Annotated in this window: 69 protein-coding genes, 1 tRNA gene and 3 pseudogenes (1 of these 73 cut by a window edge); 35 read left to right on the top strand and 38 right to left on the bottom strand. The window is 36.0% G+C overall.

Features of this window, described 5'->3' with window-relative positions:
* The 8 genes and pseudogenes from EHV10_RS13420 to EHV10_RS15650 all read right to left on the bottom strand — a co-directional run.
* Positions 1-224, bottom strand: the 5' end (the start) of a protein-coding gene (locus tag EHV10_RS13420) for a hypothetical protein (protein ID WP_128675087.1). Its footprint begins 1,588 nt before the window's first position; only the first 224 of its 1,812 coding nucleotides appear in the window; it begins with the start codon at positions 222-224; its stop codon lies off the left edge, out of view.
* A gap of 17 nt (positions 225-241) precedes the next feature.
* Positions 242-1,630, bottom strand: coding sequence for a hypothetical protein (locus EHV10_RS13425; RefSeq protein ID WP_128675088.1), 1,389 nt, complete (start codon positions 1,628-1,630; stop codon positions 242-244).
* Positions 1,631-1,651: 21 nt separating this feature from the next.
* On the bottom strand, positions 1,652-2,938 hold the full coding sequence (locus EHV10_RS13430) for a hypothetical protein (RefSeq protein WP_128675089.1): 1,287 nt from the start codon (positions 2,936-2,938) through the stop codon (positions 1,652-1,654).
* Positions 2,939-3,198: 260 nt separating this feature from the next.
* Positions 3,199-4,818, bottom strand: a complete 1,620-nt coding sequence (gene groL, locus EHV10_RS13435) for a chaperonin GroEL (protein ID WP_128675090.1) — start codon at positions 4,816-4,818, stop codon at positions 3,199-3,201.
* 30 nt (positions 4,819-4,848) lie between these two features.
* A complete protein-coding gene (locus EHV10_RS13440; RefSeq protein WP_009220291.1) occupies positions 4,849-5,133 on the bottom strand; it encodes a co-chaperone GroES in 285 nt (94 codons plus the stop codon).
* Positions 5,134-5,281: 148 nt separating this feature from the next.
* Entirely contained in the window at positions 5,282-6,652 is a 1,371-nt protein-coding gene (locus tag EHV10_RS13445) for a sodium-dependent transporter (RefSeq protein WP_128675091.1), read from the bottom strand.
* A 577-nt stretch (positions 6,653-7,229) separates the two neighbouring features.
* Entirely contained in the window at positions 7,230-9,917 is a 2,688-nt protein-coding gene (locus EHV10_RS13450) for a glycosyl hydrolase family 28-related protein (RefSeq protein ID WP_128675092.1), read from the bottom strand.
* A gap of 182 nt (positions 9,918-10,099) precedes the next feature.
* Positions 10,100-10,629 (bottom strand): annotated as a pseudogene (locus EHV10_RS15650) (IS1634 family transposase); the annotation flags it as partial.
* A 540-nt stretch (positions 10,630-11,169) separates the two neighbouring features.
* On the opposite strand from EHV10_RS15650, the gene EHV10_RS13460 reads away from it, so the two are divergent.
* Positions 11,170-12,291: a VanZ family protein gene (locus EHV10_RS13460; protein WP_128675094.1), complete on the top strand. Its 1,122-nt coding sequence runs from the start codon at positions 11,170-11,172 to the stop codon at positions 12,289-12,291.
* 52 nt (positions 12,292-12,343) lie between these two features.
* Here the strand turns inward: EHV10_RS13460 and EHV10_RS13465 are convergent, their stop codons facing one another.
* Complete coding sequence (locus EHV10_RS13465; RefSeq protein ID WP_128675095.1) at positions 12,344-13,033, bottom strand: DUF134 domain-containing protein; 690 nt, start codon at positions 13,031-13,033, stop codon at positions 12,344-12,346.
* Positions 13,034-13,216: 183 nt separating this feature from the next.
* On the opposite strand from EHV10_RS13465, the gene trhA reads away from it, so the two are divergent.
* The gene (gene trhA / locus EHV10_RS13470) at positions 13,217-13,924 is read left to right on the top strand and encodes a PAQR family membrane homeostasis protein TrhA (protein WP_128675096.1); all 708 of its coding nucleotides are present in this window, start codon (positions 13,217-13,219) and stop codon (positions 13,922-13,924) included.
* 117 nt (positions 13,925-14,041) lie between these two features.
* A complete protein-coding gene (locus EHV10_RS13475; protein WP_243116145.1) occupies positions 14,042-14,236 on the top strand; it encodes an ABC transporter ATP-binding protein in 195 nt (64 codons plus the stop codon).
* A 97-nt stretch (positions 14,237-14,333) separates the two neighbouring features.
* On the opposite strand, the gene EHV10_RS13480 is transcribed toward EHV10_RS13475, so the two are convergent.
* The 5 genes from EHV10_RS13480 to EHV10_RS13500 all read right to left on the bottom strand — a co-directional run bounded on the left by EHV10_RS13480 (position 14,334) and on the right by EHV10_RS13500 (position 19,799).
* Positions 14,334-15,566 carry an ABC transporter substrate-binding protein gene (locus EHV10_RS13480; protein ID WP_128675097.1) on the bottom strand — a complete coding sequence of 411 codons (1,233 nt, stop codon included), beginning with the start codon at positions 15,564-15,566 and terminating at the stop codon, positions 14,334-14,336.
* 8 nt (positions 15,567-15,574) lie between these two features.
* Positions 15,575-16,681 (bottom strand): glycoside hydrolase family 172 protein, encoded by a 1,107-nt coding sequence (locus EHV10_RS13485; protein WP_128675098.1) that lies wholly within the window; start codon positions 16,679-16,681, stop codon positions 15,575-15,577.
* 21 nt (positions 16,682-16,702) lie between these two features.
* Positions 16,703-17,557, bottom strand: coding sequence for a carbohydrate ABC transporter permease (locus tag EHV10_RS13490; protein WP_128675099.1), 855 nt, complete (start codon positions 17,555-17,557; stop codon positions 16,703-16,705).
* Positions 17,558-17,569: 12 nt separating this feature from the next.
* Positions 17,570-18,448 carry a carbohydrate ABC transporter permease gene (locus EHV10_RS13495; RefSeq protein WP_128675100.1) on the bottom strand — a complete coding sequence of 293 codons (879 nt, stop codon included), beginning with the start codon at positions 18,446-18,448 and terminating at the stop codon, positions 17,570-17,572.
* A gap of 85 nt (positions 18,449-18,533) precedes the next feature.
* Positions 18,534-19,799: an ABC transporter substrate-binding protein gene (locus EHV10_RS13500; RefSeq protein ID WP_128675101.1), complete on the bottom strand. Its 1,266-nt coding sequence runs from the start codon at positions 19,797-19,799 to the stop codon at positions 18,534-18,536.
* A 192-nt stretch (positions 19,800-19,991) separates the two neighbouring features.
* Between EHV10_RS13500 and EHV10_RS13505 the strand changes: the two genes are divergently transcribed.
* A complete protein-coding gene (locus EHV10_RS13505; RefSeq protein ID WP_128675102.1) occupies positions 19,992-21,773 on the top strand; it encodes a sensor histidine kinase in 1,782 nt (593 codons plus the stop codon).
* Positions 21,770-23,371: a helix-turn-helix domain-containing protein gene (locus EHV10_RS13510; RefSeq protein ID WP_128675103.1), complete on the top strand. Its 1,602-nt coding sequence runs from the start codon at positions 21,770-21,772 to the stop codon at positions 23,369-23,371. Before EHV10_RS13505 ends, EHV10_RS13510 begins: the two co-directional genes overlap by 4 nt.
* A 60-nt stretch (positions 23,372-23,431) precedes the next feature.
* Here the strand turns inward: EHV10_RS13510 and tpiA are convergent, their stop codons facing one another.
* The 11 genes from tpiA to dnaA all read right to left on the bottom strand — a co-directional run bounded on the left by tpiA (position 23,432) and on the right by dnaA (position 38,441).
* A complete protein-coding gene (tpiA, locus tag EHV10_RS13515) occupies positions 23,432-24,181 on the bottom strand; it encodes a triose-phosphate isomerase (protein ID WP_128675104.1) in 750 nt (249 codons plus the stop codon).
* Between the two features lie 53 nt (positions 24,182-24,234).
* Positions 24,235-25,449 (bottom strand): phosphoglycerate kinase, encoded by a 1,215-nt coding sequence (locus EHV10_RS13520; protein ID WP_034211233.1) that lies wholly within the window; start codon positions 25,447-25,449, stop codon positions 24,235-24,237.
* 76 nt (positions 25,450-25,525) lie between these two features.
* Positions 25,526-26,557: a type I glyceraldehyde-3-phosphate dehydrogenase gene (gene gap, locus EHV10_RS13525; protein ID WP_034211231.1), complete on the bottom strand. Its 1,032-nt coding sequence runs from the start codon at positions 26,555-26,557 to the stop codon at positions 25,526-25,528.
* A gap of 123 nt (positions 26,558-26,680) precedes the next feature.
* The gene (locus EHV10_RS13530) at positions 26,681-28,339 is read right to left on the bottom strand and encodes a Na/Pi cotransporter family protein (protein ID WP_128675105.1); all 1,659 of its coding nucleotides are present in this window, start codon (positions 28,337-28,339) and stop codon (positions 26,681-26,683) included.
* Positions 28,340-28,636: 297 nt separating this feature from the next.
* Positions 28,637-29,908 (bottom strand): diaminopimelate decarboxylase, encoded by a 1,272-nt coding sequence (locus EHV10_RS13535; protein WP_128675106.1) that lies wholly within the window; start codon positions 29,906-29,908, stop codon positions 28,637-28,639.
* Positions 29,909-29,920: 12 nt separating this feature from the next.
* Positions 29,921-32,395 (bottom strand): DNA gyrase subunit A, encoded by a 2,475-nt coding sequence (gene gyrA, locus EHV10_RS13540; RefSeq protein ID WP_128675107.1) that lies wholly within the window; start codon positions 32,393-32,395, stop codon positions 29,921-29,923.
* 16 nt (positions 32,396-32,411) lie between these two features.
* A complete protein-coding gene (gene gyrB / locus EHV10_RS13545) occupies positions 32,412-34,325 on the bottom strand; it encodes a DNA topoisomerase (ATP-hydrolyzing) subunit B (RefSeq protein WP_128675108.1) in 1,914 nt (637 codons plus the stop codon).
* 140 nt (positions 34,326-34,465) lie between these two features.
* Positions 34,466-35,554, bottom strand: coding sequence for a DNA replication/repair protein RecF (gene recF / locus EHV10_RS13550; protein WP_128675109.1), 1,089 nt, complete (start codon positions 35,552-35,554; stop codon positions 34,466-34,468).
* Positions 35,529-35,741 carry an RNA-binding S4 domain-containing protein gene (locus EHV10_RS13555; RefSeq protein WP_009221218.1) on the bottom strand — a complete coding sequence of 71 codons (213 nt, stop codon included), beginning with the start codon at positions 35,739-35,741 and terminating at the stop codon, positions 35,529-35,531. Before EHV10_RS13555 ends, recF begins: the two co-directional genes overlap by 26 nt.
* Positions 35,742-35,750: 9 nt before the next feature.
* Positions 35,751-36,860: a DNA polymerase III subunit beta gene (gene dnaN, locus EHV10_RS13560; protein WP_128675110.1), complete on the bottom strand. Its 1,110-nt coding sequence runs from the start codon at positions 36,858-36,860 to the stop codon at positions 35,751-35,753.
* A 192-nt stretch (positions 36,861-37,052) separates the two neighbouring features.
* Positions 37,053-38,441, bottom strand: coding sequence for a chromosomal replication initiator protein DnaA (dnaA, locus tag EHV10_RS13565; protein WP_128675111.1), 1,389 nt, complete (start codon positions 38,439-38,441; stop codon positions 37,053-37,055).
* Positions 38,442-38,961: 520 nt separating this feature from the next.
* Here dnaA and EHV10_RS13570 point away from each other — a divergent pair.
* The 13 genes from EHV10_RS13570 (at position 38,962) to EHV10_RS13630 (ending at position 50,624) form a co-directional block, all read left to right on the top strand.
* The gene (locus EHV10_RS13570; RefSeq protein ID WP_128675112.1) at positions 38,962-39,591 is read left to right on the top strand and encodes an ECF transporter S component; all 630 of its coding nucleotides are present in this window, start codon (positions 38,962-38,964) and stop codon (positions 39,589-39,591) included.
* Positions 39,592-39,709: 118 nt separating this feature from the next.
* On the top strand, positions 39,710-39,844 hold the full coding sequence (rpmH, locus tag EHV10_RS13575; protein WP_007594921.1) for a 50S ribosomal protein L34: 135 nt from the start codon (positions 39,710-39,712) through the stop codon (positions 39,842-39,844).
* Positions 39,845-40,006: 162 nt separating this feature from the next.
* Complete coding sequence (rnpA, locus tag EHV10_RS13580; protein ID WP_128675113.1) at positions 40,007-40,360, top strand: ribonuclease P protein component; 354 nt, start codon at positions 40,007-40,009, stop codon at positions 40,358-40,360.
* Positions 40,341-40,577: a membrane protein insertion efficiency factor YidD gene (gene yidD, locus EHV10_RS13585; protein WP_128675114.1), complete on the top strand. Its 237-nt coding sequence runs from the start codon at positions 40,341-40,343 to the stop codon at positions 40,575-40,577. Before rnpA ends, yidD begins: the two co-directional genes overlap by 20 nt.
* Positions 40,578-40,633: 56 nt before the next feature.
* Complete coding sequence (locus tag EHV10_RS13590; RefSeq protein WP_128675115.1) at positions 40,634-41,890, top strand: YidC/Oxa1 family membrane protein insertase; 1,257 nt, start codon at positions 40,634-40,636, stop codon at positions 41,888-41,890.
* A 10-nt stretch (positions 41,891-41,900) separates the two neighbouring features.
* Positions 41,901-42,833 carry an RNA-binding cell elongation regulator Jag/EloR gene (gene jag / locus EHV10_RS13595; RefSeq protein WP_128675116.1) on the top strand — a complete coding sequence of 311 codons (933 nt, stop codon included), beginning with the start codon at positions 41,901-41,903 and terminating at the stop codon, positions 42,831-42,833.
* A 96-nt stretch (positions 42,834-42,929) separates the two neighbouring features.
* Complete coding sequence (gene mnmE / locus EHV10_RS13600; RefSeq protein ID WP_128675117.1) at positions 42,930-44,300, top strand: tRNA uridine-5-carboxymethylaminomethyl(34) synthesis GTPase MnmE; 1,371 nt, start codon at positions 42,930-42,932, stop codon at positions 44,298-44,300.
* Between the two features lie 32 nt (positions 44,301-44,332).
* Positions 44,333-46,222 carry a tRNA uridine-5-carboxymethylaminomethyl(34) synthesis enzyme MnmG gene (gene mnmG / locus EHV10_RS13605; RefSeq protein ID WP_128675118.1) on the top strand — a complete coding sequence of 630 codons (1,890 nt, stop codon included), beginning with the start codon at positions 44,333-44,335 and terminating at the stop codon, positions 46,220-46,222.
* Positions 46,215-46,940, top strand: a complete 726-nt coding sequence (gene rsmG / locus EHV10_RS13610; RefSeq protein ID WP_128675119.1) for a 16S rRNA (guanine(527)-N(7))-methyltransferase RsmG — start codon at positions 46,215-46,217, stop codon at positions 46,938-46,940. The genes mnmG and rsmG overlap by 8 nt, the downstream gene beginning before the upstream one ends.
* 358 nt (positions 46,941-47,298) lie before the next feature.
* Complete coding sequence (locus EHV10_RS13615) at positions 47,299-48,243, top strand: alpha/beta hydrolase (protein ID WP_243116146.1); 945 nt, start codon at positions 47,299-47,301, stop codon at positions 48,241-48,243.
* A gap of 173 nt (positions 48,244-48,416) precedes the next feature.
* A complete protein-coding gene (locus EHV10_RS13620) occupies positions 48,417-49,187 on the top strand; it encodes a ParA family protein (RefSeq protein WP_128675120.1) in 771 nt (256 codons plus the stop codon).
* 2 nt (positions 49,188-49,189) lie between these two features.
* Entirely contained in the window at positions 49,190-50,116 is a 927-nt protein-coding gene (locus tag EHV10_RS13625; RefSeq protein ID WP_128675121.1) for a ParB/RepB/Spo0J family partition protein, read from the top strand.
* Between the two features lie 4 nt (positions 50,117-50,120).
* Complete coding sequence (locus EHV10_RS13630) at positions 50,121-50,624, top strand: DUF4446 family protein (protein WP_128675122.1); 504 nt, start codon at positions 50,121-50,123, stop codon at positions 50,622-50,624.
* Between the two features lie 38 nt (positions 50,625-50,662).
* Here EHV10_RS13630 and EHV10_RS13635 read toward each other — a convergent pair whose 3' ends face one another.
* The gene (locus EHV10_RS13635; RefSeq protein ID WP_128675123.1) at positions 50,663-51,205 is read right to left on the bottom strand and encodes a biotin transporter BioY; all 543 of its coding nucleotides are present in this window, start codon (positions 51,203-51,205) and stop codon (positions 50,663-50,665) included.
* A gap of 214 nt (positions 51,206-51,419) precedes the next feature.
* On the opposite strand from EHV10_RS13635, the gene EHV10_RS13640 reads away from it, so the two are divergent.
* From EHV10_RS13640 to tuf, 7 genes are all read left to right on the top strand, one after another.
* Positions 51,420-52,808 (top strand): ISNCY family transposase, encoded by a 1,389-nt coding sequence (locus tag EHV10_RS13640; protein WP_128675124.1) that lies wholly within the window; start codon positions 51,420-51,422, stop codon positions 52,806-52,808.
* Between the two features lie 188 nt (positions 52,809-52,996).
* Positions 52,997-53,251: a helix-turn-helix domain-containing protein gene (locus EHV10_RS15585; RefSeq protein WP_279221846.1), complete on the top strand. Its 255-nt coding sequence runs from the start codon at positions 52,997-52,999 to the stop codon at positions 53,249-53,251.
* Positions 53,252-54,083: 832 nt separating this feature from the next.
* Positions 54,084-60,521 carry a MucBP domain-containing protein gene (locus tag EHV10_RS13655; protein ID WP_128675126.1) on the top strand — a complete coding sequence of 2,146 codons (6,438 nt, stop codon included), beginning with the start codon at positions 54,084-54,086 and terminating at the stop codon, positions 60,519-60,521.
* A 221-nt stretch (positions 60,522-60,742) separates the two neighbouring features.
* Complete coding sequence (gene rpsL, locus EHV10_RS13660) at positions 60,743-61,162, top strand: 30S ribosomal protein S12 (RefSeq protein ID WP_007594901.1); 420 nt, start codon at positions 60,743-60,745, stop codon at positions 61,160-61,162.
* Positions 61,163-61,302: 140 nt separating this feature from the next.
* Entirely contained in the window at positions 61,303-61,773 is a 471-nt protein-coding gene (gene rpsG, locus EHV10_RS13665; RefSeq protein WP_007594900.1) for a 30S ribosomal protein S7, read from the top strand.
* Between the two features lie 14 nt (positions 61,774-61,787).
* A complete protein-coding gene (fusA, locus tag EHV10_RS13670; RefSeq protein ID WP_128675127.1) occupies positions 61,788-63,905 on the top strand; it encodes an elongation factor G in 2,118 nt (705 codons plus the stop codon).
* A 106-nt stretch (positions 63,906-64,011) separates the two neighbouring features.
* Positions 64,012-65,211 (top strand): elongation factor Tu, encoded by a 1,200-nt coding sequence (gene tuf, locus EHV10_RS13675; RefSeq protein WP_128675128.1) that lies wholly within the window; start codon positions 64,012-64,014, stop codon positions 65,209-65,211.
* 114 nt (positions 65,212-65,325) lie between these two features.
* Here tuf and EHV10_RS13680 read toward each other — a convergent pair whose 3' ends face one another.
* The 4 genes from EHV10_RS13680 to EHV10_RS13695 form a co-directional block, all read right to left on the bottom strand.
* A complete protein-coding gene (locus tag EHV10_RS13680; protein ID WP_128675129.1) occupies positions 65,326-66,189 on the bottom strand; it encodes a DUF3881 family protein in 864 nt (287 codons plus the stop codon).
* The gene (locus EHV10_RS13685) at positions 66,189-66,725 is read right to left on the bottom strand and encodes an acyl-CoA thioesterase (RefSeq protein ID WP_007594886.1); all 537 of its coding nucleotides are present in this window, start codon (positions 66,723-66,725) and stop codon (positions 66,189-66,191) included. The genes EHV10_RS13680 and EHV10_RS13685 overlap by 1 nt, the downstream gene beginning before the upstream one ends.
* A 75-nt stretch (positions 66,726-66,800) precedes the next feature.
* Positions 66,801-68,102 carry a DUF1576 domain-containing protein gene (locus EHV10_RS13690; RefSeq protein ID WP_128675130.1) on the bottom strand — a complete coding sequence of 434 codons (1,302 nt, stop codon included), beginning with the start codon at positions 68,100-68,102 and terminating at the stop codon, positions 66,801-66,803.
* A gap of 171 nt (positions 68,103-68,273) precedes the next feature.
* A tRNA-Leu gene (locus EHV10_RS13695) sits at positions 68,274-68,353 on the bottom strand.
* A 203-nt stretch (positions 68,354-68,556) separates the two neighbouring features.
* Here EHV10_RS13695 and EHV10_RS13700 point away from each other — a divergent pair.
* Positions 68,557-69,144, top strand: a complete 588-nt coding sequence (locus tag EHV10_RS13700) for a uracil-DNA glycosylase family protein (protein ID WP_128675131.1) — start codon at positions 68,557-68,559, stop codon at positions 69,142-69,144.
* 150 nt (positions 69,145-69,294) lie between these two features.
* Here the strand turns inward: EHV10_RS13700 and EHV10_RS13705 are convergent, their stop codons facing one another.
* Positions 69,295-69,639, bottom strand: a complete 345-nt coding sequence (locus tag EHV10_RS13705) for a choline-binding protein A (RefSeq protein WP_007594869.1) — start codon at positions 69,637-69,639, stop codon at positions 69,295-69,297.
* A 318-nt stretch (positions 69,640-69,957) separates the two neighbouring features.
* Between EHV10_RS13705 and EHV10_RS13710 the strand changes: the two genes are divergently transcribed.
* The 6 genes from EHV10_RS13710 (at position 69,958) to EHV10_RS13735 (ending at position 85,117) form a co-directional block, all read left to right on the top strand.
* The gene (locus EHV10_RS13710; RefSeq protein WP_128675132.1) at positions 69,958-71,892 is read left to right on the top strand and encodes a thiamine pyrophosphate-binding protein; all 1,935 of its coding nucleotides are present in this window, start codon (positions 69,958-69,960) and stop codon (positions 71,890-71,892) included.
* 3 nt (positions 71,893-71,895) lie between these two features.
* Positions 71,896-72,846: an NAD-dependent epimerase/dehydratase family protein gene (locus EHV10_RS13715; RefSeq protein WP_128675133.1), complete on the top strand. Its 951-nt coding sequence runs from the start codon at positions 71,896-71,898 to the stop codon at positions 72,844-72,846.
* A 21-nt stretch (positions 72,847-72,867) separates the two neighbouring features.
* A complete protein-coding gene (locus EHV10_RS13720; protein ID WP_128675134.1) occupies positions 72,868-73,992 on the top strand; it encodes a class I SAM-dependent methyltransferase in 1,125 nt (374 codons plus the stop codon).
* A gap of 25 nt (positions 73,993-74,017) precedes the next feature.
* Entirely contained in the window at positions 74,018-74,953 is a 936-nt protein-coding gene (locus EHV10_RS13725) for an AEC family transporter (RefSeq protein ID WP_128675135.1), read from the top strand.
* A 30-nt stretch (positions 74,954-74,983) separates the two neighbouring features.
* Entirely contained in the window at positions 74,984-75,364 is a 381-nt protein-coding gene (locus tag EHV10_RS13730) for a DUF1304 domain-containing protein (RefSeq protein WP_128675136.1), read from the top strand.
* Between the two features lie 426 nt (positions 75,365-75,790).
* On the top strand, positions 75,791-85,117 hold the full coding sequence (locus tag EHV10_RS13735; RefSeq protein ID WP_158609925.1) for a MucBP domain-containing protein: 9,327 nt from the start codon (positions 75,791-75,793) through the stop codon (positions 85,115-85,117).
* A gap of 147 nt (positions 85,118-85,264) precedes the next feature.
* Here the strand turns inward: EHV10_RS13735 and EHV10_RS13740 are convergent, their stop codons facing one another.
* Genes EHV10_RS13740 through EHV10_RS13750 form a run of 3 tightly spaced genes read right to left on the bottom strand, consistent with a single transcriptional unit; the run spans position 85,265 to position 88,762 of the window.
* On the bottom strand, positions 85,265-86,299 hold the full coding sequence (locus EHV10_RS13740; protein WP_128675138.1) for a ribonucleotide-diphosphate reductase subunit beta: 1,035 nt from the start codon (positions 86,297-86,299) through the stop codon (positions 85,265-85,267).
* On the bottom strand, positions 86,292-88,559 hold the full coding sequence (locus tag EHV10_RS13745; protein ID WP_128675139.1) for a ribonucleoside-diphosphate reductase subunit alpha: 2,268 nt from the start codon (positions 88,557-88,559) through the stop codon (positions 86,292-86,294). Before EHV10_RS13745 ends, EHV10_RS13740 begins: the two co-directional genes overlap by 8 nt.
* A complete protein-coding gene (locus EHV10_RS13750) occupies positions 88,559-88,762 on the bottom strand; it encodes a glutaredoxin family protein (RefSeq protein WP_009663585.1) in 204 nt (67 codons plus the stop codon). Before EHV10_RS13750 ends, EHV10_RS13745 begins: the two co-directional genes overlap by 1 nt.
* A 357-nt stretch (positions 88,763-89,119) precedes the next feature.
* Between EHV10_RS13750 and EHV10_RS13755 the strand changes: the two are divergent.
* Positions 89,120-90,772: pseudogene (locus EHV10_RS13755) on the top strand (IS1634 family transposase); the annotation flags it as partial.
* Between the two features lie 190 nt (positions 90,773-90,962).
* Here the strand turns inward: EHV10_RS13755 and EHV10_RS13760 are convergent.
* The 3 genes from EHV10_RS13760 to EHV10_RS13770 are packed head-to-tail and all read right to left on the bottom strand — an operon-like array spanning position 90,963 to position 93,506.
* Positions 90,963-92,147, bottom strand: a complete 1,185-nt coding sequence (locus EHV10_RS13760) for an oxygen-binding di-iron domain-containing protein (protein WP_128675140.1) — start codon at positions 92,145-92,147, stop codon at positions 90,963-90,965.
* 18 nt (positions 92,148-92,165) lie between these two features.
* On the bottom strand, positions 92,166-92,819 hold the full coding sequence (locus EHV10_RS13765; protein WP_009220508.1) for a cupin domain-containing protein: 654 nt from the start codon (positions 92,817-92,819) through the stop codon (positions 92,166-92,168).
* Positions 92,820-92,822: 3 nt separating this feature from the next.
* Entirely contained in the window at positions 92,823-93,506 is a 684-nt protein-coding gene (locus tag EHV10_RS13770; protein ID WP_009220507.1) for a DUF2249 domain-containing protein, read from the bottom strand.
* Between the two features lie 112 nt (positions 93,507-93,618).
* On the opposite strand from EHV10_RS13770, the gene EHV10_RS13775 reads away from it, so the two are divergent.
* Both EHV10_RS13775 and EHV10_RS15655 read left to right on the top strand, forming a co-directional pair.
* Positions 93,619-94,293, top strand: coding sequence for a Crp/Fnr family transcriptional regulator (locus EHV10_RS13775; RefSeq protein WP_128675141.1), 675 nt, complete (start codon positions 93,619-93,621; stop codon positions 94,291-94,293).
* A 223-nt stretch (positions 94,294-94,516) separates the two neighbouring features.
* A pseudogene (locus tag EHV10_RS15655) lies at positions 94,517-95,230 on the top strand (IS1634 family transposase); the annotation flags it as partial.
* A gap of 431 nt (positions 95,231-95,661) precedes the next feature.
* On the opposite strand, the gene EHV10_RS13785 reads toward EHV10_RS15655, so the two are convergent.
* Positions 95,662-96,429: transposase (locus tag EHV10_RS13785; protein ID WP_148092619.1), on the bottom strand; the 768-nt coding region annotated here is incomplete at its 5' end.

Genomic DNA, 96,429 nt, shown 5'->3' on the forward strand with positions numbered 1-96,429 from the left:
AATTCCCCTTCAGCTGTTACATCCATATCATTTGTATTTCCGTCAAACTTTAAGTCAAGCATTTTGCTTGTATATACTCCGTCAACCACTTCCCCCAATGAAATGTCGTCATCTTTGAATTCACTGACCGTCTCACCTGATTTTTTATCGGATTTTGAAGTGCATCCTGAAAAACAAAGTGATAAAGCAACCGCTATCATACCTAATTTTAAAACTCTCTTCATAGTCTCCTCCAAACAATTTATTCTGCAATTGTAAACATCTTAAATGCATTTTTTACAAATTCTTCATCGCTTCCCATTATACCTATGGTTGCCGTATATTTTCCATAAGGTATGATAATGTATTTTTCATAATACTTACTGCCGTTATCTTTAGTCTCCACCTTACTTAAACATAACAGTTCCTTACCGTTAAAGTTAATCTTTTCTTTTTTTCTTTCTACATGCGCATCTTCTCCCTTATCAAAATATGAATCCTCACCTGTATCCACTTTTGACAAATCCACATCACCGTCCAGCAAAACAAGAACCGTATTGTCAAATGTGACATCATGTGCAACCATATCAAGCACAGGCTTACCTTTATCTACATAATATTTTTTATCTTCTTCCGACACTATACCGGACGGTCTTCCCAGAAGTTCCATTTCATAATCTGATGCAAAGACCATATGTTTACCTGTAATATCAATTTTTATATTAAGCGCACTGTTTGTATATACATTTCCTTCAACTATACCTGCACAAAAATCTCCTGTTGATACTTTATATTCTTTACTTTCTTCAACACTGCTTTCTTCTGTCGTTTCATCACTGCTTTCTTTCCTGTTTTCCTCCTGTCTTTTTCTTTTATCTCTTCTTTCAGACTTTCTTTCTCTTGTTTCATCCTCTTTAGGTTTGTTCTTCGCTTTTTCAAAATCCGAATCATCAGGCTTTTCAAATATATCAAGTAAACTTTGTGCATCATCAGCATCGTATGCGGATACATCTATAGTCACTATATAATCCCCGTATTTTAAAAACAGCTGCTTTTCATAAAGCATCGTATCCCTGATACCGTCATGTTCCCATACTGACTTTATTTCAATACCGGGTATTTTCTTACCTGCAACCTTTCCGTCCGTAAGATTGACATATGACTTTTCCATCATGTCAAATTCTTCCTCATCTTCTTTGAACATGTCCTCATATTCACGCTTTCGGTCAAATATATAATTATTCAAAGTCTTAGAATCCGGAGCCTTACTTATTGTGATACCGATGCTTCTGAGGCCGTCCATATCACTTGCTCCCATATCGCTGATTACTGCACCGTCCGCTATCTTTTCTTTTACCTCATCCATGTCGGTTCTGTCATATACTGCGTCGTCATTTTCTCCGATAAGACCTTCCTCATAATATATATCCATATTGTGGGACTTCGCGTCAAACTTTAAATTAAGCATCTTGCTAAGATACACATCGTCACTTATTTCACCCAATGCAAGCTCAAATTTATCTTTCTTCTTTTCTTTCTTTGCATCTTCAACAGACACGCCTTCATTACGCTCACCTTTATTACATCCTGCTACAGACAGCATAGATACAAGTAATATACCGCTTATAATACCCTTTAAATTTCTTCCCATAGTTCCCCTTTGATATTTTAATTATTCCTCAAGCTTTGTAAACATATCTATGCATTCACTTGCCTTTTCTTCACTTTCTGCATATGATGTTATCTCTGCGACATAATTTCCGACTTTTAAAAATACTATCTTTTGATATATAGTCTCTCCGTTTTCAGTTGCACTGACTGTTACATAAGGCATAATTTCACCCAAAAACTCACCACTGCCTTTTTGTGTTTCAACCTCCATTCCCATTCTCTCCATACCTTGTTTTATTCCTACTACAGCTCTGTTTGCGTAAGTATCGGTATCTTTTATATTTTCTTCCTTCTTTATCATTACACTTACAGATCCTTTTTCACCTGTAACATACATATCAGAAAATTTTTTACCTTTATCAAGATATTCTTTTACTGCTGTAATATCCGATTCTTCTTTTCCTGTATCATAAAAGTTTTTATTTGCCTCTTTTTTACTTACGAATGTCATATTATTTGACTTTGCGTCAAACTTTAATCCGAACATCTTATTTGTATATACATCACTGTCTATCTCACCTATTTGGAGTTCAACATCTTCACCGGAAGTTTCCACACTTTCAGCGGTGCTTTTTGTTTCATTTGAATTAGCCTTTATCTCTGCACTTTCTACCTCTTCCTTATCATCCAATATTTCAATTGAATCAAAACCTGTTTGTGGAGCAGCTGCATAAATCCCACCTGAAAGAATAACCATTATATATTCTCCCCTTCTTATAAAGGCAAGTTTTTGATATACTTTTGAATCTTTTCCGTTTATTGTGTATCTTATGCCTTTAACTTCTTTTCCAAGGACATTTACAGTTGTCTTACTCGCACCTAAACTTGTGTCTAATTTCGCTAATTGCTTTTCTAAAAAAGTATCAAGGTCTGAATCAGACTTAAGGATCATCACTGAAACAGCCCTTTTATTTTTTGGTGTAGTCGCATACATATCTACAAAGGCATCACCCTTATCCAAGACCTCTTTTACTGAATCAATATCGGATCTGTCGGAATTATTGAATCCGAATTGATTTTTGATTGAATCGTCACTTTCAAAATTATACTCATTTTCTTTTCCGTTAACTTTTATATTGAACATTTTATTTGTATATATGCCGTTCTCTACTTTTCCAACTGAGAATTCTTTATAAGTATCTGAATCTACAACATAATTTGACTCTTCTTTTTTTGCAGCCTCTACCTTTGTTTCAAAATCTTCACTGTTTTTCTTACCGCAAGCACTCACAGATAACATAGATACGGCCATCAATCCAATAACAGAAATTTTAAATATCCTCTTCATTTTTCCTCCTCATGTGCAAAATATAAACTCTAACAAAAGTTCTCTATTGCTCAAATTCATTTTAACAAGATTATATTCTTAATTCAGCCAAAAATATATTATGCACAATAACGAATTTATGTTATTTATTTTATACAACATTACTTTGGTTTTATTACAAGTACAGCTTTTTACATAATTTTTAAAAATTTAAATACAAAAAGAGCATACCTTGTTTCCAAAGTATGCCCTTTAAAAATTGTTAATATAAAATTTTTATATTACATCATTCCCATTCCGCCGCCTGCAGGCATTGCAGGTACGTCTTCTTTGATATTAGCCACTGCCGACTCTGTTGTAAGAAGTGTAGATGCAACTGAGTTTGCATTCTGAAGTGCAGATCTTGTAACCTTTGCAGGATCTAAGATACCTGCCTTTACCATATCAACATACTCTTCTCTGAAAGCATCAAATCCGACACCTTCGCTTGACTCTCTTACCTTGTTTACAACAACGCTTCCTTCAAGTCCGGCATTCTCAACTATTCTGAAAAGCGGTGCCTCAAGTGCCTTAAGTATGATCTTTGCACCTGTTCTCTCATCACCTTCAAGAGTAGCCACAAGCTTTTCAACTTCCTTGCTTGCATGGATATAAGCAGAACCGCCTCCTGCAATAATACCTTCCTCAACAGCAGCTCTTGTAGCATTGAGTGCATCTTCCATACGAAGCTTAGCTTCCTTCATCTCAGTCTCTGTAGCCGCACCTACTCTGATAACCGCTACACCGCCTGAAAGCTTAGCAAGTCTTTCCTGTAATTTCTCTTTATCAAACTCTGAAGTAGTTTCTGACAGCTGTGCTTTGATCTGAGCAACTCTCTTTTCAATATCAGCCTTTGAACCCTGTCCGTCAACGATAACAGTATTCTCTTTTTGAACCTTAACACTCTTTGCACGTCCAAGACTTGCAAGTGTAGCATCCTTAAGGTCAAGTCCGAGTTCCTCACTTATTACTGTACCGCCTGTGAGAACAGCGATATCCTTTAACATATCTTTTCTTCTGTCACCATATCCCGGAGCCTTTACAGCTACAACATTGAATGTTCCTCTAAGCTTATTTACTATAAGTGTTGTAAGAGCTTCACCCTCTACATCCTCAGCTATAATAAGAAGCTTCTGTCCTGATTTAACAAGCTCTTCAAGTACAGGTAAGATATCCTGAATATTTGAAATCTTCTTATCTGTAATAAGTATATATGGATCATCAAGATTTGCTTCCATCTTCTCCATATCTGTACACATATATGCAGAAACATAACCTCTGTCAAACTGCATACCCTCTACCAAGTCAAGCTCTGTCTTCATAGTCTTTGACTCTTCGATAGTGATAACACCCTCGTTTGTTACCTTCTCCATAGCATCTGCTACAAGGCTTCCAACCTCATCATCACTTGCAGAGATAGCTGCAACTCTTGCAATCTGATCTTTTCCCTTTATAGGCTCGCTCATCTTTGCAATAGCCTCAACTGCCGCATCTGTAGCCTTCTTCATTCCCTTACGTAAAATTATAGGATTTGCACCTGCTGCAAGGTTCTTCATTCCCTCATTTATCATTGCCTGTGCAAGAACTGTAGCTGTTGTTGTACCGTCACCTGCCACATCATTTGTCTTTGTAGCAACTTCCTTTACAAGCTGTGCTCCCATGTTCTCAAACGCATCTTCAAGCTCAACTTCCTTTGCAATAGTTACACCGTCATTTGTTATAAGCGGTGTACCGAATGATTTATCAAGTACAACATTTCTTCCCTTAGGTCCCAATGTAACTCTAACTGTATCAGCCAGCTTATTTACACCGGCTTCCAATGCTTTTCTGGCTTCAACGCCATATTTAATATCCTTAGCCATATTTACCTCCGTCTAATCTATATAAAATTATTATTCAATCACTGCCAAAATATCATTCTGTTTTACAACGATATACTCAACCTTGTCAAGTTCTACCTCTGTGCCTGCATACTTGGAATAAATAACCTTATCTCCTACCTTAACCTGCATCTTTATTTCTTTTCCGTCTACAACTCCGCCCGGACCTACTGCAACAACCTCTGCCTGTGACGGCTTTTCCTTTGCCTGTCCGGGAAGTACAATACCTGATGCTGTTGTCTCTTCAGCAACCAATTGCTTTAAAACCACTCTATCGAATAAAGGTACTAACTTCATTTTGTATTCCTCCTAAATGTTTATAAACTTAACTATGAACTTTTATACCACTTTTTATTAGCAGTGTCAAGGTTTGAGTGCTAATATTCTTAATAATTTAAAAATCAGCCAAAACTTTAAAAGTTACCGGCTGATTTCTTTTTATTTTTTATTTAAAAAATTTATCATATATTCCAAACACGAATATAAATAATACTATTATAGGCAATATAAATGTAAGGTAAACTCTCATCCAGTTCTTCATCTTAAGACCTTCACCCTTATTGCACTCTTTTAGATAGTTATCCCATCCCCATCCATATCTGCTGACACAAAACAGTAGATATACCAAGGAACCCAGAGGCAATATTATATTACTTACAAGGAAATCCTCCAAATCAAGTATTGTTCCACCAAATGGCTCTAACCATCCGAAACTCCAACTGCTAAATCCGAATATACATGGTAATGAAAGTACTGTTATTAATATCAAATTGAAAAGACTTACCTGTTTTCTTGACTTCTTTGTAAGATCCATACCGCATGAAACTATATTCTCAAATACCGCAAGCACTGTAGAAAATGCTGCAAATGACATAAATATAAAGAAGAAACTTCCCCAGAGTCTTCCAAGAGGCATCTTATTAAATATATTCGGCAAAGTGATAAATATAAGTGCCGGACCGGAAGTCTGGTCTACACCATATGTAAATGTAGCGGGGAAAATAATAAGTCCCGAAACTATAGCTACGAAAGTATCAAGTATAACTATTGTAACAGACTCTCCCAGCATACTTCTGTCATTACTTATATAACTTCCGAATATAAGCATTGCACCTATTCCAAGGCTTAGTGTAAAGAATGCCTGATTCATAGCACCTGTTATTACATTACCGATACCTGTTTCTTCTATTCTGCTTATATTCGGTACAAGATAATATTTAAGTCCTTCTGCAGCACCTTTTAAGAAGAATGAATTTATTGCAAGTATAATCATTACCACAAGCAGTGTAACCATAACTATTTTTGTAATGTTCTCTAACCCCGCTTCAAGTCCTCTTGATACTATAAACATACCTGCAACAACTACAACCACCATCCAAAAAATCATTATAGTAGGCTTTGAAAGCATGTTTTCAAATACATCGGAAACTCCCTTTGAATCCAAGCCTTCAAATTTTCCTGTAACCGTCAAGTAGAAATAATGCAACATCCATCCCGATACAGTGGTATAAAACATCATTAAAAGATAATTTCCTATAAGTGCCACTATTCCATGTACATGCCATTTGCTTCCTGTAGGTTCAAGTTTTTGATAAGCCATTACCGGACTTTTTCTTGCAGCTCTTCCTATTGAAAACTCCATAGTCATTATAGGCAGTCCAAGCATAACCAAAAACAGTAAGTACAACAGTACAAATGCACCGCCTCCACCTTTTCCTGTCATGTACGGAAACTTCCATACATTACCGATACCTATCGCACATCCGGCTGAAATGAGTATAAACCCGAGCCTTGATTTTAACCTCTCTCTCTCCAAAATATCCTCCTACTATTTACATTTTTTATAAATCACTTGAAAACAAGCCTTAAATCAAATGAAATCCGTAGGATTATATCATAATTTATAAAATAATTCTATCTTATACATTAACATACCTACTGATTTAATATATTTCATGTTACACTTCAGGTATCAATGTCATTTAGGAAAAAAGAATTTTTTTTGTAAAATAGAAATCTAACCACCTAAATAGACAGATTGGAGAGACAGACGTAGGAATTTTTTATTAAAAATGGTTTTGTACCGTAAGAGCCACAGAAAACTATGAAAGAAATGAGTTTGGAAGCATTTAATTTACTATTACATGTCAGATCCCCGTCCGGATCAAGTGTATAAAGCGAAATATTAGATGCAACATGGTTAACAGCATCAGAAATCTTGAAGCTTAACTAAATTACATTGTATTGTGAACTGTAACTTATAATATTAAATTCCCTATTATAAAAAATGAGACAGATTTTTAAGTCTGTCCCATCTTTCTAAGTAAGAAGGTATATTCTTCTTCACTTATAATAATTCTATTTTTAAACTGAATATGGATTTTTTAAGAAGTTTATTGCTTTGCGGCACTCTCATCCCAGATTCCGTCAGATTTGAGAAGATATCCGTCAGGTGTTCTCTGATTCTTTAGCATCCTTCCCTGAGCACCGTCTGAAACTGTATTAAAATAATACCATTTTCTGTCAATCTGATGCCATCCTGTTCTCATAGCTCCTCTGGTTCCGTCAGATATAGGATTCATATAATACCATTCGCCATTTCCGTCTTCCAGCCATCCGTCACACATAGCACCTGATGAGTCCATAAAATACCACTTATCGTCAACATTTGCCCAGCCTGTCACCATATCTCCTTTTTCATTAAAGAGATACCATTTATCTGATAGAAATGCCCATGCGGATTTTGCCTGTGTTCCGTCTACATCAAGCTGCCATATATTTCCTACCTGCTTCCAGCTGCCTCTATCATATCTTTTTCCATTGGTCTGTACATAGGAATAACTGCCTGAAGATGCATTACTGCTTCTAAGTTTTTTACTTTTATTGCGATTATTGGAATCTCCTGAATCACTGCCGCCCGATCTGCCCGAACTTCTTTTTGATCTCCTTGAATTTCCGCTGTCCTGATCTGATGTGGAAGGTGTTACAATATCACTCTGTCTTGCCCCTGACGGTGTTGCAATTCCGGTATTTCCCGCTCCGGTATTTCCGCCTCCGACATTTCCTGCTCCGGCATTTCCGCCTCCTGTATTTCCCGCTCCGCCTGTGGAACTTCCCGCCTGTACCTGTAATGTAAATTTCTCCGTATAAGCTCTTGCTCCGGAGTCAATTGCCTGCACATTTAAGCTGATGCTTGACTCTAAAGAGGCATCCACACTCACTCCGTCTTTCAACTTCAACTTTCCTTCAGAATTTACCTCAAATCGTGAATCACTTACATTATAGGTATGTGTATCACCTACATTAAGATCAAGAGTTGTAAGTTTACCTACAATTTCTCCCGGTCTTCCTGCTATCAGAATATTATTATCAATTGTGATTTTTTTAGGAGGCTGATTCTTCGGTCTTGTAACTTCCACTGTAAAAGCTTTTGTGTAAGAAGCACCCAGTACATCTGTCGCCGTTACATTAAGAGTTATATTTGCCACAGAGCCGAAGGGTATATAATTATCACCTTTTAAGCGCAACAGATTATCATATACTATCTCAAAGCGCTCATCATCCACGGTATAAGTATGTACATCTCCGGCATCAGGATCTGTTGTATTTAAAAGACCTACTTCTGCCAGATATTCATCACTGTAGATAAAAAGAGGATTAAGTGTGATATCGGTCGGCGCATGATTTGCATAGTTTACCGGCAGTGTTGGAGGGCTGGTAGCATCTTCCGCATTTCCTGCTTTATCAGTATACTGAACACGCACTGTGATCTCTTTTCCCGTATCGGCGGCTGTCGGTATATAGCTTGACTGTGTAGCGCCGGCAATTGCTGTTCCGTCAGCATACCACTGATAAGAAGAAATTGCTGTAGCCGGAACCCATACCACATTGTGGACATGAAGATCTCCGTAATCACCGTCATATACCTTGGCTTTAAGTGTCTGTCCTGCATGTGCAATACCTCTAATATATACAGCTGCCTTAAAGGTATTATTTTGAATTACATTGCTGCTCTCTCCTGTAGTATCAACTACATTACCTCCGTAGATGGTATTACCTCTGACTATTACATTTCTTGTCGGGTGGCGTCCGTCATTACGAAGCCTGATGCCCCAATGCGTATCATTTTCTGTGATACTTTGATCATGATAGATAGTATTACCGGTAACTTCGCCGCTTTGTATACCTACAAGATTTATAGCAGTTTTATTACCACGTACTATATTGTCTGCAAAGATAATATTTTCCGCAACACTGTTGGAATATTGATTGCTTACTACAAAACCGGTACTGCTTCCTTCAAATAAACAGTTTCGTATTTCAACACCGCTTACAATCGGATGATCTCCCTCAGGCTCTATATCAATTCCGGATTTTGGGGGAGTTCCGTCAGATCTTTTAAACTCGGATTCCAGTATTTTTACATTATGTCCTCCTACAATAGACATTCCCTGACGGCGGTTGTGATCACAGATAACTCTGTAAAGAGTAATATTTCTACTGTCCTCTCCTAAAAATACACCATCTCCCCAAAATTCACCTGCATAGAGATCCTCAATAACTACATTGGTCGCATCTGTAATACGAACACCATATCCGGTCTGTCCCAGATTTCCGATATGAGTATCACGGTCTCCTATAAGTTTACCACCCATGATATGTACATTATCCACATGAGTGATACTGAATATCTGATAGGATCTCTCCCCGTTTGGAATCGCCCTAAGTACCGCACCATTGGCCATTCGCACTATAATATTGCTTTTTAATACAAGTCCTGCTCTCTCATAGCTATACCCTGTCTGATGCAGAGTATTGATCATATAGTTACCGGCAGGAATATCCACTATTCCTCCGCCTGCCGCAGAAACCGCATCAATGGCTCTTTGTATCGCCACAGTATCATCACTCACACCATCCGCCACTGCACCATAGGCCGCATCCCGGACATTTGCCACAAATCCTGTCACAGGATCCGGAACATAAACACCTGTAGATGCCTTTGCTCTCTGTGAAAAAACACCCATAAAGCAAACCAGCATCGGTATAAAGCGTACGAACCATTTTTTCTTCAATTCCATACCTCCTTTTGGTATTGATAATAGACATTTGAGGAAGTCTCTTTTTTTCACGATGTCAGGAGCCTTCCTCCTTTGTCTGAAAATAAGTAGACAAAAAAAGAATGTAAAGACTTTATGCTAAAAGAATACTACCTTTATATAAATGAGTCAAGACGGAGTGCTTTTACATTTGCCATATATTTTCATATTTCCCCTGTATTTATATATTTTATAATATCGGAATCTCTTTCTTTTTTCTTACCATTTCGAGTCTGATTCAAAATTTTTCTCATATTTTTCTGAGATGTTATCCGGTAATCTGTTCCAAATCCAAAATCATCGTGCAGAGCATCATATCCATGAAACGTATTGTATCTATTAGTTCTTCACAGGTGTACTTTTCCTTTAGCTTCTGCTCAAGAATTCTATAAATAACCAGAGCTGTTATTCTACCTTTTCTGGATAGATATATAGGTCTGAATTTAAATTCGGTCTTCATGCGTGGTTGCCCCTGTTCAACAAATCGTTTTGGGTCATCGGCTCTGCTATTTGTAAGCTTAGATGGTGACTCTACGTACTTCATTACTCTTTCAACTTGACGTTCTCTTATGGTTCTCTGATAATTACGATATTTGATGGAATAAGTAACAATAAGATGCTGTTCAAGGTTGTCCTCATTAATCCATCTGTCATTATAAAAAACCTTATCATAATCATCTTCCTCTTCAATCTCGAAATAATAGTTTGTGCAGTCGTAATAAAGAACTTCCTTTTCAGCAATGGTCAGCTTTCTGGCATATGCCTTTGCCAGTTCAATGGGATCTTGCTCTGCGCATCGTGCCCTAATTTCTTCGATACTTCAAAGTCAATCTACAGTCTTAGTAGTAGTTTTGTTTCCTATATGCACAGATTTTTGAACATAATAACTAGGTAACTTTTTTGTTCCGGAACATGTTAGTTTCATAAAGTAGTCCTCCAACACGCTAATTATAGTATAAATACCTGTCAATTTTTTCTTTTATTCAACTGTCAAACTACTGTGTTAAACTCTATACGTTTAACGGATTAGTAGACAACAACATACCCATATACAATATAATACTTATCCCCAATCTTTAGAAATAATACCAACTATATTTATTGATTAAATATATTATTAAAGGGTATAATAAAGCATATAATTTTATGACAAATATTTTGATATAAGATTTATACATTAATTTATCAGCCGGTATTATATCATTTTAATCTGTTTTATTTTTTGGGAGGAAATATGAATCAATATTTAGAGATTTCTTTTCAGGCGGTTGTATTGTTTCCCTTTGTGGTAGCTGTATTTACATTGCCCTATATCGCTTATAACTACCATAAATACGGCTCTGTACTGAGCTTAAAAGTTATACTTGTCTATTCTTTTATCTTTTATATCCTATGTATGTACTGCCTGGTAATACTTCCTCTTCCATCACCGGAAAAGGCGGCTACACTTCACAGTCATAAAATGCAGCTTGAACCTTTTTTATTTGTAAAGGATATATTAAAAAGATCGCATATTATTAAAAGCCAACCGAAGACATGGCTGACATTGGTGCTTAATAAAGCCTTTTTGGTAAATATATTAAACCTGTTTTTGGCTATACCCTTCGGTATGTATCTGCGTTACTATTTTAAAAGGCCTTTTTTTCAAACTGTACTCTTTTCATTTCTGCTGTCCTTATTTTTTGAAATAACACAGCTGACAGGACTTTATTTTATATACCCCGGCAGCTACAGATTATTTGATGTGGATGACCTTATCGTAAACACCTTTGGAGGTCTTCTCGGCTATATTCTTATGGGACCGCTTATGCTGCTGCTTCCGTCAAGAGATGAACTGGATGAAATCAGCTACAGAAGAGGCGTGGAAGTTTCTTTGATGAGACGCTTTATAGCATTCCTTTTTGATATGTTTTTTGTAGTTATAATGACAATACTTTGTGAGTTTTTACTTAGAAATTTCACTTTGCTTTCTTCATTTGAAATCGCTGTTTTGGCATATTTTTCAGTTTTCCCCATACTGTTTAAGGGTAAAACTTTTGGGAAATTTATTACCAGTACGGCTATTTTTTCTATTGAAGGAGGACGACCTCCATTTTATGCCTATTTTTTAAGATATTTGCTTTTCTTCGGAGTTTATTTTTTTATTCCGATACATCTTCGAAGAATTCTGGAGAATTTTATTTTGATGAATGAGGATCCCTCAAAAGATATGGCATATGCTACCATAGAGCTTTTAACCGCACTTTTATACTTCCTGTTTTTGTTGATGGCTATTATAAAATCAGCAAGACATCGAAGTCTGTTCTATGAAAGATGTTCAAAAACCGTAATTCAAAGTACTGTGAAAGAAATTTAACCGGTGCTTTTGCACCGGCTTTATTGTTTATTTTGTGGATTTTCTTTCCTCTTTAATGCTTACAATTATGTTCTCCGCCATGATGGTCACAGCATGCATTCGGATCATATTCAAGATTGCCTTCTATAAGAGCCTTTGCAGCCTTATCAGCCTCACCATTTACACCTGCATAAAACTTTATAGCCGCATCAGATAAAGCGGTCTGTGCGCTCATACCGATACCTCCGCATATCAAAGCATCCACTTTTAATGTCTGTAAAAATCCTGCCAGAGCACCGTGACCGCTGCCATTGGTATCTACAATCTGTTCATTTACTATCTTTCCATCTTCCACATCATAAAGTTTAAACTTCTCACAATGACCGAAATGTTGAAAAACATCTCCGTTTTCATAAGTAATTGCTATTCTCATTGTTTTAATTCCTTTCTCTACAATACTTTGATTTATCTCAACCGGATCAAATTCACAGTAACCCCCTGTAATTAAAAGTCTCTTTCCGGATACAAGTACCTCTGCAATCTTTTTCCTTGCACTTTCATAAATTGCCGTAACCGTAGTACGGGCAATATTCATTTTGTTTGCACAATTTTCCTGAGTAAGCCCCTCATAGTCAAGCAGTCTTATTGTCTCAAACTCATCCACTGTCATCAAAATACTGTCCGCATCTTTTATATCATCAGGTGAAAAGCTGCGATATACAGGCATCTGTTCTATTTTACGGCATCTGAACGGTCTTGGCATAAAATATCCTTTCTGACTTATGTCATTTATTATTTTATCTATATTACTGACATAAGTCAATAATATAGATAAACAATATTTTATTATTTTTTAATTTTTAACTACTTGTAATCTCTTTAAAAATAATGTAGTATTGAAACACATTACATATAGTTTTAAAAACTACATTAAGGAGGTTTTAAAATGAGTTCAAAATACAGAGAAAAGACCAGATTCGGTGTACTTCCGGGAACTATATCCATATATATAAGAGAACCGGGTTCCGCAATTACCCACTTTATCGGGCTTATTCTTTTGTGGATCGGAGCAGGTCCGCTTATTCAAAGAACTGTAGAACATGGAAGCTTTTTAACTTCAATATCTATGTTTATCTTTATTATATCAACTACATTATTGTATGCAGCAAGTACAATATATCATTCCGTAGTTTTAGACCTTAAAAAGACAATGATTTTCCGTAAAATAGACCATATAATGATTTCTGTATTGATTGCCGGAACATATACACCTGTATGCCTTACCGCTCTTAGAGGAAAAGTCGGATATATATTACTGGCTGCTATATGGACACTCGCTATAGGCGGAATTATACTGAAAATTTTCTTTGTAAACTGTCCTAAGTGGCTGTCATCTTTAATTTATCTCATTATGGGATGGCTTTGTGTATTTGCATTAAAGCCTATATTCAAAGCACTACCTATGACAGGATTTTTGTGGCTTTTGTTTGGAGGTATCTCCTACACGCTCGGAGCTGTAATCTATGCCTTTAAATTGAAAGCTTTTAATGAAAAACATATTTATTTCGGTTCACATGAGATTTTTCATGTTTTTATTATGATTGGAACATTTTGCCATTATATGTTGCTTTTTAATACATTGTCATTTTATTAAATATTCTTTCAATAAAAGAACAATATATATATAAAAGGTAGTTGGTCATGAACAACATCCACACAAAACAGTATTCATATGATTAGATTTTTATTTTGCAGAACATGAGGTTTCGATATGAAGAAAATTAAAAAAAGTGAAATGCTTAAGATACTTAAGATCGTATATCCCATTGTAGTCGTAGTAGTAGGGTTTACTCTTTCTTATGTATTTTATGTTTTGAAACTAAGAGGAGTGCTTGAGTTTTTTGTGTATAGTCTTATTATTCTTTTGATGATTATAGTGGGCAGAAAAATATACCATAAGAGTTAGAATAGCATTTCAAACCAAATATCAAACTTAAGGAGGATGTGAAAAAACTCGATTGAGTTTTTTCGCATCCCCATCTTTTAACCTCTATATTTCAAATTCATTTTCTATCGACAATACTTTGAGCTAAATTACATAAATCATCCAATGTAATCTCATCCAATAAATACTTTTGAAATATTCTGCCCATTTCCGAAATATCATTCATCGGATTAGATGACAACGGCCTGACTTTAAAGTTTGTATTCTCAACATATTTTCTTATAATATCAATATCAGGAACATCTATATCTTCCTCTAATATAACATCAATTCTTGCAGGTATCTGATTCATTGCGTTACTATAATCAATGCTCCCTTCTCTACTTGAAATATAACTTAAAAATTTCTTTGCCGCATTTTTATTTTTTGAAGATTTATTAAGTACATACTGCCACGTTGCTATATTAGTTGCATTTTTTTTGAACATAGGAAGTTCTGCCACATGTATTCCATCTTCTCCATACTTTCCTGAATTCAAAAAGATATTTATAGCACCGCTATACATAAATACACATCCATACTTACCGTCAATAAATTTTTGTTCCATTTGTTCGTATCTGTCTATCATTTGATTTTGAGGTGTATAGCCATGTTTCAGCATATCATGCAAAAACTTAACAGCTTCCTTTGTATTATCATTATTCCAATTATAGTAGTCTCCATCAAACATATTTATAAATTGTGATAAATCATTATATATATATGTTTCATCCCATGCACTTCCATATCCATACATGTTTGTACCATAATCATTACTTACAAATAATGAAAAATCATCTAAATTTTTAACTCCTTCGAGTTCTGAATATTTTATATGTTTTTCATTTACCCAAAACATCATAATATCCATAAGGTATGGAACAGAATAAAAATGATTTTTATACATAGCCACTGATTCTACATAATCTTTAGGATATGATTCCACAATATTTTTACTCATTATATCATCTAAATTTTCAATATATCCTTTTACTTTAAACTCACTTACCATCTCATCATTAACTGAAATCAAATCAATATTTGAATTTCCTGATAAAAGTAATGTTGAAATTTCCGCCTGTCTATTATTTGCATCATCCGGACAAGGAATTATATTTATTTTCATATTTAATTTTCTTGATACATCGTTAATATAATTTTTAAAATCAGGATTGTCAGCTTCTATATGCATAATATTTAATTCATCTTCATAATAGTTGCTTATTTCTTTTTCTTCATTCTTCTCATAATTATTACAAGAAGATAGAATTAAACCGATACATAATAAAATACAAAAAATTTTTTTATACAAATCAGCTCCTATCTTGGACGCCTACCTTCTCTTCCTACAAGAGGTAAGAATGATGAATGAGGCTCTGTCTGATACCAATATGCTACACTTGCAACATCATCCTGTCTTTCAAAAAGACCTCCATGTCCAACACCGATTTGCTGTATAGTAACCATTAAATCTTCATCAAAGCATATAGGATCCTGTATATGCCACCTATAGAAACCTCTCATCGGTAAGCAATCATCATTGTGATAGTCATTATGAATCAATTCATCATGTGATGAATAGTACGGATATCCCAAATATGATGTGCTATAATTTTGTTCAACTGTTTTTCCATTTATCTGTTTTGCAAAACTCCACGAACCTCCAAAATAATCTTCAGTTCCTGTACCGCAAATTGTAGGATATTCTATATCTCCGTCTATGTAAAATTTTACTTCTCCTTCTCCCCACCAATATCTTTCCAATGTGGTCAATGCAATATATGTCCCGATATAATGTCCCTTTCCTTTTACATTGTCCAATATTACATAGTCTTTACCTAAAGTTGTAACTCTTTCTCTTCTCCACTGAGCATGAAAATAAGCTATATCGTTAGGAAGATTATCTACAAGACAATAATCAATCTGATAGAAAAATGCCGGTATCGGATTTGGATGCTGGTTTTCCAAAGTTATTCTTGCTCTTTTATTAAAAGGCATTTGAAAATAACTGTTCATTCCTCTATTTGGTACTACAACAATCGGCATTGAATTCACTACACATTCCCTTGCAAATCCACAACAAAAGAAATCCCCAAGTGGACTCTCTACGGAAGGAGTTTTCTCATCGTCCCAATATATCCTTATAATCAGATCACTTAAAACAAAACAATCCGCTTCTGTTGTTTTATTTGTAACTGTAATCCATATATGATTTATTATACCCGGACCCGCTATATCTGCAAGTGTTACAGTTTCACCACTTGGTATATCCTTCAAACACGGACTTCCTTTTCTTGAAGGTCCAAGATTGCTTGATGCCATTCCACCTTTACCTTTTTCTCCTGTAGGATTTTCTGCATTTATTGCTCTACTTTTTCTGTTCTTTAAAATTGCTAAATTTCCTAAACTTCCATATAAATCGTACATAAACTTAACTCCCTATCTAAATTAAGATTTAACACCACCTGCCATAATTCCATCCATAATCTGCTTTTCAAAAACAGCAACAAATAATATTATAGGTAAAAGTATTATCCATCCCATAGCACTAACTAAATCCCACGGTACTCCATACATATTATCCCTTAAAGGAAGTTGAACTATAGCTACAGATAAAACCTGAATTCCGTTGGAATAATATAAAGGTGTAAAAAAATTATTTAAACAATTTATAAAATTAATAATACATACTGTGGCAATAGCGGGTTTCATCAAAGGCAATATTATATAAAATAAGATCTGTATAAAATTTGCTCCATCTATAGCAGCAGCCTCTTCCAGTGAAACAGGTATTTTACCGACGAAATTGTTTAATATCAAAACTGTAAATGGAATAACCGAACTTACATATAGTATTATCAAACCTTGATATGTATCGAACAATCCAACCTTTTTCATAAATTCATATAAAGGCCTTGCAGTAACAACCTCAGGTATAAGTAAAGTTGCAAGTATAAATGCAAACGCTACACTTATCCATTTTGAATTAAACCTTGAAAATCCATAAGCTGCCATTGTACATAATATTGTGCTTATTATTAATGTACTTCCTACTATTATTACTGTATTTCCTATTTTACTTAACAATCCTACATTTTCAATAAGAAATTTATAACTGTCAAGTGTCGGATTATTTGGCAAATAATCTATAGGCTTCTTAAATAATTCTCCTGCAGGAGTAATTGATGATATAAAAATCCAATATACAGGAAATAAGATAAGAAATGCAACCACTATAAATAATAACCATCTGCTTATAGATAAACATTTTTTATATATTTTATTTTTATTATTACTAGTCATATTCTTCTCCTTTTATTCACTGTATTTATTCATAACTCTGATATTAAACCAACTAAATAAAGCCATTAAAATAAAAAGCATTATAGCTAAAGTAGAAGCATACCCTATATTCAGGTTTGTAAAAGATTCCATTGCTATACGATAAGCTATCAATGATGTATCTTCTCCGGGCCCTCCGGATGTCATTGCATATACTAAATCAAATGATGTTAATCTCCATAATGTAAAAGGTATACATAATGTAATAATATTCCTTATAATTAAAGGTAATGTGATTTTAAAGAATATTTGAAAAGCATTTGCTCCATCTACTTTAGCTGCCTCATAAATATCCCCTGAAATGAACTGAAGCCCTGATAATACTAATATTGCAAAAAATGGCAAATCTTTCCACAAATCCATTGCTATAACAGCAATACGGGCAGATCCGGTATTTATTAACCAATTGAATTGAAAACCCGGTATAAATCTTCTAATTAAATCATTTACCAATCCATAATCATTATTAAATCCCCATTTTGCCGCCATTCCTATAACTACAGCCGGCATAGCCCAGGGTATAAGTACTATTGTTCTTAAAAATCTCCTACCTCTGAATTTCAAATTAAGTATCAATGCAAGTATAGTACCTAATATGACATGAAAGAACATTGATACTACTACAAAAATAGAAGTAAATTCAATAGAGGAAATTACTTTATCATCTTTAAACACCTCTATATAATTTTTAAATCCTACAAACTCGTTTATACCTGACAGAACTTTAATATTATACATACTATTTTTAAAAGTAATAATTATAGGATAAATTGTGGTAAATCCCCTTATCAAAAGTACAGGTAAAATCAAAATTACAGGTATATACCTTATTGACTTTTTACTTATGTTCAAAATAATTCCTCCTATAAATAAAATGAGTGCTGCAGTAATATTTTATTTATAAATTCCTACACTGTAGCACTCTTTGGATTATATATTATTTATATTTATCTACCAAATCCTGTGCTTTTTTGCAAAAATCATCTACCGATATTTCACCCTTCATACAAGACTGGTAAATTGTTCCCATATCTGTGATAAACTCCATAGTTTGCGGAAGCATTGGACGTCCTTTTACATTACATTCTGAAGCGTATCTGCTGTACATCTCCTTTGCAGGATCACTGTCAGGAACCACCTTCTCGGCAACATCTTTTCTTGCAGGGTAACGATCAAAAGCCTTATATGACGCTTCCATTCCACCCTCAGATGCCATATACTTTAAAAATTTTATTGCCGCTTCCTTATTTTTTGATGCAGAATTCAATACATAACTCCATGAATCTGTAAATATAGCTCTATTACCGTCATCTGTCATTGAAGGCACCATAGCCATATGAATCTTGTCATCACCAAGCATACCTGCTTTCTGATAATCGGATCCAAGTCCCCACATAAACCAACAACCATATTTTCCATCATTTGCTTTTGGATTCATCTGCTCATATTTATCCGCAATTTGATCAATTGGTGTTTCATTATTTTTTACCATATCATATAAGAATTGTATTGCTTCCTTATTTTCAGGTCTTGTCCAGTCAAAATAATCGCCACCGAACATATTTACAAATTGTGCTATTTCATTAAACACATATGTTTTTTCCCAAGATCCACCATACCCATAAGTACCGTTTACTGAAGCAGCTGACATATATTTTTTAAAATCTTCCTTTGTATCTATAGAAGTTATTCCGGCATTATCCATTATTTTTTGATTTACCCAAAAGGCTAAATATCCTGAATATCCGGGTACTCCGATAACATTTCCTCCTTTATCGGTAATCATCTGCTCCAAATATCCCTTTGCAAATTCACCACGAATATCATCAGTCATAACTGTATCATTAAGTCCTTCAAGCCAACCTGAATTTTTAAATGATGCACTCATTTCATCATTTATTTCCAATATATCTACGCTTGAATCACCTGTAGATAGTATTGTTGTGATTTTTTGCTGTCTCGTATCTGAGTCTGTAGGTGCCGCAATTACATTAATCTTTAATCCTGTAGCATCTTGAACATTATTTAACCATTCATCAAAATCGGCATCTGTAGTATTGATACTATATAATGTCAAATCATATTTGGAATTTCCACCGTTTTCCGAGTTTTTGCTTGACTGAGTTGTTCCTGACCCACACCCGGCTAACAGACCTGTTAATAGTACTGTACTTAACATTACACTCTTTATTCTTTTATTCATCTTTCCTCCTTATTGTCCCTAAAACACTTCACTTACACATATAGGACGTACGCTTTTTGATAATTACATCATAGTAGAATTTATAATTTTCAAAAATACAATATATTATGATTCATTTATATTATTTTTGTTTATATTGTTTTGTTTTTTTTTACAGTCTATAATTGCTTATATGTTTACAAGGAGGTTCTTATGCCTATTATAAGATATGTCAAAAATTTTATATTTTCAAAATATCATCATAGATTGATTTTTTCTTTTTTGATTTGTACTTTACTGCCTCTTATTTTAATGGGCTCAGTGTTGTACAGTATTACACATAAAATTGCAGGTGACAGCATATTAAATTCTATTATACTTGCAGATGATCAACTAAGTATAAGAATTAATAACAGATTAAATCAAGCTGAAAAAGTATCTAATACAATTCAATATGACATGTATTCATTAATGCAAAAAATGTCTGATACTCGAGAAGATTTTGCAATAATTTCGAATGTTAGGGACAATATTTCTCTATTAAAATCAACTTTTGATTTTTATCATATTGATATTTTTTTAGACGATAAAAATATTGCAGCTTCAGAAGGACTTTTTTTTCATCCTCTATCTGATTTAAGAAAAACAGGTCTTGAAGATATTATAAATTCAAATCAAAAATGGATTTATAAAAAACAGTACAATCTTCCTTATGTCATTAATAACACAAAAAATACTCAAGATGTAATAGCTTGTTTCAATGTATTAAATAATCAAGTTTCCGGTAATACTGAATATGTTTATTTAGTACTCTTACGTACTGATGAACTTTCCAAAATGCTACAAGAAAGTTTTGACAACGTTAATTTAACAGGATATATAATAGATCAAAATGGCACCGTTATTTCACATACAAGCAAGGAACTTATAGGTACCAAGATAAATAATATTGATTTAAATATAAATTCTGATAATACTATAGTTGAGAACAGCAGCTTATATTATCACATAGTTGTTCTTGATAATGGATGGTATCATATAACCGAAATTCCTAAAAATTACATTTTTAAGCATATATACACATTACTTAGAACGTTTATTATAATAATATTTTTATCTGTCCCTGTAATACTGTTGGTTATTTTTTTTACTTCAATTAATTTAACCGATAGAATTAGTAAACTGTCTTCCGCTATGGATAATTTTAAACTTGGTAAAAAAAGTATTGATGTGGATTATATATCTGCATTAGATAACAATTATTCTCTTGATGAGGTGGATAAACTTGGACTGACATTTTTAAATATGCAATCATCGATTAATAAAAATATGCAATCTATTTTGGAGCTTACTTTATCCGAAGAAAAGCTTAAGTACCAGCTTCTTCAATCCCAGATAAATCCTCATTTTTTATATAATATTTTGGGAACAATACAAACTTGTCAAACAATAGGAAAAATAGATATAGCCAATCGTATGATCAGTAACCTTACTCGTTTTTATAGAATGTCACTTAGAAAATCTGATGAAAAGATAAAAATAAAAGACGAATTGGAAATTTCTAAATTATATCTGGAAATGGAACAACTTTGTCGTCAAGATACACTTAGCTGGACTATAAATGCTGAAGAAGGTATAGAGAACTTTTTAATATGTAAGTTTACATTACAACCTTTTTTGGAGAACTCAATTTTACATGGATACTCATCTGAAAAAACAAATATACATATCAATATAAATATTTGCTATGGAGATGATGAAGTTATTATTACTATAGAGGATAATGGCTGTGGTATTCCAAATGATAAGTTAGAACAAATCCGATATAAATTAAGTAATCATATAGTAGACTATAACCAACATTTCGGCATTTGTAATGTTAATAAAAGAATTTCAAATACTGACTTTGGAAACGGTATTGTCCTGATTGAAAGTGAAGAAAGAAAAGGTACAAAAATTATAATAAAATATGCTCAAATGGAGGATTTCTCTTGAAAAAAGTAGTTTTAGCCGATGATAATTATATTGTCTCAGAAGGTATAAAATTAAATATTGACTGGAATGAATTAAATGCAGAAATAGTTTTAATTGCAAAAAGTGGACAGGAAGTACTTAATTATATAATTGATAATCATGTTGATTTAATAATAACTGATATTGAAATGCCGAACTTAAACGGAATCTCTCTAAGCCGTGAGGCTATAAAAATTAATCCATATATTAAAATAATCTTGATTAGTGCATATGATAAATTTGAATATGCAAAACAGGCTGTCAGTATTGGAGTTTGTGATTATATTGAAAAGCCTATAGATTATGATTTCTTATATAAAAAGATAAAAAGTTCTTTTGAAATAATAGATAGAGAGCAACGTAATCTGTCTATTGTAAAGGAAAGCAGACAACTTATGATAACCAAATTTTTCCAGGAGTTACTATATTTCTCAACTGATAAAACATTAGGATATTTTGATAAATATATAAGCTATCTGGAATTGGATATGAGTTATTCGCATTTTAATATAATCAAAATGGAAATTGAAAGTTCTTCTATGCTTGAAGAAAATAACGGGGTTTTAACATTTCAAACGGAAATACTAAATATATCGGATGTATTCCTAAGTAAATGTAAAATTTTTGATAATGTCTATTATATACAGGACTTAAATAATTTAATCTTTATAATAGCACAAAACAGTAAAACACCTGCACATTTCCAGTATGTAATTCATAATGTAATTTCATCTTTTATAGATAATTATAAATCTCCAATATTAAATATAAATGTTGGAATTGGTACTATTGTTGATAGTATATCAAAGCTTCATGTATCATATGAAAATGCATGTCATGCTCTAAAATATAGGTTTTTTTATCCTAACCAAAGTATATTTGATGCTGTTGAAGCTACCGGTAAAGAATTCAGTTTATTATCCACATCAGATTCAGATGATGATGAACTTATCGGACTGCTATGCAAAAAAGATAATTCATCAATTGAAGAATGGCTTAAAAACTTCTTTGATGATTTATCAACAAAATATAAAAACAAAAATATTATGTTTATACGTATATATTCTCTACTTGGCAAAATATTGAGATTTCTATATGAAATAAATATTGATACTAAGGACTTGGAAGAAAGAGTAATATCTGTATATAGCCGTTTTGATACATTTCACACATATGAGCAATTTTTATTATGGATGAGAGAACTTTGCAATTTGGTATGTGATAAACTAAATTTTTCTCTAAAATCCTACCATGAACATACATATGAATTGGTAGATAATTATATTAAAAATAATTTTGAGGATAATACTCTCAGTCTGAATGACATAGCAAAATATGCAAATATGAGTCCATCATACTTAAGTGCATTGTATAAAAAAAATAACAACCAAAGTATAAGCGATACTATTACATCATACCGCATTGATGCAGCAAAGGAATATTTAATTAAAACAAACTTATCTTTAAAAGAAATAAGTATTAAATGCGGTTATGCAAACCAATATTATTTCAGCACAAGTTTTAAAAAACAATTAGGCATATCTCCATCCAGCTACAGAGAAAAGTATTCATCATTATAAATTTATTAAAAGATTATGGAGGAGTGACTCGTTTTGAGTTACTCCTCCCTATTTTTTCTATTATTTATAATTTACTATCTTTCCAAAATCCGGCTTTAAGCTTGCTCCACCTACTAGTCCGCCGTCGATATCAGCTTCTGCGAAAAGCTCTGCCGCATTTCCTGCATTTACTGAACCGCCGTACTGAATTCTGATCTTCTCAGCTACATCGCTTCCATATACCTCTTTGATACACTCTCTGATAGCCTTACAAACTTCCTCAGCCTGTGCAGTTGTAGCAGTCTTACCTGTACCGATTGCCCAGATTGGCTCATAAGCGATAACAGCGTTTGCAGCGTTCTCGGCACTTACATTCTGGAATGCGATCTTTATCTGTGTTCTGATAAAGTCTATTGCAATGCCCTGCTCTCTCTGTGTAAGAGTCTCACCGCAGCATATGATTGGTGTAATACCATGCTCAAATGCCTTAAGTACTTTCTTGTTTACAGTCTCATCTGTCTCCGCAAAGTATTCTCTTCTCTCTGAATGTCCGATGATGACATACTTTACACCTACATCTGTAAGCATATTTGGTGCTATTTCTCCTGTATATGCACCGTTCTCTTCATAGTACATATTCTCTGCACCGATCTGAATATTGCTTCCCTTTGCAGCCTCTATAGCCAGTATTATATCAATTGCAGGTACACAGAATACAACATCTACTTCATCATTTGCAACTAAAGGCTTTAACTCATTGATTAATGCAGTTGTCTCTGAAGGAGTTTTATTCATCTTCCAGTTACCTGCAATAATTTTTCTTCTTGCCATAATATTCTCCGTTCTTTTTGGGAACCTCGACATTCCCCTATATTTTAAAATTTTTATCTATTGTCAGCTGCAGCTACACCCGGTAATTCCTTACCCTCTAAGAATTCAAGTGAAGCACCGCCACCTGTAGAAATATGTGTCATCTTATCTGCAAATCCAAGTCTCTTTACCGCATTTACAGAATCTCCACCACCGATAACAGTTGTAGCATCCTTTAGATCTGCTACGGCTCTACATACTTCAAGTGTTCCCTCTGCAAACTTCTCAAACTCAAATACACCCATAGGTCCATTCCATACTACAGTCTTTGCGCCTTCAAGAGCCTTCTTATAGTTCTCTATTGTCTTAGGTCCGATATCAAATCCTGACCATCCCGCATCTATAGTATCAACTACCTTAGACTCTGTATCATTTGAGAATTCCTTACCCTCTACATGGTCTACAGGAAGTAAAAGGTTTACTCCTCTTTCCTTAGCCTTGTTTATCATCTCAAGTGCATAGTCAAGCTTATCCTCTTCACAAAGTGAGTTTCCAATTTCCTCTCCCTTTGCCTTTAAGAATGTATATGCCATACCGCCACCGATGATAAGTGTATCTACTTTCTCAAGGAGGTTGTTGATAACATTGATCTTATCTGAAACCTTAGCTCCGCCAAGAATTGCTACAAACGGACGAACAGGGTTCTCTACAGCCTCTCCGAGGAACTTGATTTCCTTCTCCATAAGGTATCCTACAACATTCTCCTTACAGAACTTAGTTACACCAACATTTGAGCAATGTGCTCTATGTGCTGTACCGAATGCATCGTTTACAAAGATATTGTCATCACAAAGTGCAGCAAGCTCTTTTGCATACTCTACAGCTGAATCTTCCTTACCGTACTTTGTCTCTTCAGCTCTGTAACGTGTATTCTCCAATAAGAGAACTTCTCCGTCCTTAAGCTCTGCAGCAAGCTTTCTTGTTTCTTCTCCTGTTACCTTAGGATCTGAAACGAACTTTACATTTACTCCAAGTCTCTCTGAAAGTGCAGGAGCTACAGGTGCAAGGCTCATCTCAGGTAACGGCTCACCCTTCGGCTTTCCAAGATGTGAGCAAAGAATAACTTTAGCTCCGCCGTCAAGGAGTTTCTTTATTGTAGGGATTGCTCCGTCTATACGATTGTAGTTCTGGATAACTCCGTCCTTTAAAGGAACATTGAAGTCACAACGAACCAATACTTTCTGACCTTTTAAATTCTTTAAATCATCTACTGTTTTCTTGTTAAGCATAGTTTCTCCTTATTAATAAAAAAGGCGGTCCGGCCCAATATGACCGGACCACCTTGGTCTCTTATACTATTTATAATTATGCTAATTCAGCAAAGTACTTGATTGTTCTAACCATCTGTGATGTGTAAGAATTCTCGTTATCGTACCATGAAACAACCTGAACCTGATATAAATCATCAGCTATAGGTGTTACCATTGTCTGTGTTGCATCAAATAATGAACCATACTGCATACCGATAACGTCAGATGAAACAATCTCATCCTCTGTGTATCCGAATGATGCAGATGCGGCAGCCTTCATTGCAGCATTGATATCTTCTTTTGTAAGTCCTGCCTTCTTTACAACAGCTGTAAGGATTGTTGTAGAACCTGTTGGAACAGGAACTCTCTGTGCAGATCCGATAAGCTTTCCGTTAAGCTCAGGGATAACAAGTCCGATAGCCTTTGCAGCACCTGTTGAGTTAGGTACGATATTTGCAGCACCTGCTCTTGCTCTTCTAAGGTCACCCTTTCTGTGTGGTCCGTCAAGGATCATCTGATCACCTGTATAAGCATGAATTGTGCTCATGATACCGCTCTGGATAGGAGCAAGCTTGTTAAGTGTATCAGCCATAGGTGCAAGACAGTTTGTTGTACATGAAGCAGCCGAAATAACTGTGTCACTTGCCTTAAGTGTCTTCTCGTTTACGCTGAATACAACTGTAGGAAGATCATTTCCTGCAGGAGCTGAAATAACAACTTTCTTAGCACCTGCATTGATATGTGCCTGTGACTTCTCCTTTGATGTGTAGAATCCTGTACACTCAAGTACAACATCTACTCCGATCTGTCCCCAAGGAAGCTTTGAAGCATCTGCCTCTTTGTAGATTGTAATCTTCTTTCCGTCAACTGTGATTGAATCCTCACCTGCTTCTACTGTGTGCTTTCCTTCTCCTATACGTCCTGCAAATCCTCCCTGTGCTGTATCATACTTTAAAAGATGTGCCAACATCTTAGGATCTGTAAGATCATTGATTGCTACTACTTCATATCCATCAGCCTCAAACATCTGTCTGAAAGCTAAACGACCAATACGTCCAAAACCGTTAATTGCTACTTTTACTGACATTTTAGTTCCTCCTAAAATTAGTACTTAAAATGATGTTTATCTCAATTGATAATTATTCATCAATCATTCTTAATTGTACAAAATTATAAACATAATTGCAAGTAAATCTTTAAAACTTCTTATTTATATTTCATTCTTTACATATCCCGCAATATTTGTTGCATGATCTGAGACACGCTCCAAATTACTTATGATATCAAGGAATGCGATTCCGGCCTGTGGATTACAATCTCCCTTTGACAATCTTTCAATATGTTTCTCTCTCATTTCATCCTCAAGCATATCCACTTCATCCTCAAGCTTATTGACCTTTCTCACAGCTCTAAGAGCATCACCGCTTCTTGCATTAAGTGCGATTTCAAAGGCTTCAATACTGTCTTTTGAAATTTCTGCAAGGTCTTCTTTACCGAGATCACTGAATTCAAGATCGTTGTCTATTATATACTTTGCATTTTCAGAAAGGTTATCGGCATGATCACCGACTCTTTCTATATCGGTTACCATATTGAAGAGATTGTTAATATGCTTCTTCTGATTTTCACTGAGTGAAAGATTGTCTACCTTTATAAGGAATTCCGTCAAAGCTTCCTGCATATCATCAAGCTTTTTTTCACATTTTGCAACTGTTTCTATATCTTCAAGGCTCTTATTGTTGATAGCACTCATAGCCGCATTTAAACTTTTTAGAGCAATTTCTCCCATGCGGGCAACTTCATTATTTGCAGTCTGTACAGCAAAAGCAGGGCTTAGAAGAACTCTTTCATCAAGCTGCAGTACAGGCTCTTTTACCTCTTCCTCAACTTCATCATCCTTACCTCTTACAATCATTCCTGAAAGTTTTACAAGCAATCCCGCAAAAGGATAAAGTAGTGTAGTCATTGTAAGATTAAAAAATGTATGAAATATTGAAATCTCTACAGCATTGATAGTGTGATTTGCAAGTTTTACATTCACTGTAAATACAATAAATCCAAGTATACCGAAGACTATAGCACCTATTGTATTGAATAAAAGATGTATAGCTGCGGCTCTCTTTGCAGTTCTTGAGCTTCCCAAACTTGAAATAATCGCTGTAACACATGAACCGATATTTTGTCCTAGAGTTATATATATGGCTGCCGCAGTATTTACCACACCGTTAAATGCGAGTGTTTGCAAAATACCAACCGACGCTGATGAGCTTTGCATAAGAGCTGTTACTACAATACCTACTATGATACCAAGTATCGGATTACCACCAAGTACTCTGAATGCTTCCGAGAATATAGGAGCACTTGTGAAAGGCTTTATATTGCCTGCCATAAGATCAAGTCCCAAAAACAGCATTCCAAGTCCCAGAATTATTTCACCTATAGTTTTTTTCTTGTCGGATTTTGAAAACAGTATAAATATCGCACCTATACCAATCATTAACGGTGCATAGAATCCCGGCTGAAAGAGCTTGAGTGAATCGCCTATTGTTCCAAGTGATACTATCCACGCTGTAATTGTAGTACCGATATTGGCACCCATGATTACACCTACAGCCTGGACAAGGCTTAACATTCCGGCACTAACAAAACCTACTACCATTACGGTGGTAGCACCTGAGCTTTGTATTATGGCTGTTATTACCGCACCCAGTAAGATGGCTGTAAACCTGTTATCCGTTATCTTACTGAGGAACTGTTGCATCTTTCCTCCGGCAGTCTTTTGCATACCGTCCGCCATGATATGCATTCCATATAGGAAAAGTCCAAGACCGCCTAAGAATCCAAAGAGATATGATACATTATCAATCATTTTTGTTCTCCTCTTAAAACATACCTACTGATATCCTCTGCAGGATCAAAATCCAACAGCTATATACTGTACATTCTATCAAGTTATATTATTTTAAGCAATACAAGAATGATATTTCAACAAATTAAAAAGACACCCTTTTTACGGGGTGCCTTCTTAAGGATTTCTATATATAGGATTCATTGTAAGTGCTTCGTTATGATGATGTAATATTATCATACTTCTTCGTAAAAGAATTGAAATACTGTTGAACTTATTATGAATTATTTCTTAAACCTGAAAAGAATGTTTTTCATTTTATTTCAAATATTTATCCATAATGTCACAGAAATCAAAGGTTGCAAAGTAATCCTTATCAGTCTCGGCTCTTCTTATAAGTTTTACATTTCCGTCTTCCTGTAATAAAAGCTCTGCCGACTTTAACTTTCCGTTATAATTATATCCCATTGCAAATCCATGTGCTCCGGTATCATAAATATAGATATAATCACCCTTATCTATCTTCGGAAGTTTTCTGTCTATAGCAAATTTATCATTGTTTTCACACAGTGAACCTACAACGTCATATGTATGTTCTGCAATTTTTCCTTCCTTACCAAGTACGCTAAGGTGATGATATGCTCCATACATGGCAGGTCGCATAAGGTTTACCGCACAGGCATCCACACCTATATACTCCTTATATGTATGCTTTTCATGTACGGCTTTTGTTACCAAAGCGCCATACGGTCCAAGCATATATCTTCCAAGCTCTGTAAATATAGCGACATCTTTAATATCATTTGCTACAAGTACCTCATCATAGACCTTTTTTACACCTTTGCCTATCTCAAATATATCATTAGGCTCTTGATCGGGGGTATATGGTATACCCACTCCACCTGACAGATTTATAAAGCTTACACATATACCGCATTCATTCTTTATTCTTACCGCAAACTCAAACAGTTCCTTTGCAAGTTTAGGATAGTATTCATTTGTAACCGTATTGCTTGCAAGAAATGCATGAATACCGAAGTACTTTACACCTTTTGACTTCATTATATTGAATGCTTCTATAATCTGATCCGGAGTCATGCCGTATTTGGCATCTCCCGGATTGTCCATTATACCGTTTGACATAGTAAAGACTCCGCCGGGATTATATCTGGCACTCATAGTCTCAGGCAATTTTCCACAAATTTCTTCTACATATTCTATATGTGTGATATCATCCAAGTTTATTATTGCTCCGAGATCATTTGCAAACTTGAATTCTTCTATAGGAGTTTCATTTGAGGAAAACATTATATCTTTTCCTCTAAAACCGCATGCATCACTTAATTCAAGCTCTGTCATAGAAGAACAGTCCATACCACAACCGCATTCTTTTAATATATTCATTATAAAAGGATTCGGAGTGGCTTTTACGGCAAAGTATTCTTTAAATCCCTTATTCCAACTGAACGCTTCATTTAATTTTTTTGCATTCTCTCTGATTCCTTTTTCGTCATATATATGCCATGGCGTCGGATATGTTTTTACAATTTCTCTTACTTTATCTAATGTCAAAAATGGTATTTTTTGCATTTTATTTCCTTTCTATGTATTGCTTTCTTCTTCAGATTCGGTGTTTTTCTCTTCTCTGACCTTCGCAATACTTGCAATTTTGGTATCACTTTCTCTGTCTATATTCATAAGCTTAACACCTGATGCGGCTCTTCCAAGCACTGATATTCCGCTTACTTCTATTCTGATAATGATTCCCTCTGTGGTTATAAGCAAAAGTTCTCTGTCTTCATCAACAAGTTTTGCTCCGACCAACTTTCCGGTCTTTTCATTATCTTTATAGCATATGATACCTTTACCGCCTCTGTTTTGGACTTTGAACTCGGATATCCTTGTTCTCTTTCCATATCCATACTCAGAAACAAGAAGCAAATATTCCCCTTGAGATGCCAGCTGCATTCCGATGACCTCATCATCTTTGTTCAGTCTCATACCGTGAACTCCGGTAGCACCTCTACCCATAGCTCTTATATCTTTATCATTGATTCTTATACACATACCGTCTTTTGAAACTATGATAAGATCGTCGTCACCATGAGTTACCTTAACTTCTATCAGCTCATCATCCTCTGTGAGATTTATGGCCGCCAGTCCGTTCTTTCTTATATTGTCAAACAGATTTATCTGACATTTCTTTATAGTACCCTTCTTTGTTACCATAAAGAGATATCCATCCTTTGACTTTGCCTCACTCGGAATAATAGCTGAAATCTTCTCATCAGGCTGCAAATTCAACAAGTTTACTATTGCAACACCCCTTGCAGTTCTTGAAGCTTCCGGAATCTTATATCCCTTTATAGTATAAACTCTACCCTTATTTGTGAAGAAGTATATATCATTGTGAGTGGTTGACATAACAATATCTTCGATAAAGTCGTCATCAATAGTCTGCATACCCTTGATGCCCTTACCGCCTCTGTTTTGTACATTGAAATTGTCAGGACTCATTCTCTTTATATATCCAAGCTTTGTCATTGCAATGATAATATCTTCTCTTTGGATAAGATCCTCATCCTCCATATCATCATCCTGTATAAAGCCTGTTCTTCTGTCATCTTTGAATTTATCTTCAACTACAAGAATCTCTTCTTTTATAACTCCGAGAAGTTTTTTGTTATCTGCCAATATACCCTCAAAATATGCAATCTTTGATAAAAGCTCATTATACTCAGACTCAAGTCTCTCTCTTTCCAGACCTGTAAGCGCTCTTAGACGCATATCAACTATTGCCTGTGCCTGTGCATCACTAAGTCCGAATCTCTTTATAAGTTCTTCTTTTGCAATACTTACATTTGCACTGCCTCTGATAATCTTTATAATCTCATCAATATTATCAAGGGCTATAAGCAAACCTTCCAAAATATGAGCTCTTTCCTTAGCTTTATTGAGATCATACTTTGTTCTTCTTGTTACTACATCCTCCTGATGTGCAAGATAATACTCAAGCATCTGTAAAATATTAAGCACCTTTGGCTGATTATTTACAAGTGCAAGCATATTTACACCGAAAGTTTCCTGTAACTGTGTATGCTTATATAATCTATTTAAAATAACTCCGGCATTTACATCTCTTCTGAGTTCTATAACAACTCTCATTCCTTCTCGGTTTGATTCGTCTCTAAGATCTGTAATACCGTCTATTCTTTTATCTTTTACAAGTTCGGCAATCTTTTCGATAAGCTTTGCTTTATTTACAAGATATGGAAGCTCGGTAACTATAATTCTGTTTTTGCCGTTCGGCATTGCTTCTATTTCAGATACCGCTCTTACCTTTATCTTTCCTCTACCTGTAGTATAGGCTTCTCTGATTCCTCTAAGTCCAAGTATATGCGCACCTGTAGGGAAATCAGGTCCCTTTATGATATCAAGCATCTCATCGATAGTGGATTCTTTTTCTTCTATTTTATTATCTATTATTCTTACTACGGCATCTATTACCTCGCTTAAATTGTGAGGTGGAATATTTGTAGCCATACCTACCGCAATACCTGTGGTACCGTTTACAAGGAGGTTCGGATATCTTGACGGCAGTACTGTAGGCTCTTTTTCAGTCTCATCAAAGTTTGGAGCAAAGTCAACAGTGTCCTTATTTATATCGGCAAGCATCTCCATGGCAATCTTTGAGAGTCTTGCCTCTGTATATCTCATGGCTGCCGCGCCGTCTCCGTCCACAGATCCGAAGTTTCCGTGTCCGTCCACAAGAGGATATCTCATGGACCAATCCTGAGCCATATTTACCAATGATCCGTATATTGAAGAATCTCCGTGTGGGTGATATTTACCCATTGTATCTCCGACAATACGAGCACATTTTCTATGCGGCTTGTCAGGACCGTTATTTAGTTCTATCATAGAAAAGAGCACTCTTCTTTGTACAGGCTTTAAACCGTCTCTTATATCGGGAAGCGCTCTTGCTGCAATAACACTCATTGCATAGTCAATATATGACTTTTCCATGGTTTTCTTTAAGTCGATTTCATTAAACTTGTCGAAAACATTTGGTTCCATATTTTAACCTACCTTTTTAAATATCCAAATTCGATACATACTTCGCATTTGTCTCTATAAACTCTCTTCTCGGAGCAACCTGATCTCCCATAAGAGTATTAAATGTTAAATCTGTTTCTGAAAGCATAGACTCGTCAAGTACCACTTTTTTAAGTACTCTTCGTTCAGGATCCATAGTTGTTTCCCAAAGTTGCTCGGCATCCATCTCTCCCAAACCTTTATATCTTTGTATCTTATTATTCTGATCTCTTCCGACTTCTTTTAAGATATTATCAAGCTCTTCATCAGAATATGCGTACCATACCTTTTTATTCTTCTCTAACTTATACAGTGGAGGCTGAGCCAGATATACATGACCTTCCTTTATAAGTTCAGGCATAAATCTATATATAAATGTCAGCATCAATGTATCAATATGAGCTCCGTCCACATCGGCATCAGTCATTATAATAATTTTATTATAGCGAAGCTTGCTGATATCAAAATCTTCCTGTATACCTGTACCGAATGCTGTAATCATTGACTTAATCTCGGCATTTGAATATACCTTATCAGGTCTTGCCTTCTCCACATTGAGTATTTTTCCTCTAAGTGGCAAAATAGCCTGTGTATCTCTCTTTCTGGCTGATTTTGCGGAACCTCCCGCAGAGTCTCCCTCGACTATAAATATCTCACATTCTTCAGGATTCTTGCTTGAACAGTCCGCCAATTTACCCGGTAAACTCATACCGTCAAGTGCAGACTTTCTTCTTGTAAGATCTCTTGCCTTTCTTGCTGCAGCTCTTGCTCTTTGCGCTGTAATAGCCTTATCACTTATAAGCTTTGCTATTCCGGGATTTTGCTCAAGGAAATAAGTAAGCTTCTCACTTACTATAGCATTCACCGCAGTCTGTGCCTCGGAGTTTCCAAGTTTTTGCTTGGTCTGACCTTCAAACTGTGGGTTCTGTATCTTCACAGAGATTATAGCTACAAGTCCTTCCCTTATGTCTTCTCCTGAAAGATTATCCTCATTTTCCTTTAGCAGTTTATTGTTTCTGGCATATTCATTAAATGTCTTTGTAAGTGCATTTTTAAATCCTGAAAGATGAGTTCCACCCTCAGGAGTATTTATATTATTTACAAAAGTATAAATTCCCTCTGTATAAGTGTCATTGTGCTGCATTGCAACTTCAACAACCACATTTTCTTTCACACCCTCACAGTATATTACTTCATCGTATATAGGTGCCTTACCCTTATTGAGATATGTAACAAATTCCTTGATACCACCCTCATAGTGAAAAGACATTTCTTTCTTTTCTTCTCTGTCATCAATCAAAACAATTTTTAACGCCTTGGTAAGAAAAGCTGTCTCTCTTAATCTGACTTTCAATATATCAAAGTCATACACTGTTTCTTCAAATATAGTTGCATCCGGTAAGAAGCTTACCTCGGTACCGCTTTCACCGGGATCACATTCACCTATCACATGCATATTCTCTACGACTTTACCCTTTTCAAATCGCATATGATAGATTTTGCCTTCTTTGTAAACCTTTACATCGAGCCAAGTAGATAATGCATTTACTACAGATGCACCTACTCCATGCAGTCCGCCTGAGGTCTTATATCCTCCACCGCCGAATTTTCCTCCGGCATGCAGTATTGTAAATACTACCTCCAGTGCCGGCTTTCCAGCCTTTTGCTGAATGTCTACCGGTATACCTCTACCGTTATCTCTTACAGTGATTGAATTATCTTCATTTATTTTTACCTTAATCTCTGTACAAAATCCTGCAAGAGCCTCATCTACAGAGTTATCTACTATCTCATAAACAAGATGATGAAGACCCCTTGATGATATTGAACCAATATACATTCCGGGTCTTACTCTAACGGCCTCTAAACCTTCCAGTATTTGAATTTGGGATGCATCATACTCTGTACTCATACTATCTCCTTTAAATCATCTGAGAATACATTCTCAGGAAAATTTACTCTTAATGTCATATCTATATATTATAACATTTTTTTTGAAAATGTGGAATAAAATTACCACATATAATAAGAAAAAAGAGGTGCAAAACACCTCTAAATTTTACCTTCTGTTACTATTCCTGCTTTTACTTTAAATACCTTTCCAATATCCAACGATTTATTCAAAAAGTCTTCAACGCCTGTACAGGTAATCAAAGTTTGAATATGTTTTATGGACTCAAGTAGATGTGACTGTCTTTTTCCGTCAAGTTCGGATAATACATCGTCCAGTAAAAGTACCGGAAATTCTCCATATCTTGATTTTATAAGCTCTATCTCAGATAATTTTAATGATAAGGCAAGACTTCTTTGTTGACCTTGAGATCCGAACTTTTTCAAATCCATTTCACCGTTTAAAAAAAATGAAAAATCATCCCTATGCGGTCCTACATTTGTAGTCTTATACCTTATATCACTTGCTCTTGATTTTTTCAGTTCTTCTTCAAAATCATCTTTTTCCACATTCTTTTCATATACTACATTTATCTTCTCACCACCTGAGAGTAAAGAATGTATATCGAAAATGACCTCATTTAATTCTTTTATAAAGGCTTCTCTGTAAGCAATCAAATCCTTACCGTATTTTACAAGTTGCATATCCCAGATATCCAAAGTATCCTCAACACCGCTCTTAAAACCGATTTCTTTTAAAAGCTTATTTCTCTGATCAAGCACCTTATTGTAGGTAACCAAAGTGGAAACATAGAGCTTATTTAACTGACAAAGCTCCATGTCCACAAAATTTCTTCTCTCTTTAGGACTTCTCTTGATAATATTCAAATCTTCAGGAGAAAAAAATACAACATTGCAGGTACCGAAAAGCTCACTAAGCTTTCTTATCGGAATGCCGTTTATAGCGACTCCCTTAGACTTGCTCTTTTTCAAATGCATATCAAGCCTTACCGATGAGTTGTTTTTTTCTATCATCAGCTTAATATGCGATTCATTGCTTCCGAATTTTATAATATCTTTATCTTTACTTCCTCTATGAGACTTTGAAGTGGTGGCAAGATATATTGACTCCAAAATATTTGTCTTTCCCTGCGCATTGTCACCATAAAATATATTTACACCGCTTGAAAGCTTGATATTCAAACTCTCATAGTTTCTATAGTCCTTAAGCTCCAACGATTCTATAATCATTGTTCTCGTATGTAAATATATCGCCGTCTCTAAGTTTCTTGCCTCTTCTAAGCTCTACCTCCGAATTTACCAAAACCTCTCCGGCCTGTATTACCATCTTAGCTTCTGAACCCATTGATACGGCACCTGCAAGCTTCATAGCCTGCTCAAGCTTTATATATTCATCTCTAATTCTAACTTCCTGCATACTTCACCTTTATCCTACAAAATTTACCGGCAATATCAAATATGTATATGAATTCTTATCATCTTTGATAAAACATGGAGATTTTGCATTTGTAAAATAAATATCTACAAACTCATCATCAATTACCTTTAATGCATCCACTAAGAACTTAGGGTTGAAGGCAATCTTTAAATCACTTCCGCTTTTTTCAATGTTTACTTTGGCATCCATAAATCCAAGTGACGAATTTACAGACAATGTAAGTGTTCCGTTTTCTATATCAAGAATCAAAGGCTTATGCTCATTTTCCCTGATAAGTATCATAGCCTGCTCTATTGCACTTTGGAATCTGTTTCTGCTGACGGTAACTTTGGTATCATAGTCATTTGAGAGCATGGTCTCAATTCTGAAATATTCACCGTCAAGAATTCTTGATAATACCAGCGTTCTGTCAAACTCAAAAAGTATATGATCCTTTGAAAAATAAATATTAACATCTTTTTGAGTATCACTGTCAATTATCCTCATAACTTCCTGTAAGGACTTGATAGGAACCACGCATCTTTGATTCTCGAAACTTCCGTTTAATTCGATATTTCTTATAGACATTCTATGTCCGTCAAGAGTAACGAATTTAGCCACATTATCTTTAATATCTATAAGCTCTCCGCCCATCATTCTGTTGATATCGCTTATAGCTGTTGAGAACTCCGTCTGTCTGATAACTTCTTTTAAACTAAACTGTGAAAGCTTTATAAAATCATCCCTGTCTACCTGCGGCATAGGTATAAATTCTACAGGGTCTATTCCCATGATATTAAATATCGCCTGGTCACATCTTATAGTTGTCTTAAAATCCTTATCTACGTCAAGTTCTATTAAAGAATCTGTATTATCAAATTTTCTTACAATATCGGAGAAGAGTTTTGCATTCAAAACCACTCCACCCGGATTTACTATAATCGCATCCACCTCTGTTTGGATTGAAAGTTCTGTGTCTGTAGCATCTAAAACAACTCTGTTATCAGCTGCCGTTATAAGTATTGATTCTAAAATAACACTTGAAGTCTTAGTAGATATAGCCTTCATTACAATGCCAAGAGCATTTACCAATTGTGCTTTTTGAAATTTTAAATTCATTGTTCCTCCGGTTGGCAATTTTTACTCAAAAAAAGAGCTCGCTCGCCATGATAAATAATTAAATATATTTTAGTATTAGTATTATTATAGTGTGTGGATAAGTGTAAAAGTCTAAAAAGCCTTGTAAATACTTGCTTTTTAGCTGATTTTTGTAAACATCACCATGTTTGGGAACTACCCGTATAATTTGGATTACTGTGGAGAAATCTTCTTTTTGATAGTTTCAACAGTTTGATTCAGCTCACTGTCGGAGACGATTCTCTTAGTAATTACATCCTCGGAATTGACTATCGTAGAGTGATCTCTGTCACCTAAAAATTGGCCTATTTTAGTTTGAGTATCATTGGTCATTTTCCTACAAAGATAAACTGTAATATGTCTTGCAGTGGCTACAGGCTCTTTTCTGCCCTTGGCTTTTAACTCCGCCACGGTGATATTGAAATGATCCGCCACCACAGTTGCAATATATTCTGAAGTTATTTTTGTAGGAGCATCGGGAGTAATCATATCCTTTAGTACCGTTTTTGCCAGCTCTATATCAATTTCCTGATTTTTATTAAGTCTGCTCATGGCATAAAGCTTATTCAGTGCTCCCTCAAGCATTCTTATATTACTCTTTATATTGGTAGCAATAAATTGAATAACTTCATTATCAATGTTTTTGCCGTCTCTTTCTTCCTTACTTCTAAGAATTGCCATTCTTGTTTCAAAGTCCGGAGAAAAAATCTCTACTGCCACACCCCAGGCAAATCTTGAACGAAGTCTCTCTTCAAGGTTTTTAAGCTCCATAGGAGGTCGGTCTGAAGAAAGTATTATCTGTTTTTTCTGCTCATACAATGCATTGAAAGTATGGAAAAGTTCTTCCTGTATTGCATCCTTACCGCCGATAAACTGAATATCATCAATAAGAAGCACATCAACATTACGATATTTTGAGCGATATTCCTGTAAATTACTGTTTTTAAGCGCATCAATATATTCATTAAGGAATTTCTCACTGCTGACATATAAAATTATTGCCTCCGGATTGTGTTCCAATATGTAATGAGCAATAGAATGCATCAAGTGAGTTTTTCCAAGACCAACGCCTCCATATATAAAGAAGGGATTGTAATGCTCCCCGGGATTTTGACTTCCCGGAGATTCAGCTACAGCTATAGCGGTTGCATGTGCCAGATCATTACTTTTACCTACTACGAATGTATCAAAAGTATAAAGCGGATCCAGATTTGCACTTAAAAGCTTCAGGTTGTTTACCGGATGTCTCTTATTATCTATCAGTGTATTTTGATATTTTTTTGTTTCCTGTTCCGACTTTTCTCTAAAAACAACATTACATTTTATTAAGGTAACTTCCTCTATGGATACCGAAAGGTATAGGGAGTATTTTTTTGTAACATAAGTTTTAAAAGGTTGTGAAGGAACAGTGATGATCAAGGTATAATTTCCCTTTGAGTCCTTATCGATTGATGTAGGAATCATGGGTTTTATCCATGTATTGTATGATACAGGTGAGAGCTCATAATCATCTCTTAAAAACGTGATTATTTCCTCCCAACTGGATTTTATCTTATCTATCATCCTTTTTACTCCTTTAGGATAAGTATAAACTAGGTAAAGTATATCAAAAAAAGGTATTCATATCAATGTAAAGAAAAAGTAAAAAAGAAAATTATCAACATAGATATTCACAAAGTTATGGACAACGTAGTTGATTAAAAACTATAAAATAAATTATCCATATTAAAAAATGATAAAAACAGATATAAAAAAGCCTTATACACAGAATGTTGATAACGATGTTGACAAAGAAAAATGGCTTAAAATATAATAAAACAAGAGATATCAACATTGAGATAAAATAAAATATCCACACACTATCAACAAAATGTGGATAACTAAAATATAAACATTTAGATTTTAAGAAATGAAAATATATCTGTAAATGTGGATAATTATGTTGATAAGAATTTTAACAGCCGGAAATCCGGGTAACAATATTAATACTTTGAGATAATAAAAATATTGATAAAACGCAGTATTAAATATATAATATTAAGTGCATTATATCCAATAGGAGTAGTAGCGAGAGGAGAAAAAAATGAAGAGAGATTCTTATCAGAAGACAAAAAGAATGGTAATCATGGCTATCTTTATAGCTATAATTATTATTCAGACATTGGTACCTATTTTGGGATTTATACCGCTTGGTATAATGAACGCAACCATCATTCATGTAACGGTAGCCATAGGGGCGATATTACTTGGATGGAAAGAAGGAGCAGGACTGGGATTTGTATTCGGACTTGGCAGTATGTGGAAGAACACATTTATGCCGAACCCGACATCATTTTGTTTTTCACCGTTTGCACCGGCCATAGCGGGATACACAGGTGGAATAAGATCGGTTATAGTGTGCTTTCTTCCGAGAATACTGGTAGGTATAGTGGCTGCACTTGTTTTCAGAGCAATGAGAAAAACAGGTAAGGTGAAAATAGCACTCCTGGTATCAGGAGCCATGGCGGCAATAACAAACACAATATTGGTAATGAGCGGTATATACTTTTTGTTCGGAGAGCATTATGCAAGCGCAACAGGAAGAGAGATTGCACAGTTGCCGGTTATAATAGTAGGTATAATAGGAACACAGGGAGTAGCAGAGGCAATAGTATCTGCAATCCTTACTTTAGCTGTAGCAGGTACATTATTAAAAATCAGTGAAGAGCGATAAAGCTATTGACTTGTATACCTTCTTTATATATAATACTAGGGTGCGTTCTTTGGAAAAGTAAAGAACATAGACTTGAGAAAGACTGGACAAACGAAAAGAAATAAGGAGGTATCAGATCATGAAGATGACATTCCAACCTAAGAAGAGACAAAGATCTAAGGTTCATGGTTTTAGAGCAAGAATGAGTTCAGCAGGCGGTAGAAAAGTTTTAGCTGCCAGAAGAGCAAAGGGAAGAGCTAGATTATCAGCTTAAAAAAATAAGGCAATAGCCGGAAAACAGATGAGTACTACATTATGTAGTAAAGGATTTATCTGTCGAAGATTACTTAGGGATAGTCTTATGACTATCCTTTTAGTTTATGGTAGTATTACATTTAATCTAATATAAGATGCGTTTTGCATTTGAGGAGTTTATGTGAAAAATTTTCCTTCTTTAAGAAGTAATGCTGATTTTCAAAGGGTATATAAGAACGGAAAGTCATATGCCAATAAAACTCTTGTAATGTATGTATATGGAAATGAGTTGGATTACAACAGGATAGGTATATCGGTTTCAAAGAAAAACGGTAACAGTGTAGTAAGACATACATTTGCAAGGAAAATCAGAGAAATTTTCAGGTTGAATAAGATTGAGAAAAAGGGATTAGATATAATAGTAGTAGTACGAGTAGGCGCAGATGTAGGTGATTATCATAAATTGGAGAGTGCCTACTTACATTTGCTGAAATCACATAGACTGGATAGAGAAAATGTTGAAGAAAATAAATAGCTTAGTATTAAAGGGTATGATTAAGCTTATTAGATTCTATCAAAAATATCTGTCACCGTTAAAGGTCAGAACACATTGTATTTATACTCCTACCTGTTCACAATATGCCATAGAGGCTTTAAAAAAACATGGCATAATAAAGGGGTCACTGCTTAGCATATGGAGAATACTCAGATGTAATCCTTTAGCCAAAGGTGGATACGATCCTGTACCATAAGTATATTTATGGAATTTAGTAAGTTAGAAAATCTAATGAAATTTGGAGGAATTAGCTTGGACGTTGTATTATTAACAAAGTCATCCACACCTATTATAGGTTGGTTTGCTGAAATACTTGGATTTATAATGAATCTGATATTTGATTTGGGAATTACAAATATCGGTGTCGCTATTATAATTTTTACACTGGTAATTAATATAATAATGATACCTTTGACTATAAATCAGCAGAAGTCACAAAAACTTCAGGCTGTAATTCAGCCTGAGATAAAGGCCATACAGGATAAATATAAAGGAAAAACAGATAATGAATCGGCAATGAAGATGAATGCTGAGACCAGAGCCGTATACAGTAAGTATGGTACAAGTATGGCCGGCGGATGTCTTCCGCTTCTTATACAGATGCCTATACTGTTCGGCCTTTATCAGGTTATATACAGAATACCGGCATATGTAACAAGTGTTCGCAGTGTATTTGAAACTGTAGCTACTTCACTTATGCAACAGTCTGATTATATAAATAAGATAAGTGATTTGGCAAAAGCTGTAAGACTTCCTGTAGAAAATAATGATTATACAATTCCAAATAAAGTAATAGACTTATTATATAAATTTACACCTGAAAAATGGACTACATTGTCGGAGACATTCCCAAATATGAGCAGTGTCTTGGAGACAAGTGTTCCTCTTATTAAGCAGATGAATTCATTCCTTGGTATTGATTTATCAGTATCACCATGGCAGGGAATGAACAATATAAATATAGCATGGATAATACCGATATTGGCCGGAGTTACACAGTTTATATCAACTAAGGTAATGACAACAAACCAGCCGAAGAATGGAGAGCCTGAGAATGAAATGGCAAAACAGATGCAGAGTATGAATACTGTAATGCCTATTATGTCTGTAGTATTTTGTTTTACTCTCCCTGCAGGTATCGGTATATACTGGATAGCTTCCGCACTTGCAAGAACAGTTATTCAGTTACTTGTAAACTACAGACTTAAAGATCTTGATATTGATAAGCTTGTAGAGTCAAATCTTGCAAAGCAAAATGCAAAGAGAGCAAAGCAAGGACTTCCTGCATTAAGCGCAAATAAGAAAGTTATTGAAAATGCAAAGCATATGGATGAGATAGAAAAGCAGGAAAAAGAAGACAGAGCTAAGAAATACGAAGTGAATGCCAAGAATTTAAAGGATTCTACAGAGTATTACAATAAGGATGCAAAACCGGGTTCACTTGCTTCAAAGGCTAATATGGTAGCCAAGTACAATGAGAAGCAGGCAAATTCTAAGAAAAATAAATAGGAGGAATGAGATGGACAGTGCTAGAGTTTCAGCAAGAAATTATGATGAAGCTTTAACCAAGGCTTTAATAGAGCTTGGAACCACAAGTGATAATGTGGATGTAGAGATAATTGAAAGAGGCACTAATGGATTTTTGGGAGTTTTCGGTGCAAAGCCTTGGACTCTTAAGGTTACAGTAAAGAAATCTGCTGATACTGAGAAAAAGAATTCATCAGAAAAGAAACATGAAAAGCAGAGGGAACAAAAATCTCCTATTGAGAAAAAAGAAGTAGAGAAAAAGGAAACCGCATCAGAAAAGGTAGAGACTGTTGTACAAGAAGCTATAGTAGAAGAAAAAGAGACTTCGCCAAAGTCTGAAGAAGCTGTAGATGAATATACACAGTTTTACGGTGAGGAAGAGCCTTCTTCTGCAAGCAGACGAGTACTTACAAATGATGAGCTTGAGCAGATAAGAGACAAAGCAGATACTTTCTTAAAGGATTTCTTCACAGCAATGAATCTTCCTGCACATGCGGTATATAATTTCTCATTTAAGACAAATGAGCTTTCTATCGTAATAGAGAGTGAAGAAGACTTAGGCGTATTGATAGGAAAAAGAGGTCAGACTCTTGATTCACTTCAGTATATATTGAGCCTTGTAGTAAATAAGAGCAGTGAAAGCTATATAAGAATAAAGCTTGATACTGAAAACTACAGAAAAAAGAGAAAAGATAAACTTGAAATGCTTGCAAAGAATATAGCTGCAAAGGTAAAGAAAACAGGCAAGTTTACAGAGCTTGAACCTATGAATGCTTATGAGAGAAGAATCATACATGCTGCACTCCAAGGAGACAATATGGTATCCACAAAGAGTGTAGGTGAGGAACCTTTCAGACATATAACAGTTTATCCGAAGAAGAATTTCAAACAAAACAGAAGAAGCCCTAAAAGGGAAATACAATAAGAACCGGTCTTGTGAAAGAGGGCTGTTAATAACATAGTTATTGATAGTCCTCTTTTATTTTAGTAATAATTATAATAAAAGTAGGATTATATAAATATGAAGAGAACAGATACTATTGCCGCTATAGCAACAGCACTTGGAGAAAGTGGAATAGGCATAATAAGAATAAGCGGAGAAGATGCCATAAGTATAGCCGATAAGATATACAGCGGAAAGAAAAGACTGATTGAGGCGGACTCACATACTATCAACTACGGACATATATTTTTCGGTGAAGAGATAATAGATGAAGTTTTGGTAATGCTGATGAAAGCACCGAGAACATTCACAGGCGAAGATACAGTAGAGATAAACTGTCATGGTGGTATATTGATACTTGAAAAAGTATTGCATGCAGTACTGGAGTCGGGGGCAAGGATGGCACTTCCTGGAGAATTTACAAAGAGAGCCTTTTTAAACGGAAAGATGGATCTAAGTCAGGCGGAAGCGGTCATAGATATAATAGAGGCAAAGAATGAACTGGCATTAAAAGCCGGAATCAGACAGCTAAACGGAGCTGTGACAGAAAATATAAAGACAATAAGGGCTCAGATACTGGAGCAGATTGCATTTATAGAAGCCGCACTTGACGATCCTGAACATTATTCACTGGACGGATACAGTGATAAACTCAAAAAAATAGTAAAGAAATTATATACAAGAATAGAATACTTAAAGAAATCATTTAAAGATGGAAGTATTATAAAGGAAGGTATAAATACGGTCATAATAGGAAAGCCGAATGCCGGAAAATCTTCCATTTTAAATCTCCTTTCAAGAACAGACAGAGCAATAGTTACCGATATAGCCGGAACAACAAGAGATACATTGACAGAGAATATCAAACTGTCAGGTATCAGCTTGAATATCACGGATACAGCCGGTATCAGACAGACTGATGATGTGGTGGAAAGTATAGGAGTGCAAAAGGCAATAGAAGCAAGTAATAATGCAGACTTGAATTTGGTAGTAATAGACGGGCTTTTACCTTTAGATAAAGAAGATATAGAGCTACTTGAAAGTGTAAAAGATAAAAATGCAATAATATTGCTTAATAAATCAGATAAAGAACTTAAATTAAGTATTGAAGATATCAAGAAGTACAGCGATAAGGACGTTATAATATTCTCAGCCAAGGAAAATATAGGAGTAGATGAATTAGAGGATATGATCAAGGCTAAGTTTATTTCAAAAGAGATAAATTTCAATGATCAAGTAATTATAACAAATATAAGACATCAGGAAATAATAAATGAAGTATCGGAATCTTTGGAAATGTGTCTTTCAAGTATCGAAGAAGGATATGAAGAGGACTTCTTTACAATAGATCTTTTGAATGCCTATGAAGCATTGGGTGAGATAATAGGTGAAACAGTGGATGATGATGTTGTAAATGAAATATTCTCAAAGTTCTGTATGGGTAAGTAATTTGATTGTATACAATTAAATAGAGGTAGTTAATGAATATAATAGAAAAAGTATATGATATTGTAGTAGTTGGAGCAGGCCATGCAGGATGTGAGGCGGCACTTGCAAGTGCAAGACTTGGACTAAAGACAGTGATATTTACAGTAAGCGTGGATTCAATAGCTTTGATGCCATGTAATCCAAATATAGGTGGGAGTTCAAAAGGACACCTTGTAAGAGAACTTGATGCACTTGGCGGAGAAATGGGGAAATGTATTGATAAAACATTTATACAGTCAAAGATGTTGAATGCATCAAAGGGTCCTGCAGTGCACTCTCTCAGAGCGCAGGCTGACAAGCAGGAATATTCCAAAGAAATGAGAAAAACCTTGGAGAATACTCCAAATCTTACTATATGTCAAAAAGAGATAACAAAGCTTATAATTGAGGATAATATATGTAAAGGTGTTGAAACCGTATCAGGAAGTAAGTACTTTGCTAAAGCGGTCATTTTGGCGACAGGTACATATTTGAATGCAAGATGTATATATGGCGAGGTGGCTGAATATACAGGACCGAACGGTCTAAAATCGGCAAATCATCTCACATCCTCTCTTTTAGAATATGGTATTGATTTAAACAGATTTAAAACAGGTACTCCTGCCAGAGTTGACGGTAGAACTATAGATTACAGTGTGATGCAGGAGCAATATGGAGATGATCCGGTAGTACCTTTCTCTTTTGAAACAGATCCTGACAGTGTACAAAAAGAACAGGTTAAATGCTATCTTGCTTATACCGGTGAAAAGACTCATGAAATAATAAGAGAAAATATAGACAGATCACCATTGTTTTCAGGTGCTATAAAAGGAACAGGCCCAAGATATTGTCCTTCCATAGAGGATAAAGTTGTAAAATTCCCTGAAAAAGACAGACATCAAATTTTTGTAGAGCCGGAAGGACTTTATACAAATGAAATGTATCTGTCAGGACTGTCAAGCTCTCTGCCTGAAGATGTACAGTATGCAATGATCAGAAGTATAGAAGGTTTTGAAAATGCGGAAATAGTAAGAAACGGATATGCAATTGAATATGATTGCATAGATGCCAGACAGCTAAAAGACAGCTTGGAATTTAGAGCTATTGAAGGTTTGTTTGCAGCAGGTCAGTTTAACGGTAGTTCAGGATATGAAGAGGCTGCTGTTCAGGGACTTATGGCAGGTATAAATGCAGCCATGAAAGTTATGGGAAAAGAACCGGTTGTAATAGGTAGAGATCAAGGGTATATAGGTGTACTTATAGATGATCTTGTTACAAAAGAAAGTCATGAGCCATATAGAATGATGACATCAAGATCTGAATACAGACTTCTTTTAAGACAGGATAACGCTGATATCAGACTTTCAAAAATAGGCTATGAAGTAGGACTTATATCTAAGGAAAGATATCAAAGACTTCTTGAAAAAGAAAGACAGATAGATGAGGAAATTGAAAGACTTAAAAATATACATATAGGAGCAAATGCTACAGTACAGGAATTTTTAGTAAGAAACGGATCCACACCGCTTCAAACTTCGGCAAACTTGGCAGAAATAATAAGAAGGCCTGAGTTAAATTACGATATTACAAAAGAACTTGATGAGAATAGAAAAGAACTTAGAAAAGAAGTCAGGGATCAGGTAAATATAAATATAAAATATGAGGGCTATATAAAAAGGCAGGAATCACAGGTAAAGCAGTTTAAAAAACTTGAAAACAAGAAAATACCTGTAGATATAGACTATAATAATGTAAACAGTCTTAGAATAGAGGCGGTACAAAAGCTAAGTAAAGTAAGACCAAGCTCTATCGGTCAGGCATCAAGAATATCGGGAGTATCACCTGCAGATATAACCGTACTATTGGTATATTTAGAGACCTATAAGGAGAAAAAGAATGTATAATGATATGGTAAAATACTTATCAGAAAGCAATATTCCGGATGTAGATATATCTGATGAAAAAAAAGAAAAACTGTATAAATTCTATGAGATTTTGGTAGAGAAAAATAAGGTTATGAATCTTACTTCAATAACAGAAATCAAGGAGTTTACATATAAGCATTTTATAGACAGTATTGCTTTGGAAAAAATAGTAAAAGACCTTGGCAGTAATAACTATAATATAGCCGATCTGGGAACAGGTGCAGGTTTTCCCGGAATACCTTTGGCTATAGTGTATCCGAATCTTAATCTTACCTTGATAGACAGTTTAAATAAGAGAATAAAATTTATAAAAGAAACCTGTGATATTTTGGATATCAAAAATGTTAATGCAATACATTCAAGAGCTGAGGATATAGACAGAAATAAAGACTACAGAGAGAAATTTGATATATGTGTATCCAGAGCCGTTGCAAATCTGGCATCACTTTCAGAATATTGTTTACCTCTGGTAAAGAACGGCGGAAGTTTTATATCATACAAATCAAAGGGATATGAAGTAGAAATAGCTGAAGCACAAAAGGCAATAAAAGTGCTTGGCGGGGAAATAGGAAATATTGAAAAGTTTGAGTTGGGCGAATATGGTGAAAGAATTTTAATTGATATAAAGAAAATTAAATCCACACCTAATAAGTATCCCAGAAAAGCAGGTTTACCGACCAAGGAACCTATAAAGTAAAAATATGTTTCACATGAAACATATTTTATCCATACAGTAATGTTTCATGTGAAACATCACCGTATGGATTTTTTTAATATGCATATATTATTATAACAATGTATTTTTTAACATGAGCAAATTACAGTTATATAAGTAAATATAGATTTATATAGAATTGCTGATATATAATTATAAATAATCAAACAATTTGTTTCACATGAAACATTGAAAAATAATAAATTTATTTTAACTGTATCGCATTGATTAGAAAATACTAGTATGATAAAATATAAAAGTAATTACAATATCGAATGAATGTAAGTACAGAATTTATGTGTTGTGCTTATATTATTCTATAAAATAAGGGGTTTAAAAAGTGAAAAAATACCTAAAAATTTTGACTGCTATGGTGATTTCATCCTCTACATTGATAGGTGTATCATTATTAAATAAAATTACAAAAATTCATGCAGTTTCAAAAAATCTTCTTGAGAAAGATAAAACAAAAGAGTTTGAATGGAGATTTGGAAATATAAAATACAGAAAAAAAGGGCATGGTAATCCTATTCTGCTTGTACACTCTTTGGAGGTGGCATCGTCATCTGAGGAATGGTTCAAGGTGATAGATAATCTTGCGAAAACACATACTGTATATACTATTGATTTGATTGGTTGCGGCCTTTCTGAGAAGCCTTTTATGACATATACAAATCATATATTTTCTCAGTTAATTTCTGATTTTATAAAGGTGGTTATAGGTAAAAGGACAACAGTAATAACCAGTGGAAACAGCTCTTCTTTTGTTATTTCAGCATGTGATAATGACAGCACATTATTTGAGAAAATAATACTTGTTTCACCTGAAAAATTGTCAAACGGTCATCTTATACCGGGAAAAAGGGCCAGAACATATAAGGCAATACTCTGTACATCGATTTTAGGAACTCTACTATATAATATAGCGGTATACAAAATCAATATAAAACATAATATAAAGCAGGACTTCTATAAAAAAGAAAAATTTACAGATGATATGTTGGATAAATGTTATGAAGCTGCACATAGAGGTTTGTCTCCAAAATCACTATATTCAAGTCTGGTATGTTTCTATACTAAGAATAACATAAAGTTTGAATTATCTCAAATAGATAACAGTATTATAATATTTGAGGGCAGATTTAATAGAGATTCTTCGGATATAACCAAAGAATATGTAAAGATAAATCCTGCTATTGAAGCTGTGATAATAGATGATTCCAAGAAATATCCCCACATAGAGAATGAAAAGGAATTTTTAAAAGCTTTGAATATATATCTATAGAGAATGTTTCACGGGAAACATTTATTTAAAAAGATATTATAGTGGAAATTCGAAAAAGACAAGGAAATATATAAGCTCTTTTCGGACAAAATAAAGAACGAAAATAATAAAAATAAAAATGTTTCACGGGAAACATAAATATAGAAAGGACAAGCAATTGCTTGAATGATATTATGACAAAAATTATTTCATTTGCAAATCAAAAAGGTGGTGTAGGTAAAACAACTACCGCTGTTAATCTTTCAGCTGCTTTAGCGGAGGCAGGGCAAAGTGTTTTGGCAATAGATTTTGATCCACAGGGGAATTTATCAAGTGGACTTGGAATAGATAAATTAAATACGGAAAAGACTATATATGAGGTTATTATAGGTAATGAAGACATAAATGATACCATACTAAATACCGAGGTGGAAAATCTTGATATTATCCCAAGTAATGTAGATTTATCCGGTGCAGAAATTGAACTTTTGGAACTTGAAGACAGAGAAAGAACTTTAAGAAGAAAAATAGGTGAAATATATAAGCAGTATGATTATATATTGATTGACTGTCCACCAAGTTTGAGTCTTTTGACTATAAATGCTTTTATGGCGTCTGACAGTGTAATTATTCCTATTCAATGTGAATATTACGCTCTTGAAGGATTAAATCAGATGCTTAGAACTGTAAATCTTATAAGAGAAAGACTTAATCCTACTCTTGAAATTGAAGGTATTGTATTTACAATGTATGATGCAAGAAATAACTTAAGCGGACAGGTTATAGAAGGTGTTAAGAGTGTTATATCTGATGAGAATATTTTTGAAACTATAATACCGAGAAATGTTAAATTGGCGGAGGCTCCCAGCTTCGGTATGCCAATAACAGAATATGACACTACTTCAACAGGAGCACAGGCATATAGAATGTTGGCATCAGAAGTACTAAGTAAAAGTGGGAGGTAAAAATGGCAAAGAGAATGGCACTTGGAAAGGGAGCTGATGCTCTTCTTAGAAATATCAACGGAACCAAAGCGGCTATTGACGAAACAACGGACAGAAATATAGAAGAAGAAGGTAAAGGTGCCGGTGAGTTAATGGTAAAAATCTCATTGGTAGAGCCGAACAGAAATCAGCCCAGAAAGATGTTTGATAAGGAAAGCCTTGATGAACTTGCAAATTCAGTTAAACAATATGGAGTATTACAGCCTATTTTGGTAAAAAAAGTAGGAAACAGATATGAAATAGTTGCCGGTGAAAGGAGATGGAGAGCCGCACAAGCGGCAGGACTTTCAGAAGTTCCGGTAGTTGTAAGAGATTATGATGAGCAAAAGGCTAAGGAAATTGCTATCATAGAGAATATTCAGCGAACTGATTTAAATCCTATTGAAGAAGCTTTGGCATATAAAAGTTTGATTGAGGAATATAATTTAACTCAGGAAGAATTATCAGATAAGGTGGCAAAAAATCGCTCTACTATTACCAACTCTCTAAGACTTTTGAAACTCAGTAAAAATATACAGCAGTATATGATTGACGGTCAGATATCTTCAGGGCATGCAAGGGCTTTGTTAAGTCTTGAGGATGAAGGGAAAAGAGAATTGCTTGCTCTGGATATAATTAAGAGAAGTCTCAGTGTAAGAGATACTGAAAAAGCTGCAAAGGCTTTGTCAAAAAAGAAAAAGGTGGATCTTGAAGAGTTAAGTAATGGGGATGATGATACTGCAAGAGATTTATCTTTATTTTATAAGGAGTATGAAGACAGTATTCAGGGTGTTCTTGGAACTAAGGTACATATAAATCAGAAAGATAAAAATAAGGGAAGAATTGAAATAGAATATTATTCTCAAGTGGAGCTTGATAGAATAATGGATATTTTTAAGACATTAGGATAAAAAGATGATAAATTTGACAATTGATAATAGGGTTTTGTTTGGCTTTATCCTGGTGGTAGCTATTTTTAACTTTATATTATTTATATCTATGGTAAAACATAGAGTAAAGTACAGAAGACTTTTCAAGAGTTATGATAATTTTATGGCAGGCAAATCTGCAAAGAATCTTGAGGATATTATAATTCTGCTTAGAAAAGATATACGTAGTTTAAAAAGCGAAAGCAGATTAAACAGAGATGCCATCAGGGAGCTAAACATACTTGAAAGAAACTGTCTGCAAAAAATAGGAATATTGAAATATGACGCATTTGAAGGAATGGGTGGAAAATTAAGTTTTGCACTCTGTCTTTTGGATTACAGAAATTCCGGATATATAATAAACAGTATTCACTCCAGAGAGACTACTTTTAATTATATAAAAATAGTTGAAAACGGTCAGACAGATCAGGTACTTACAGATGAAGAAAAAATAGTATTGGAGCAGGCTTTGGGCTACAGAGAAAGATAAAATAACGGCTATGAAAAATAATTTTCATAGCCGTTATTTTATATATTTACTTTATTTAATCTTTTACTTATTTCAGGTCCTATAATAGCTGCAACAACAATTTTTATTGCATCTCCTATTAAAAAAGGTACTACGCATAATAATAGTGAAGCTATAAATCCCTTTCCCTGCTGTAATGAAAACCACATTGTACCAAGGAAATAACAAATTCCAAGTCCAATGATCATTCCTATAATATCAAAGGCAATACCCTTTTTTAAATGAATAAAAACAGAACTTGCATATACGGTAAATAAAAATCCGATAATATATCCACCTGTAGGTCCGAGTACTTTGCCTATACCGCCTGAATATCCTGAAAATACAGGTAAACCGAATATACCAAGTAATAAAAATATAACTACCGATATAAGTGCTTCCACAGGTTCAAGCACATATGCAGTCAGATAAATTGCAAGTACACCCAAAGAAATAGGTACCGGACTTATAAATATAGGTACGGAAATAGGTGATAAAATACATAGTATTGCTGCCATAAGCGATATTATGGCCATTTTTTTTATTGTAATAGTCTTTTCCATAAAAATCTCCTACTGTAAAAATAAAATATAAGAGAATAATATTATAAAATCAAACAAATGTCAACTTAAAATAAAATCGAGTTGACATTTTTATAAGCCATAAATGATAAAGTCCTGGTATACCACAAATAAAAATGTCCCACTTATGGTAGAATAGTATTTTGTATATTCTAACACTAGGAGGGACTGACTTATCAGAAAGGTTATTTTATCAATGAATGAACAAAGAAAATATGAGGTTATTAAAGGGCTGGTAGATCACCCGGATACAGCTAATAAGGATAGAGCTGCTCTTATCCTAGGATGCACCAAGAGGCATATAAACCGTATGATACAAGGTTATATTAAAGATGGTAAGGCATTCTTTATCCATGGTAACAGAGGTAAGAAGCCTGCCACCACTATCCGTCCTGATGTCAGAAGTCAGGTTATTGATCTATACAGAACTAAATACTACGAGGCTAACTTTGAACACTATACGGAGCTTCTTAAAAAGCATGAGGGTATAAGCATCTCTTCTTCCTCTGTAATGAGTATTTTGGAGTCAGAGTACATTCTATCTCCAAAGGCTACAAAAGCTAAGCGTAGACGCATTAAGCAGGCTCTCAGAGCCAAGAAGCAAGCTGCAACATCAAAAAAGGAATTATCACAGATACAAGCTAACTTAGTAGCAGTTGAAGATGCTCACAGTCGTCGTCCAAGATGTGCTTATTTCGGCGAATTGCTTCAAATGGATGCTACACCTTATGAATGGGTGCCCGGACAGATATGGCATCTACATTTGGCCATTGATGATGCCTCAGGTGTTGTTACGGGTGCATGGTTTGATACTCAAGAGACTCTTAACGGCTACTACCATGTGTTTGAACAGATTCTTACTGATTATGGTATTCCCTATAAGTTTCTTACTGATAAACGAACTGTATTTACATACAAGAAAAAAGGTGCCTTATCTGACGACAAAGACACCTATACACAGTTCGCTTACGCCTGCAAGCAACTTGGTATACAACTTGAATCAAGCAGCGTACCACAGGCTAAAGGACGCATAGAACGATTGAATCAAACCTTACAGTCACGCCTGCCTATTGAGTTTAGACTCGCAGGCGTAACCGACATCAATAATGCCAATGAATTCCTTTACCTCTACATAAAAGAATTCAATGAGAAGTTCTCACTTCCACGTAATGGTATCAAATCTGTCTTTGAAAAGCAACCGTCTAAAGAAAAAATAAATCTTACTTTGGCGGTTTTAACCGAGAGAACTGTTGATGCCGGACATGCGATTCAATTCGAGAAGAAATTTTATAAGATGATAGATAATAAAGGAATGCAGACCCATTATCGAAAAGGTACCAAGGTTATGCTTATCAAAGCATTTGATAGGTCTATGTTTGCGTGCGTAAATGACAAAGATATTTACGCTCTGGAAGAAATACCGGCTCATAAACATAAATCTAAGGACTTGGATGCTGACTACAAACAGACTAAGCATAGAAAGCCTTATATTCCTCCGATGAACCATCCTTGGAGATTAAATGCCTTTAATAAATTCGCACATTCTCAGCCACATAGAATTGAAGAAGACTTAAAAAGCGCATGACAAAAGCCCCTTTTGTGGGGCTTATAAAATATTTTTTTTGGGACATAATCATTTATGCTTGACACTTAAAATAAAATCGAGTTGACATTTTAAATAAAACCTAGGGTGAAAAGTTTATTTCCACTATTACAATAGTTGTATTTAGTAGTACACTTTATGCAAGATAGCTACCGGAAAGGTAGGTAAATATAAAATTTTTAAATCATTTTTATCACTTAACACTTGAAGATAGACACATTATACTCTCCGGCATAACTAATGGTTCCACTAAAACTGCTATTGCTAAAACTATAGGTAAAAATAAGTCCACTGTTTGTAAAGAAATTAAATTGCATCGTAAGTTAACTCACAGATGTAGTATGCCTCTTGAATGTAATAACTTACATACTTCCAAAGCAAACAGACTTGACGTCTATTGGCTTAATCAATCAAAACTCCCTTAACCTTGTTATAAGCCATATAAATTCTGTACATGTTGAAAAATTTGATGGCAAGAGTCCTTTAGAGGTTGCTTCCTTTATGTGTCCTGACATCTATGAAAAACTTATAGCATATGGTATCAAGGAAATAGAAAAAGATAGGATTGTTTTAAAACCATATCTTCTAAAAAATAGACAACTCTAGTTATTGGTAGCTGTCAGGGTGTCTCATAATGGTATTTTACAAGGGAAATTAGTCCTACACTTAAAAAATTTAGATTAAAGTCCACTTATTTATGATGCCAAAAAATTGCATCTATACACCTAAACTGTCTTCAATAACACTTATTGCATCATTTTAGTACTACAAATGTTATATTTACTTGCTTCTGTAGTACTAAATGTAACTTATATAATCGTACTTTTTTAAATTTAATTAAACTTTACATTTCAGCTATATTTAATAATATGATTAATATTAAAAATAAAATTATTCTGTACACAAAAGTAAAGATGAATATTGATTTGATAAAAACTTTCAGTATTATATAAATGCAAGAATAGAAAATCATCACAAAAAGATTATATGATTATTTGTAAAAACCTCGGATAAAAAATATTTGAGGTTTTTTATATAAATAATGCGATTTGCCAAAATTAATTAAACTAAAAGAAAAACATAGAATTAAAGTTTTTAAAATGTTATGCTATATAAGTAAAGAAGTGTTTTAAAGAGTTACATATTATATGCATATTTATGGAAATGTAGCTCTTTATTTAATGCAAAAGACTCAGTATTTATACTTGGTGATTGGAAAATATAGAGTGATAAAAGAAAAACTTATGGAGGTGTATTTTGTTTAGAATTAGTAAAAAAGTAAATATAATATTATTTACGTTATTAATGATTCTGGTTTTTATGTCGAAATTCTTAGCTATTGAAGCATTGGCAACCGGAGGAGGAACTGCTGCAACTACGGACATATCGTATGTTGACGCCGGTCAAACAGTTTCCCTTCCTGGAAAGCCGGAATCGTATTATTTGAATGTGACTGTATCAAGTGATAATTATACGGAACCATATTCAATAATATATTTAAAAAGAAGTGAGTTCAATCAGCCAAGACCTACAGATGTCTCAGGCTCTCCTACGATAAAGAATGTGTCTGTGACATGGGATGCTACATATTGGAAAATAAAAGTTACATATAATTTACTTGCGCCGGGACCGATGGTATCAAATCCTTTCAGAGCAACTATGACAAGTCGTAAGTTTGCAAATGGTGAGACAGCTACTATAGAGACCAGACTTTTTACAAAGGATGGTGTGGAGCTTGCAAATAACACAAAGCAAATTACTGCGGAAACCTATGTTATGGGTGTAAACAGTCCTGATGATGGAACTATTAGAGGTTGGAGTAGAGGTGGAACAGATACAAATGTAATCATATCCGATGATGAGACGGATGCAAGTCATACACATATAAAGAACGGATTTACAGATACTTGGTATTCATATGCACAAAATGGTACTAAGCATGTACATGATACAGAGATAACAGCCAGTAACTATGGTGCAGATAGAAGAAAGACCAGAACGATTCTTACTTTGCCATCAAGTATCATATGGGATCCAAGTTTGCCTGATAATGCAGACTGGACTTATAATCCTGTGGCTCACACAATTACAAAAGATATAGATATGCCAAATGGTGCAATAAGCTATTTTACAAAGTTTACCGCAAAACATAATGGTACTCAAAGTGTAAGTGCATCTAATTATACAACTATTTATATACCACAGACAAATTATCTTATAAATGATGACGGTACTGTGGATATGAGTACTGAAAGAAAATCAAGGATTTATAAATCCTATAGATACTCTCAAAAACTTTATATGTTTAAATGGAATATATTACCTGAAACAGATTCAAACGGCCAGAATAATGCAGGTGACAGATATGTACACTTGGGAGATAATGACGGTAAAAACAAATGGATGATAAATGTATCACAGTATTGGGGTGCTACTCCTGTTACAGGATCAACAGTAAATTTTAAATCAATACTTGATACCCCTAATGAAATGGTGGATTTTACCGGTTATGGTTTCAGAGTTTGGGAATCAATGTTTGATGCGGCAAATCTTGCAAAGTTAAATCAAAATAAGCTTATAGGAATAAATGATGACGGCAGTGAAGAAGTTATTGCTACCAATATAAATTATACTCCTGTAACAAATAAGGTTGATTACTTTAAGTGGGATACCGACCATTCTATGACAGCAAAGCATTATAAAGCAGTAAGACTTGATTTTAATGATGAGATAACTATTTCAGGTTATGCAGAAAACGCTGTCGGTTTATTTTTAGAGACAAAACTTACTCCTCAGGCAGTAACAACTATTGAAAACAGACTTGCTGCAGGACAGCTCTATACAGCATATAATAGAGGAAGGGTTCTTTCAAATACCGGAGACAGTATGAGATACGCTGTGATAAGGAGACATTATCAAAGAGATTATGCAAAAATCAGAATGGATAAGCACTCACAGAATATCAATGGTAATCCTTCTCTTACAAATGTTCAATTAGGTGATAATATAAATTATCATGTATATACGGTTTATGATGCATTTGTCGGTACAGATAGAACTGTGCAAAATGCAAAGGTTATATTTCTTGTGGATCCGGAGTTGGAGTTTGACAGTGCATTGCACCATAATTATCAGGCTCAATATAGATTTACCCTAAATACCACACCTCAGAGAGTGGATAATTATAAGGGTACAGGTAAGACTGCATATATATTTGATTTGGATAATTTTACACTGCCAAAGAGAACAAGTACCTTCAGCGGTGTAGATAGATTGTATTTTAACTTCAAGCCTACTACAAGCCTTGAAGAAGGCGAGCATACTGTAGAGTCATTTATGACATGGGATAATAACTCAACAGATGCAAGCGGTTTTGCTACAAATACAGTATATTCATCTTCAACAGTAGATTTCCTTGATAAGTATGATGCTAATAACAACGGAAGTACTACTGACAGACTTTCATACCAGAGCTTTAAGTTTAACTTTATACCGCCAAGAGCAGTTATCTTAACAAAGAAGCAAAAGCTTACTACAGAGACAAATTATAACAGTGCTATCAATGCAGAGAGCGGAGATATAGTAGAGTATAAATTATCAGCATGGAATAACTCCATAGATAATGCAAGAGCTCTCAATGTAATGGATATATTCCCATATGAAAATGATAAGGAAATAGTAAAAGATGAGCATGGAAACTATATATCCAGAGGCTCAAAGATGTATCCTATCTTGCAAGGACCTGTAACTGCTCCTGCAGGATATACAGTTTACTATTCTACAGATGCCCCTGCAGGAACTATTGAAGCAAATGCGGCAGCCAACTGGGTGCAGGCGGGTGCTATAGCAGACTGGTCAGCAGTTACTATGTTTAAGGCGGTTATGGATAATACCTACCAGCTGGTTCCGGGAAGTACAGATGTATTCACTTATAGAGTGAAGATACCTGAGACAAAGGAACTTGAAGCAGGCTCAAGTGCAAATAACTCAGTAGCATCATGGTATGGAAACAACCTAAACGGTGCTTCAGAGTCACTTATTTCAAAGGTAACTATAAACAAATACATCATAGCCGGTAAGGCATACTATGATGTAGATGAAAATGGTAGCTACAATACAGGAGATATTGTAGCGGCAAACAGACCTGTAAGACTTGTAAAGGTAGACGGCGGTGTTGAGACTGTTATAGATACGATACTTACAGATAATGACGGAAACTATACATTTAAAGATAAGATAAGTACAGAGGGTGATTATAAGGTATATATCGAGACCTTAGCCGGAGATATTATCAGACCTTTAAATGCAAGTACAGCAACACTTATAGGAAATGATTTTACAAATACAGTAAGTCTTCCGTCAAAGATGAAGGAAAATCAGGTACCTGTACCGAATGTAAACTGGGTAGAACTTGAAGTTCCTCTTACAAGAACAAATACAAGTAAAATAAAGAACTTGGGACTTAAGTCCGTATATACAAATCTTGTTGTAAAGCATATAAAGAGGGAGGATAATACCGAACTTTCACCGACTGTGACAACAAGACAGCCAAACGGCACACCATATACAACAGCCCCAGTAACAGATAACTTCTATGAGGCGGAGACTCCACTTCCGACAAATGCAAACGGAGAGTATGGACTGACAGATACTACAGTAACTTACTACTATGTAAGAAAGGCTGCGGGAGATGTGACAGTGCATCACTATGAGGAGAACACTACCACAGAGCTTGCAACAACAGTAGTACAGCCGGGAGCAAATAAGCTTGGACTTGCTTATACCACAACAGAAGAGACCATAAATAATTATGAGTTGGTAGCCCAACCGGCAAATAAGAACGGAACCTTCACAGTGGCACCACAGACAGTGGACTACTACTATAGAAGAAAGAATGCAGGAAATATAACAGTAAAGTACTTGGAAACAGGAACAAATACTCAGTTACATGCGGATAAGATACTTGACGGAACAAAGAAGCTTGGCCTCCCATATTCAGAAAGTGCAGAAACTATAGCAAACTTTGATCTTGATACTACAAACTTGCCAAGCAATGACAATGGAGTATATACTACAGCACCTATAACCATAACTTATTACTATAAGAGAAAGGATGCGGGAAATGTAGTAGCAAAGTATTTAGAGGATACAACAAATACGGTACTTGCAAGTGAAGAGACACAAAATGGAGCAGGAAAGCTTGGACTCCCATATACTACAGTAGCAAAAACAGTAGCAAACTATGAGTTAACAGCAAACCCTGCAAATGCAACAGGAACCTTTACTACAACAGAGCAGACAGTAACCTATGTATATAGAAGAAAGAATGCCGCAAATGTAATAGTAAAGCATCTGGAGCAGGGAAGTAATGCAGTACTTCATCCTAATGAGGTATTAGACGGAACAGGAAAACTCGGGCTTCCGTATACAACAAGATCAAGGACAGCGGCCGAACTTCCAAACTATGAGTTGGTAGCAGGAATTCCTGTATCGGTAACAGGAAGCTATATAGAGCAGGCAACCCCTGTAGAGATAATATATCTTTATAAGAGGCAGGATGCAGGTGATGTAAAGGCAACCTATGTAGACGATATAACAGGTGATGTATTACATGCCCCTGAGATACAAAGCGGTACAAATAAGCTTGGATTACCTTATGATACAGATCAGAAGAGCTTTGCAAACTATGATCTTATAGCGGTGCCTGCAAACAAATCCGGAACTTTTGGAGCCGGAAGTGTGCTTGTGGAATATAAATATAAGCGAAAAGATGCAGCAAATGTAAGGGTAAAGCATATAAATGCAATAACAGGAGCAAGCCTTGCGCCTGATGAAGTATTAAGCGGAACAGGAAGACTTGGTCTTGCATATACAACATCAGCAAAGACAACCGCAGATTTGCCAAACTATGAGCTTGTAGGCGCTATGCCTGCAAATGCAACAGGAACATACAGTTCAGGAGCAGAGATAGTAGTAACCTATCGTTATCAGAGAGAGAATGCAGGAAATGTAATAGCAACATATACTGATGAAGCGGACGGAAGCGCCCTACATGCCCCGGTAGGACAAAGCGGAGACGGAATGCTTGGTCTCCCATATGATACGGAGGTAAAGAACTTTGCGGACTATGACTTGGTAGCCTTACCTGCAAATAAGTCAGGTACCTTCTCAAATACAAATGTAACGGTATCATATGTATACAGAAGAAGAGATGCGGGAGATGTGACGGTAAATCATATAGAGGTTGGAACAGGAAATGTATTATATGCCTCTACAATACTTAACGGAACAAGAAAACTTGGCTTACCATACAGTACAAACAGTGAAAACATAAATCTATACGATCTTATAACAGTACCTGCAAATGCAACAGGAGTGTTTAGTGTTACAGCCCAGACAGTAAACTATGAGTATGCAAGAAAGAATGCGGGAGATGTAACAGTCCATCATATATCAAAGTATGATGGAAGTGATCTTATAGGAAATGAAGTACTTGACGGAAGCAGAAAGCTTGGCCTTGCATACAGTACAAGTATGGCTACAATACCGGACTATGAGATATATACTTTACCTGCAAATGCAAACGGAGTATATACAACTTCAAGCCAGAATGTAACTTATGTATATAAGAGAAAAGATGGAGGAGAAGTAAAAGCCGTATATGTAGATGAGGCGGGAGTAGAGCTTGCAAGCAGTGAAAGTATATCAGGAGTTGAAAATGCAGGACTTCCATATACAACAACAGCAAAGACAATAGCTCACTATGACCTTATAAGTATGCCTGCAAATGCAAGTGGAGTAATAACATCAAGTCCACAGACAGTAACCTATACATATAGAAGAAAGAACGGAGGAAACGTTAAAGTATTCTATGTGGATGAGGAAAGCGGAGAAGACCTGGTGGTACCAAAGGTAATAGACGGAGCAGGAAAGCTTGGTCTTAACTATACAACAGATGTAGAAACAATAGAAAACCTTGATCTGATAAGTATGCCTACAAATGCAAGCGGAGTATTTATTGAAGATGAGCAGACAGTAGTGTATGTATATAGAAGAAAGAATGCAGGAAATGTAACAATTCATTATGTAGATCCGGCAGGAAGAAGCTTAAGTGCAGATGATGTATTAAACGGAAACAGAAAGCTTGGCTTAGCATACAGTACAAGAGCAATAGAGATAAACGGCTATCACTTCTTAAGATCGGAAGGAGATACAAACGGAATCTTTAGAGTAAACGATCAGGAAGTAACCTATGTATACTTAAAGGATCCGAGTGTAATCATAATACCGAACCCATTGATACCTGCAACCCCAAGCAATGTAACAATACCGGGAGACAGAAACAATGATTACATCATAAGACCGAACAGAGCGACACCGTCAATAGCGACAAGATCCAACTCAAGCAGAGGGGGTTCCGGAAGCGGAAGCTCAAATGCAAATATAAGAGCAGAGAAGGTAGTACAATTAATAGATTCAGGAGTAAAGAAAGAAACTCAGGAAGCTAAACCTATAGAAATTCCAAATGCACAGCCTGCAACCGCAGATAGACAGGTTGCCGCAAAGACAAGTGCGGTAGGAAGAGAAAAGTTGCCTGTACCAAAGACAGAGGACAGAGACAATATATATATTTATCTGTTGATGCTTACATTATCTTTGACGGCTTTTGCAAGAGTAAAGAATAAGAAAAACTAAATCTTTTAAATGAGTCCCGACTAAAAAGGTCGGGACTTATTGTTATATTGTAAGAAAATAGTCAGATTTATCAATGTTAAATACAATTGACAATACAGATTTATTTTAGTAGAATTAAATACTGTGTAAGTAGGCGATGATATTTGCACATATAGTGAATAGGCGATGATGTTCACTAAAACAAAAATGTAAAGCAACCAATAAAAAAGGAGGAAAAAGGAATGCCAACATTTAACCAGTTAGTTAGAAAAGGCAGACAGACTTCAGTTAAAAAGTCTACAGCTCCTGCTCTTCAGAAGGGATTCAACTCACTTCACAAGAAGTCAACAGATATCTCTTCACCACAGAAAAGAGGAGTTTGTACAGCTGTTAAGACTGCAACACCTAAGAAGCCTAACTCAGCGCTTCGTAAGATTGCCAGAGTTCGTCTTTCTAACGGAATCGAAGTAACAAGCTATATCCCGGGAGAGGGACATAACCTTCAGGAGCATAGCGTTGTGCTTATCCGTGGAGGTAGAGTAAAGGACTTACCCGGTACAAGATACCATATTATTCGTGGTACTTTAGATACTGCAGGTGTCGCTAACAGAAAACAGGCCCGTTCAAAGTACGGTGCTAAGAGACCAAAAGATAAGAAATAAGAAAAAAGCTAGTCTTTAAAAAGAAAGCAAAGCTTTCAAATTAGATAGTGCCGATTTTTTGTTGGTTGCAAAAAATATAGGCACGAGGACGCAAAAAGCGAGTACCTAAGATCTAATTAAATATTAAGGAGGGAAGAAACGTGCCACGTAAAGGACATACACTAAAAAGAGATGTATTAGCAGATCCTTTATACAATAACAAGGTAGTTACAAAACTTGTAAATACTATCATGTTAGACGGTAAAAAGGGTGTTGCACAGAAGATTGTGTACGGAGCATTTGATAAGGTTTCCGATAAGACAGGGAAGGATCCTGTAGAGGTTTTCGAGGAAGCTATGAACAATATCATGCCTGTACTTGAGGTAAAAGCGAGAAGAATCGGTGGAGCTACATATCAGGTTCCTATCGAGGTAAGACCTGAAAGAAGACAAGCTCTTGCTCTTAGATGGCTTACATTCTTTTCAAGAAAAAGAGGCGAGAAGACACAGATCGATCGTCTTGCAAATGAGATAATGGACGCAGCAAACAACACAGGTGCTGCAGTGAAGAGAAAAGAAGATATGCATAAGATGGCAGAGGCTAATAAGGCATTTGCTCATTATAGATTCTAATAGGAGGAAACCAATTGGCTGGAAGAGAATATCCTTTAGAGAGAACCAGAAATATTGGTATCATGGCTCATATAGATGCCGGTAAAACCACACTTACTGAGCGTATCCTATATTATACTGGTGTAAATTATAAGATCGGTGATACCCATGAGGGTACTGCTACAATGGACTGGATGGAGCAGGAAGCAGAGAGAGGTATTACAATTACTTCAGCTGCTACAACTTGCCACTGGACATTACAGGAATTTAACAAAGTAAAGCCGGGTGAGAAGGAAAATCGTATAAACATTATCGACACTCCGGGACACGTTGACTTTACAGTAGAGGTAGAGAGATCACTTCGTGTACTTGACGGTGCGGTAGGTGTATTCTCTGCAAAAGAAGGTGTAGAGCCTCAGTCTGAAAATGTTTGGAGACAGGCGGATACATACCATGTACCAAGAATGGCATTCATCAATAAGATGGACGTTATGGGAGCTGATTTCTTTGGGGCGGTAGAGCAGATCCACACAAGACTTGGTAAAAATACAATCATGCTTCAGATTCCTATCGGAAAAGAAGATGATTTCAAGGGAATTGTAGATCTTTTCGAAATGAAAGCTTATATTTACAATGACGACAAGGGTGATGACATATCTATCGTTGATATACCAGATGAGGTAAAAGACGAAGCTGAGTTATACCATGGGGAACTTGTTGAAAAGATTTGTGAGCTTGATGACGAACTTACTATGATGTACCTTGAGGGTGAGGAGCCTTCAGTAGAACAGCTTAAGGCTGCACTCAGAAAGGGAACTTGTGAGAACAGAGCAATCCCTGTATGTTGCGGTACAGCTTATCGTAACAAAGGTATTCAGAAGCTTATTGATGCTATAGTTGAATTCATGCCTGCACCGACAGACATCCCTGCAATTAAGGGTGTTGACCTTGACGGTAATGAAATTGAGAGACATTCATCAGATGATGAGCCTTTCTCAGCTTTGGCATTTAAGATTATGACAGATCCTTTCGTAGGAAAGTTGGCATATTTCAGAGTTTACTCAGGAACACTTAACGGTGGTTCATATGTACTCAACGCTACAAAGGGTAAGAAGGAGAGAGTCGGTCGTATCCTTCAGATGCATGCAAATAAGAGAACAGAGATTGACAAGGTTTATTCAGGAGATATTGCAGCGGCAGTAGGATTTAAGGTTACAACAACCGGTGATACAATCTGTGACGAGCAACATCCTGTAATACTCGAGTCAATGGAATTCCCTGAGCCGGTTATCGATATCGCTATCGAGCCTAAGACAAAGGCAGGTCAGGCAAAGATGATTGATGCACTTGCTAAGTTGGCTGAGGAAGATCCTACATTCAGAGTTAAGACAGATACTGAAACAGGACAGACCATTATATCAGGTATGGGAGAGCTTCACCTTGAGATTATCGTAGACAGACTTCTTAGAGAGTTTAATGTAGAAGCAAATGTAGGTGCACCACAGGTTGCTTATAAGGAAACATTTACTAAGGCTGTTGACGTTGATTCCAAGTATGCAAGACAGTCAGGTGGACGTGGTCAGTACGGTCACTGTAAAGTTAAGTTTGAACCTATGGATCCGAACGGAGAAGAGACATTCAAGTTCGAATCAACCGTTGTCGGTGGTGCTATTCCTAAGGAATATATACCTGCAGTCGGCGAAGGTATCGAGGAGGCTACAAAGTCAGGTATCCTTGGAGGATTCCCTGTACTCGGTGTACATGCAAATGTATATGACGGTTCATACCATGAAGTCGATTCATCAGAAATGGCATTCCATATAGCAGGTTCTATGGCATTTAAGGATGCTATGAGCAAGGCGGGTGCTGTACTTCTTGAGCCTATCATGAAGGTAGAAGTAACAATGCCTGAGGAGTATATGGGTGATGTTATCGGTGATATCAACTCAAGAAGAGGTCGTATAGAGGGTATGGAGGATATCCCAAGCGGTAAGCAGGTAAATGCATATGTTCCGCTTTCAGAGATGTTCGGATACTCAACAGATCTTCGTTCAAGAACTCAGGGTCGTGGAAACTACTCTATGTTCTTTGAAAAATATGAGCAGGTTCCAAAGTCTGTTCAAGAAAAAGTTCTTAATGATAAGAAATCTTAAAAAGCCGGGTTGATAAAGTTTATTAACTTGATAAATTTCGGCTAATACTATATAATATAACAAAATTTACTATTAATTTTAGGTTTAATTCAAGGAGGAATTAACAATGGCAAAGTCAAAATTTGATAGAACAAAGCCTCATGCTAACATTGGTACAATCGGACACGTAGATCACGGTAAAACAACTCTTACAGCTGCTATCTCAAAGGTTCTTGCTACAAGATTACCTTCAGAGACAAACAAGATCGTTGATTTCGATAAGATCGACAAGGCTCCTGAGGAGAAAGAGAGAGGTATCACAATTTCAACATCTCATATCGAGTATGAGACAGAGAAGAGACACTATGCACACGTTGACTGTCCGGGACACGCTGACTATGTAAAGAACATGATCACAGGTGCTGCACAGATGGACGGAGCTATCCTTGTTGTTGCCGCTACAGACGGTGTTATGGCTCAGACAAGAGAGCATATCCTTCTTTCAAGACAGGTAGGTGTTCCATATATCGTTGTATTCATGAACAAGTGTGATATGGTTGACGATGAGGAGCTTCTTGAGCTCGTAGAGATGGAGATCAGAGATCTTCTTAACGAGTATGAGTTCCCTGGTGATGATACACCTATCGTTCAGGGTTCAGCTCTTAAGGCTCTTGAGGATCCAAACGGTGAGTGGGGTGATAAGATCATGACACTTATGGATGCTGTTGACAGCTACATTCCTGATCCTGAGAGAGAGACAGATAAGCCATTCCTTATGCCTGTTGAGGACGTATTTACAATCACAGGTCGTGGTACAGTTGCTACAGGTAGAGTAGAGAGAGGTACACTTAACCTTAACGATACAGTAGAGATTCTTGGTATCCATGAGGATAAGAAGTCAACAGTTGTTACAGGTATCGAGATGTTCAGAAAGCTTCTTGATCAGGCTCAGGCCGGAGATAACATAGGTGCACTTCTTAGAGGTGTTCAGAGAACAGAGATCGAAAGAGGTCAGGTTCTTGCTAAGCCGGGTTCAGTAACTTGCCATAAGAAGTTTACAGCTCAGGTTTACGTTCTTACAAAGGACGAGGGTGGACGTCATACACCTTTCTTCAATAACTATCGTCCACAGTTCTACTTCAGAACAACAGATATTACAGGTGTTTGTCACCTTCCTGCAGGTACAGAAATGTGCATGCCTGGTGATAATGTAGAGATGACTATCGAGCTTATCCATCCTGTTGCTTGTGAGCAGGGTCTTAGATTCGCTATCCGTGAGGGCGGTAGAACAGTAGGTTCAGGTAGAGTTGCATCTATCATCGAGTAATTTAAAATAAAACAAAGGGTATTATATCGGTTATACAGTGATGTATCTTTGGATACTAGGTAATTTATAATACCTGCGTATAAAAAAGGGACTCCTTCGGGAGTCCTTTTTTATTTAAATATTTATTTTACCATTCAGCCATACATTGCCTTTAAAACGTCGTCCTATTCGGGCTTCACCCTGCAAATCATCCTTTTTTATAGCTACTGTAAATATAATATCACTTGATTCTATTTTAAGAAGCAAAACGCTTTCTCCGGTAATGGAATTTTCTTCCTGACTTATATCTAAAATATTGCCTATAATACTGTACATATCGGTTTCCATACCGAAAGGCATAAAGAGAGTATCTACTATACTGTATAGGTCTTCATTTTGTATTCTTGTGTTTAAAGTGGTGTATGTGATTAAATCATCGGTGGATAAGGTATCTATAGCGGCTTCATCCCCAAGTTTTGCTGCTTCTATAAGCATATTTCTGTTCATAAGTTTCTGCTTTGAGACTTCCATCTGTGCCAAGGTCTTTTTTATCGGCAATAAGATTTTTCCGTCTGCGCAGAATCCGTAAAGAACGGTTGACTTTATTCTTGTACTTATATTGTCCAGATAGTCAAAGCTGTTTGAAAGTCTGAATATCAAAGACATACCAAGTCTGTTATCATCAATCATACCTGAATAAACAATACTGTCGATATGTCTTTCAATACTGCAATTGGCAGTAGAAGTGACAGCAGTATTTTTAATATATGGAAAATAACCTTCTCTGACAAAGATACCCAGATTCTCGAGATAACCGAATATACAAAGTCCAAGTGAAGGAGAGATACTCTTTCGTATCTCCCAGAGTCTTTCTTTTTCAGTAGTGACTATAATCTTTGCAGAGGCTATATTTTCTCTCTGAATTTTATCAAGCAGTTCCCTGACTTCCGTCTTCTTTTTATACATTGAAAAACCGACGCTTCTTATATAATTTTGCATTATATTCCCTCTTTTCTGCGTGACTTTCTTATCTCATTTCTTTTTTCACCTGCAAACCATTCACGTTTTTCTATATCGGTTTCAGGTATAAGTCTCGGTACTCTTGACGGTTTTTCATCTTTTAATGCTACATATACCAGATATGCCGTATTTACAAGCGATCTGTGACCGGTGGCAAGGTCCTCAACATAGCTGTTTACTCTGACTTCCATAGTACTGTTGCCAACATGGGTTACATTTGAAATAAGAATGGCAATATCACCAAGATGCAAGGGTTTGGCAAAATGTATATTGTCAATGGCAACAGTGGAAACAGGCATATTGCAATGTCTCTTTGCGGCAAGAGCGCCTGTAAGATCTATCCATGAGAGCAGATCTCCTCCAAAGAGTCTGCCTGCTGCATTTAAATATCTCGGACTGACTTGATAAGCCTGCTCACAAGCGGATTCTTTTACAGTCTTTGTAATATCGCCGGGTTTTATACCGTCATTCCATGGTGAAAGATTTTGAATCATATCATCAGTTATATTTTCCATATTTACTCCTGTTTAAAATTTATAGGCTTTTAATTTACAATAAATTTATTATAAACTAAAGCCTATACTTAATAACTACGATTTATTTAATTTTTTTTCTTTATCATTTTTCCTTTTTTCAATAATCGACTCTATGACCGGAACCATGAAAATAGCTACAATACCGCCGGCAAAGCCGTTATTGTAAAGATTCAATCCCTTATAAACAATACCTACATTTAAAGCTACTGAGGAATGTATAAAACCTGCTATAAGCCCTGCTATAATACCGAACTCTCCTGCAATAGGTGCCAAAGTGGTGGAGAGAAGGAGGGTAAGTGTAGGTGCAGGATCATTGATATACCATTGTTTTAAGAATGCCGAGAAGCATACCCCCACCATTACAGGTAGTATATTTCTCATATGCTTACCTGCAGGAGAAAATCCTACGATTGTAAATATAGATCCGATAGTAGGTCCGTTCAAATCACCTTTTGTAAACAGGACAAATAAAGTAGCGATTATTCCGTTTGCAGCCATATTAAATATATATACTGCATCTGAATATTCGTGGTTATAAGTTCCATGTACTCCGGTTTCCTTTAAAAGATTAAAGTATGAAGGCATCAACTTTTTACCGTCAAGTATTATTGCAAGTATAATCATATATGAGAACAGTACAAATAATGCGGCGGCAAAAAGCAGAGTATGTGATTCATCCCAAATAAGCCTTGTTTCAATATCAATACCGAAAGAGCGGAATATGGATACAAGCACGGTAGCTATAATACCGGATGAAAATCCTACATTGTAAAGAGAATATCCCTTATGTGAGGACTTTACATGAATGGATATAGGAAGCAATACATAACCTATAAGAAGTCCGGTAATACTTGCGAGAACTATCTGCCATACAGGATTTTTGTGCAAGGTCTGCATTACCAAAGTAATTGCAGGTGAAAGGCTGGTTCCGTATAAGCCGTAATATATATATTTCTTAAGTGAATATCCATGAAGTTTGGCATAAATAAAGAAGCCGAAGAGTATCAGCCATATATTTACCACGTTCTTGCCAAAGAGTGAGAAACCGAAAATAAGGTAGGAACTCACTACAATATGCCTGTCAAACTCGACCTTAAAATGGTGTAAAAGGAAAAGTAAAATAAGTGTAAGCGATCCTGCATTAAAAAATGCCGCACCTATTCCGCCTACCACAATATAATCTGTAATTAAGAGGTCTGGTTGTATGATTATTTGCCATAATCCCGGTAAGATTTCATCTATCGGGGAAAAAATCAATGCAAAAACCATAAAATAAATAGGTACAGTAGAGATGAGCAGAAATCTCTGATTATAGGTTAATGTTTTAGTGGCCCTATAATGATCCAAAAACGCCATAAGAAACTCCCGTTTCAGGATTGCATTAGGTGTTTTGTATGCAATCCGGTATTTTTTTTATTATAATTATAATTAATACAGGATAGTTTAGTCAAATGATTTAGTAAGTATAAAGAAAAATATAAGAAATTCAGAATATTAAAAAAGCTGCTACATAAGTAACAGCTTTACTGCGGGTGACAGGACTTGAACCTGCACGGTCGCCCACAAGAACCTAAATCTTGCGTGTCTGCCAATTCCACCACACCCGCATACTTGAAAAATTATACTTGAAAACGAAAATGATGTCAAGAATAATGTAGAAAGGCAATCTGTATTTTTTTTTGAATTACGAATTTATTTTCAGTTTGAAAATCTCTATTTTATGGCATATCATATATGAAGATGTGTACGGGAGTATATGCGCTGCAAGACAGATATTGATAATAATTTTTAAAAGTGGATAAGGAGACTTATGTTTTCAGGAAATGTTCAAAAGATATTTGATGAGATAATGTCGGACAAGGAAAATGAAAAGTTTACAAAAGCCGGAATAAAGCCGCTGTTTTCGGCACCGGAGAATGCCAGAGTAATGATTGTAGGTCAGGCTCCCGGAATTAAAGCACAGGAGGCAGGAAAATACTGGTTTGATAAAAGCGGTGACAGGCTTAGAGAATGGATGGGAGTAGATGAAAAGACTTTTTATGAATCAGATATATTCGCCATTGTTCCGATGGACTTTTATTATCCGGGAAAAGGTAAAAGTGGTGATTTACCTCCAAGAAAAGATTTTGCAGCCAAGTGGCATCCAAAAATATTAAAAGAATTATCTAAAGTAGATCTAATTATTCTAATAGGACAATATGCTCAGAAATACTATTTGGGCGATAAAGAAAAGTCCAATCTGACAGAGACAGTAAAAGCATATAATGAATACTTACCAAAGTATTTGCCTATAGTACATCCTTCACCAAGGAATATGATATGGTTGAAGAAAAATCCGTGGTTTGAAGAAGATGTCATACCGATTCTAAAAAATAAAATCAAAGAATATCTGAAGTAATAAATTCAAATAAGACATTTCAAATTTAATAATATTTTTAGTCGAGGGAAAAATTGTCGGGTATAGTAAGTTTGAAGAGAGTGGCAAACGGATTATAAGCTAAAAACCACTAAGAGGCATTGAATAAATCAATGCCTCTTTATCTTTATCCTACTGTATTTTGGTCATTTTACCGGTGGAGTCCACATAGTAATTGTCGATCCACTGATCCACAGCTAATGTTCCATTGTCATTTAAGTAATACCAAGAGCCTGAAGACTTAATCCAACCTGTCTTCATGATGCCGTTCTTATCTAAAAAATAAGTCTGATCATTGTAACTGATAAAGCCTGTAGCGGGTTTACCTGAACCATCAACAACTTTCCACTCACTGCCTGTCTGACTCCATTTAAAGGAGTTAGCGTCTGTAATTTTCATGGCAGCATAGCCGGGTACAGCAACAGTCATGGAAATAGTGGCAGTAAGCAATAGCATAGATATAGTTTTCTTAAACATAACTGACCTCATTTTCCATCAATATATTCAAACTACATTTTTGTAGCTTGTTCTATCATTATAACAATATTTTTCCGATTGAAAAGGGAATAAATATAATGGTAAGAAACTGTAAGAAAAAAGAAAGAGATTTCAGGGGAATTTCAATTTTTGAATTAAAAAAGGATTGATAAAATTTGTAATAAAATCAAAAGGCTTTGTGAAAAGCTATAATACTTATAAATCTTATGGTATAATCGAATTGATATTTTATAAATATTTTGGTCGTGATTTTGACTTGATATAAAATTTAAGTACTTAGAATTCAGGGAGAATACTATGAAAATCAAATTGAGCAATTATATTGCTAAAAGACTTGTAGAACTTGGAATAAGCCATGGCTTCAGTGTGACAGGCGGAGGAGCAATGCATCTGAATGACGGACTGGGACATCAAAAGGGGCTTACCATTACATATAATCATCATGAACAGGCCTGTGCAATGGCGGCTGAGGCATATGCAAGAATAAATAACCAAATGGCGGTGCTATGTGTTACCACAGGTCCCGGGGGAACAAATGCAATAACAGGCGTGCTCGGTGCATGGCTTGATTCGATACCGATGTTTGTTATTTCAGGACAGGTAAGATATGATTGGACTGCCAGATACTCGGGAACAGGTATCAGAGCTATGGGAGATCAGGAGTTTGATATTTGTAAATCAATAGGGTGTATGAGTAAGTACAGTGAAATGATATCGGAACCTATGAGAATCAGGTATCTGGTTGAAAAATGTGCTTATCTTGCAACACATGGCAGACCGGGACCGGTTTGGCTTGATATACCGCTTGATGTACAGGGAAGTATTATAGATGAAGATGAACTGATCGGTTTTGATATCAGAAATTATGAGTCCGGTGGTGACGGTTGGGCAAAGCCCTCACCATATAAGATTGATGTTGATGACAGAACAAAGTTAGATCTCGGTAATGAGCCGAGACCTTTATCAAGGGATTTGCTTATAGAAATTATTGACAGAATAAGAAAAGCCAAGAGACCTGTATTTAATGCCGGAAACGGTATCAGAATAGGAAATGCACATAAAGAGTTTATGGAGTTGGCAAAACTTCTAAATATTCCTGTGGTGGTAGGATGGAACTCGGAGGATTGTATAGAAGTAGACCATCCTCTATACGCCGGAAGACCGGGAAATTTCGGTGACAGACCCGGAAACTTTACTGTACAAAACTCAGACCTTTTACTTTCTGTAGGCTCAAGACTTAGCCTACGGCAGGTAGGATTTAACTACAAAGGATGGGCAAGAGAAGCCTTTACCATAGTAAATGATATTGATAAAGAAGAGCTGAAGAAGCCTACCGTACATATTGATATACCTGTTCATGTAGACTGTAAGGTATTTATGCGACAACTTATAGATGTATTAAAAGAGCAAAAGACACCTGTATTTGAAGGCGGAGAAGGTCTTAAAGGAATGAGCTGGAATGAAACTGTGAAGTATTGGTTAAAGAAATATCCGGTGTGCAGGAAAGAATTCCTTGAAACAGATGACAGCAAAAAGGCGAATGTATATGCCTTTATAAAAGAGATAAGTGACAGGGCAAAAGAAAATCAGATTACAGTGGTAGGAAACGGATCTGCCTGTGTGGTTGGAGGACATTCATACATTATAAAAAAAGGCCAGAGATTTATATCAAACTCTGCAGTGGCATCTATGGGATATGACTTGCCGGCCGCAATAGGGGCATATATAGCAAATCTTGACGGGAAGAGATATGATAAAGAGCTGATACTTATTACAGGTGACGGAAGCATACAGATGAATTTGCAGGAGTTGCAGACAATAGTGCATCATAAGGCGGATATAAAAATATTCCTGATAAATAATGAAGGATATCACAGTATCAGACAGACTCAAAATAAGTTTTTCGGTGACAAGCCTTTGGTTGGAATCGGACCTGACAGTGGAGACCTCTCATTCCCAAATATGGAAAAAATAGCAAATGCTTACGGTATAAATTATATCAGTGCAAAGACAAATTCGGAAATTGCGGATGCGGTTAATAATACGTTTAAAGCTGAGGGACCTGTAATCTGTGAGGCCTTTGTAACTACGGAGCAAAACTTTGAGCCTAAGTCATCAGGCAAGCAAATGCCTGACGGAAGAATGGTAAGTCCTCCGCTTGAAGATTTGGTGCCTTTCCTTTCAGATGAGGAAATGGAAGAAAATATGATAATACCGAGGATGCCGGAGTAAACTATGAGAGTACTTATTACAGGAGCGGCTTCTTTTTTGGGGAGACATTTGGTGGAATACTTCCTTTCAAAAGATGAAGAAGTGCTTGCTTTGGTCAGAGAAAATGCAAGAGGCAAAGATGAGCTTTTAAAGTATGAAAAAAATAATAAATTCAAACTTATAGTCCTTGACATGAAGGATATTGAAAAGTCGGACATAGATTTTGATATATGCGTACATCTGGCATGGGGCGGAATAGGCAAGACAGGAAGAATGGATAAAGCCGTTCAGTCTGAAAATATAGAGTTTGCAAAAAGGCTTATGAAAGTATGTAAGGAGAAGTATGCTAAAAGAATGCTCTTTGCGGGATCTCAGGCAGAATACGGACAGACTCTGGAAGATATACAAAAAGTATACGGTAAGGATTTTGACATCAAACAAATACCTTTACAGGATGAAAACTCATCCACCTCACCAAAATCGGAGTATGGCAAGGCAAAGCTTGAATTAAAGACAGAGCTTAAAAAACTTGGAGATAATTTAGGCATAGAATATGTACATATGCGTATTTTCTCAGTGTTTGGAAAAGGAGATCATGAGACCTCTTTAATATCTTCTTGTATCAATAATTTTAGAGAAAATATTGATGTACATACGGGGGAATGTTTACAGTCTTGGAATTATATATATATCAAGGATCTTTGTAATGCCATATATCTGCTTTCGACGAAGAATTTAAAAGGGAAGTATGTGTTTAATATAGCAGGTGAAGATAATAAGCGGCTTATGGACTATGTAAAGGATATGAAAAGGATATTGAAAAGCAAAAGCAATATCATAGTTGAAAAAAGAGAGGCTGCAAGTGAGGGCACACCTTTTTTAAATCCGAGTATCAGTGTATTAAAGGAAATCGGCTTTAAAGAAGCTTACGGCTTTGAAGGCGGTATCATGGATATGTGCGATATCAGAGATTAGAAGCTATAAAGGAGAATATTTTTGAAAAAATGTATCAGTTGTAAAGGTTCATTACATGAACTTATGAAAATAGAAAATATGCCGGCAAGTGCACAGGATATTCCGACAAAGGAAGAACTTGATAAAGACGGCGGTATAGAAGTATCACTATGTGTCTGTGAGGACTGTGGTCTTGTGCAGTTAAAAAATGATGCGGTTTATTACTATAGAGATGTTATAAGAGCCGGCGGCTATTCCACAACAATGGAAGGCTTAAGGAAAAGCCAGTATAAACATTTTATAGAGTTTGCATCATTGGAAGGAAAGAAGATAATAGAGGTAGGATGTGGCAGAGGAGAATTCCTTGGAATGCTCTCAGATTTTCCGGTAGAGGGGTACGGCACCGAGCATAAAAAAGATCTTGTAGAGATTGCAAAAGAAGCAGGACTCAGGGTGGATGAGGATTTCCCGGAGAGTGAAGATCATATTTTTAAGAACGGACCTTTTGATGCTTTTATGTCTTTTAATTTTCTTGAGCATCAGCCACATCCGAGAACATATTTAAAAGCAATATATAATAATCTATGTGATGAAGGCTATGGACTGATTACGGTACCAAGCTTTGAATATATCATGGAGCAAAACAGCTTTTATGAGATAATTCCGGATCACATAGCTTATTACAGCTTTGAGAGCCTTACACATCTTTTGAACATATGCGGATTTGAAGTACTTGAAAAAGAGATGGTAAACAGAGACACCATATCAATGATAGTAAAGAAAAGAAAACTTCCGGATATTTGCGGTATTATTTCAAAGAAAAACGATATTACAAAAGAGGTAGTGGAAACTGTAAAAAAATATGCAAAAAAGGGAAAAATAGCAATATGGGGAGCGTCACATCAGGGATTTACCCTCTGTGCAACCACAGGTATTGCAGATTATGTAGACTGTATAATAGATTCAGCACCTTTTAAGCAGGGAAAATATGCACCGGCATCACATATTCCGATTATTTCACCAGATGAGGCAAGGAAGAGAAAACTTGAGGCTATAATAATAGTTGCACCGGGATATACAAATGAAATTGCAAATATTATAAAGACAACTTTTGAAAGCGGAATAGATATATATGCTTTGATGACTGACAGACTAAGCAGAATTTAACAGTAAAACGATAGAAGGAGTTTTAATGAAAGCTGTTGAAGTATTATTTCCGGTTTTCTTTATGATGTTTTTGGGATTTTTATCTCGAAAGTATTCGTGGATAAAGCCGGAGCAAAATGAAGGGGCCAAGAAAATAGTATTTAATATATTATTTCCTTTACTGGTATATCATGTACTTGCAGAATCAAAGATTTCCGAAAGCTTTGTGCCACAGATAATATATGTGGATGCATTATGGATAATAATATATGTAATAGGAAAGCTTATTGTGGGTAAAGGGGGAAAATATGAAAAGATTTCACCCTTCCTTTTACTTACATGTGAAGGTGGAAATGTAGCTTTGCCTCTATACCTAAGCATGGTGGCAAAGTCAAATGCGGTAAATATATTAACATTTGATGTGGCAGGTATTTTAATAAACTTCGGATTGCTTCCCATACTTGTTACGAGGGAGCTTTCAGAAAAAGCGGATATAAGGGTATTATTAAAGAGAATAATCTTAAGTCCGTTTATGCTGGCGGTTATATTTGGAATAGTTTCCAATATAACAGGAGTTCAAGGCCATTTGATGAACAGCGGATTTGGAAGTGTTTATACATCAACAATAGATATGGTAATAACACCGATTACCGGAATAATTCTCTTTACATTGGGGTATGAGCTGAAGATGGAAAAATCTCTACTGCTTCCGCTTTTGAAGCTGGGTATAATAAGGATGTGCGGATGTGTAGTTATAATTATTGGATTTTTTATTTTCTTCCCGACATATATGGCGGATAATATATTTAAAGCCGGAGTATTATTATACTTTATGTGTCCTACAGGATTTCCGGTGCCGCTACAGATAAAGCCGCTTGTAAAAAGTGAAGACGAAGAGAATTTTATATCGGCATTTATATCACTGTTTATGATAACGGCTTTAGTAGCGTATAGTATTATTACATTAATATATATAAAATAAAAAACTCGAAAATATTATATAGGAGGATTTATGTTAAAAGCGGCAAAGATTTTAGCTGTATTGGCGGCAATTGAATGTTTTGGAATAATGGCTTTGGAAATGTTTTTCTGGCAGCAGGCCGGAACGAAAATAAATCCTAATATGACTGCGGATTTTGTTTCTCAGACAGTGACCATGGCTGCAAATCAGGGTCTGTATAACGGTTTTTTGGGTTTGGGTATTATCTTCGGTATGATAAGGAAGAATAAAGAAATAGTACTTTTGTCACTTTTTTGTATTATAGCGGCTGCAGTATATGGAGCCTACAGTGTGGACTATGCTATAATATTTAAGCAGGGAATTATACCGGCAGCGGCATTTATATTTAACCTTATAGCCAAGGAAAAACGAGGCACATTGCACTTTAGATAGGATAAAAACATAGAATAATATCAGAGTCGGGATAAGAAAATCTCGGCTTTTTTAGCTTTAAGACCGTTTAAATTTTTTAAATTTCACATTTAAAATGTGTTATTGTTTTTTTAAAAACTGTATAACTTTATTAATGATTTTTTATAAAACATATGCTATGATAATCGAGCACTGTTGATAAATGGATGCTTTAAGAAGATATCGGAGAGGTTTAATGATATGGAAAATATGATAAACCTAAGTGTTTTCAAAGCCCTTTGAAAAAGTCTTAAGAGATATTTTGATTGTAGAGTAAGGGGAGGCAGTCATGAAAAGTGCACATAAATGGTAAAGTATTGAGCAGGATATGAATAGTGGAGCAATCAAAAAGGAGACTCAAAGATTTTTACAGTTTTAATGTTTTTACTAAATTATATAGGAGGAATAATGAATAATTTTAGAAAGCGACTGTTATCCGCTTTTTTGTCATTTGCGATGGTATTTCTGTCAATGAGCGAATTATTTACAGCTTATGCAGGTCCGCCCGGCATAGTAAATGATCCGGATATTCTGGCAGAGGTTACATACGACAGAAATGTTGTCAACAGCAGAGGAAACAGCGATTTTTATGTTGGAGAGGAGGTTTCGTTCTATGCAAATACTACGATATCGTCCACTACAAGAAGTATTCCGGGAGCATATGGAGTACTTTATCTACCAAAGAACATTTTCCCGATTGTAAATTCAAGTAATATTTCTACTTGGATAAACAGACCGGCAAGCAACTATTTGAGTATTGACAGCTCAGACAGTGAATTTCACAAGGTTAAACTTAAATTTATAAGCCTTGGAGGAGGTACCACTCAGACAGTACCTTTTAAAGGAATAATAAAAGATCGTTCATTGGCAAATGATGAGACCTATGTGATCCCATATCAGGTATATGATGCAAATGATAATTTGCTTGAGAGTACCATCAATACCTTTTCTGCAAAGACATATCCGGTAGGATATACGGATGAAAACAAAAATACCAGAAGAGATTACTACTATGCACAGGGTACAAGCAGTTTACAAAACAATACAACTCTGGCAAATGATTTGGCTACATTTGTTCAGTTCAATACAAGAAGAACAAACTGGCCGGCAGCAGGTACGTACCATGGTACGGAGACAAAAATTGTGGGTGGTGACAGAAGAAAGACAAGAATTACTGTACAGCTTCCTGCAAATGAAAACTTTGATACTACAGATACCAGAAACAGCATTTGGACATATAATGCTGCAAATCACACTATAACTAAGGATGTAGAGTTTCAAAGTAACTTAAACTACACAAATGACGGTTTCAATATCAGATATAATAATCAGACCGTAGGTACACAGGCGTCTCCTGTAACAGTGGAATTTCCTATTACATGGCAGTATGTAAATGATGACGGTTCATTGGATACAGCATCTATTGAGAAGTCAAAGAGCTCTGTAAGATACTGGTCCTTTCCTAGAGTTCCGGCAACTGACAGAGGTTTGACAGCAAGTAAGAGTGCGAGTCCATGGAGATTTACATTTACAGATAGAGATAAATCAGAGCATGTTTATAACATGGGATTTAACTGGAACTGGTATGCAGGTAATCCTGAAGAATACCCTACTATGGGAGCATATCATACAAGAGTAAGTTCTTTAGTAGATACACCGGTTACAGATATGGAATTTGTGGGATATCAGATAAGAGCTCTTAATCCTACAGGTAAGGTTCAAGATACCTTAGGAAATATACATACTATACCTGCACTTGATAATACACAGCTTGCAGCTCTTTCAAACAACAAGCTTATAGGTATAAAGGCTGACGGTAGTGAGGAAGTAATTGCTACAAATATTCAAATTACAAGTACTGCAGATGAGGTCAGACTTCCGGTTCCTAAATTCTATAAGAAGATAGAGCTTAAGTTTACAAATCCTATAGAGATTCAGGCTCCTACTGGAAGAGTAATAGATGTAAGATACAGATTCCGTTTTGAAGAAAATTCATATAATGATGTAAAAGCACAGTTGGCGTCAAAGCCGAATAATGCAAGCAGTAATGTTCAGACAAGAAATATTGCTACAGTAACCGGAGATAACGGTGCCGGAAGAACATGGACAGCCAGCGGAAGTGATTATGTTACATGGACAAAGGCTTTTGCGGCAGAGTATGAGCATGATACACAGAATCAGAATCTTGGAACAAAGTATCTGAACGAAGAGTTCAGTATGACTGACAATATAAGATTCCATTACTTTTTACCACCGGGTGGTAGAAAAATAAAAAATCCTAAGTTCTTCTTACTTGCAGATCCGGCACTTGAGTTTAAGAGTATTCAGACAAGTACAGGACAGAATCCTGAACTTACACCGTCCGTTATGAGTAACTATAGAGTGGAATACAACTTCAAGAACACAGGAAAGACAGCCTATATTTGGGATCTTCCGGATATAAATATTCCTGAGGGAAATGACCGTTATCGGTATGTATATTTCAGCCCAAGATTTAAGACTACAAGAAATATGGCAGGCGGTCAGAATACTATCGACACATATTTGTCATGGGATAATAATGAAGAGGCTACTTCTAATGAAGTACTCGGTAAGTACGAAGATGTACTTGACCTTGATAATGACGGAAATACCACAGAGAAGTTCAGTAGCAAAAAGGCTACATATCTTTACTCACCACCACTTGAGTTAATCCTTACAAAGAGATCAAAGAGAGCGGATTCAAGTGTTGCTCAATATTCATCGCTTACAACACCTGACAGTGAGCAGATAGTAGACTATAAGCTGAACATCTTCAATAACTCTATAACAGGCGTTAGCGGATTTACATTCTTTGATATCCTGCCACATGTGGGTGATAAGGCAATAGCACCTGATCAGCAGGGTAGTTATGCGGACAGAGGTTCAACATACAGACTTGGACTTACAGGTCCTCTTGATCCTAATCCGAACTATACATATGAATACAGTACAACCCCTGTTACAGAAGGAAATATAGCTGCAAACTATGCAGGAGCTACATGGACTTCATCAGTTTCAGACTGGTCAGCGGTTACTATGTTCAGGATAAAGATGAAGCCGGGATATACACTGGCAAGCGGAGCGGCAGATGATATTACATTCAGAGCAAAGATGCCTGATACCACTCCTCTTGATACCACAAACAAAGCGGTAAATACCTTTGCGGGATTTGCCGGAGACAGCTATACAGGTGCATTTGAGGCACTCAGCAATGTTGTAGTACCAAAGAAATATAAGATCAGCGGTAAGATCTACTATGATGTGCCACCTGCAGGAGGCAGCGGAAACGGTACATATCTTACAACTGATGACGACGTTCCTGCAGCAGGCAGAACAGTAAGTCTTTATGATGCTGGCGGTAATCCGGTACTTGATGAAACAGGTAATCCGATGACTACTACAGCCAATGCAAACGGAGACTACTCATTTGACAACATCTCAAAAGCGGGAACATACAAAGTGGTGATAACACCGGGAGTAGGAGATACAATAAGTACAAACCGTGTTACATCTACATCACTTATAATAGGAAATGACTTTGCTGACGGAACTCAGGGAAGCAATCCTGTATTTGAAACAAGCGTTACACTTACACCAAGTGATGATAAGAAAACAGCAAATGCTGCACTTGTGGCAAGTAATTCTACATTGAAAGTAAAATATGTAGATATGGCAGGCAATCCGATACCTCTTGATGACGGAAGTGGAAATGTGGCCGATACAGACAGCGTTCACGGCTTTAGAGATCCATATACGGTAACACCGCCTGCAACACTTACAGGTGTGGCTAATTATGAGTATGCGGAGCCTGATCTTACAAACGGCAGACCGCTTACAGGAACATTAAATCCGGGACAAAATGTCGTAGTATTAAAATATAAGAGAAAGACTGCGGGAAATATAACTGTAAACCACTTTGAAGTAGGTGGAAGTACACAGCTTTATACACCTGCGGGAGCGACATCACCAAGTGCGGAAACTTATGTAGGAACTGAAAAACTTGGATTAAGTGAGAATCTTACAAACAAAGAAGCAGACATCGCAAACTTCGAGTATGTAAGCACAGAAGTAACAGGAGCACCGTCAGCGACAACGCCAACAGCTACAGGTGATACAACAGTTACATATCAAACAGCACCACAGACAGTAACCTACAGATACAAGAGAAAAGATGCTGCAAATATAACAGTAAACCACTATGAAGTGGGAGGAAGTACCCAGCTTTATACACCTGTGGGAGCGGCTGCACCAAGTGCAGAGACAATCTCAGGAGCAGGAAAGCTTGGAACAACACAAAATCTTACAAACAGAGCTGCAGATATTGCAAACTATGAGTATGTAAGTACAGATGTTACAGGAGCAACAAGTGCAACAACACCAACATCGACAGGTGCAACAACACTAACTCACGGAACAAGCCCACAAACAGTAACTTATTACTATAAGAGAAAGATTGCGGGAGACGTTATAGTACATCACTATGAGCTAGGAACAACAACACAGCTTGTACCTGATGTAACATTAAACGGAACTAATAAGCTTGGATTGCCATATACAACAACAACACAGACAATTCCAAACTTTACAGTAGTAACAGTGCCGACAAACCAAAACGGTACATACCAACCGGGAACACAGACGGTAACTTACTACTACAAGAGAAATGATGCAGGAAATGTTATAGTAAACTTCGTAGAGCAGGGAACAAACACTCCGCTTAAGAGTCCTGTTACAATGAACGGAGCAGGAAAGCTTGGTTTACCATATACAACAACACCTGATACTTTCGCAAACTATGAGCTTGTAAGTGCAACACCTACAAACCATACCGGAAACTATCCGCCGGCAGGAAATGATATCACTGTAACTTATGTATACAGAAGAAAAAATGCCGGAAATATTACAGTCAACCACTATGAGGTAGGCGGAAGTACACAGCTTTACACACCGTTGGGAGCTGCAGCACCAAGTGCACAGACCTTTAACGGAACAGGAAAGCTTGGACTTGCTGAAAACTTAACAAATAAGGCGGCAGATATTGCCAACTATGAGTATGTAAGCGTAGATGTAACAGGAGCAAGCGGTGCAAGCACACCAACAGCTACAGGTGCTACAAACGTTACATATCAGACAGGAAATCAGGTAGTGACATACAGATATAAGCGTAAAGATGCGGCAAATATCACAGTACATCACTACATTGACGGAACAACAACAGAACTTTACACACCGGCAGGAGCGACAGTTCCGGGACCTGAGACAATAAACGGAAGTGGAAAGTTAGGACTTACAGAGAATCTTACAAACAGATCGGCAGATATAGCTAACTATGAGTTTGTAGGAGTGGATGTAAGTGGCGCTGCAAGTGCAACAACACCGGGAACAAACGGAGAGACAACTCTTACCCATGGAAATACAGCACAGACAGTAATCTATAAGTACAGAAGAAAGAATGCAGGAAATATCGTAGTTAACCACTATGAGGTTGGAGGAAGTACACAGCTTTATACACCTTCAGGAGCTGCAGCACCAAGTGCACAGACCTTTGACGGAACAGGAAAGCTTGGACTTGTTGAAAACCTTACAAACAAGGAAGCGGATATAGCTAACTATGAGTTTGTAAATGTGGAAGTAACTGCAGCACCGGGAGCAAGTACCCCAACAGCTACAGGAGCTACAGGAGTTACATACAGGGCAGGAACTCAGACAGTAACCTATAGATACAGAAGAAAGAATGCAGCAGATATAACAGTCCATCACTACGAGGACGGAACAACAACAGAGCTTTACACACCTGCAGGAGCGGCTGCACCAAGTGCAGAGACAATCTCAGGAGCAGGAAAGCTTGGAACAAATGAAAACCTAAATAACAGAGCGGCAGATATAGCAAACTTTGATTATGTAGGAATTGATGTAAGCGGAGCACCAAGTGCAACAAGCCCAAGTAGCACAGGAGCAACAACTCTTACACATGGAAACAATGCACAGACAGTAATCTATAAGTACAGAAGAAAAGATGCAGGAAATGTTATAGTAAACTTTGTAGAGCAGGGAACAAATACTCCACTTAAGAGTCCTGTTATAATGAACGGAGCTAATAAGCTTGGTTTACCATATACAACAACACCTGATACTTTCGCAAACTATGAGCTTGTAAGTGCAACACCTGCCAACCATACAGGAAACTATCCGCCGGCAGGAAATGATATCACAGTAACTTATGTATATAAGCGTAAGAACTCAGGAAATATCACAGTAAATCATTACGAGGCAGGAACAACAAATCAGCTTTACAAACCGGCAGGAGCGACTGCACCAAGTGCACAGACTTTTGACGGAACAGGAAAGCTTGGACTAAGTGAAAACCTCACAAATAAAGAAGCAGATATAGCCAACTTTGAGTTTGTAAATGTAGATGTAACAGGAGCAAGCGGTGCAAGCACACCGACAGCAAGCGGAGATACTACAGTTACATATCAGACAGGCAATCAGGTAGTAAACTATTACTACAAGAGAAAAGATGCTTCAAATATAACAATACATCACGTAGAGGATGGAACAAATACAGAGCTTTACACACCTGCAGGAGCTGCCGGCCCAAGTGCAGTGGTCATCTCAGGAAGCGGAAAGCTTGGAATAAATGAAAACCTTACAAACAAGTCTGCAGATATAGCAAACTACGAGTTTGTAAGAGTGGATGTAAGCGGAGCACCAAGTGCAACAACCCCAAGTGCAACAGGAGCAACAACCCTTACCCACACAAATACACCACAGACAGTCATCTATAAATATAGAAGAAAAGATGTGGGAAATGTATTGGTGCATCACGTAGAACTAGGAACAACAACATCAGTATCCCCTGATGAGAACTTAAGCGGAGTAGGAAAGTCAGGACTTACATATACAACAAGCCCTGCAACAGTAGCAAACTACACAGTAGTAAGCAGCACTCCAACAAACCACACAGGAACATATCCGAATACCGGAACAACAGTAGTAACATATGAGTACAAGAGAAACGATGCAGGAAATGTTATAGTACATCACTATGAGGATGGAACAACAACCCCGCTAGTACCTGATATCACAATGAACGGTGCAGGAAAGCTTGGATTACCATATACAACTACAGATCAAAATATTCCAAACTTTACATTGGTGAGCACACCGGCAAATCAGAATGGAACATATACAACCGGTAATCAGACAGTAACTTATTACTATAAGAGAAATGATGCAGGAAATGTAGTGGTACACCACGTAGAGCAAGGCACAACAACATCAGTAGCCCCTGATGAGACATTAAACGGTGCAGGCAAAGCAGGTTTACCATATACAACAAATGCAGCAACAGTAGCAAGCTACACAGTAGTAAGCAGCACTCCAACAAACCACACAGGAACATATCCGAATACCGGAACAACAGTAGTAACATATGAGTACAAGAGAAACGATGCAGGAGATGTAGTAGTACATCACTATGAGGATGGAACAACAACTCCGCTCGTACCTGATATCACTCTAAACGGAAGCGGAAAACTCGGATTACCATATACAACTACTGAGCATAGTATTCCAAACTTTACCTTGGTAGCCCAACCGACAAATAAGAACGGAACATATACAACCGGTAATCAGACAGTAACTTATTACTATAAGAGAAATGATGCAGGAAATGTAGTGGTACATCACTTAGAGCAGGGAACTACAAATTCAGTATCACCTGATGAAAACTTAAGTGGTGCAGGAAAGTCAGGACTTCCATATACAACTGCTCCTGCAACAGTAACAAACTTTACAGTAGTAAGTGCGACTCCAACAGGACATACAGGAACATATCCTGCTACAGGAACAACAGAAGTAACATATCTTTACACAAGAAATGATGCTCAGAGTATAACTGTAAAATATGTAGAACAGGGAACGGGAACACCTCTGGATACAGACGATGTAATGGGAGGAACAGGAAAACTCGGACTTCCATATACAACAACAGAGAAGAACATCCCTAACTATGAGTTGGTAGCACAGCCTGCTAATAAGAACGGAACATATACAAACACACCACAGACAGTAATCTATGAATATAGAAGAATGCCTGCCGGAGATGTGACAACTATATATGTAGATGAGGACGGAAATGAGATAGATATACCTGAGACCCAAAACGGAATAGGAAAGCTCGGCCTTCCATACACAACTACATCAAAGACAATACCGAACTTCACATTAGTGAGCGTACCGTCTAACGCAAATGGAACATTCACACCGGGACCACAGACAGTAACCTATGTATATAGAGGAGCTGATGCGGGAGATGTAACCGTATACCACAAATCAGTATATGATAACAGCGACTTAAGCACACCGACAGTACTTGACGGAAGCAGAAAGCTTGGATTACCATATACAACAACCCCTGAGACTTACTCAGACTATGAGATAGATACAGTACCGTCTAACGCAACAGGAACATTTGTAAGCGGAAGCCAAACTGTAACATATCTTTATAAGAGAAAGCAGTCAGGCGGAGTAACAGTAAATTATCTGGACAATCATGGAAACAGAATCGAGACACCTGATACAATAACAGGAACAGATAATGTAGGCTTGCCATATACAACAACCCCTAAGGTAATACCTAATTACACACTTATAGTAGTACCGAATAACGCAAACGGAACATTTACAGTAGATCCTATAACTGTAAACTATATCTATAAGCGTGATGATGCTGGAGATGTTGTAGTAGAGCATATAGATGAAAACGGAAATGTACCTTTAGAGAGCCCTGAGGTACTTGACGGAAGAGAGAAACTTGGAGAGAACTATACAACAAGTTCAAAAGTATTTGACAATTACGATCTGATAAGTGTACCAAGTAACGCAACAGGAACATTTACAAGCGGTAGTCAGACTGTAACATATGTATACAGAAGAAGAGATGCAGGAGATGTAATCGCCCATTACGTAAATACTGCAGGAATACCGATAGAAAGTGATGAGATACTTGACGGAACCAGAAGCCTCGGCCTGCCATACGCGACAGCGGCAAAGGCAATAAACGGATATAGTTTATACCTTGTACAGGGAGCAGAGACAGGAGTATTCACAACAGGAAGAATAGAAGTAACATACATCTATAAGAAGGACCCAAGCGTGGTAGTAATACCGGGACCTGTAACGCCTGTAACTCCGATAAACCCAAGCCCGATAAATCCGATTAACCCGATTAATCAGGTACCCCCTGTAACACCGGTAAATCCAAGTACACCTACAACACCAACCACCCCGACGACCCCGATAAGAGTGGCAACCCCAAGCCAGATCACAATACCGGGAAGAGATGATGATGTAGTTATCAGACCGACAAGACCTTTAGCGACACCGTCAATAGCGACAAGCTCAAATACAAGCAGAGGTGGAAGCGGCAGTTCAGGCGGAACATCGAGTGTAAGACCGGGACAGGCAAGTGTAGATAACAAGGTAACATCAAAGAATGCAATAGAAGATCCTGTGATCTTGATAGATACACCAACACCTAGCAAGAATCCACAGCCACAGAAAGTGACTCCTGTACCAAGCAGTACAAGAATGGCACTTGCAGTACCAAAGACAGAGGACAGAAAGGACGTAAGAGGATATGTATTTATTCTAATGAGTTCAATCGCAGCTGCAATGGCACTGGCATTCAAGAAAAAAGAAGAAAGATAATTTTTCGGTCCCCGACTTTAAGTCGGGGGCTTTTTTCATTATTGAAAAGAATATGGTATTTGCAGAATAAATGATGTAGATAATTAGAAATAAAAAATAGCTGCCGGCTTACGATTATTAATTGTAAGCAGACAGCCTGATTACTGTTTAGAAATCTTCCCATCCGTCAATGGAAGAACTCATATTGTAACTGGTAACTGTTCCTTCAAAGAAATTGGACTTAACATTACCTTCGCCTTCGGTATCGGCAAATCTTTCCAAATGCTTATAAGGATTTTTAGTAAAACCTGAATATAGAGGCTCAAGGCCTAAAGACTTTAATCTTTCGTTAGCCAGCCATTTTGTATAACCCTCAGTTGTCTGAGAAGTTATGCCAAGTACACGATTTCCTATTATATGCTCTGTCCAGTTGATTTCCTGCTCAACAGCGGTATTAAACATGGAATAGATTATTTCTGTAGAGAAAAATTCAGGATAATCATTCTTTATTTCTTTAACAATACTTCTAAATAAAACAACATGTGAGAGCTCATCTCTGTTTATCAGTCTTATAATATCAGAGGTACCCACCATCTTATTCCTGCTTGCAAGAAGATAGAAGAAGTTAAAGCCGTTATAGAAATACAGTGACTCAAGCAAGTAGTTTGCTATTATGACCTTAGCAAAGTTCTCATCGGACTGATTATCTATAAAATCCTGATAGATCTTTGCAATGAAACTGTTTCTTTCAAATAATATCTTATCATCTCTCCATTTGTCATAGATCAGATCTCTGCTCTGCTTTGGAAGTATTGACTCAATTATATACTGATAAGATTGAGAGTGAATGGACTCCTGGAAAGTCTGTATAGCCAGCAATAAATTCACCTCAGGTGCTGTAACATGGTCTGAAATATTAGGAATATTATTTGTCTGTATACTGTCAAGGAAGATCAAAAATGAAAGTATTCCGTCATAGGCTTCCCTTTCAGGTAAGGTCAAATTTTCATAGTCATTTTTATCCTTGGTTAAATCCACCTTCTCAGGTATCCAGAAATTTGCCATCATAGTTCTGTAAAGATGATTGGCCCACTGAAATCTGACATTATTGAGGTTAAAAAGATTTGTTGAATTACCCTTTATAATTTTCCTTGCACTTAATGTATCATCACCTGCCGGATTAAATAATTTCTTTCTATCCACTACAGCTTTCGCACTCCTCTTTATCTGAAATAGTATTCGTATTCTTTTGAATTGTTCTTATATAATAAACACTCTTACAGCCTTCTTCCCAGGCAGTCATTAAAGTGTCATAAATATCTTTTGCTTTAATATTTTTGTTTAAGTCAAAGACCATTTCCATAGATACACCCTGTGTTATCCATGAACCTATCTTTGCCATTATCTTTACATAGCTGATAGGGTTTACATTTTTAAACTCAGGATAGAACCATGCTCTGTCCTTCAAATGCTTAACCGTTCTGGGTATTGCCCCTCTTTGATTCTTTTCAATATAAAATCTTGAGAATGTCGGAGTTACAGAAGCTGTCGATCCCATTAACAAAGATGTGGAAGTATTAGGTGCTATTGCTGTAAGCTCACCGTTTCTTAGACCGTTAGCCTCTACCAGATAAAAAGCCTCATTCCATTCATCTTTGAATTTAGAGTTTGCTCCGTACCATTCTCTTTTCTTGCCAAAGAATATACCCTGATCCCATTTAGAACCCTTAAAGGCCTTGTAAGCTCCTCTTTCCTTTGCCAGCAATGCGGAAGACTTTACAGAATAAAGTGCTATTCTTTCAAACAGCTCATTTATCTCATTTATAGAGTCTTCATAAATCATATATTCTCTTGCCAGATAGTCGGCAAGTCCCATTGCACCGACACCTACAGTTCTATAAAGCAAGTTATGCTTATTGGATTCCTTTAAAGGAGTAACTGTCAAATCTATAGTATTATCCAAAGCTCTTATTGCAAGGGAGACATGCTTCTCAATCTCATCAGAGGTAAGTTCGGCCAGATTAAGAGAAATAAGGTTGCAAGTGTGAATCTCACCCATATCACTTGTTCTGACAGCCGTATTGCCATCAACTTTTTCCTCAAAATTTATAGTAGGTTTGAAGTTTGAAAAACTCTCCATACAGAGATTTCCGTTACCTATCATGCCCATATGAGAGTTGTGATTCACCTCATTTGCTCTGTCTTTAAAGAAGATATAAGGCATTCCGGTTTCAAGCTGAGTTTTCATAATGCTCTTAAACAGATCTTTGGCATTTAAAACCTTTTTAAGCTTGATATTATCGTCCTTTTCAATCTTTTCATAGATTGATTCAAACTCATAACCATAAAGCTCACAAAGTTCAACACCGTACTTTCTTCTTATTTCATATGGATCAAGTAAAGTCCAGGATTCATTATTTTTAACTCTCTTCATAAAGAGATTGGAACATACTACCTGTGGATAGATATCATAGGCTTTTCCTCTTTGATCGCCGTTTTCGGTTTGAAGTTCAAGGAATGACTCGATATCCAAATGCCAGGTATCCAAAGCCACTGTAGCGGCTCCGGCTCTTCTTCCCTGCTGATTTACGGCAACAGCCGTATCATTTATTATTCTGATCCATGGTACAACACCGCCGCTTGCATTGTAATAACCGTTTACCATAGATCCCTTTGCTCTTATTCTTGAGACATTTACACCGACTCCACCGCCGTTTTTACTGATTCTTGCCAAAGAGTCGATATTGTAGAAGATAGACTCTATATTGTCATCTATTGCTGTAATAAAGCATGATGACAAGTTTCCGTTAGGGACTCTAAGGTTTGCAAGCATAGGAGTTGCAAGTGAGAGCTTTCTGAGTGACAATGCATTATAGAACTCTTTTACTATATTTACTCTGGTTTCACCGGGCTCTTCATTTAAAGCCAACATCATGGATATTGCCATAAATGTTTCCTGAGGAAGTTCATAAGTTTTGCCTTCATGCTTAATTAAATATCTGTTAACAAGCATGTTTGCCCCGGCATAGTCATAGACCATATCTCTGTCTATATCTATAAGTGGGGCAATTTGATCCAATTCTTCTTTGCTATAGGTTAACAGTCTTTCATCATATAGGCCAAGTTCAACCATATGCTTTATAGTTCTTGAAAAATCACCGTAAGAGAAATTTCTTGAGTGGAAAACTTCTCTTTCAGCTTCCATCATAAGAAGTCTACCTGCCACATATGCCCAGTCACTTTCTTCAAAGCTTGTCATGGTGACGGCAGTGTTTATTAAAGATGCCTGGATCTTTTGAGTGGTGATGTTTTCCTCATATATTGAGTCTATATTACTCTCAAGCTCAACCATATTCACGTCAAGGCCGTCACAGGCCCTTAAGAGCTTTTCTCTGATTTTTTCTATATTAAGATCTTCGATTATGTTATCTCGATTGATAACCTTTCTTTTTTCGTTTGACATCAGATCACCTGTAAGAAGGCTTCCATTGAGTACACATGATCATTGTATTCCACTACAGGAGCACTCATAATTCTTGCTTTACTTGCAACTATCATAAGTGTTTTCATGTCCTCGATGTACTCGAATTCAAGGTTCTTATTCTCCAATATTCCCTTTAAAGATACACATTTACCACAGTTTTCCTTGCCATAAACTTTTATCATTTCTAAACACTCCTTAAAATTATACATATATATTGTGAAGTAATACGATATCAGCACAATATATTGTGTTAATAGCCTACTAATTTTATTATATAAAACCAAAAAAGTAAAGTATATATTTAGATTTTAAATAATAGATTTCCTAAATGCCAATATAGGGTGGAATACAGTATTTGAGTCAAGCATTACGATGAAAAATACTGATGATAAGAAAACTGCCAATGCCGTCTTCCGCCGAAGTACTATGAAAATTCCGACGTTTTAAATTTCTGATAAACTATTTAATTTTATACAATTTTTTAAATCCTTTATTTTAAAGGCTTTTCTGATATAAAAAATATTTCAAAAAATTTGAAAAAATTTTTTGGTTATGTTGAGGATTTGATTTCAGCTGAGATTCCGGATCCTGTTAAATTTTACAGTGACTATGTAAAAGAGCAAAACGAGAACAGAACAAAGATTCTTTCTGAAGAATCCCGTCCTCGTGCATTTTCCACCCCTGTTGAACTTAATATAGGGCACTTCTTACTTTACTCATTAATTGATGAGCTTAATGTTAAGGAAACTATTGATATACTTGCTTCTCAAATGCGTTTTCAGTTCTCTGTATTTGACCTAATTACACAACTTATTTATGCGAGGGTTATATCACCATGCTCTAAGTCAAAGACAGCCTCTCATGTCTTTCCATACCTTTATGGCAGCTCAACAATATCTGAAGATCAAGTATATGACGGGTGTTCTTTTCTAGGAGAATCTTATAAAAAGTATATTGATTTATTTAATCACTCTTATGAAATGCATTCTAAAAGGGATCTAAGCAATGTATTTTTTGATTGCACTAATTATTACTTTGAAATTGATATCCCTAGTGATGACAAGCAAAAGGGACCTCCAAAAGAGAATAGGCACTCCCCGATAATAGGGCAAGCTTTACTTTTAGATGCCGATCTCGTACCTGTTTCCATGCAAATGTATCCCGGAAATGAATCGGAAAAGCCATACATTAGAAAAGTCATTGAAGAAATGAAGCAACGGCACAACGTATCAGCCAAGACGATTCAGGTGGCTGATAAAGGACTTAATTGTGCAAAAAATATTTATGCTGCAGTCAAAGAAGCTAATGACGGCTATATATTTTCAAAATCAATACATGGTAAGAATCTAAGTGAAAAGGAAAAGAAATGGGTTCTACTTGAGAATGATACAAATGTCTTTTCCAATTACACTGATGAAAGAGGTAATATATCTTTTCGTCTTAAATCATGTATTGACAACTTTGATTACAGTTTTAAAGAGATCGATCCGGAAACAGGAAAAGAAAGTGTTACAAGGTTCTCTGTAAAAGAAAAGCGTATCGTTTCTTATAATCCTAACCTTGCAAAGAAACAAAGGCTTGAAATAATGAAAATGGTCGATAAAGCTTCAAAGTTTTCTACATACAAAAATATCGCTAAGGCTGAACTTGGAGATTGCGCTAAATATGTAGACATCATAACTAAAGATAGTACAGGCAAGACAATAAAGCCTATAATAGGTTTAAATAAATCTAAGATTGATGAAGATCTTAAATACGCAGGATATAACCTTTTAGTGACATCCGAGATAGACATGGAGCCATTACAGGTATATAAGAGATACCATAGCCTATGGAAAATCGAGGAAGCTTTTAGACTTACAAAATCGTACCTGGATGCCGGGCCTGTTTACTTACAGAAAAAAGAAACAATCTATGGGCATTTTTTGATATGCTACCTTAGCTTGTTTCTTTTAAGAGTATTAGAAATCAAGTGCTTCAAGAATAAAATAAAATCTTATGACTTGATTAACTTTATGCGTGATTTTAGGGTTGTAAATAAAGGTGATAATACATATATCAATATATCAAGAGACCAGGCCGTTAACGAAAAGGTTAAAAAGCTGGTTGGCTTTAGTAATCTTGATGCCCTCTATTTAACCAAAGCTGAAGTCGACAATTTCTTTCAAAACTGCATGCTCTTGGATACCTAGAGTACTAGGTTTTGAGAGAAACGACGGAAGTCAGGTTATATAAGCTGTACATTAAAAATACCTTCGGAATATGTTAATTTTTTTTATGATTTTACAACAAAAATCGAGTAGAGACATCCCCTACCCGATTCTTTAATAAATTTTAACCTTTCAATCTATTCGGTTAATGAAGCTTTAGATTTCCTTTATACTATAATAAACTTTCAACCAGTTCCGGTACCTTGTTAAAATCTTCCTCCTTAGGATTCCATAAAACTTTTATATTTTCTTCAGCCACTTTAAATCCGGCTCCTGCAAGCTGCTCTTTAAGAATTTTTACAGACTCTCCCGACCATCCATAACAACCGAAAGCTGCCGCTTTTTTATTTTTAAACTTAAGCTGTTTTAAAAATTCCATCCAGCCTGCCACACTGCTTAATATGCTGTTTCCGACTGTAGGAGAACCCACCGCAATTGCCTTTGACTTAAAGATTTCAGTCATAACCTCATTCTTATCCGACTTTGAGATATTAAATACCTTTACTACAGTATCGGGACTCTTAGCATGAATTTCTTCAGCTATTTTATGTGCAATCTTTGTAGTTCCTTCCCACATTGTATCATACGCTATGGTTATCTGATCTTCCTGATAGTCAGCTGCCCATTCCCCATACTTTTTAACTATTTTCAGCGGATCTTCTCTCCATATTGCACCATGCGAAGGTGCAATCATATCTATCGGCAGATTAAAACCTGTGATTTCCTCCAGCTTTTTGGTAAGTATAGGAGCAAAAGGAGTCAATATATTTGCAAAATACTTCATTGCCTCCTTCCACAAAAGACACTGATCCGCCTTGTCATTAAACAATTCCTCTACTGCATAATGCTGTCCGAAGGCATCATTTGAAAATAAAATATTGTCTCCTGTCATATATGTCGCCATACTGTCCGGCCAGTGAAGCATACGCATTTCTACAAATACAAGCTTTTTACCGTTTCCTATATCCAAGCTGTCTCCGGTCTTTACCACATTAAAGTTCCAGCCACGCTTTCCGTACTGACCTTCAATACTTTTTACAGCTGATGCAGTACAATAAATCGGAGTATCAGGTATCTCCTCCATAAGTGCGGTAAGGGAACCTGAATGATCACATTCTCCATGATTGGCAACTATAAAATCTATCTTGCTTAAATCTATTTCCTTTTTTAGATTCTCTACAAAGTCAAATCTATGAGGTGTCCATATAGTGTCAATCAATACTGTTTTTTCTTCTTCTATAAGATAGGCATTTTGGCTGGAACCGTTTTTTATGGAATAATCATCGCCATGAAAACTCTCCAGTTCCCAATCAATATATCCTACCCAGCTTACATTTCCCTTTACTTTTTTTCTCATGTGCCCACCCACTTTCTTTTATTCAAGTGTAAGTAATAATGCCATTTTAAATTTCTTTGTTGCTCTTACCGAGTGAAGTCCCGCCTTTGCAAAATGGAAATTTTCACCTGCTTTTATAACATGCTCCTTTCCCTCATAACCTATTACGCCCTCGCCGTCAAGGGCAAAAACTATTGCCTCCCCCGGTGCTGCATGTTCTGAAAGTGCCGCACCCTCATCAAATGCCATAACAATAAATTTCATTTTATCATTATGAACCACATCCATATTTACAATCTTTCCATCCGCATATGGTACTAAATCCGCTAATTTAAAAACTTCTCCCGCTTTAACACTGTTATTCATAATATCTTCTCTCCTTATTGATATTTCCGTATACACGGCTCCATTATTTGTTTTCATTCCCACAGGTGTATCTGTCATTGTTATAATACAGTCTCCTGTTTCAAGCTCTCTTATAAAACCCTTATCACCATAAACACTCATCCTTCCCTCAGCCACTATAAGTAGCTTATGGTAGGGATATATTTCGGCACTTATATCCGTATTCTCTGCCAAAGAAAAATATATTATATCATTTGCTCCCTCATATACCGCCTTTGAAACAGTACAACCGGCAACAGGTTCATTATCCCTTGCTATAGAAAATACTTCACCCACTTTTTCTTTCATATATCACACCTTTACATCCGGATTCTTCTCTCCGAATTTTTCCTTTAATGTTTCACAAATCTCGCCCCTTGCTTTGTTTTGCTTTTCCATATTTTTTATGGTCTTATATGCTGCAAAAAGTGTGGAAGGACCTATCTCCGAACTAAAATAACCTATTCCCTGATTCCATACAAGAAGTTCAAAAACATCATCAAATGCCGCACTGTCAAGCCCGTGAATATATGCCTTTACAAGCTCTCTTGTTGCCTGACGCATTCTGCCTGCTCCCACTGCATTGGTCAATGACAATAAGAGCCTTGTTTCATACGGCAGATATCTATGTTCATCATTCCATGTCAAATCCCAGAAACTTACAGCTATATCCCCTAATTTCTCATCAATCAAAGGCATATTTGTAAGTGCCGCCGGACGCATAGGAATATCTTTTTCTTCCTGCTTTACTTCCACTCGGTAAAAATAAGCATGGTACTCACCTTCGGCTTTTTTCTCCGTATAATATTCAAAACCCAACCCCTCCATTACTTCATAAAGAGGTATGGGATCAAAGGACTGAATAACGGTTATTCCCTCGCCTGCCGCTACATCCATAGCCTGCTTTTTTAATCCCAAAAAGAAATTGCCTTGAATTCCTCTTACATCAATTTGCTTAAAACTTGAAACTTTATCTTTCCAATTTGTAACGCTCATATCTTGACCTCCTTTATTTTGTCTTTATTATACTACTATAATATCAAAAAATCTGTATTCCCAGATACAGATTTCATGTATAATAAAAACAACAAAAAACTATGGAGACAATATGTATTATTCAATTCTTCAAAACAGTTCATTATTTAAGGGTTTGGGAGAAGATGAAATTTCAGATATCTTTGGAATTATTTCCCCCACCGTTAAATACTATGACAAAGGAAATACCGTGTTTAATTTTATGGATACCGCCAATCGTATAGGGATTATTTTAGAAGGTCGCGTAGAGGCAAGGAAGAATTTTCCAAACGGCAGGCAGGTGGATGTTTCTGTACGAAATCCCGGAGATATTATAGGACCTGCCGCCGTTTTTTCCAAAAGTCGAAAATATCCCTGCGATATAGTTGCAATTGAGCCTGCAAAGATAATGCTCTTACATAGAGATGAGCTTTTAAAGCTTATGCAATTAAATCTATGCATATTACAAAATTTCACCACCGAAATTTCCACTGCAACTTATATGCTTCAACAAAGACTTGAGCTGCTCTCCTATGGAGGCATCGCACAAAAAGCGGCATTTTGGCTTTTAATGCAGTCCTGTCAATCAGGTAAAGATACTGTCACAATTCCTGACAGCATTTCAAAATGGGCAATGCTTATGAATGTATCCAGAACCTCCCTGCACCGGGAATTAAGCCACCTGGAATCCGAGAAAATTATTTTTTATAATCCCCCCGTAATCAAAATACTGGATTCAGATGCCCTGCAGGATATATTAAGCAGGTGACGGTATTGCGTGGGCAGGTTATATCAGCAGTTATTTCTTTGCATATAGTAAACACTGCAACTTACACCCCTATATTGCAAATATTATCTTACCTAACCAATACAAAACTGTACTCAAAAAGGAATTAACCATTATCGCCATAAATCTTATATTTAGGGAAATACGGTCAATTCCTTTCCTTTGAAAGGTATTCTAAAAGGGATCTAAGCAATGTATTTTTTAAATGTATCCCGGAAATGAATCGGAAAAGCCATACATTAGAAAAGTCATTGAAGAAATGAAGCAAAGGCACGACGTATCAGGCAAGACGATTCAGGTGGCTGATAAAGGACTTAATTGTGCAAGAAATATTTATGCTGCAGTTAAAGAAGCTAATGACGGCTATATATTTTCAAAATCAATACATGGTAAGAATCTAAGTGAAAAGGAAAAGAAATGGGTTCTACTTGAGAATGATACAAATGTCTTTTCCAATTACACTGATGAAAGAGGTAATATATCTTTTCGTCTTAAATCATGTATTGACAGCTTTGATTACAATTTTAAAGAGATCGATCCGGAAACAGGAAAAGAGAGTGTTACAAGGTTCTCTGTAAAAGAAAAGCGTATCGTTTCTTATAATCCTAACCTTGCAAAGCGGGCCTGTTTACTTACAGAAAAAAGAAACAATCTATGGGCATTTTTTGATATGATACCTTAGCTTGTTTCTTTTAAGAGTATTAGAAATCAAGTGCTTCAAGAATAAAATAAACTCTTATGACTTGATCAACTTTATGCATGATTTTAGGGTGATAATACATATATCAATATATCAAGAGACCGGGCCGTTAACGAAAAGGTTAAAAAACTGGTTGGTTTTAGTAACCTTGATGCCCTCTATTTAACCAAAGCTGAAGTCGACAATTTCTTTCAAAACTGCATGCTCTTGGATACCTAGAGTACTAGGTTTTGAGAGAAACGACGGAAGTCAGGTATCATATAATACAACAATAAAATAAGAAAAATTTGACATCGAAAATCCTTTGTTTACAAGGCTTTAGAGGCTGTTTGCATGTAACAAAATGTTGAAGACCGGTACCTAAGACCTCAGATAATACAGACCTTTTCAAATATATGATATTACTGATATCTTCATGCGGAGCAATGCTTTTGGTATTTAAGAAGAGATAGTGACTTGTCCTAAAACAAGAAGAAAGGGGCTGTCGGGAAATACTGAATTTTAATCCCTACAGAACTAAATAGAAATATCCTGACAAGTACAAGGCATTTTGGCTTTGTGACTTTGTCAGGATATTTTGTTTTTCTATTATGCTGTCTATTTTTGGGCACAAAACCCCCTTGGCTGAGATTTTGCTTTTGCATTTTTTACTATGCGGTTTTCTCCTGTATTTTTCCTTCAAATTTCTTTAGTTTTGCGTAGAGAAAACGATGATATTTGTTTATATTTCTTCCTATTGCAAAAAGCATAAATTCTTTATATACCTTATCTGAAGAACGATAGTTAAAGCGTCGGAAATCTTCATTTTCTTTAATATCTCCAAAATGACCTTCCGTTTGAATAGAGCGTGTCTGTCGTTTCAGAATACCTTTTTCACTCTGTATGTTAGCATGTGACTTCTCTCGAAGCTCTTCCCATACTTCATTGATCTTCATCACTTTGTTCTTATCAATATCTTTATCAGGATTATATTTGTATAAGCATTTAGACTTATGTTCACATCCACTACAGTCTGAACATCCATATACTTCATATGTTTGTGTATAACCATTCTGTTTTTTCTTTTCAGTGTTGATATGTCTCAGTTCACGACCGTCATGGCAGATATAGACTTGTTCATCCTCAAATGCCATTGTCTTCATGTTGTAGTATTTACCTATATCTTTACTGTATGCTCTTGTTTTTCTTTTCTCATGATCCTGCAGTTTTATATAACTGTCTATCTTATTTTCTTTTAGATATAAGAGATTTTTCTCACTACAATAACCGCTGTCTGCTGTCACTTCTTCAAGTACTTCTCCAAATGCTTCCTTATGCTTTTCAAGGACCGGAATTAATGTATTATAATCTGTACGATCATTACTTACATAACTATGTACAATAAAATAATTCTCTACTGCTATCTGTACATTGTATGC

It is taken from the genome of Lachnoanaerobaculum gingivalis (assembly GCF_003862475.1).
Classification (GTDB): domain Bacteria; phylum Bacillota; class Clostridia; order Lachnospirales; family Lachnospiraceae; genus Lachnoanaerobaculum; species Lachnoanaerobaculum gingivalis.

What these genes read in the sequence shown, in the direction of transcription:
- EHV10_RS13425 (WP_128675088.1), bottom strand. Translation starts at nt 1,630, where the DNA reads ATGGGAAGAAATTTAAAGGGTATTATAAGCGGTATATTACTTGTATCT.
- EHV10_RS13430 (WP_128675089.1), bottom strand. Translation starts at nt 2,938, where the DNA reads ATGAAGAGGATATTTAAAATTTCTGTTATTGGATTGATGGCCGTATCT.
- groL (WP_128675090.1), bottom strand. Translation starts at nt 4,818, where the DNA reads ATGGCTAAGGATATTAAATATGGCGTTGAAGCCAGAAAAGCATTGGAA.
- EHV10_RS13440 (WP_009220291.1), bottom strand. Translation starts at nt 5,133, where the DNA reads ATGAAGTTAGTACCTTTATTCGATAGAGTGGTTTTAAAGCAATTGGTT.
- EHV10_RS13450 (WP_128675092.1), bottom strand. Translation starts at nt 9,917, where the DNA reads ATGGAATTGAAGAAAAAATGGTTCGTACGCTTTATACCGATGCTGGTT.
- EHV10_RS13460 (WP_128675094.1), top strand. Translation starts at nt 11,170, where the DNA reads ATGAATCAATATTTAGAGATTTCTTTTCAGGCGGTTGTATTGTTTCCC.
- EHV10_RS13465 (WP_128675095.1), bottom strand. Translation starts at nt 13,033, where the DNA reads ATGCCAAGACCGTTCAGATGCCGTAAAATAGAACAGATGCCTGTATAT.
- trhA (WP_128675096.1), top strand. Translation starts at nt 13,217, where the DNA reads ATGAGTTCAAAATACAGAGAAAAGACCAGATTCGGTGTACTTCCGGGA.
- EHV10_RS13475 (WP_243116145.1), top strand. Translation starts at nt 14,042, where the DNA reads ATGAAGAAAATTAAAAAAAGTGAAATGCTTAAGATACTTAAGATCGTA.
- EHV10_RS13485 (WP_128675098.1), bottom strand. Translation starts at nt 16,681, where the DNA reads ATGTACGATTTATATGGAAGTTTAGGAAATTTAGCAATTTTAAAGAAC.
- EHV10_RS13490 (WP_128675099.1), bottom strand. Translation starts at nt 17,557, where the DNA reads ATGACTAGTAATAATAAAAATAAAATATATAAAAAATGTTTATCTATA.
- EHV10_RS13500 (WP_128675101.1), bottom strand. Translation starts at nt 19,799, where the DNA reads ATGAATAAAAGAATAAAGAGTGTAATGTTAAGTACAGTACTATTAACA.
- EHV10_RS13505 (WP_128675102.1), top strand. Translation starts at nt 19,992, where the DNA reads ATGCCTATTATAAGATATGTCAAAAATTTTATATTTTCAAAATATCAT.
- tpiA (WP_128675104.1), bottom strand. Translation starts at nt 24,181, where the DNA reads ATGGCAAGAAGAAAAATTATTGCAGGTAACTGGAAGATGAATAAAACT.
- EHV10_RS13520 (WP_034211233.1), bottom strand. Translation starts at nt 25,449, where the DNA reads ATGCTTAACAAGAAAACAGTAGATGATTTAAAGAATTTAAAAGGTCAG.
- gap (WP_034211231.1), bottom strand. Translation starts at nt 26,557, where the DNA reads ATGTCAGTAAAAGTAGCAATTAACGGTTTTGGACGTATTGGTCGTTTA.
- EHV10_RS13530 (WP_128675105.1), bottom strand. Translation starts at nt 28,339, where the DNA reads ATGATTGATAATGTATCATATCTCTTTGGATTCTTAGGCGGTCTTGGA.
- EHV10_RS13535 (WP_128675106.1), bottom strand. Translation starts at nt 29,908, where the DNA reads ATGCAAAAAATACCATTTTTGACATTAGATAAAGTAAGAGAAATTGTA.
- gyrA (WP_128675107.1), bottom strand. Translation starts at nt 32,395, where the DNA reads ATGGAACCAAATGTTTTCGACAAGTTTAATGAAATCGACTTAAAGAAA.
- gyrB (WP_128675108.1), bottom strand. Translation starts at nt 34,325, where the DNA reads ATGAGTACAGAGTATGATGCATCCCAAATTCAAATACTGGAAGGTTTA.
- recF (WP_128675109.1), bottom strand. Translation starts at nt 35,554, where the DNA reads ATGATTATAGAATCGTTGGAGCTTAAGGACTATAGAAACTATGAGAGT.
- EHV10_RS13555 (WP_009221218.1), bottom strand. Translation starts at nt 35,741, where the DNA reads ATGCAGGAAGTTAGAATTAGAGATGAATATATAAAGCTTGAGCAGGCT.
- dnaN (WP_128675110.1), bottom strand. Translation starts at nt 36,860, where the DNA reads ATGAATTTAAAATTTCAAAAAGCACAATTGGTAAATGCTCTTGGCATT.
- dnaA (WP_128675111.1), bottom strand. Translation starts at nt 38,441, where the DNA reads ATGATAGATAAGATAAAATCCAGTTGGGAGGAAATAATCACGTTTTTA.
- EHV10_RS13570 (WP_128675112.1), top strand. Translation starts at nt 38,962, where the DNA reads ATGAAGAGAGATTCTTATCAGAAGACAAAAAGAATGGTAATCATGGCT.
- rpmH (WP_007594921.1), top strand. Translation starts at nt 39,710, where the DNA reads ATGAAGATGACATTCCAACCTAAGAAGAGACAAAGATCTAAGGTTCAT.
- yidD (WP_128675114.1), top strand. Translation starts at nt 40,341, where the DNA reads ATGTTGAAGAAAATAAATAGCTTAGTATTAAAGGGTATGATTAAGCTT.
- jag (WP_128675116.1), top strand. Translation starts at nt 41,901, where the DNA reads ATGGACAGTGCTAGAGTTTCAGCAAGAAATTATGATGAAGCTTTAACC.
- mnmE (WP_128675117.1), top strand. Translation starts at nt 42,930, where the DNA reads ATGAAGAGAACAGATACTATTGCCGCTATAGCAACAGCACTTGGAGAA.
- mnmG (WP_128675118.1), top strand. Translation starts at nt 44,333, where the DNA reads ATGAATATAATAGAAAAAGTATATGATATTGTAGTAGTTGGAGCAGGC.
- rsmG (WP_128675119.1), top strand. Translation starts at nt 46,215, where the DNA reads ATGTATAATGATATGGTAAAATACTTATCAGAAAGCAATATTCCGGAT.
- EHV10_RS13620 (WP_128675120.1), top strand. Translation starts at nt 48,417, where the DNA reads ATGACAAAAATTATTTCATTTGCAAATCAAAAAGGTGGTGTAGGTAAA.
- EHV10_RS13625 (WP_128675121.1), top strand. Translation starts at nt 49,190, where the DNA reads ATGGCAAAGAGAATGGCACTTGGAAAGGGAGCTGATGCTCTTCTTAGA.
- EHV10_RS13630 (WP_128675122.1), top strand. Translation starts at nt 50,121, where the DNA reads ATGATAAATTTGACAATTGATAATAGGGTTTTGTTTGGCTTTATCCTG.
- EHV10_RS13635 (WP_128675123.1), bottom strand. Translation starts at nt 51,205, where the DNA reads ATGGAAAAGACTATTACAATAAAAAAAATGGCCATAATATCGCTTATG.
- EHV10_RS13640 (WP_128675124.1), top strand. Translation starts at nt 51,420, where the DNA reads ATGAATGAACAAAGAAAATATGAGGTTATTAAAGGGCTGGTAGATCAC.
- rpsL (WP_007594901.1), top strand. Translation starts at nt 60,743, where the DNA reads ATGCCAACATTTAACCAGTTAGTTAGAAAAGGCAGACAGACTTCAGTT.
- tuf (WP_128675128.1), top strand. Translation starts at nt 64,012, where the DNA reads ATGGCAAAGTCAAAATTTGATAGAACAAAGCCTCATGCTAACATTGGT.
- EHV10_RS13680 (WP_128675129.1), bottom strand. Translation starts at nt 66,189, where the DNA reads ATGCAAAATTATATAAGAAGCGTCGGTTTTTCAATGTATAAAAAGAAG.
- EHV10_RS13685 (WP_007594886.1), bottom strand. Translation starts at nt 66,725, where the DNA reads ATGGAAAATATAACTGATGATATGATTCAAAATCTTTCACCATGGAAT.
- EHV10_RS13690 (WP_128675130.1), bottom strand. Translation starts at nt 68,102, where the DNA reads ATGGCGTTTTTGGATCATTATAGGGCCACTAAAACATTAACCTATAAT.
- EHV10_RS13700 (WP_128675131.1), top strand. Translation starts at nt 68,557, where the DNA reads ATGTTTTCAGGAAATGTTCAAAAGATATTTGATGAGATAATGTCGGAC.
- EHV10_RS13705 (WP_007594869.1), bottom strand. Translation starts at nt 69,639, where the DNA reads ATGTTTAAGAAAACTATATCTATGCTATTGCTTACTGCCACTATTTCC.
- EHV10_RS13710 (WP_128675132.1), top strand. Translation starts at nt 69,958, where the DNA reads ATGAAAATCAAATTGAGCAATTATATTGCTAAAAGACTTGTAGAACTT.
- EHV10_RS13715 (WP_128675133.1), top strand. Translation starts at nt 71,896, where the DNA reads ATGAGAGTACTTATTACAGGAGCGGCTTCTTTTTTGGGGAGACATTTG.
- EHV10_RS13725 (WP_128675135.1), top strand. Translation starts at nt 74,018, where the DNA reads ATGAAAGCTGTTGAAGTATTATTTCCGGTTTTCTTTATGATGTTTTTG.
- EHV10_RS13730 (WP_128675136.1), top strand. Translation starts at nt 74,984, where the DNA reads ATGTTAAAAGCGGCAAAGATTTTAGCTGTATTGGCGGCAATTGAATGT.
- EHV10_RS13735 (WP_158609925.1), top strand. Translation starts at nt 75,791, where the DNA reads ATGAATAATTTTAGAAAGCGACTGTTATCCGCTTTTTTGTCATTTGCG.
- EHV10_RS13745 (WP_128675139.1), bottom strand. Translation starts at nt 88,559, where the DNA reads ATGTCAAACGAAAAAAGAAAGGTTATCAATCGAGATAACATAATCGAA.
- EHV10_RS13750 (WP_009663585.1), bottom strand. Translation starts at nt 88,762, where the DNA reads ATGATAAAAGTTTATGGCAAGGAAAACTGTGGTAAATGTGTATCTTTA.
- EHV10_RS13760 (WP_128675140.1), bottom strand. Translation starts at nt 92,147, where the DNA reads ATGAGAAAAAAAGTAAAGGGAAATGTAAGCTGGGTAGGATATATTGAT.
- EHV10_RS13765 (WP_009220508.1), bottom strand. Translation starts at nt 92,819, where the DNA reads ATGAAAGAAAAAGTGGGTGAAGTATTTTCTATAGCAAGGGATAATGAA.
- EHV10_RS13770 (WP_009220507.1), bottom strand. Translation starts at nt 93,506, where the DNA reads ATGAGCGTTACAAATTGGAAAGATAAAGTTTCAAGTTTTAAGCAAATT.
- EHV10_RS13775 (WP_128675141.1), top strand. Translation starts at nt 93,619, where the DNA reads ATGTATTATTCAATTCTTCAAAACAGTTCATTATTTAAGGGTTTGGGA.